101 protein-coding genes and 2 pseudogenes (1 of these 103 only partly in view) are annotated in these 113,045 nt (G+C 67.9%); 56 read left to right on the forward strand and 47 right to left on the reverse strand.

The genetic code is table 11. The features are described from left to right. Nucleotides 1-2,259: the 3' portion of a DUF748 domain-containing protein gene (locus tag AK36_RS00695; RefSeq protein WP_045577627.1), read on the forward strand. It extends 1,605 nt beyond the left edge of the window; only the last 2,259 of its 3,864 coding nucleotides appear in the window; its start codon lies beyond the left edge, outside the window; its stop codon occupies nt 2,257-2,259. A gap of 75 nt (nt 2,260-2,334) precedes the next feature. On the opposite strand, the gene AK36_RS00700 is transcribed toward AK36_RS00695, so the two are convergent. Continuing rightward, complete coding sequence (locus AK36_RS00700) at nt 2,335-2,556, reverse strand: hypothetical protein (protein ID WP_011881008.1); 222 nt, start codon at nt 2,554-2,556, stop codon at nt 2,335-2,337. A 251-nt stretch (nt 2,557-2,807) separates the two neighbouring features. On the opposite strand from AK36_RS00700, the gene AK36_RS00705 reads away from it, so the two are divergent. Further along, a complete protein-coding gene (locus tag AK36_RS00705; protein ID WP_045577628.1) occupies nt 2,808-4,466 on the forward strand; it encodes an alkaline phosphatase family protein in 1,659 nt (552 codons plus the stop codon). Nucleotides 4,467-4,574: 108 nt separating this feature from the next. Here AK36_RS00705 and AK36_RS00710 read toward each other — a convergent pair whose 3' ends face one another. Further along, a complete protein-coding gene (locus AK36_RS00710) occupies nt 4,575-5,471 on the reverse strand; it encodes a LysR substrate-binding domain-containing protein (RefSeq protein ID WP_045577629.1) in 897 nt (298 codons plus the stop codon). Between the two features lie 160 nt (nt 5,472-5,631). Between AK36_RS00710 and AK36_RS00715 the strand changes: the two genes are divergently transcribed. The 5 genes from AK36_RS00715 to AK36_RS00735 all read left to right on the forward strand — a co-directional run bounded on the left by AK36_RS00715 (nt 5,632) and on the right by AK36_RS00735 (nt 10,025). Further along, entirely contained in the window at nt 5,632-6,483 is an 852-nt protein-coding gene (locus AK36_RS00715; protein WP_045577630.1) for an ABC transporter permease, read from the forward strand. A 7-nt stretch (nt 6,484-6,490) separates the two neighbouring features. Further along, nucleotides 6,491-7,543, forward strand: a complete 1,053-nt coding sequence (locus tag AK36_RS00720) for an ABC transporter ATP-binding protein (RefSeq protein ID WP_045577631.1) — start codon at nt 6,491-6,493, stop codon at nt 7,541-7,543. Nucleotides 7,544-7,569: 26 nt separating this feature from the next. Beyond that, nucleotides 7,570-8,658, forward strand: a complete 1,089-nt coding sequence (locus AK36_RS00725; RefSeq protein WP_045577632.1) for an extracellular solute-binding protein — start codon at nt 7,570-7,572, stop codon at nt 8,656-8,658. 10 nt (nt 8,659-8,668) lie between these two features. Beyond that, complete coding sequence (locus AK36_RS00730) at nt 8,669-9,499, forward strand: ABC transporter permease (RefSeq protein ID WP_045577633.1); 831 nt, start codon at nt 8,669-8,671, stop codon at nt 9,497-9,499. 70 nt (nt 9,500-9,569) lie between these two features. After that, entirely contained in the window at nt 9,570-10,025 is a 456-nt protein-coding gene (locus AK36_RS00735) for a TIGR00725 family protein (protein WP_106919422.1), read from the forward strand. 185 nt (nt 10,026-10,210) lie between these two features. On the opposite strand, the gene AK36_RS00740 is transcribed toward AK36_RS00735, so the two are convergent. From AK36_RS00740 to AK36_RS00750, 3 genes are read right to left on the reverse strand one after another with little or no spacing between them, the layout of a single operon-like run. Beyond that, nucleotides 10,211-10,390, reverse strand: a complete 180-nt coding sequence (locus tag AK36_RS00740) for a hypothetical protein (RefSeq protein WP_011881000.1) — start codon at nt 10,388-10,390, stop codon at nt 10,211-10,213. Next, nucleotides 10,362-11,369: a cytochrome d ubiquinol oxidase subunit II gene (gene cydB / locus AK36_RS00745; protein ID WP_011880999.1), complete on the reverse strand. Its 1,008-nt coding sequence runs from the start codon at nt 11,367-11,369 to the stop codon at nt 10,362-10,364. Before cydB ends, AK36_RS00740 begins: the two co-directional genes overlap by 29 nt. 29 nt (nt 11,370-11,398) lie before the next feature. Further along, nucleotides 11,399-12,820 carry a cytochrome ubiquinol oxidase subunit I gene (locus tag AK36_RS00750; protein ID WP_011880998.1) on the reverse strand — a complete coding sequence of 474 codons (1,422 nt, stop codon included), beginning with the start codon at nt 12,818-12,820 and terminating at the stop codon, nt 11,399-11,401. A gap of 390 nt (nt 12,821-13,210) precedes the next feature. Between AK36_RS00750 and ltaE the strand changes: the two genes are divergently transcribed. After that, nucleotides 13,211-14,224: a low-specificity L-threonine aldolase gene (gene ltaE / locus AK36_RS00755; protein WP_011880997.1), complete on the forward strand. Its 1,014-nt coding sequence runs from the start codon at nt 13,211-13,213 to the stop codon at nt 14,222-14,224. 105 nt (nt 14,225-14,329) lie between these two features. Here ltaE and AK36_RS00760 read toward each other — a convergent pair whose 3' ends face one another. After that, a complete protein-coding gene (locus AK36_RS00760; protein ID WP_011880996.1) occupies nt 14,330-15,238 on the reverse strand; it encodes an HTH-type transcriptional regulator ArgP in 909 nt (302 codons plus the stop codon). Nucleotides 15,239-15,450: 212 nt separating this feature from the next. On the opposite strand from AK36_RS00760, the gene AK36_RS00765 reads away from it, so the two are divergent. Together AK36_RS00765 and AK36_RS32400 are read left to right on the forward strand one after the other, a co-directional pair. After that, entirely contained in the window at nt 15,451-16,521 is a 1,071-nt protein-coding gene (locus AK36_RS00765) for an MBL fold metallo-hydrolase (RefSeq protein WP_045577634.1), read from the forward strand. Nucleotides 16,522-16,555: 34 nt separating this feature from the next. After that, nucleotides 16,556-16,654 (forward strand): annotated as a pseudogene (locus AK36_RS32400) (glutathione S-transferase family protein); the annotation flags it as partial. Between the two features lie 176 nt (nt 16,655-16,830). Here AK36_RS32400 and AK36_RS00770 read toward each other — a convergent pair. Together AK36_RS00770 and AK36_RS00775 are read right to left on the reverse strand one after the other, a co-directional pair. Next, a complete protein-coding gene (locus tag AK36_RS00770) occupies nt 16,831-17,526 on the reverse strand; it encodes a phosphatase PAP2 family protein (RefSeq protein WP_041494238.1) in 696 nt (231 codons plus the stop codon). A gap of 426 nt (nt 17,527-17,952) precedes the next feature. After that, a complete protein-coding gene (locus tag AK36_RS00775; RefSeq protein ID WP_034193443.1) occupies nt 17,953-19,185 on the reverse strand; it encodes an MFS transporter in 1,233 nt (410 codons plus the stop codon). Nucleotides 19,186-19,285: 100 nt separating this feature from the next. Between AK36_RS00775 and AK36_RS00780 the strand changes: the two genes are divergently transcribed. Next, nucleotides 19,286-20,269 carry a LysR family transcriptional regulator gene (locus tag AK36_RS00780; protein ID WP_014724136.1) on the forward strand — a complete coding sequence of 328 codons (984 nt, stop codon included), beginning with the start codon at nt 19,286-19,288 and terminating at the stop codon, nt 20,267-20,269. A 15-nt stretch (nt 20,270-20,284) separates the two neighbouring features. On the opposite strand, the gene AK36_RS00785 is transcribed toward AK36_RS00780, so the two are convergent. Together AK36_RS00785 and AK36_RS00790 are read right to left on the reverse strand one after the other, a co-directional pair. Further along, a complete protein-coding gene (locus tag AK36_RS00785; protein ID WP_045577635.1) occupies nt 20,285-20,923 on the reverse strand; it encodes a 2-hydroxychromene-2-carboxylate isomerase in 639 nt (212 codons plus the stop codon). Between the two features lie 138 nt (nt 20,924-21,061). After that, nucleotides 21,062-21,538, reverse strand: coding sequence for an SRPBCC family protein (locus tag AK36_RS00790; RefSeq protein ID WP_011880990.1), 477 nt, complete (start codon nt 21,536-21,538; stop codon nt 21,062-21,064). A gap of 481 nt (nt 21,539-22,019) precedes the next feature. Here AK36_RS00790 and AK36_RS00795 point away from each other — a divergent pair, with 481 nt between their 5' ends. The 3 genes from AK36_RS00795 (at nt 22,020) to AK36_RS00805 (ending at nt 24,087) form a co-directional block, all read left to right on the forward strand. Then, nucleotides 22,020-22,553 (forward strand): GNAT family N-acetyltransferase, encoded by a 534-nt coding sequence (locus tag AK36_RS00795; RefSeq protein ID WP_045577636.1) that lies wholly within the window; start codon nt 22,020-22,022, stop codon nt 22,551-22,553. A gap of 57 nt (nt 22,554-22,610) precedes the next feature. Next, nucleotides 22,611-23,396 carry a YhfC family intramembrane metalloprotease gene (locus AK36_RS00800; protein ID WP_045577637.1) on the forward strand — a complete coding sequence of 262 codons (786 nt, stop codon included), beginning with the start codon at nt 22,611-22,613 and terminating at the stop codon, nt 23,394-23,396. A 112-nt stretch (nt 23,397-23,508) separates the two neighbouring features. Further along, nucleotides 23,509-24,087, forward strand: a complete 579-nt coding sequence (locus AK36_RS00805) for a membrane protein (protein WP_045577638.1) — start codon at nt 23,509-23,511, stop codon at nt 24,085-24,087. A gap of 85 nt (nt 24,088-24,172) precedes the next feature. On the opposite strand, the gene fabV is transcribed toward AK36_RS00805, so the two are convergent. Continuing rightward, entirely contained in the window at nt 24,173-25,375 is a 1,203-nt protein-coding gene (gene fabV, locus AK36_RS00810) for an enoyl-ACP reductase FabV (protein WP_014724132.1), read from the reverse strand. 312 nt (nt 25,376-25,687) lie between these two features. Between fabV and AK36_RS00815 the strand changes: the two genes are divergently transcribed. Next, on the forward strand, nt 25,688-26,311 hold the full coding sequence (locus AK36_RS00815; RefSeq protein ID WP_045577639.1) for a glutathione S-transferase family protein: 624 nt from the start codon (nt 25,688-25,690) through the stop codon (nt 26,309-26,311). Nucleotides 26,312-26,363: 52 nt separating this feature from the next. On the opposite strand, the gene AK36_RS00820 is transcribed toward AK36_RS00815, so the two are convergent. Beyond that, complete coding sequence (locus AK36_RS00820) at nt 26,364-27,770, reverse strand: serine hydrolase domain-containing protein (protein WP_045577640.1); 1,407 nt, start codon at nt 27,768-27,770, stop codon at nt 26,364-26,366. A 252-nt stretch (nt 27,771-28,022) separates the two neighbouring features. Between AK36_RS00820 and AK36_RS00825 the strand changes: the two genes are divergently transcribed. The 4 genes from AK36_RS00825 to AK36_RS00845 all read left to right on the forward strand — a co-directional run bounded on the left by AK36_RS00825 (nt 28,023) and on the right by AK36_RS00845 (nt 31,405). Continuing rightward, a complete protein-coding gene (locus AK36_RS00825; protein ID WP_011880984.1) occupies nt 28,023-28,442 on the forward strand; it encodes an HIT family protein in 420 nt (139 codons plus the stop codon). Between the two features lie 254 nt (nt 28,443-28,696). Continuing rightward, complete coding sequence (locus AK36_RS00830; protein WP_045577641.1) at nt 28,697-28,900, forward strand: hypothetical protein; 204 nt, start codon at nt 28,697-28,699, stop codon at nt 28,898-28,900. Between the two features lie 627 nt (nt 28,901-29,527). After that, nucleotides 29,528-29,965 (forward strand): hypothetical protein, encoded by a 438-nt coding sequence (locus AK36_RS00835; RefSeq protein WP_011880981.1) that lies wholly within the window; start codon nt 29,528-29,530, stop codon nt 29,963-29,965. Between the two features lie 603 nt (nt 29,966-30,568). Beyond that, the gene (locus AK36_RS00845; RefSeq protein WP_034193380.1) at nt 30,569-31,405 is read left to right on the forward strand and encodes a bifunctional allantoicase/(S)-ureidoglycine aminohydrolase; all 837 of its coding nucleotides are present in this window, start codon (nt 30,569-30,571) and stop codon (nt 31,403-31,405) included. A gap of 49 nt (nt 31,406-31,454) precedes the next feature. Here AK36_RS00845 and AK36_RS30455 read toward each other — a convergent pair. Further along, nucleotides 31,455-31,796, reverse strand: a pseudogene (locus tag AK36_RS30455) (aminoglycoside phosphotransferase family protein); the annotation flags it as partial. A 213-nt stretch (nt 31,797-32,009) separates the two neighbouring features. Here AK36_RS30455 and AK36_RS00855 point away from each other — a divergent pair. Then, complete coding sequence (locus AK36_RS00855; RefSeq protein ID WP_045577644.1) at nt 32,010-32,384, forward strand: hypothetical protein; 375 nt, start codon at nt 32,010-32,012, stop codon at nt 32,382-32,384. A gap of 10 nt (nt 32,385-32,394) precedes the next feature. After that, a complete protein-coding gene (locus AK36_RS00860) occupies nt 32,395-33,006 on the forward strand; it encodes a trimeric intracellular cation channel family protein (protein ID WP_011880977.1) in 612 nt (203 codons plus the stop codon). 484 nt (nt 33,007-33,490) lie between these two features. On the opposite strand, the gene AK36_RS00870 is transcribed toward AK36_RS00860, so the two are convergent. The 4 genes from AK36_RS00870 to AK36_RS00885 all read right to left on the reverse strand — a co-directional run bounded on the left by AK36_RS00870 (nt 33,491) and on the right by AK36_RS00885 (nt 35,920). Next, nucleotides 33,491-33,718, reverse strand: coding sequence for a hypothetical protein (locus AK36_RS00870; protein ID WP_011880976.1), 228 nt, complete (start codon nt 33,716-33,718; stop codon nt 33,491-33,493). Nucleotides 33,719-33,789: 71 nt separating this feature from the next. Next, a complete protein-coding gene (locus tag AK36_RS00875; protein ID WP_011880975.1) occupies nt 33,790-34,173 on the reverse strand; it encodes a DUF6232 family protein in 384 nt (127 codons plus the stop codon). Between the two features lie 109 nt (nt 34,174-34,282). Continuing rightward, nucleotides 34,283-34,543, reverse strand: a complete 261-nt coding sequence (locus tag AK36_RS00880) for a DUF2866 domain-containing protein (RefSeq protein WP_011880974.1) — start codon at nt 34,541-34,543, stop codon at nt 34,283-34,285. A 219-nt stretch (nt 34,544-34,762) separates the two neighbouring features. Next, on the reverse strand, nt 34,763-35,920 hold the full coding sequence (locus AK36_RS00885) for a porin (protein ID WP_011880973.1): 1,158 nt from the start codon (nt 35,918-35,920) through the stop codon (nt 34,763-34,765). A 302-nt stretch (nt 35,921-36,222) separates the two neighbouring features. Here AK36_RS00885 and AK36_RS00890 point away from each other — a divergent pair, with 302 nt between their 5' ends. Then, on the forward strand, nt 36,223-37,029 hold the full coding sequence (locus AK36_RS00890) for a MetQ/NlpA family ABC transporter substrate-binding protein (RefSeq protein ID WP_045577646.1): 807 nt from the start codon (nt 36,223-36,225) through the stop codon (nt 37,027-37,029). Nucleotides 37,030-37,194: 165 nt separating this feature from the next. Here AK36_RS00890 and AK36_RS00895 read toward each other — a convergent pair whose 3' ends face one another. The 3 genes from AK36_RS00895 to AK36_RS00905 all read right to left on the reverse strand — a co-directional run bounded on the left by AK36_RS00895 (nt 37,195) and on the right by AK36_RS00905 (nt 40,496). Beyond that, entirely contained in the window at nt 37,195-38,310 is a 1,116-nt protein-coding gene (locus AK36_RS00895; RefSeq protein WP_011880971.1) for a succinylglutamate desuccinylase/aspartoacylase family protein, read from the reverse strand. A 256-nt stretch (nt 38,311-38,566) separates the two neighbouring features. Next, entirely contained in the window at nt 38,567-39,349 is a 783-nt protein-coding gene (locus tag AK36_RS00900) for an ABC transporter substrate-binding protein (protein ID WP_011880970.1), read from the reverse strand. Between the two features lie 226 nt (nt 39,350-39,575). After that, nucleotides 39,576-40,496, reverse strand: coding sequence for a LysR family transcriptional regulator (locus AK36_RS00905; RefSeq protein WP_011880969.1), 921 nt, complete (start codon nt 40,494-40,496; stop codon nt 39,576-39,578). Nucleotides 40,497-40,934: 438 nt separating this feature from the next. Here AK36_RS00905 and AK36_RS00910 point away from each other — a divergent pair, with 438 nt between their 5' ends. The 3 genes from AK36_RS00910 to AK36_RS00920 all read left to right on the forward strand — a co-directional run bounded on the left by AK36_RS00910 (nt 40,935) and on the right by AK36_RS00920 (nt 43,297). Then, nucleotides 40,935-41,681 (forward strand): SDR family oxidoreductase, encoded by a 747-nt coding sequence (locus tag AK36_RS00910; RefSeq protein ID WP_014724123.1) that lies wholly within the window; start codon nt 40,935-40,937, stop codon nt 41,679-41,681. 145 nt (nt 41,682-41,826) lie between these two features. Further along, nucleotides 41,827-42,687 carry a DJ-1/PfpI family protein gene (locus AK36_RS00915; protein ID WP_404841937.1) on the forward strand — a complete coding sequence of 287 codons (861 nt, stop codon included), beginning with the start codon at nt 41,827-41,829 and terminating at the stop codon, nt 42,685-42,687. 127 nt (nt 42,688-42,814) lie between these two features. Continuing rightward, on the forward strand, nt 42,815-43,297 hold the full coding sequence (locus tag AK36_RS00920) for a YybH family protein (protein ID WP_045577647.1): 483 nt from the start codon (nt 42,815-42,817) through the stop codon (nt 43,295-43,297). Nucleotides 43,298-43,351: 54 nt separating this feature from the next. Here the strand turns inward: AK36_RS00920 and AK36_RS30465 are convergent, their stop codons facing one another. Beyond that, the gene (locus AK36_RS30465) at nt 43,352-44,299 is read right to left on the reverse strand and encodes a GlxA family transcriptional regulator (RefSeq protein ID WP_011880965.1); all 948 of its coding nucleotides are present in this window, start codon (nt 44,297-44,299) and stop codon (nt 43,352-43,354) included. Between the two features lie 364 nt (nt 44,300-44,663). Next, on the reverse strand, nt 44,664-45,500 hold the full coding sequence (locus AK36_RS32405; RefSeq protein WP_131753940.1) for a hypothetical protein: 837 nt from the start codon (nt 45,498-45,500) through the stop codon (nt 44,664-44,666). A 282-nt stretch (nt 45,501-45,782) separates the two neighbouring features. Here AK36_RS32405 and AK36_RS00935 point away from each other — a divergent pair, with 282 nt between their 5' ends. Both AK36_RS00935 and AK36_RS00940 read left to right on the forward strand, forming a co-directional pair. After that, the gene (locus AK36_RS00935) at nt 45,783-46,985 is read left to right on the forward strand and encodes a hypothetical protein (RefSeq protein ID WP_045577650.1); all 1,203 of its coding nucleotides are present in this window, start codon (nt 45,783-45,785) and stop codon (nt 46,983-46,985) included. An 11-nt stretch (nt 46,986-46,996) separates the two neighbouring features. Next, nucleotides 46,997-47,647, forward strand: coding sequence for an ABC transporter ATP-binding protein (locus AK36_RS00940; RefSeq protein WP_045578379.1), 651 nt, complete (start codon nt 46,997-46,999; stop codon nt 47,645-47,647). Between the two features lie 132 nt (nt 47,648-47,779). Here the strand turns inward: AK36_RS00940 and AK36_RS00945 are convergent, their stop codons facing one another. From AK36_RS00945 to AK36_RS00955, 3 genes are all read right to left on the reverse strand, one after another. After that, on the reverse strand, nt 47,780-48,373 hold the full coding sequence (locus AK36_RS00945) for a hypothetical protein (RefSeq protein WP_011880959.1): 594 nt from the start codon (nt 48,371-48,373) through the stop codon (nt 47,780-47,782). Between the two features lie 196 nt (nt 48,374-48,569). Next, the gene (locus AK36_RS00950) at nt 48,570-49,958 is read right to left on the reverse strand and encodes an NCS2 family permease (RefSeq protein ID WP_045577651.1); all 1,389 of its coding nucleotides are present in this window, start codon (nt 49,956-49,958) and stop codon (nt 48,570-48,572) included. Between the two features lie 402 nt (nt 49,959-50,360). Beyond that, a complete protein-coding gene (locus tag AK36_RS00955) occupies nt 50,361-51,011 on the reverse strand; it encodes a TetR/AcrR family transcriptional regulator (protein ID WP_080938583.1) in 651 nt (216 codons plus the stop codon). A 92-nt stretch (nt 51,012-51,103) separates the two neighbouring features. On the opposite strand from AK36_RS00955, the gene AK36_RS00960 reads away from it, so the two are divergent. Then, nucleotides 51,104-51,769: an O-methyltransferase gene (locus AK36_RS00960; RefSeq protein WP_011880956.1), complete on the forward strand. Its 666-nt coding sequence runs from the start codon at nt 51,104-51,106 to the stop codon at nt 51,767-51,769. A gap of 37 nt (nt 51,770-51,806) precedes the next feature. Here AK36_RS00960 and AK36_RS00965 read toward each other — a convergent pair whose 3' ends face one another. The 5 genes from AK36_RS00965 to AK36_RS00985 all read right to left on the reverse strand — a co-directional run bounded on the left by AK36_RS00965 (nt 51,807) and on the right by AK36_RS00985 (nt 56,431). Beyond that, nucleotides 51,807-52,922, reverse strand: a complete 1,116-nt coding sequence (locus AK36_RS00965; RefSeq protein ID WP_011880955.1) for an alkene reductase — start codon at nt 52,920-52,922, stop codon at nt 51,807-51,809. Nucleotides 52,923-52,986: 64 nt separating this feature from the next. Continuing rightward, on the reverse strand, nt 52,987-53,793 hold the full coding sequence (gene dkgB, locus AK36_RS00970; RefSeq protein ID WP_045577653.1) for a 2,5-didehydrogluconate reductase DkgB: 807 nt from the start codon (nt 53,791-53,793) through the stop codon (nt 52,987-52,989). A 121-nt stretch (nt 53,794-53,914) separates the two neighbouring features. Continuing rightward, nucleotides 53,915-54,859, reverse strand: a complete 945-nt coding sequence (locus AK36_RS00975; RefSeq protein WP_034193368.1) for a TIGR03571 family LLM class oxidoreductase — start codon at nt 54,857-54,859, stop codon at nt 53,915-53,917. A gap of 15 nt (nt 54,860-54,874) precedes the next feature. After that, nucleotides 54,875-55,198 (reverse strand): MoaF-related domain-containing protein, encoded by a 324-nt coding sequence (locus AK36_RS00980; protein WP_034193367.1) that lies wholly within the window; start codon nt 55,196-55,198, stop codon nt 54,875-54,877. Nucleotides 55,199-55,228: 30 nt separating this feature from the next. Next, nucleotides 55,229-56,431: an MFS transporter gene (locus tag AK36_RS00985; protein WP_045577654.1), complete on the reverse strand. Its 1,203-nt coding sequence runs from the start codon at nt 56,429-56,431 to the stop codon at nt 55,229-55,231. Between the two features lie 101 nt (nt 56,432-56,532). On the opposite strand from AK36_RS00985, the gene AK36_RS00990 reads away from it, so the two are divergent. Beyond that, entirely contained in the window at nt 56,533-57,480 is a 948-nt protein-coding gene (locus AK36_RS00990) for a LysR family transcriptional regulator (protein WP_045577655.1), read from the forward strand. A 43-nt stretch (nt 57,481-57,523) separates the two neighbouring features. Here the strand turns inward: AK36_RS00990 and zwf are convergent, their stop codons facing one another. Continuing rightward, a complete protein-coding gene (zwf, locus tag AK36_RS00995; protein WP_011880949.1) occupies nt 57,524-58,999 on the reverse strand; it encodes a glucose-6-phosphate dehydrogenase in 1,476 nt (491 codons plus the stop codon). 204 nt (nt 59,000-59,203) lie between these two features. Between zwf and AK36_RS01000 the strand changes: the two genes are divergently transcribed. Then, complete coding sequence (locus tag AK36_RS01000; protein WP_045577656.1) at nt 59,204-59,782, forward strand: TetR/AcrR family transcriptional regulator; 579 nt, start codon at nt 59,204-59,206, stop codon at nt 59,780-59,782. A 207-nt stretch (nt 59,783-59,989) separates the two neighbouring features. Continuing rightward, a complete protein-coding gene (locus tag AK36_RS01005; RefSeq protein ID WP_034193363.1) occupies nt 59,990-60,865 on the forward strand; it encodes an SDR family NAD(P)-dependent oxidoreductase in 876 nt (291 codons plus the stop codon). 114 nt (nt 60,866-60,979) lie between these two features. Here the strand turns inward: AK36_RS01005 and AK36_RS01010 are convergent, their stop codons facing one another. Continuing rightward, nucleotides 60,980-61,558, reverse strand: coding sequence for a peroxidase-related enzyme (locus AK36_RS01010; protein ID WP_045577657.1), 579 nt, complete (start codon nt 61,556-61,558; stop codon nt 60,980-60,982). Nucleotides 61,559-61,821: 263 nt separating this feature from the next. Between AK36_RS01010 and AK36_RS01015 the strand changes: the two genes are divergently transcribed. Together AK36_RS01015 and AK36_RS01020 are read left to right on the forward strand one after the other, a co-directional pair. Continuing rightward, entirely contained in the window at nt 61,822-63,012 is a 1,191-nt protein-coding gene (locus AK36_RS01015; RefSeq protein ID WP_014724102.1) for a M20 aminoacylase family protein, read from the forward strand. 55 nt (nt 63,013-63,067) lie between these two features. Then, nucleotides 63,068-64,399 carry an MFS transporter gene (locus AK36_RS01020; protein WP_045577658.1) on the forward strand — a complete coding sequence of 444 codons (1,332 nt, stop codon included), beginning with the start codon at nt 63,068-63,070 and terminating at the stop codon, nt 64,397-64,399. A gap of 96 nt (nt 64,400-64,495) precedes the next feature. Here the strand turns inward: AK36_RS01020 and AK36_RS01025 are convergent, their stop codons facing one another. Continuing rightward, nucleotides 64,496-65,284, reverse strand: coding sequence for an IclR family transcriptional regulator (locus AK36_RS01025; RefSeq protein WP_014724100.1), 789 nt, complete (start codon nt 65,282-65,284; stop codon nt 64,496-64,498). Nucleotides 65,285-65,511: 227 nt separating this feature from the next. On the opposite strand from AK36_RS01025, the gene pcaF reads away from it, so the two are divergent. Further along, nucleotides 65,512-66,714 carry a 3-oxoadipyl-CoA thiolase gene (gene pcaF, locus AK36_RS01030; RefSeq protein WP_014724098.1) on the forward strand — a complete coding sequence of 401 codons (1,203 nt, stop codon included), beginning with the start codon at nt 65,512-65,514 and terminating at the stop codon, nt 66,712-66,714. Between the two features lie 89 nt (nt 66,715-66,803). Here the strand turns inward: pcaF and AK36_RS01035 are convergent, their stop codons facing one another. Further along, nucleotides 66,804-67,283: a 2-thiouracil desulfurase family protein gene (locus tag AK36_RS01035; protein WP_045578380.1), complete on the reverse strand. Its 480-nt coding sequence runs from the start codon at nt 67,281-67,283 to the stop codon at nt 66,804-66,806. Between the two features lie 374 nt (nt 67,284-67,657). On the opposite strand from AK36_RS01035, the gene AK36_RS01040 reads away from it, so the two are divergent. Next, on the forward strand, nt 67,658-69,202 hold the full coding sequence (locus AK36_RS01040) for a methyl-accepting chemotaxis protein (RefSeq protein WP_045577659.1): 1,545 nt from the start codon (nt 67,658-67,660) through the stop codon (nt 69,200-69,202). Nucleotides 69,203-69,601: 399 nt separating this feature from the next. After that, on the forward strand, nt 69,602-71,146 hold the full coding sequence (locus AK36_RS01045) for a methyl-accepting chemotaxis protein (protein WP_045578381.1): 1,545 nt from the start codon (nt 69,602-69,604) through the stop codon (nt 71,144-71,146). Between the two features lie 123 nt (nt 71,147-71,269). On the opposite strand, the gene gabD is transcribed toward AK36_RS01045, so the two are convergent. Beyond that, on the reverse strand, nt 71,270-72,733 hold the full coding sequence (gene gabD, locus AK36_RS01050) for an NADP-dependent succinate-semialdehyde dehydrogenase (protein ID WP_011880938.1): 1,464 nt from the start codon (nt 72,731-72,733) through the stop codon (nt 71,270-71,272). A 77-nt stretch (nt 72,734-72,810) separates the two neighbouring features. Beyond that, the gene (locus AK36_RS01055) at nt 72,811-74,094 is read right to left on the reverse strand and encodes a 4-aminobutyrate--2-oxoglutarate transaminase (RefSeq protein ID WP_011880937.1); all 1,284 of its coding nucleotides are present in this window, start codon (nt 74,092-74,094) and stop codon (nt 72,811-72,813) included. A gap of 126 nt (nt 74,095-74,220) precedes the next feature. On the opposite strand from AK36_RS01055, the gene pdxR reads away from it, so the two are divergent. The 4 genes from pdxR to AK36_RS01075 all read left to right on the forward strand — a co-directional run bounded on the left by pdxR (nt 74,221) and on the right by AK36_RS01075 (nt 79,259). Continuing rightward, nucleotides 74,221-75,729 (forward strand): MocR-like pyridoxine biosynthesis transcription factor PdxR, encoded by a 1,509-nt coding sequence (pdxR, locus tag AK36_RS01060; protein ID WP_011880936.1) that lies wholly within the window; start codon nt 74,221-74,223, stop codon nt 75,727-75,729. A 289-nt stretch (nt 75,730-76,018) separates the two neighbouring features. Then, a complete protein-coding gene (selD, locus tag AK36_RS01065) occupies nt 76,019-77,083 on the forward strand; it encodes a selenide, water dikinase SelD (protein ID WP_045577660.1) in 1,065 nt (354 codons plus the stop codon). A 175-nt stretch (nt 77,084-77,258) separates the two neighbouring features. After that, a complete protein-coding gene (locus tag AK36_RS01070; protein ID WP_045577661.1) occupies nt 77,259-77,849 on the forward strand; it encodes a LysE family translocator in 591 nt (196 codons plus the stop codon). A 312-nt stretch (nt 77,850-78,161) separates the two neighbouring features. After that, nucleotides 78,162-79,259: a purine-nucleoside phosphorylase gene (locus tag AK36_RS01075; RefSeq protein WP_045577662.1), complete on the forward strand. Its 1,098-nt coding sequence runs from the start codon at nt 78,162-78,164 to the stop codon at nt 79,257-79,259. 206 nt (nt 79,260-79,465) lie between these two features. Here the strand turns inward: AK36_RS01075 and AK36_RS01080 are convergent, their stop codons facing one another. Further along, nucleotides 79,466-79,759 carry a DUF4148 domain-containing protein gene (locus AK36_RS01080; protein ID WP_011880932.1) on the reverse strand — a complete coding sequence of 98 codons (294 nt, stop codon included), beginning with the start codon at nt 79,757-79,759 and terminating at the stop codon, nt 79,466-79,468. A gap of 476 nt (nt 79,760-80,235) precedes the next feature. Beyond that, the gene (ceoR, locus tag AK36_RS01085; RefSeq protein WP_011880930.1) at nt 80,236-81,240 is read right to left on the reverse strand and encodes a putative multidrug efflux transcriptional regulator CeoR; all 1,005 of its coding nucleotides are present in this window, start codon (nt 81,238-81,240) and stop codon (nt 80,236-80,238) included. A gap of 173 nt (nt 81,241-81,413) precedes the next feature. Between ceoR and AK36_RS01090 the strand changes: the two genes are divergently transcribed. From AK36_RS01090 to AK36_RS01110, 5 genes are all read left to right on the forward strand, one after another. Then, the gene (locus tag AK36_RS01090; protein WP_011880929.1) at nt 81,414-82,274 is read left to right on the forward strand and encodes an alpha/beta hydrolase; all 861 of its coding nucleotides are present in this window, start codon (nt 81,414-81,416) and stop codon (nt 82,272-82,274) included. Nucleotides 82,275-82,305: 31 nt separating this feature from the next. Further along, nucleotides 82,306-83,523 carry a multidrug efflux RND transporter periplasmic adaptor subunit CeoA gene (gene ceoA / locus AK36_RS01095; protein ID WP_011880928.1) on the forward strand — a complete coding sequence of 406 codons (1,218 nt, stop codon included), beginning with the start codon at nt 82,306-82,308 and terminating at the stop codon, nt 83,521-83,523. A gap of 46 nt (nt 83,524-83,569) precedes the next feature. Further along, nucleotides 83,570-86,770, forward strand: coding sequence for a multidrug efflux RND transporter permease subunit CeoB (gene ceoB, locus AK36_RS01100; protein WP_011880927.1), 3,201 nt, complete (start codon nt 83,570-83,572; stop codon nt 86,768-86,770). Between the two features lie 10 nt (nt 86,771-86,780). Then, entirely contained in the window at nt 86,781-88,316 is a 1,536-nt protein-coding gene (gene opcM / locus AK36_RS01105) for a multidrug efflux transporter outer membrane subunit OpcM (protein ID WP_045577663.1), read from the forward strand. Nucleotides 88,317-88,787: 471 nt separating this feature from the next. Next, nucleotides 88,788-89,129 carry an aegerolysin family protein gene (locus tag AK36_RS01110; RefSeq protein WP_224020109.1) on the forward strand — a complete coding sequence of 114 codons (342 nt, stop codon included), beginning with the start codon at nt 88,788-88,790 and terminating at the stop codon, nt 89,127-89,129. 792 nt (nt 89,130-89,921) lie between these two features. Here the strand turns inward: AK36_RS01110 and AK36_RS01115 are convergent. After that, nucleotides 89,922-90,773, reverse strand: a complete 852-nt coding sequence (locus tag AK36_RS01115; RefSeq protein WP_045577664.1) for an alpha/beta fold hydrolase — start codon at nt 90,771-90,773, stop codon at nt 89,922-89,924. Nucleotides 90,774-90,811: 38 nt separating this feature from the next. Here AK36_RS01115 and AK36_RS34535 point away from each other — a divergent pair, with 38 nt between their 5' ends. Next, on the forward strand, nt 90,812-90,940 hold the full coding sequence (locus AK36_RS34535; protein ID WP_263442120.1) for a hypothetical protein: 129 nt from the start codon (nt 90,812-90,814) through the stop codon (nt 90,938-90,940). A 96-nt stretch (nt 90,941-91,036) separates the two neighbouring features. Here AK36_RS34535 and AK36_RS01120 read toward each other — a convergent pair whose 3' ends face one another. The 4 genes from AK36_RS01120 to AK36_RS01135 form a co-directional block, all read right to left on the reverse strand. After that, nucleotides 91,037-91,258 (reverse strand): DUF3579 domain-containing protein, encoded by a 222-nt coding sequence (locus AK36_RS01120; protein ID WP_045578382.1) that lies wholly within the window; start codon nt 91,256-91,258, stop codon nt 91,037-91,039. 16 nt (nt 91,259-91,274) lie between these two features. Further along, nucleotides 91,275-92,636 (reverse strand): sigma-54-dependent transcriptional regulator, encoded by a 1,362-nt coding sequence (locus AK36_RS01125; RefSeq protein ID WP_045577665.1) that lies wholly within the window; start codon nt 92,634-92,636, stop codon nt 91,275-91,277. Continuing rightward, a complete protein-coding gene (locus AK36_RS01130) occupies nt 92,626-94,512 on the reverse strand; it encodes a sensor histidine kinase (protein WP_045577666.1) in 1,887 nt (628 codons plus the stop codon). Before AK36_RS01130 ends, AK36_RS01125 begins: the two co-directional genes overlap by 11 nt. Nucleotides 94,513-94,697: 185 nt before the next feature. After that, nucleotides 94,698-96,062 carry a 2-hydroxycarboxylate transporter family protein gene (locus AK36_RS01135; RefSeq protein WP_034193352.1) on the reverse strand — a complete coding sequence of 455 codons (1,365 nt, stop codon included), beginning with the start codon at nt 96,060-96,062 and terminating at the stop codon, nt 94,698-94,700. A 431-nt stretch (nt 96,063-96,493) separates the two neighbouring features. Between AK36_RS01135 and AK36_RS01140 the strand changes: the two genes are divergently transcribed. The 6 genes from AK36_RS01140 to AK36_RS01165 are packed head-to-tail and all read left to right on the forward strand — an operon-like array spanning nt 96,494 to nt 102,713. Further along, complete coding sequence (locus tag AK36_RS01140) at nt 96,494-97,324, forward strand: MetQ/NlpA family ABC transporter substrate-binding protein (RefSeq protein WP_011880918.1); 831 nt, start codon at nt 96,494-96,496, stop codon at nt 97,322-97,324. 10 nt (nt 97,325-97,334) lie between these two features. Beyond that, nucleotides 97,335-98,747 (forward strand): LLM class flavin-dependent oxidoreductase, encoded by a 1,413-nt coding sequence (locus tag AK36_RS01145; protein ID WP_014724080.1) that lies wholly within the window; start codon nt 97,335-97,337, stop codon nt 98,745-98,747. Nucleotides 98,748-98,765: 18 nt separating this feature from the next. Beyond that, nucleotides 98,766-99,944, forward strand: coding sequence for a methionine ABC transporter ATP-binding protein (locus AK36_RS01150; protein WP_045577667.1), 1,179 nt, complete (start codon nt 98,766-98,768; stop codon nt 99,942-99,944). Further along, the gene (locus AK36_RS01155) at nt 99,937-100,593 is read left to right on the forward strand and encodes a methionine ABC transporter permease (RefSeq protein WP_011880915.1); all 657 of its coding nucleotides are present in this window, start codon (nt 99,937-99,939) and stop codon (nt 100,591-100,593) included. Before AK36_RS01150 ends, AK36_RS01155 begins: the two co-directional genes overlap by 8 nt. A 54-nt stretch (nt 100,594-100,647) precedes the next feature. Then, nucleotides 100,648-101,505 (forward strand): hypothetical protein, encoded by an 858-nt coding sequence (locus AK36_RS01160; protein WP_011880914.1) that lies wholly within the window; start codon nt 100,648-100,650, stop codon nt 101,503-101,505. After that, the gene (locus AK36_RS01165) at nt 101,502-102,713 is read left to right on the forward strand and encodes an acyl-CoA dehydrogenase family protein (RefSeq protein WP_045577668.1); all 1,212 of its coding nucleotides are present in this window, start codon (nt 101,502-101,504) and stop codon (nt 102,711-102,713) included. The genes AK36_RS01160 and AK36_RS01165 overlap by 4 nt, the downstream gene beginning before the upstream one ends. A 226-nt stretch (nt 102,714-102,939) precedes the next feature. On the opposite strand, the gene AK36_RS01170 is transcribed toward AK36_RS01165, so the two are convergent. Next, entirely contained in the window at nt 102,940-103,791 is an 852-nt protein-coding gene (locus tag AK36_RS01170) for a helix-turn-helix domain-containing protein (RefSeq protein ID WP_045577669.1), read from the reverse strand. A 207-nt stretch (nt 103,792-103,998) separates the two neighbouring features. After that, nucleotides 103,999-105,375, reverse strand: coding sequence for an MFS transporter (locus tag AK36_RS01175; protein WP_011880911.1), 1,377 nt, complete (start codon nt 105,373-105,375; stop codon nt 103,999-104,001). Nucleotides 105,376-105,623: 248 nt separating this feature from the next. On the opposite strand from AK36_RS01175, the gene AK36_RS01180 reads away from it, so the two are divergent. Further along, nucleotides 105,624-107,201 carry an aldehyde dehydrogenase (NADP(+)) gene (locus AK36_RS01180; RefSeq protein ID WP_011880910.1) on the forward strand — a complete coding sequence of 526 codons (1,578 nt, stop codon included), beginning with the start codon at nt 105,624-105,626 and terminating at the stop codon, nt 107,199-107,201. Between the two features lie 302 nt (nt 107,202-107,503). Here AK36_RS01180 and kdgD read toward each other — a convergent pair whose 3' ends face one another. Then, the gene (gene kdgD / locus AK36_RS01185; RefSeq protein WP_011880909.1) at nt 107,504-108,418 is read right to left on the reverse strand and encodes a 5-dehydro-4-deoxyglucarate dehydratase; all 915 of its coding nucleotides are present in this window, start codon (nt 108,416-108,418) and stop codon (nt 107,504-107,506) included. A gap of 230 nt (nt 108,419-108,648) precedes the next feature. On the opposite strand from kdgD, the gene garD reads away from it, so the two are divergent. From garD to AK36_RS01200, 3 genes are all read left to right on the forward strand, one after another. Continuing rightward, the gene (gene garD / locus AK36_RS01190; RefSeq protein ID WP_045577670.1) at nt 108,649-110,202 is read left to right on the forward strand and encodes a galactarate dehydratase; all 1,554 of its coding nucleotides are present in this window, start codon (nt 108,649-108,651) and stop codon (nt 110,200-110,202) included. 167 nt (nt 110,203-110,369) lie between these two features. After that, on the forward strand, nt 110,370-110,825 hold the full coding sequence (locus AK36_RS01195; protein ID WP_011880907.1) for an RbsD/FucU family protein: 456 nt from the start codon (nt 110,370-110,372) through the stop codon (nt 110,823-110,825). Between the two features lie 179 nt (nt 110,826-111,004). After that, nucleotides 111,005-111,442: a DoxX family protein gene (locus AK36_RS01200; protein ID WP_011880906.1), complete on the forward strand. Its 438-nt coding sequence runs from the start codon at nt 111,005-111,007 to the stop codon at nt 111,440-111,442. A 122-nt stretch (nt 111,443-111,564) separates the two neighbouring features. Here AK36_RS01200 and AK36_RS01205 read toward each other — a convergent pair whose 3' ends face one another. After that, the gene (locus tag AK36_RS01205) at nt 111,565-112,875 is read right to left on the reverse strand and encodes an MFS transporter (protein WP_014724073.1); all 1,311 of its coding nucleotides are present in this window, start codon (nt 112,873-112,875) and stop codon (nt 111,565-111,567) included. Nucleotides 112,876-113,045: the final 170 nt, after the last annotated feature.

The raw sequence follows: 113,045 nt of genomic DNA on the forward strand, positions 1-113,045 counted from the left end.
GACGCGCAGGTCGTCGACAGCACGGTCAGCCTGACAGCGCTGAAGCTCGCGACGCCCGATGCGAAGGCGCCCGCGATCGCGCTCGGCGACGCCAGCGCGAAGATCGCGAAGATCGACGTCGGCGCGCGCACGGCCGACATCACGAGCGTCGACACGACGGGCCTCGCGCTCGACGTGCAGCGTCTGAAGGACGGCAGCATCGACCTCGCGGCGCTCGGCGAGCCGGCCCGGCCGGCGGCGCCTGTGCCGGCGCGCACGGTCGCGCGCAAGGCCGCCGCGAGCGCGCCGGCGTGGCATTACCGGATCGACGCGCTGAACGTGAAGGACGCGTCCGCGAACTTCACGGACCTGACGACGCCGCGCCCGGTGAAGCTCGCGATCAAGCCGCTCGAGCTGTCGGTGCAGCAGATCAGCGACGACCTGACGAAGCCGCTGCCGGTGCGCCTGAAGGCGACGCTGAACCGCAAGGGCTCGCTCGCCGCGTCGGGCGACGTCACCGCGATGCCGCTGAAAGTCGGCCTGAAGATCGACGGCAACCGGCTCGACGCAGCCGCGTTCGAGCCGTACTTCGGCAGCGCGCTGAACGCGACCATCGCGAGCGCGCTGCTCAATGCGCAGGGCAACCTGACGTTCGCGCAAGTGAAGGGCGCGCCGCGCGCGACCTACCACGGCGACGCCGCGCTGGTCGACGTGCGGATGCTCGACAAGGCGACGTCCGACCCGTTCGCCGGCTGGCGCTCGCTCGCGCTGTCGAGCCTGAAAGTGAACTACGACGAGAAGGGCACCGACGTCGACGCCGCGCGTGTGACGTTCTCGAACTTCTATGGCCGCGTGCTGCTCGACGCGCAGGGGCGGCTGAACCTGAAGGACGTCGTCGCGAAGGAAACCGGCCCCGCGCAGTCGCTCACGCGCGACGCGAGCAAGAGCGAACCGGTGCCGCTGTCGCCCGGCGTGACGCCGCCGGCCGCCGCGCAGGCGGCGTCGGCCGCGGCCGCGCGGCAGGCGTCGGCGCCGTCCGCCGCAGCGGCGACGGTGATCGTGAAGGCCGCGCCGCCGCCGCAGAATCCGGTGCGCATGCATTTCGGCGAGCTGGTGCTGCAAAACGGCCGCGTGACCTACACCGACAACTTCATCAAGCCGAACTACACGGCGAACCTCGTCGCGATCAAGGGCACGGTCGGCGCGTTCGGCACGGATTCGACGACGTCGGCTCCGGTCGACGTCGCCGCGAACCTGGCCGGCAACGGGCCGATCTCGATCAGGGGCTCGGTGAACCCGCTGATCGACAAGCCGGCGCTGGACCTCACCGCCACCGCGCACGGCGTCGAGTTGACGAACCTGACGCCGTATTCGGCGAAGTACGCCGGCTACCCGATCACGAAGGGCAAGCTCAACGTCGACCTGCATTACCAGCTCGCGAACGACCAGCTGCAGGCGAACAACCATATCTTCATCGACCAGCTGACGTTCGGCGATCACGTCGAGAACGACACGGCGACCAAGCTGCCGGTGAAGCTCGCGATCTCGCTGCTGAAGAACACACGCGGCGAGATCGACGTGAACCTGCCGGTGTCGGGCTCGCTGTCGAATCCGGAGTTCAGCATCGGCGGGCTGATCTGGCGCGCGGTGCTGAACCTGATCGCGAAGGCGGTGACGTCGCCGTTCACGCTGCTGTCGCATGCGTTCGGCGGCAGCGGCGGCGAGGATCTCGGCTACGTCGAGTTCGCGCCGGGCTCGTACGCGCTCAGCGACGCGCAGCAGAAGAAGCTCGACACCGTCGCGAAGATGCTGACCGAGAAGCCGTCGATCCGGCTCGACCTGATCGGCCGCGTCGATCCGGCCGTCGACACGCCGGGGCTGCGCGACGTGTATGTCGACCGGCTGGTTCGTCAGCAGAAGCTCAAGGACGTGATCGGGCAGGGCGAGAGCGTCGACCCGATGACGGTGAAGGTCGCGCCGGCCGAGTACGACAAATACCTGACGCGCGCGTACAAGGCGGCCGATTTCAAGAAGCCGCGCAACCTGGTCGGCCTGCAGAAGACGTTGCCGGATGCGGACATGAAGAAGGCGCTTGCCGATCACGCGCCGGCCGACGACAACGCGCTGCGCGCGCTCGCGCAGCAGCGTGCGCAGGCGGTGCGCCAGTATCTCGACGGCAAGATCGATTCGAGCCGGATGTTCGTCGTCGCGCCGAAGCTCGATGCGAAGGGCATCGAGGACAAGGGCGCGACGACGCGCGTCGATTTCGGCCTGCAGTAACGCGGCAAGCAAGCGGCCGCGCGTCGTTCGACGCGGCCGCGCCGCGCACGATCGCGCGGCGCGGCCCGTGCGGCGTCAGCGCCCGTCGAGCGCCGGTTCGCGCTTGTCCAGTTCCTTCCTCGCGGCGAGCGGCAGGCGCGCATCGTCCCACTGCGTCAGCCATTCGACTTCCTTGGCCGTGAACACCTGGCCGTAATTGCGCAACGCGTACTGCAGCGCGTCGACGACGTGATGGCGAATGATTTCGGGGGTGCGTGCATCGTCCAGCACGAACCTGAGCGCTTCCAGGGTCGACATACTCGTGCTCCGGGTCAGGGAAAACCCTTTATTACACGCCAATAGTCGCGCGCCAAGTCCGACAAAAATCCGGCCGCGTGCACGCGCGGCGGCCGACGCGGCGCATCGCGACCGTCCGATGCCGCTTGCGATTGGTTACGTTTGACAGACAACAGAAAGCCCCGCTTCATCGGACCGCCGCACGAGCCGGCCATATTTTGCGCGCCTTCCGGCAAGTCATGCGGTTCAACGTCAATCGATGAGGTGGGGTGATGATTTCCAGATTCGCCAAGCAACGAAACGTCGCGGTGATGGTGGCGGGCGCGCTGGCGCTCGCGAGCGCCAGCGCCCAGGCGGCGCAGCAGGACGACGGCAGCCATGGCCGGCGCGTCGCGAAGCACGTGCTGCTGATCAGCGTCGACGGCCTGCACGAGCAGGATCTCGCGCGCTGCATCGGCGCGAACACGTGTCCGAACCTCGCGGTGCTCGCGCAAAGCGGCGTCACGTATACGAATGCGTACACGCCCGGCCTGTCGGACTCGTTCCCGGGCCTCGCCGCGCTCGTGACGGGCGGCTCGCCGAAGACGGCCGGCCTGTTCTACGACGTGTCCTACGACCGCAACCTGTACGCGCCGAGCGACACGACCTGCTCGGGCAAGCAGGGCTGGAACGTGGTGTTCGACGAGACGACCGGCATCGACGCGATGAACGGCGGCGCGCTCGTGCACCTCGACGGCGGCGGCGCGTTCAACCCGCAGGCCATTCCGCACGCGAAGGTCGGCGGCCGCTGCGTGCCGGTCTACCCGCACGATTACCTGAAGACCAACACGGTGTTCGAGGCCGTCAAGGCCGGCGTGCCGAACGCGTACACCGCGTGGGCCGACAAGCACGCGTGGGGTTACGACTGGCTGAACGGCCCGTCCGGCACGGGCGTCGACGATCTGATGCGCACCGAGATCAACTCGATCGACCCGGCCACCAACACCGCGTACACCGACGTCTATTCGCACACCGCGCGCTTCGACAACCTGCACGTGCAGGCGCTGATCAACCAGATCGACGGCCGCGATTCGACCGGCGCCAGGACGGCGCCGGTGCCGACGCTGTTCGGCGCGAACTTCCAGACGCTCAGCGTCGCGCAGAAGGCGCCGGTCGCGAAGGGCGGCGGCTATCTCGATGCGAACTTCACGCCGAACGGCCAGGTCGCGAATGCGATCACCTACGTCGACGGCGCGATCGGCCACATCGTCGCCGAGCTGAAGCAGCGCAACCTGTACACGTCGACGGCCGTGATCGTCACCGCGAAGCACGGCCAGTCGCCGACCGATCGCACCAAGCTCGTGAAGAACGGCGACACGCTGACGAAGCTGCTCGAAGCGAACGATTACCTCGATCCGAACGGCAACTTCGGCCAGAACAACACGACGACGGGCAACCCGAACGACGGTTCGGGCCTCGCCGGCACGGGCTTCGTGCAGACCGACGACGTCGGCCTGATCTGGCTGCGCGACCGCGGCCAGCGCACGGCCGTGGTGCGCACGCTGCAGGCCAACCTCGGCTGCAACGCGCCGGGCATCTGCGCGGACGGCCCGCAGGCGTACATCCTGTACGGCGCGGCGCTGGCCGAGCGGTTCGGCGACCCGGCCAACGGCCGCACGCCGGACCTCATCGTGCAGCCGAATCCGGGCGTGATCTACACGTCGAGCACGAAGAAGGACGAGGAGCATGGCGGCAACGCGCCGGACGACAGCCATCTCGCGCTGCTGGTGTCGTATCCGGGCCTGAAGCGCGCGCGCAGCGTGAGCGATCTGGTCGGCACGAAGCAGGTCGCGCCGACGATCCTCGGGCTGCTCGGCGCCGATCCGAAGCTGCTGCACGCGGTTGTCGCCGAGAATACGCGCGTGCTGCCGGGGCTCGGTATCGATCGCTGACCTTGCGCGGGCCGGATGCCGCCGTCGCGCGGCGTCCGGCACCGGATGCGGCGGCCCGCGTCCGGTCGCCCGGACGCCGATGGCGACCGCTCCGGCGCTCGCCGTCGATCAACCCTGCGTCGCTTCGTCGAGCATCCACTCGCGGAAACGCCGCAGCGCGTCGCTGGTCGCGAGGCGTTCGGGCGCGTAGCAGAGATAGTGCCCCTGCGCGTCCAGGTCGACCGGGGCATCGAACGGCTCGATCAGCGTGCCGGCCGCGAGATTGTCGAGAATCAGGAAGCGCGGCACCAGGGCGATCCCGAGCCCGGCCTGGACGGCCTGGATCAGCACCGAATACTGTTCGAAGCGGGCGCCGGCCAGCGCATTCATCCGCGTCGCGTGGTGGCGCTGCGCCCATTCGGACCATGCGATCTCCGCCTGTTCGTGCACCAGGCGCGGCGCCGACGCGACGTCGGCGGGGCCGCGCAGCGCGTGCCGCTCCGCGAATTCGCGCGTGCAGACCGGCACGAAGGTCCGGCCGTCGAGATAGTCGCTTCGTACGCCTTCCCATGCGCCGTCGCCATAGCGGATCGCCGCGTCGAGCCCGAACGGAAACGGGTCGCCCGGCGCGAGATGGCGGCGAAAGCCGAGCGTGACGCTCGGTGCGGCGGCGAGAAAGCGTGTGAGCCGCGGCAGCAGCCACTTGGTCGTAAACGTCGGGACGCTCGCGATCGTCAGCAGGTCGCGATTCTCGCGGGCGCTCAGCAGCTCGATCGACGCATTGCCGATCTCGCGCAGCGGCGCGACGACGCGTGCGTGATACACCTCGCCCGCGCGGGTGAGCGTGAGGCCGCGTCCTTCGCGCACGAACAGCTTCACGCCGAACAGCGCCTCGAGGCTGGCGATCTGCCGGCTGACCGCGCTGGGCGTCAGGCCCAGCTCGCGTGCCGCGTACGAGAAGTTCAGGTATTTCGCCGACGCGACGAATGCGTGCAGTTCCGCGACGTTCGGATACAGGTGTTTCATCGGCTGCTGTTCCGTTCTCGCATGGATCGATGCCGTCTTTGTACGTTTTTTTCATGACGGTGCCATGTCGAATCCGCACACTGCGCGGGTTCCGACAACGCCCACGAGCCCGTTCCGACGGGCATTGCGCGCGGTCCCCCCCATCGTCAGCGAGTGTGTCATGCATCCGTCATCCGTCCCGGCATTGGCCGACGGTGTTCCGATTCGTCGTAGCAAAGCAGCGCGCCCCCGCATCGGCCGGCTGTTGCTGCAGGCACTCGTCGCCGCGTTCGGCCTCTACCTGCTGTTGCCGATCGCGCTGCTGCTGGTCGGCTCGGTCGGGCAGTCGTGGACCAATACGCTGCTGCCCGCCGGCTTCACCGCGCACTGGTTCACCGATCTGGCCGCGAACCGGGGCTTCACGCGAGCGTTCGGCGTCAGCCTGATGGTCGCGCTGGCCTGCTGCGCGCTCAACGCGACGATCGGGCTGCCGCTCGCGTATTCGCTGCATCATCGCGCGCAGGCCGGCGGCGGGCTTGCGACGCGCATCGTGATGCTGATGCCGATCGCCGTGCCGGCGCTCACGCTCGGTTTCGGCTACATCGCGATCTTCAGCGGCGACACGCTGCCCTGGCTCGGCACGCTGCCGCTGATGATCGTCGCGCATGCGGTATTGACGCTGCCGTATCTGCTGCAGACGCTGCTGAGCGATTTGCGGCATCTCGGGCTTGCGCGTCTCGAGGCCTGCGCGGCGACGCTCGGCGCGACGCCGCTGCGCCAGTTCTTCACGATCGTGCTGCCGAACCTGCGGCACAGCCTGTTTTCCGGTCTGGTGATGGTGGCCGCGTTGTCGATCGGCGAATTCCAGATCTCGAACCTGATCGCCGGTTTTCGCTACCGGAACTATCCCATCGTGCTGCTGCAGGCGTTCTACGGCGCGACGGGGATGGCCTGTGCGGCGACCGTCGTGCTGCTCGTCCTCGCCGTGCTCGCGACGCTCGTGTCCACCAGCACCATGCAACGCCTGAAGTGAATCAGCCATGAGCCTCGAATTCGAACACGTCAGTTTCCAGTATCCCGGTGCGCGTCACGGCATCGACGGCGTCACGCTGTCCGCCGCCCAGGGCGAACTGCTCGCGGTGATGGGGCGCAGCGGCTCCGGCAAGTCGACGCTGCTGCGGCTCGCCGCCGGCCTGCTCGACGGCTGGCGCGGCCGCATTGCGATCGGCGGCGCCGACGTGGCCGGCGTGCCCGTATGGCGGCGCGAAGTCGGGATGGTGTTTCAGCACTACGCGTTGTTTCCGAACCTGTCGGTCGTCGACAACGTCGCGTACGGGCTGCGGATGCGCGGCGTCGCGGCCGGCGCACGGCGCCAGCGCGCGCTCGACATGCTCGAGCGGGTCGGCCTGGCCGCGCATGCGACGCGCGGCGTGGCGATGCTGTCGGGCGGGCAGCAGCAGCGCGTCGCGCTGGCGCGCGCGCTCGTGATCGAGCCGAAGCTGCTGTTGCTCGACGAGCCGCTCGCCGCGCTCGATGCCGGCATCCGCCACCAGCTGCGCGACGAGATCCGCATGCTGCAGCGCGCGTGCGGCGCGACGACGCTGTTCGTCACGCACGACCAGGACGAGGCGCTGAGCATGGCGGATCGCGTCGCGATCGTCGACGGCGGCCGCGTGCTGCAGGCCGGCACGCCGCGCGACCTGTACGAGCGTCCCGCGAGCGCGCAGGTCGCGCGCTTCGTCGGACATTCGACGCTGCTGCCCGGCCGTGTGCTCGCGCACGGCGCCGTCGACGTGCGCTTCGCGACGCTGCACGCGGACACGGGCGCGCACCGGCCCGGCGCCGAAATCGCGGTGCTGGTGCGGCCCGAGCACGTGCAGGCGGATCCGCCGACGCACACGGTGAACCGGCTCGACGGCCGTCCCGGCCACGTGCGCTACCTCGGCGCGACGCAGCGCTACGACTTTCATCCGCACGGAGCGTCCGACCCGTTGCTGTGCGAGGGGCGCGAGCCCGCCGCCCGCAGCATCGCGATCGATCCGCGCCATCTGCTCGTGTTGCCCGTGCTGCCGGCGTCACCGGACGCGCCATGACCCCTTTCGTTCAACGGAGATTCACCATGTCTGCAGGTTCCCTTTTCGTGAAAGGCATGCGCGCGCGCGTGCTCGCACTGTGCGCGCTCGCGGCGCTTTCCTGCGCGGCTGCGCATGCGGCGCCGCTGTATCCGGGCGAGGACGCGCTGTACGCGAAGGCCGCCGACGAAGGGCTCGTCGTGTCGTTCGACACCGGCCCCGAATGGGCGAACTGGAAGGCGCTGTTCGCCGAATTCCGCAAGCGCTACCCGAAGGTCGAAATCACGTACAACGACATCGGCTCCGCGGCCACCGTCGTCGCGCTGGACAAGTCGCGCCGCCGTCCGCAGGCCGATACCGCGTACTACTTCGCGGCGTCGGCGCTCGACGCCGCGAGCAAGGACGTCGTCGCGCCGTTCCGGCCGATCAACTTCGACAAGCTGCCGGGCGTGTTCCGCGCGGCCGACGGCCGCTGGTTCGCCGTGCATTCGCTGAACATCGCGTTCCTCGTCAACCGGAAGCTCGTGAAGGACGTGCCGCAGCGCTGGTCCGACCTGCTGAAGCCCGAGTACCGCAACGCCGTGGTCTATCTCGACCCGCGTTCGACCGGGCAGGGCCAGGTCGCGGTGTTCGCGGCCGCGTATGCGAACGGCGGCAGCGTCGACAATCCGAAACCGGGCGCCGAATTCTTCGGCAAGCTCAAGCGCGCGGGCAACGTGCTGCGCGTCGAAGGCACGACGCCGTATGCGAAGTTCGTGAAGGGCGAGATCCCGATCCTGATCGGCTACGAGAACGACGGCCTCAAGGCGAAGTATGCGGACGGGATGGGCGACGCGGCCGACGTCGTGATTCCGCAGGACGGCAGCGTGTCGGCGCCGTATGCGATGAGTCTCGTGAAGAGCGGGCCGAATCCGTCCGCCGCGCAGCTGTGGCTCAACCTCGTGATGAGCGACGTCGGCCAGGCGCTGTTCGCGCAGGGTTACGTGCGTCCGGCCGTGCCCGGCACGCCGGTGGCGCAGGACGTCGCGGCGAAGCTGCCGAATGCGCCGCAGGTTCGCCCGCTCGATGTCGCGAAGGCGGCCGCGCGCAAGGCCGAGGTCGACCAGCTGTGGTCGCAGGCCACGCTCGGCAACTAAGGGGCTCGCGATGCAGGCTTCGTTACCGGAACGCGGCGTGCTGCGCCGCTTCGGCGCGCTTCCCGCGGCCGCGCTGCTCGCGGTGTGCTTCGTGCTGCCGCTCGCCGCGCTGGTCGACGCCGCCTGTGCGGACGGCGGGCGGGCGTTCGCGGCGGTGCTGCGCGACCCGCTCGTCGCCGCTGCGATCGCCCGCTCGCTCGCGCTGGGCGTCGGCGCCGGGACGCTGTCGGTCGGCGTGGGCGTGCCGCTCGCCTTCGTGCTGGCGGGCCAGTCGCCGGCGCGCCGCCACTGGTCGCTGGCGCTGCTCGGCGTGCCGCTCGCGTTCTCCGGCCTCGTGATCGCGTACGGCTTCGTCCTCGCGTTCGGCCGCGCGGGCTTCGTCACCATGCTGCTGGCGGCGCTGGGCGCCGATCCGAACGCGATCGGCGGCGCGATCTACACGATGCCGGGGCTCGCCTTCGCCTATGCGTATTACCTGATTCCGCGGGTCGCGCTGATGATCTATCCGGCCCTCGCGAATTTCGACCGGCGGCCGCTCGAAGCGGCGCTGACGCTCGGTGCGCGGCCGTGGCGCGCGTGGCTCGACGTCGCGTGGCGCGAGCTGTGGCCGTCGATCATGTCCGCCTGGTGCCTCGTGACCGCGATCGCGCTCGGCACGTACGGCACGGCGCTCGCGCTGGCCGGCACGCAGATCAACATCCTGCCGCTGCTGATGTATCTGAAGCTGTCGGACGGGCAAACCGATTTTTCGCAGGCGGCCGTGCTGTCGATCGTGCTGACCGCCATCTGCACCTGCGTTCTTGCACTGGGGGAAGGCCTTGTTCGGCAACGGCGGCATTGAATGGTCGGGGGCGGCGCGGGATCAGCTCGCGCGGCTGGCGCAGCGGCAGAACGGCTTGCGCCGGCATCGGATGCCGGTGGGCGTGATCGGCCCGCGCGACGCGACGGACGAGCAGATGCGCGTCGCGGAGCGGCTCGCCCATGCGTTGGCGACGGCGGGTGTCGCGCTCGTCGGCGGCGGCAAGCAGGGCGTGATGGAAGCCGCCGCGCGCGGCGCGCATGCGGCGGGTGGCTGTGCGATCGGGCTGCTGCCCGAAGACGACGCGACGCTCGCGAATCCGTATCTGAGCGTCGCGCTGCCGACCGGGCTCGGCATCACGCGGAACGCGCTGGTGGCGCGCGCGTCGCTGTGCCTGATCGCGGTCGGCGGCGGTCTCGGCACGCTGTCCGAAATCGCGCTCGGCTTGCAGTGGGGCAAGCCGGTGTTCACGATTTGCGACGCGCCGCAGGTGGCGGGCGTCGAGTGCTTCGACGACGCCGACCGGCTCGTCGCGCGGGTGGCGCAGTGGCTGGCCGATTCGGCGTAGCGCCGCACGGCCGGGATGCAGCGGGCCAACGGTTCAGACCATCCGCCGCAGGTTCTGCATGGCGGGATCGAAGCCCGGCATCGTGCGATGGGTGCGCACGGTCCGTACCGTTGCGGGGGGAGCGCGCATCCGCCGGTTGATCGACGGATGCGCGAGGCGTGTGGAGGCGATACAGGCCGCGCCGCTTACTTCACCGCAAACAGCGTCAGGTTCATGAACAGCTTGAACGCGTAGCCGAGCGTGACCGCGCCGAGCACGCCGCCCGCCCACAGCACGACGAACCACATCCAGCCGCGCATCCGGGGCCGCGGCGCGCCGGCCGGGCGCGCGCGGCAATCAGTGGTGGTAGTAATGCTGGTCTTCATGGCGCACCTTGCCTCGGAATACCCAGTAGCCCATCGTCGTGTACGCGATGATGATCGGCAGGATGATCGCTGCGCCGACCAGCGTGAAGGTCTGGCTCGAACGCGGCGCGGCGGCTTCCCAGATCGTCATCGTCGGCGGGATCGCATACGGGAACATCGTGACGAGCAGCCCGACGTAGCCGAGCAGCACCAGCGCCAGCGCCAGCACGAACGGCGTCATGTCGTGCCGGTCGCGCACCGCGCGACGCATCCACACCGCGCATCCGGCGACCAGGAACGGCACCGGCAGCAGGCGCCAGAACAGCCCCGTGTCGAACCAGCGCTGCGCGATCGCCGGGTCCTGCAGCGGCGTCCACAGGCTGACGACCGCGATGAAGCCGAGCAGCACGACCGTCAGCGGCCACACGACGCGATGCAGGCGGCGTTGCAGGTCGCCTTCCGTCTTCGCGACGAGCCAGCAGCAGCCGAGCAGCGCATACGTGACGACGAGGCCGAGGCCCGTCAGCAGGCTGAACGGCGTGAGCCAGTCGAACGCGTCGCCGGCGAATACGCCGTTCTTCACGTTGATGCCCTGCAGGAACGCGCCGAGCGCGATCCCCTGGAACAGCGTCGCACCGGCCGAGCCGCCGATGAACGCGAGGTCCCACAGATGCTTCGTGCGGCGCGCCTTCGCGCGGATCTCGAACGACACGCCGCGGAAGATCAGGCACACCAGCATGAAGATCAGCGGCAGGTAGAGCGCCGACAGCACCGTCGCATACACGACCGGGAACACCGCGAACAGCCCGGCGCCGCCGAGCACCAGCCACGTTTCGTTGCCGTCCCACACGGGCGCGACGGTGTTCATCATCAGGTCGCGTTCCTTCTCGTCCGGGAAGAACGGGAAGACGATGCCGATGCCGAGGTCGAAGCCGTCGAGCACGACGTACATGAAGAGCCCCAATGCGATGATCGCGGCCCAGATTACGGTGACGTCCATAGGTTTTCTCGTTTGCTCAGAAGGGGGGCTCAGACGGTCTCGATCAGTTCGTCGACCGCCGACATCGGGCGGCGCGCGGTGTGATCGCGGCGCGAGCCGGGCGCGTCGTGGTTCGCGTCGTGCGTCGCGTCGGGCAGCGCGGGGCCGGCCTTCATCAGCTTCAGGATGTAGTACATGCCGGTGCCGAACACGAGGAAGTAGACGATCACGAAGGTCATCATCGACAGGCTGACCTGCTGCAGCGTCAGCGGCGACACGGCCTGCGCGGTGCGCATCACGCCGTACACGACCCAGGGCTGGCGGCCGGCTTCGGTCGTCACCCAGCCGGCGAGCAGCGACACGAAGCCGGTCGGGCCCATCGCCAGCGCGAAGCGGTGGAACCACTTCGATTCGTACAGGCTACCGCGGCGGCGCAGCAGCCACGCGAGCACGGCGAGGCCGATCATCGCGAAGCCGATGCCGACCATGATCCGGAAGCTCCAGAACACGATCGTCGAATTCGGGCGGTCTTGCGGCGGGAAGTCCTTCAACCCGCGGATTTCGCCGTCCCAGCTATGCGTGAGGATCAGGCTGCCGAGATGCGGAACCTTAACCGCGTAGCGCGTCGTTTCGGCCTTCATGTCCGGAATGCCGAACAGGTTGAGCGCCGTGCCGCCCTTTTCGGTGTCCCACAGCCCTTCGATCGCGGCGATCTTCGCGGGCTGGTGCTTCAGCGTGTTGATCCCGTGCTGGTCGCCGATCACGGCTTGCAGCGGCGCGAGCACGAGCAGCAGCCACAGCGCCATCGAGAACATCTTCTTCACGCCGCGGTCGCGACGGCCCTTCAGCAGATGCCATGCGCCCGTCGCGGCCACGACCAGCGCCGCGACGATGAACGCGGCGATCGCCATGTGCAGCAGGCGGTACGGGAACGACGGGTTGAAGATGATCGCGAGCCAGTCGGTCGGCACGATGCGGCCGTCGACGATCTCGAAGCCCTGCGGCGTCTGCATCCAGCTGTTCGACGCGAGGATCCAGAAGGTGGAGATCAGCGTGCCGATCGCGACCATCAGCGTCGCGCCGAAGTGCGCGCGCGGGCTGACGCGATTCCAGCCGAACAGCATGATGCCGAGGAAGCCCGCTTCGAGGAAGAACGCGGTCATGACCTCGTACATCAGCAGCGGGCCGGTGACGGAGCCGGCGAAGCTCGAGAAGCCCGACCAGTTCGTGCCGAACTGGTAGCTCATCACGACGCCGGAGACGACGCCCATCCCGAACGCGACCGCGAAGATCTTCGACCAGAACAGACACAGGGTTTTGTAGTAAGACTTGCCCGTCTTCAGCCAGCGATATTCGAGCACGGCGATGAAGCTGGCGAGGCCGATGCTCAGCGCCGGGAACACGATGTGGAAGGAGACGGTGAACGCGAATTGCAGGCGGGCCAGATCGAAGGCCGAAAATGCGGTGTTCATACCAGTTGACCGAGGCTGACGATACCCGCCGGCGGGTGCCGGCGGCCCCCGAACCGTCGAGGGCGGCGGGGTTGGCTGGAGTATCTGCCCCGATGCTGCGCTGCGAAATGTGCCAACTCGTCGCAGATGTCCAGCGCGTCGCGCCCGTTTTCGAGATAAATCGTTGATTCGTATCAACAACGCGATGCGCGGCGCATGCGACGGCTGCGCGGCGGTCTGCCGCACGTGCGGCAATATGGCGCGACGCATCATGCGGATCGCCTGTCGTGCGTCAACACGCCGCTGCGTGCGCGGCTGCGGCGTGCGTCGCATGAATTGCGTACACTCTGAGTCTCGTTTCGGCAGGGCCGGGCGTCTCGGTTCCGGTCCGCTTTCACACAGGGCACGAAGATGATCGATTTACGCAGCGATACCGTGACGCGTCCGAGCCAGCCGATGCTGGCCGCCATGACTGCCGCCGAAGTCGGCGACGACGTGTGGGGCGACGACCCGACCGTGCTGCGCCTGCAGGCCGTCACGGCCGAGCGCGCGGGCAAGGAAGCCGGCCTGTTCTTCCCGAGCGGCACGCAGAGCAACCTCGCTGCCTTGATGGCGCATTGCGAGCGCGGCGACGAATACATCGTCGGTCAGCTCGCGCACACCTACAAGTACGAGGGCGGCGGCGCGGCGGTGCTCGGCAGCATCCAGCCGCAACCGCTCGAGAACGCGCCCGACGGCACGCTGCCGCTCGAGAAGATCGCCGCGGCGATCAAGCCGCTCGACAATCACTTCGCGCGCACGCGCCTGCTCGCGCTCGAGAACACGATCGGCGGCAAGGTGCTGCCGGAAGGCTATGTGCGCGAAGCCGTCGCGCTCGCGCGCAGCCGCGGGCTCGCCACCCACCTCGACGGCGCGCGCGTGTGCAATGCGGCCGTCGCGTCGGGGCGCTCGCTCGCCGAGCTGTGCGAGGGCTTCGATACCGTGTCGATCTGCTTCTCGAAAGGGCTCGGCGCGCCGGTCGGGTCGGTGCTGGTCGGCAGCCGCGCGCTGCTCGAGCGCGCGCAGCGCTGGCGCAAGGTGCTGGGCGGCGGGATGCGGCAGTCGGGCATCCTCGCGGCCGCGTGCCTGTACGCGCTCGATCACAACGTCGAGCGGCTCGCCGACGATCACGCGAATGCCGCGCACCTCGCCGAGGGCCTCGCGCGCATCGAGCCGGTGAAGGTGACGTCGCAGGCGACCAACATGGTGTTCGCGCAATTCCCCGAAGCCGACTGCGCGCCGCTCGAGGCGTGGCTCAAGGAGCACGGGATTCTGACGCAGATGCTGTACGCGTCGCGCTTCGTCACGCACTGCGACGTGTCGCGGGCGGATATCGGTACCTTCGTTGACGCAGTGCGCGCGTATTTCGCGAAGCGTCGCGGGTAACCGGATGGGTGGGGCAGTTCGGCCGATTGCGTTGGTTGCGTCGGTTGGGCCGATTACACGGATCACGCGGTGCAGAGTGCGATGCGCACATGGCCCCACCTGGTCTCAATCCGCCAGCGGCGCGAGCAAACGGCGCGCCGCTTCGACGACCCGCGCGGACAGCGACGCCATCGTCGGCGACTGCACCGTCCACGCGTGCCAGTACAGCGTGATGTCGGTCGGATGCGCGTGCGCGAGGTCGACGAGACCCTGGGCGTCGAGCGGCACATCGCCGAGCAGCGGCTCGGGCACCATCGCATAGCCGAGCGCGTGCCTGACTGCCGCGAAGTGGGCATGCGTGCCCGGCACGTAGTGGCACGGATACGCGCCGTCGGGCAGCCCGAGCTTCTCCCTCAAAAACGTGGACTGCAGCGTGTCGCGGCGCGAATACGCGACGACGGGCGCCGCGCGCGCGCTCGCGCGGTTCAGCCCGCGCGGAAACCACCGCGCGGCGAACGCGGCCGCCGCGAGCAGCCGATAGCGCATCGTGCCGAGCGGCGTCGCGACGCAGCCGCGCATCGGCTTCGACTCGGTCGTCACGCAGCCGACGGCCATGCCGCTTTCGAGCAGCGCGAACGTGTGGTCCTGATCCTCGACGATCAGCTCGAACAGGATGCGCTCGCCGGCCAGCACCGACGTCAGCGCGGGCAGGAACCACGTGCCGAGGCTGTCGGAGTTCAGCGCGATCGTGACCGAGATCGGCGATGCACGCTCGGCCGCGAGCGTGCTTTGCAGGTCGGCTTGCAGCAGCGCCACGCGGCGCAGATGCTGCAGCACGCGCTGGCCCGCGATCGTCGGTCGGCATGGCCGCGTGCGCAGCACGAGCGGCGTGCCGAGGCTCGCCTCGAGCGCGCGCACGCGCTGCGTGACGGCCGATGCGGTCACGTGCAGCCGGACGGCGGCCTGCTCGAAGCTGCCGGTGTCGGCGACGGCGAGCAGCGCGGCGGCCTGCTTGGGGTCGATCGTCAGAGACATGCGACGCAACTCCGGTGACGTGAGATGAGGCCCGCCAGTGTAAGGCCGCATGCGACTGCCCGCAGCGTCACGCGTCTCCCGTACGAAGCCGCCAATGGCCGCCGCGTTTTGCACTACGCTTGTGGGTACACGTGCGCATATCGCCCCGCATCGGCGGCATCCATGCCGCCTTCCGCGCGACCGCCACACTCCGCCGACGGAGCAACATCGCCATGATCTTCCGCCAACTGTTCGACCCGCAATCGTCGACCTACACCTATCTGCTCGCCGACCCGGCATCGCGCGAAGCGCTGCTGATCGATCCCGTGTTCGAACAGGTGCGTCGCGACGCGGCGCTCGTCGACGAGCTCGGGCTGCGGCTCGTCGCGACGATCGATACGCACGTGCACGCCGATCACGTGACGGGCGCGTGGCTGCTCAAGCAGCGCGCCGGCAGCACGATCGCGATCTCGGCCGCGAGCGGCGCGCAAGGCGCCGACCGCTATCTGAACGACGGCGAGCGCTGCCGGTTCGGCGGCCGCTACCTGACCGTGCGAGCGACGCCCGGCCATACGAGCGGCTGCATCAGCCTCGTGCTCGACGACGAATCGATGGCCTTCACCGGCGATTGCCTGCTGATTCGCGGCACCGGCCGCACCGATTTCCAGCAGGGCGACCCGCGTGCGCTGTATCGCGCGGTGCACGGCCGGCTGTTCACGCTGCCGGCCGCGTGCCTGCTGTATCCGGCGCACGACTACCGCGGGCTGACGGTGACGAGCGTCGGCGAGGAGCGGCGCTTCAACCCGCGCCTCGGCGGCGATCTCAGCGAAGACGATTTCGCCGGCTACATGCGCAACCTCGGGCTCGCGCATCCGCGGCAGATCGACGTCGCGGTGCCCGCGAACCTGCAGTGCGGCGTCGCCGCGAACGCGCCCGATGCGCAGGCCGCGCCGGATTGGGCGCCGCTCGTCTACACGTTCGCCGGGTTCTGGGAAATCGATCCGCAGTGGCTCGAAGATCATCTGCGCACGGTGCAGGTCGTCGACGTGCGCGAACCGGACGAATTCACCGGCCCGCTCGGCCATCTGCCCGGCGCGACGCCGATTCCGCTCGGCGAACTCGCCGCGCGCACCGGCGAGCTCGAGCACACGCGGCCGATCGTGACCGTGTGCCGCGCGGGCGGCCGCTCCGCGCAGGCGACCGTGATCCTGCGAAAGGCCGGCTTCGACGCGGTGGCGAACCTCGGCGGCGGGATGCTGCGCTGGCGCAGCGAAGGGCGCATCGTGGCGGACGGGCGAGCGTAAGAACATCACGAGCGGATGTCGAATTGGCTGGACGCGCACGCGGTTGCTTGCGCGTCCGTCGTTTGCATGCGCGGTTGATGAAGCGCGATCGTATCGTGCGTCCTTTCCGCTCGGCGCGTCCGATCGCGACTGACGCACGTGGACGCAGCCTTACTCACGCCGGCACCGGTTCGGCATCGGCATCGGCTCGGCATCGGCACCCGCATCGCATCCACCTCCATGCGAGCTGCGCGATGCGATCGCCCGCGGCCCACAGCGTATGCGCGCGCGTCGCGACGACCGCACCGAACGCATCCGCCGACCACGCCGTTACAACGTCGTATGCGTGACCGACTGCGCGAGCGTGAGCAGTTCGTCGAACTGCGTGATCAGCTCGAAGCACAGCAGGAACGCGAGCGTATAGGCCGGCGCGGGAAAGCGCCGGATCGCGGCGAGCGCGTGCGGCGCGAAGCGCGAGCGGACCGCATCGCGCGTGAGCAGCCACGCGATCGCGATGCCGATCGCGGCGCCGGCGATCAGGTCGGTCGGATAGTGATAGCCGAGATACGCGCGCGGCACGCAGATGAACACGACCGCATACAGCAGCGCGAACACGCCGGCGCGCCGCGCGATGATGAAGATGCCCGTCGCGATCGCCATCCACAGCATCGCGTGGTCGCTCGGGAACGAGCTCCACGCTTGCAGCGTGGCCGCGCGCAGCGTGTCGGACGGGAAGTGCAGATGCAGCTCGGGGTTGTAGATCGGCCGCACGCGGAACGGCAGCGTTTTCGCGAGCAGCCGCCCGACCGCGAGCGCGACGAGCCCGCTCGCCACCGTCGCGACGACCAGCTCGCGTTGCCGTTCGCGCTGCGGCCCCGGCTGAAACCATAGCCAGCACAGCACGGGGATCAGGACGAAGCCCTTGAACGTATAGAGGCCGGCGATCACGCGGATCGCGTGATTCATCAGCGGCCCGAACGTGATGTGCGTGAGGAAGACCTGGATCGTGGTGTCGAAATCATTCATGTCATGCGGCCCGACGGCACGGCAACCCATCGGCTGCGACCGGCGGAATCAGAAAGCGCGCTCGCAACGGAGCACGACGGGGGGCAAGTATGTCATCGGTAATGTTGAAGAAAATGGGAAAAAATACCGGGAATTCCCGGAGAAAATGCGGTTTTTCGATGGGGCCGGATTGCTCGACGCCGTGCGGCGCGGCTCCGCGAAATCGTCATACGGTTGCAGGAGCAACCATCGGGGCGTGCGGAAAAATAATTGGCCGGACTGCCGAGCGGGCGACGTGCCGTCGACCTTGCACCGGATGAGCGGACCGGGGGCGCCGGCCGCGCCCGGCTGTCGCGCGGCGGCGCCCCGTGCGACCCGCGAAAGAAAATAAAAAAAGCGGGCAGGCCGTCGAGCCTGCCCGCTTCATATCCGCGCTGGGCGGAAGAATTACCGGCGCCACATCCGCACGGCGAGCGCCGCGACCGACGTCGCGACGGCCAGCACGATCACCGCATTCCAGCCGAACTGTGCGAGCAACGCGCTGCCCGCCGCGGCGCCGGCCGCCATCCCGATGAACATGCCGACGAACAGCACGGCGTTCAGGCGGCTGCGCGACGCGGGATCGATCCGGTAGACGATCGCCTGATGCGCGATCAGCGTGGCCTGCACGCCGAGGTCGAAGCCGATCGTCGCCGCGGCGAGCAGCGCGAGCTGTGCATGCGGCGTCATCAGCGGCGCGGCGCCCATCGCGGCGAACGACACCGTCGCGATCGCGATGCCGATCCGCGTGACGCGCTCGGGGCCATGATGATCGGCCAGGCGTCCGGCGATCGGCGCGGCCAGTGCGCCCGCCGCGCCGGCGAGGCCGAATGCGCCGGCGGCCGCGCTGCCGAGATGGAACGGCGCGCCGTGCAGCATCACCGCGAGCGTCGACCAGAACGCGCTGAAGCCGACGGCCAGCAGCCCTTGCGCGAGCGCCGCACGGCGCAGCGCGGGATGACGGCGCCACAGTTCGCCGAGCGACGCGATCAGCGCGCGGTAGGACAGCTGCGTGGCCGGCTCGAAGCGCGGCAGCCCGCGTGCGGCGATCACGCCGATCGCGGCGACGCTCGCGGCCGCGAGCGCGAACATCGCGCGCCAGCCGATCGTTTCGGCGACGAAGCCGGCGACGACGCGCGACAGCAGGATGCCGAGCAGCAGCCCCGTCATCACCGTGCCGACGATGCGGCCGCGATGGGCGTCGTGCGCGAGCGTCGCGGCGGCCGGCACGACGTCCTGCGCCATCGTCGCGGTCAGGCCGATCGCGAAGCTGGCGGCCAGCAGCAGCCCGAGCGACGGCGCGAACGCGGCGAGCAACAGGGCGACGACCAGCGCGGCGGCCTTCGACACGATCACGCGGCGTCGGTCGAAGCGGTCGCCGAGCGGCGCGAGCAGCAGGATGCCGAGCGCATAGCCAAGCTGCGTCAGCGTCGGCACGAAGCCGATCGCGCGGGCCGATGCGCCGACGTCGGCGCCGAGCGCGGCGAGCATCGGCTGAGCGTAATAGAGCGGCGCAACGCCGAGGCCGGCCGCCGCGGCTAGCAGCATCACGAGACGGCGGTCGGGCAGAGACGCAGCGGCCGCATGGGCCGGCGCGTGAGCCGCGCGGGGCGCGGCGGCGAGATGGGTGGGGGTGGACATCGCGTGCATCCTGGTTCGGGTAACGGATGGAACGCAGTGTGCCGATCGCCGCCAGGCGTGGGTAGTACCGCGCGGCGCACATTTGTTATACGCTTCGCGAATGACAGACGAAATCTCCGATTCGCCCGCTGCTGGCCGGTCTCCGCGCCTCGAGACGGTTCCGGTCGACGGCGCAGGCTACCGTTTCGAGCTGATGGAAACATTCGTGCGCATAGTCGAAGCCGGCAGCCTGTCGGCGGCCGCCGCGCAGTTGCACACGACGCAGCCGACCGTCAGCCGGCGGCTGCAGGCGCTCGAGCGCTCGCTCGGCATGCGGCTGCTGCAGCGCACGACGCATGCGATGCGGCTGACCGTCGACGGCGAACGCTGCTTCACGCGCGCAAAGGAGCTGCTGGCCGGCTGGGCCGCCTTCGAGGCCGACCTGCGCGGCGCGCAGGAGGAGCCGGACGGGCTGCTGCGGGTCGCGGTGCCGCATGCGTTCGGGCAGGAGCGCTTCGTCGCGCCGCTAGCGCAGTTCCTGCGCGACTATCCGCGCGTCTCGGTGGAATGGTTGCTGCAGGACGAGGTGCGCGACTTCGTCGGCAGCGGCATCGACTGCGCGATCCAGGTGGGTGAGCCGAGCGACCCGGGCGTCGTCGCGATCCGGCTGACGAAGGTGCCGCGCTTCGTGGTGGCCGCGCCGTCGGTGCTCGATCGCGCGGCCGTGCCGGCCGATCCCGACGCGCTCGCCGCGTTGCCGTGGCTCGCGCTGCGCACCTATTACCGGAACGAACTCACGCTGACGCACGCCGTCACCGGCGACACGCGACGCATCGCGATCCGTCCGCGCGTCACGACCGAGAACCTGTACGCGCTGCGCAGCGCAGCGCTGCTCGGCGTCGGCGCATGCGTCGGCTCGTCGTGGCTGCTCGCCGATCATCTCGCACGCGGCGAACTCGTGCATCTCGCGCCCGACTGGCAGGCGTCGCCGCTGCCGGTGTACCTGACCTATCCGCATGCGCAGTTCTATCCGTCGCGGCTCGTGCGCTTCGTCGCGATGATGCGCGACGCGGTGCCGCCGCTCGTCGAAGACCGCGGCGCGTAGGCGCCGGGCGCGCCGTCAGCCGCGCCGGAGGCCTTCCGGCAGCGTGCTGATGCGGCGCACTTCGGGCGAGTCGAGCCACGCGCGCGACGTCGCGCAGTCGACGAACATGTCGGTCGCGTCCTCGCCCCAGAACAGGTCGCCGTCGAGTTCGAAGGTCGGCACGCCGAACACGCCGTGCGCGATCGCCCGGTCGGTGTTCGCGCGCAGCGCGTCCTTCACCGGTTGCGCGTCGACGGCCGTCACGCCGTCCGGAAAGCCGACCGCCTCGCACAGCGCGGCGAAGCCGTCCGGTGTCGACACGTCGTTGCCGTCGCGCCAGATGTGCCGGAAGATGCGCCGGATCGCGTCGGGCGAGCCGCCCATCGCGATCGCGAGCCGCAGCGGCCGGATCGGGTTGAACGGATGGGCGGGCGGCATCCGGAACGCAATGCCGAGCTTGTCCGCGCGGTATTGCGCGTGGCGGTAGGTGAACACGCGCTTCGCCGCAATCTCGGCCGGCGCTTTCTGTCCCCAGTGCGCGAGCAGCGCGCCGAGCACGATCGGCTTGGGCTCGAAGGCGATGCCGGGCGGCAACGTGTCGAAGCGTTCCTGCTGCAGATAGGCGAACGGCGAAACGAAATCGAAATACCAGGTGGCGGTGCGCGTGGCGTTCATCGTCGGTCCCTTGTGCGGAGTCGGAAGGCGGTGACGGGCAGCGCGCCGGCGGCCGGCGCGCTGCACGCAGCGGCGGCCAGTGTCGCATGCGGCGGGCTTTCGCGCTGCCGGCTGGCAGTGTGTGCGCTGCGGGCCGGCTCAACCGTGCTCGACGAGCGCCGCGAGCTTCGCGAGCGCCATCCGCCAGCCGGTCTCGTTGTCGGCGGCCGGCACGCCGGGCGGCACGCCGTCGTGCACGGCCTCGACGCGCGTGCCGCCCGCTTCGTCGGACAGCGTGATCGTGACCGTCATCGCGCCGCGCAGCAGCGGATCGTCGGTTTCGAACACGTCGATCTCGACGATTCGCTCGTCGGGCACGAGCGTCACGAAGCGGCCGTGATAAGTGTCGGTGTGCGCGGTGGTCTTGCCGGTGCCGTCCGACGGCGCGTCGTAGCTGAGCGACACGCGCAGCGCACCGCCTTCGCGCGCGTCGTAGGCGTGCACGCGGCACGTCATGCCGTCGGGCACCTTCCATCGTTCGACCGCGTGCGGGTCGAGCAATGCGCGGTAGACGCGTCCGCGCGGTGCGTTCAGGTGCCGGCTGACCCGGGTCGAATGCGTGTGCATGTGCAGCATGTCGCCTCCTGCGAAGCGCGTGACGGTGCACGCCGGCGACGGCGTGTCGTCGTGCTTCTTTCACGCATCGTAGGCGCGCGGCAGGCGTCTCGCAATGACGAGCCGCTTGCAGGGCCGCGAGCGTTCCGATTCGCGGATCGCGCCAGGGCGGGGGCGCTGCGACACGCTTCAGGACGACGGTCGCGTCATATCGAACGGTGCGGCCAGCGCCGGAATGGTCCGCGCGCCGTTGTCGGCGCAGCAACGCTCAACGCATCGACCTGGCGGCCGGCGCCTGCGATACATCGCTGAAAGTGGGTCGTGCAGCGAGCATAGGCGGTGCATCGTCGGTTCGCGTAGCATGACGGGGCGGCATCACTCGGCGGCCCGGCTCGGCGCCGTATTGGCGGACGCGGGCCGTCCCGTGCGCGCCTTCGCGCGCATGCCGTCGTCGGCTTCGATCGGGCGCATGCCGCCCGCCTGACTTCCGGAGAGAGAAGGAATGACCGAACCTGTCACCGCGCGTCGCGTCGACGCGCGCGAAGCACATGCGTGCGTCGATGCGCTGGCCGACGTGCTGATCGACTGCGTCGAGGGCGGCGCGTCCGTGAGCTTCATGCTGCCGATCGCGCGCGCGACGGCCGTTGCATTCTGGAAGCAGGTTGCCGAAGGCGTGGCGCGCGGCGAGCGCATCCTGCTCGTCGCCGAGGACGCGGCCGCGCGCATCGTCGGCACCGTGCAGATCGTGACCGCGCAAGCGGAGAACCAGCCGCATCGCGCCGACGTCGCGAAGATGCTCGTGTCCCGGCGCGCGCGTCGGCAGGGCATCGCCGCGAAGCTGCTGGCCGCCGCCGACCACGCCGCACGCGAAGCCGGCAAGACCGTGCTCGTGCTCGACACGGTGACGGGCGGCGATGCCGAACGCCTGTACGAGCGAGCCGGCTGGCAGCGCGTCGGCGTCGTGCCGAACTACGCGCTGATGCCCGACGGCACGCCGTGCGCGACCACGTATTTTCACAAGCAGCTTGTGTCGTGATGCACGCACGATCGGCGCTGCGCACGTCCACTCGCCCTTTCATCCCGTTCCGTTCCCATGCACATCATCGATCCGGTTCTGCTGTTCGCCACGTTCTGCGCGGGCGTCACCGCGTTGGCCGGCCCGCCGCTGCTCGCGCTCGTGTGGCGGCATCGCGCGGGCGTGCCGTGGCGCGCGTTTTTCTGCGGGATGCTGATCTTCTTCGTATTCCAGCCGGTGCTGCGGCTGTCTTGGCAGATTCCGCTGTTTCGCTGGCTCGGCGACGATCCGCGCTGGCATATGCCGATGCTCGTATTCGCGGCGCTCACCGCGGCACTGTTCGAGGAGTGCGGGCGCTGGGTCGCGTTCCGCTATCTGCTGGCCGGGCAACGCGATCCGCGCACCGCGGTGATGTACGGGCTCGGCCACGGCGGGCTGGAGGCGATGCTGCTGGTCGGCGTCGGCTTCGTCGCGCTCTGCGGCGGCTATCTGCTCGCGCGCGCCGGGCTCGTGACCAGCGCGGGCGTGCAAACGCTGATCGCGTCGCAGTTCGCCGGCATGACGCTCGCGTCGCCGTTCCTCGCGGTGCTCGAGCGCGTGAGCGCGGTTGCCGCGCATGTCGGGATGTCGCTGATGGTGATGCAGACGTTCGTGCGCGGCACGAAGCGCTGGCTGCTCGGCGCGATCGCGGTTCATTTCGCGATCGATCTCGTCGTCGTGCTGCTGTCGCGCTATTGGCACCTCGACTCGACGCTGCTCGAGGCGCTCCTGCTAGGATGCAGCGTCGCGATTCTGTGGCTCGGGATCCGGTCGAGTCGATGGGGCGCCGCGGCCGACGGGCTGCGGGGCGGGCAGGCGACGTGATCGCGCCGCCGCTGGCGCGCGACGGCGCAAAAAGCTGCGCAGGCCGCGCCGCCCGACCGTCCGATCGATCGATGCCGCAACATCCTCCTTCCCACCAAGGAACCCCGCCCCGATGAAACGCACCCCCATCGCCGTTGCCCTCGCGGGCCTGCTCGTCGCGTTGCCCGTCGCCGCATGGGCGCTCGTCAAGCCGTTGCGCGTGATCGCGCCCGCGCTGGTTCCCGGCGTGTCGTGCGCGGGCGCCGACATCTGCATCGACGATCCCGCGAAGCTCGGCGAGGCGCGGCAGCTCTATCGCGACGGTTACGCGCGCGCGGCGGCGGTGACCGGCGCATTCCGCTTGGCGCCGCGCGTCGTGTTCTGCTCGACGCGCGCGTGTGCCGACCGGTTCGGCCTCGGCGAACGCGCGGCATTGACGCTGGGAGACTTCGGCGTGGTCTTCGCGCCGCGCGGCTGGCAGACCTACTTCGTGGCACACGAGCTGATCCACCATCGGCAGGCGGAAGCGCTCGGCAATCTGACGGTCGCGACCAAGCCGCGCTGGCTGATCGAGGGAATGGCGTATTCGCTCAGCGGCGATCCGCGTCACCCGCTGACCGAGCCGTTCGAATCGTGGCGCACGCGTTTCGATGCGTGGCATGCGGCGCTCGGCCGGCAGCCGCTGTGGGATGCCGCCGCGGCCGTCCAGTGAAGCGACCGCGCTGCGGCGGCGAACGCGATGACGTCCGCGCCGACACGGCCCGCCGCACGCATGCGCACGCGGCGGGCATCGGCCGTCAGGCCGTCGTGTCGATGATGCCGGGGATCTTCACGTCCGGGTTCACGTCCGCGTCGTAGTCGACGCCGGCGATCTCGAAGCCGAACAGACGCAGGAACTCGGTCTTGTAACCGGCGAAGTCGGTCATCTCGTACAGGTTGTCGTTCGTGACCTTGTCCCACATCGCGACGACCTGCGCCTGCACCTGCGGATCCAGTTCCTTGTAGTCCGCGCGCAGCCGGCCTTCGTCGTCGATGTGCGGCGTCGCGCCGTACATGCTGTCCTTCAGCAGCCCGTACACCTGCTCGATGCAGCCTTCGTGCGTGCCCTTCTCCTTCATCACCTTGAACAGCAGCGACAGGTACAGCGGCATCATCGGGATCGCCGAGCTCGCCTGCGTGACGACGGCCTTCAGCACCGACACGCGCGCGTCGCCGCCATGCACGGCGAGCTTCTCGCGGATCGACACGACCTTCTTGTCGAGATCCTTCTTCGCCTCGCCGATCGAGCCGTTCCAGTAGATGTCATGCGTGATCTGCTCGCCCAGATACGTGAACGCGGTCGTCTTCGCGCCGTCGGCCAGCACGCCGGCGTCGGCGAGCGCGTCGATCCACATCTGCCAGTCCTCGCCGCCCATCACGGCGACGGTGCCGTCGATCTCTTCCTGCGTCGCCGGCTCGAGCGTCACCTCGCGGATCGTTTCCTTGTCGGTGTCGAGGCCGCGGAACGTCACCGACTTGCCGACCGGCTTCAGCGTCGAGCTGATCGTCTCGCCCGTCTTCGGATGCGTGCGGCGCGGCGCGGCCAGGCTGTAGACGACCAGATCGACCTTGCCGAGGTCCTGCTTGATGGTGTCGATCGTGATCTGCTTGACCTTGTCGGAGAACGCGTCGCCGTTGATGCTGCGCGCATAGAGCCCCTTTTCGGCGGCGAATTTCTCGAACGCGGCGCTGTTGTACCAGCCGGCGGTGCCCGGCTTGGTGTCGCTGCCGGCGCGCTCGAAGAACACGCCGAGCGTGTCCGCGCCCGAGCCGAAGGCGGCCGAGATCCGGGCCGCGAGGCCGTAGCCGGTCGACGCGCCGATCACGAGCACCTTCTTCGGGCCGTTGGCGATCGGGCCGTGCGAAGTCACGTAGTCGATCTGTTCCTTGACGTTGGCCTCGCAGCCGACCGGATGAGTGGTCACGCAGATGAAGCCACGCACGCGCGGTTTGATGATCATGAAATCCTCTTGTCAGAAAGGCAGGGACGGCCTGAAAACGGAAAAATCCCGCGCATTGTAATGGAAGCGGCGGGCGCGGCGGGCGCGGTGGGAACAGGGCGGCGCTCGCGAGCGTCGGGTCGGACCGCCGCGGCGCGTGCGTGCCGCGGCGCGTGGCCGGGCCGATGCGGGCGGCGCGACGGCGGCGGGAACGCCGATTTCACGAGCGCGCGCTGTCGATTTCCGCGCGCTCGTGTATAAATCCGACGTGACCGCGTTCGGCCGCGCCGTGCCGGCCGACCGCTCCGCTCTCGACCCTCACAAGGAGCCCGCATGCTGCAGATCCTCGGCAAGATTCCGTCCATCAACGTGCGCAAGGTGCTGTGGCTGTGCACCGAACTCGACCTGCCGTTCGAGCAGGAAGACTGGGGCTCGGGCTTCCGCTCGACCAACGACCCCGCCTATCTGGCGCTGAATCCGAACGGCCTCGTCCCGGTCATCAAGGACGACGATTTCGTGCTGTGGGAATCGAACACGATCATCCGCTATCTGGCGAACCGCTACGGCGACGACGCGCTGTATCCGGCCGACCCGCGCGCTCGCGCGCGGGTCGATCAGTGGATCGACTGGCAGGCGTCGGACCTGAACCGTTCGTGGGTCGGCGCGTTCCTCGGCCTCGTGCGCAAGTCGCCGCAGCATCAGGACCCGGCCGCGATCGCGCAGTCGATCGCCGGCTGGACCAACCACATGCAGGTGCTGAACGCGCACCTCGACGCGACCGATGCGTTCGTTGCCGGCGAGCACTTCACGCTCGCCGACATTCCGATCGGCCTGTCGGTGAACCGCTGGTTCGGCACGCCGTTCGAGCGTCCCGATCTGCCGGCGGTGCAGCGCTACGTCGAGCGTCTGGCGACGCGCGAGGGCTTCAAGAAGTACGCGGGCAGCGCGAACCCGTAACGATGCACGCGGCGTCGCGCGCGTGCGCGGCCGGCGCTGCGGCATTGCATCGTCACCGGGCCGCCGCCGCCGGCACCGCTTGCAGCACGCGCGCGAGAAACGCGTCGTGATTCCACGCGGATTCCGGCCGCGACAGCCCGAGCCGCACGACCACCAGCTGGCGGCTCGGCACCACGCTCACGAACTGGCCTTCATGGCCGACCGCATGAAACGCGTCGGCCGGCAGCGCGCTCGCGGCTCCATCGTGAGCGTCGAACGGCTCCGGCACCTTGACCCACAGGTGCGCGCCGAATTCGCCGCGCGTCGACAGCGGCGTCGGGCGCGTCAGGTAGCGCACCCAGCCTGCCGGCAACAGCCGCCGGCCGTCCCATACGCCGTCCTGCAGCAGCAGCTGGCCGAAGCGCGCCCAGTCGCGCGCGCTCGCATACATGAACGACGCGCTGCCGAGCGTGCCAGCCGCGTCGGGCTCGAACACCGCGCTGCGCATCCCGAGCGGCGCGAACAGCGCGCGGCGCGGAAAGGCGAGGTAATCGGCGTCGCTGCCGCCCATCGCTGCGCGCATCACACGCGCGACGATCGCGCTCGTGCCGCTCGAGTACTGCCACTGCGTGCCCGGTCGCGCGGCGAGCGGCATCGCGGATGCGAAGCGCGCGGTGTCGGGCTGCGTGAACAGCATCACCGCGACGTCGGACAGCGGGTCGTCGTAGTCCTCGTTGAATCGCAGGCCGCTCGTCATGCGCAGCAGTTCGTCGAGCGTGATCGCCGCGCGCGGGTCGCCGCTGCCGCGCCATTCGGGCAGCAGCGCCGCCGCCTGCGGCGACAGCCGGTGCTGCGCGACCAGCATGCCGACCAGCGCGGCCGTCACGGTCTTCGTCATCGACCAGCCGGGCAGCGGCGTGTCGGCGGTGAAGCCGGGCGCATAACGTTCGGCGATCACCTGGCCGCGCCACATCACGACGACCGCGCGCGTGCGCCGCAGCCGCGCCGGATCGGGTTCGTCGAAGGCGCGGTCGAGCGCGTGCTGCAGCTTGCCGGTGTCGATGCCCGATAGGGCGGCCGGCGCGGCTACGGCCACGGCGTGCGGCGGATCGGCAACGGGCGGCAGCGCGGCCGGCAGCACATCGTGCGCCGGCCCGAGCGCGAGCGTGCAGCCGAGCCCTGGCCGGAAGTCGGCCTCGCGTCGCGCGAAACCGGCGAACGTCGCGACCGCGCGCCGATGCTCCGGATCGAGCGACGGACGCACGAGCTTCAGCAGCGGATGAACGCCGGCCATGATGTCGACGTCGATCACCGATGCGGCCGGACGGCCCGACACGAACACGCCCGAACACAGCGCCTTGGCCGCATAGCCGGTGGCGATCGGCGCGAGCCGCGACAGCATGTAGCCCGCATAGCCGAGCGTGACGGCGACTGCGACGGCGGCGCCGCGCAGGATCAGCGATTTGAACGGGAGCGTCATGCGCGAGCGTCCTCGGTGGCGTGCCGGCCGGCAACGATCCGGCAGTGTCGCAGGTTCGGGCGACGCGGTGCAATCGCGCGCGCGTGACGAACGGCGGCAGCGTGCATCGCGCGTCGCTGCACGTGCGATGGCGCGACCGGCAAGCCGGCAAACGCGCGCCGGAGATGCGCAGGTTGAACTGCGGACGGCGGCCGGTCGATAATCGACCGGCATCGTTACCCCTCGAACCCAATCCAGAAACCGGAAAACGCCATGTCCTACGACAACAACAACCCGTTTGCCAGGATCCTGCGCGGCGAATTGCCGTGCGTGAAGATCGCCGAAGACGACGCCACCGTCGCGATCATGGACGTCATGCCGCAGGCCGACGGGCACGTGCTCGTGATCCCGAAGGAGCCGGCCGCGCAGCTCTTCGAGCTGTCCGGCGACGCGGCCGCGGCGAGCATCCGCATGACGCAGCGCGTCGCGGCGGCCGTGCGTGACGCGCTCGGCCCGGACGGCATGTTCATCGGCCAGTTCAACGGTGCTGCTGCGGGCCAGACGGTCCCGCACGTGCATTTCCACGTGATTCCGCGCTGGGAAGGCGTCGAGTTGCGGATGCACGCGCGCGACTTCGCCGATGCGGCGACGCTGGAAGCCCTCGCGCAGCGCATCCGCGCACGTTTCGTGTAACGGCCGCGCGGCTCGCTCCGGCCAGCGCGCGAGCACGCGCGCGCCGCGGCGCCCGCCGCGACTGTTTCCGCGGTGACGCCCGGTAACACCTGTAACGGCCAGCGAAACGCCTCCCGCGGAGGCCGGCGCTAGACTCCGCGCATCGCTACACCGGGCGACGGCAACGCGGATCGCCGCATGCGGCCGTACGGTCGCACGCCGCGACGGCACGGCGCTCGCGCGGTGCGATGCGTTCTTTTCGCCGGAGTCGAGCCATGTACAAAGTCCTCATCTCGTTTGCGCTGATCGCCGGCCTGTCCGGCTGCTATGTCGCGCCGCCTTACGGCTACGCGCCCGCGCCCGCGTACGGCTATGCGCCCGCCTACTACGGTTATGCGCCGGCCTACTACGGTTATGCGCCGGCCTATTACGCGCCGGCGGTCAGCGTCGGCATCGGCGGCCACTTCCGCATCCGCTGATCGCGCGGTACGCGCGGCGCGTGCAGCATGCGCGCCGCGCGGCCGTGTCGAGCCGGCGTTGCCGCATTGCTGCGCGTCGTGACGCCGCGTTCTCCGTACGTCGCGCCATCCATCCCAACTCTGTCGCCCGAGCCATCGACGGCTTGCTCGTTCATCGAGCCGGCTGCGCCTCGTCCTATTCTTCACGTGGATTCCGCCCGCCGCAGGCAGCCGCTGCGACGAACCCGCAATGCATGCGTAGCGCATCGCGCGCGTCGATCGGACTCCGCGTGTCGCGCGATCGTTGCCGCCGCGTGCGGCTGCGCCGATGTGTTGCCACGTGTGTCCGAAGCGATGCCTCGCGCCCGTTCCGGCCCGCGCGGAAACCGTGGGCGGCCGCCGGCGGAGCCCCGGCCGACGGGCCTTCGCGGCCGATTTCCGGCAAGCTTTTCCGGTTCCGTTTCGGCGAACAACTTGTTACCGAATGACGGCGGCAAGGACCTGCGAGCGGTGCTATTCTTCGCCGCAAGCTCATTGAAATGAATTGGTCGCGGTTCCGCACAATGCCGGAGTCGACGCCGACCGGTTCGGATCGTGGTAGCGAGCGGACCTTCAATAACCAGATTGCGAACAAGGAAGAATACGGGAATGTGGAAGAAAATCGCCCCCGCTCTCGTCGTCGCCGTGCTGACCGGCGCGACTGCAGTGCCGGCAATGGCCGGTGACCTGAACAATGCGCTTGGCGGCGCGCTCGGCGGGGTTGCCGGCGCAGCGGTCGGCGGCGCAGTCGGCGGCAGCACGGGTTCCGTGATCGGCGGCGCGATCGGCGGCGGCGCGGGTGGCGCGGTGACGTCGAACCGTCGCGAGCGCACCGGCGCGATCATCGGCGGCGCGCTCGGCGGCGGCGCAGGCACCGCGGCGGGCAACGCAATGGGCGGCCGCACGGGCGGCCTGCTGGGCGCGGCGGTCGGCGGCGGCGCCGGCGCGGCGCTCGGCGGCAACCTGTCGCGCAGCTCGTACGACCGCGACCATGGCGATCGCGGCTATCGCCATCGCAAGCACCGTCATCACCGCGACTGGGACTGATCGCGACGGGCCTCGCACGGTGCGCGACGCGCGCACCGGCGCGCCCGATCCGGCAGGCGCGGCGGCCTCGCAGAGGCCGCCGTCGCCGACGAAACCTGCAGTCTTGTCGTTCCTCCGCAGTCCTTCCCCGGCTACGCTCGATTGGCCGGCGCATTCCCTCCTGCCGTACCTTCTCCTCTTCGACGACATCGCGCGCTACGTTCCCTTGTAGCCGTTCGGCATACGCGCGCACATCCATGCAACTGCTCGGCACAGAGCCCGATGTCCGCCGACACCGTCACGATTCCCCCCGACGCGCACAACTCGCGCTCGCCGAGCCTCGGCACCGGTAGTGCGGAATCGAATGAAAGGCATCGCAACATTTAATTGGTCGATCGCAATCGACTTCGCTATCGTCAGCGCTGCCCGCGTACGGAATCGAGCATTGCCGTCCCGATCCCGTCCCGCGTGATGCCGAGCGTGTGCGGAGCGGCAAGCATCGGCGCGCGCCCGGATTCGCGCACGGCCCCGTCGCGAAGCCTGTCCGACCGAACGAAGGCGCTGTCGTGCGACGCGGCCGCGTTGCGCAGCGGACGTTGGACCAACCCATTGCCTGGATGCCTTATGTCGAAGACTACGTATTACGCGCCGCATGGCGGCCACCCGCCGCAGACCGATCTGCTGACCGATCGCGCGATGTTCACCGAGGCGTACGCGGTCATTCCGAAGGGAGTGATGCGCGACATCGTGACGAGCTGGCTGCCGTTCTGGACCCACACGCGCCTGTGGGTGATCGCGCGCCCGCTGTCGGGTTTCGCCGAGACCTTCTCGCAGTACATCGTCGAAGTGAATCCCGGCGGCGGCAGCGACAAGCCCGAGCAGGACCGCAACGCCGAAGCCGTGCTGTTCGTCGTCGAGGGCGAGGCCGAGCTGACGCTGCAGGGCAAGCAGCACACGCTGAAGCCGGGCGGCTATGCGTTCATTCCGCCGGGCGCCGACTGGACGCTGCACAACGTCAGTGATGCCGCGGTGCGTTTCCACTGGATTCGCAAGCACTATCAGGCCGTCGACGGCATCGCACTGCCGGACGCGTTCGTGACCAACGAGCAGGAGGTCGAGCCGATTCCGATGCCGGGCACCAACGGTGCATGGGTGACGACGCGTTTCGTCGACATGAGCGACATGCGTCACGACATGCACGTGAACATCGTGACGTTCGAGCCGGGCGGCGTGATTCCGTTCGCCGAGACGCACGTGATGGAGCACGGCTTGTACGTGCTCGAAGGCAAGGCCGTCTATCGCCTGAACCAGGACTGGGTCGAGGTGGAGGCGGGCGACTTCATGTGGCTGCGCGCGTTCTGCCCGCAGGCGTGCTATTCGGGCGGGCCGGGCCGCTTCCGCTATCTGCTGTACAAGGACGTGAACCGCCACATGAACCTGACGCTGAATCCCGCGCGCTGAGCATCGCGCGTTGGATCGGAGGAAACGCCGGCGCATGCCGGCGTCTTTTTGGGTGATACGGGGCGTGTGCGTCGCGTGGCCGCGCGACGGCGTCGCACGCGATGCGGATCGCATCGTCGTCATGGCCGGCGGCCGACAGCTCGCCCAGCGTCGGCGTCGCGCATGCGCGTTCGAGCAGCACCGCGTCGCGATCGTGCAGCCATACCCGCGCGGCGCCGTTGCCGTTCCACCACGTCATCAGCGCGTTGCCGCGCCGCTCTTCGTCGCAGGTCGCGACCTTCAGCATCGCGGGCTGCGCATGCCGGGTGACCGGCAGCACGCCGCCGCTCGCGCTGAGGATCGGGCCGCCGTCGGGAACGAGATCCCATCGGCGCAGATAAGTGTCGAACATGCAGACGATGGTACAGGCGAAGCCGCCCGCGCGCAGGGCGCGGCGCCCGGGGCTGAGGCCCGTGCATCGGCCTTTCCTAAATAAAATTTAGCCAGTCAAAGTTTGGCTAAAGAATGTTCCGGTATCGCGGCATCCCTTCGACAATGCGCGCGTTTCGCGATCGACGAACGCCGCTGCGGCGCGCGCGGTCGCCCCATCGAATCAGGAGCCTGCATGATCCATCGCACCGCCGACCCATCGTCGCGACCACGAGTGTGTGCGGCATTGCCGCGCCGCTGTGTTCGGCGCATCCCGCTCGCGGTGACCGTCTCGCCCGACTACTACATGAAGACTACCGACGACGGAACCCTATCGGTGGCCGTGAAGCCGCCGCGCATGGCGCGCGTCGACCGACGCGATTTCGCCCATGCCCGATCCGCGCGCAGTACGCGCAGCGAAGACTTCGCGCCTTTGATCCGCCGCGTCGTCGCGCTCGGCGCTTCGGGAACCATCGAGCGCCACGCGCAACGCAAGCCGGCAACGCCGCTGCCCGCGATCGACGCAGCCGGGCGCGCGCGTGTGCGCGGCCTGTTTCGTATCGAAAGCTGAGGCGAGCACGATGCATACGCTATATCTGATTGCGATCGTTGCGGAAGCGATGTCGGGCGCGCTGATGGGCATGCGGCGCGGGATGGACCGGTTCGGCCTCGCGCTGGTCGGCGCGGTGACGGCGCTCGGCGGCGGCACCGTGCGCGACGTGCTGCTCGGACACTATCCGCTCGGCTGGATCGCGCATCCGGCCTATCTGCTGATCACGCTCGCGGCCGCGACCGCCGCGTCGTGGGCTGCGCGGCACCTGTCACGGATGAAGACGCTGTTCGTGACCGTCGACGCGATCGGCCTCGCGGCGTTCACGATCATCGGCTGCGACATCGGCGCGTCGACCGGCGCGGCGCCGATCATCGTCGTGCTGGCAGGTGCGATCACCGGCGTGTGCGGCGGGATGCTGCGCGACCTGCTGTGCAACGAGATGCCGCTGGTCCTGCGCGACGAACTGTACGCGAGCGTCGCATTGTTCACGGGCGGGTTGTACGTCGGCATGCAGTATCTGGGTATCGGCGCGGGGCCGGCGACGATCGTCGCGCTCGTGGCAGGCTTCGCGACGCGGATGCTCGCCGTGCGACTCGGATGGAAATTGCGGACTTTCGCCGTCGCGGATGTCGAGCGCTGAGCAATCGTGCCGGCGCGAACCTTGGCGCGCTGCTCGGGCAGCGGGGCTGACACGCGGAGATGCGGCGCGCTGGTGGTGCCGGTCGTGCCGGTCACACGCCGGAGCCTGAATACGGGGAGGGCATGGCGAGCGCCCTGGACATGCGGTCATCGACGCAACAAGCGGCGAACGATGGCCTACATCGCTACAGATGAGGAGCGTTCACGACAAATGGACGGAAAACGGCCGATTCGCCGGCGTGCTGCATAGGCGGCGGGGTTCGCTTGGCTCGCACCGGCAACCCGGCAACCCGGCAACCCGGCGGACCGGGGGCCGGCAAACCGGGAGAACGGGGAGAACGAGGCGAACGAGGCGAACCGGGCGAACCGGGCGAACCGGGCGAACCGGGCGAACCGGGCGAACCGGGCGAACCGGCGAACCGGCGAACCCGCCCCCGCGGCCCAACCGCCCCGCACGAAGCCTGCCCCAGCATCCGCCCGCCCCACTACGCCAACGATTCGATCCGAATCAACAGGTTGCGCGCATGCGCGATGAACGCCTCGTGCGTCGCACGATCCCCATGACCTTCGAACCCGCCTTGCTCGGCGAACGCGAGCTGCTCCGCATAGAGATCGACGACGGCGCTGCGTGTATCCGGCGGCAGCGCGCGAATCATCGAAACGAGCAGCAGCTCCTGCGCGCGCAACATGCCGGACAGCGATTGGGCGTTCATGCCGACCTCCTCGAACGATGCGGCGGCGTGCCGCTCGTTTCATAGTAGGCGCTCGGCGCGCCCAACGGAAATCAGCCGGCGGCCGTGGCGGCGCGTGCGTCGCGCACCGTGCGGGCGACGCGCTCGACGAATTCGACATCGACGCTCGACAGCGCTTCGCGCTTGCCGTCGGGCGTCTCGACCATCAGCCGGTACGTGACGTCCTGCGTGGTCCAGGCGAGATAGCCGACCACGACCAGCATCACGCCGACCACCAGCGCGGCGCTCGATGCGCCGATACCGCCGGCCACGGCGACGGCCGCGCCGATCAGCGAGATCAGCCACGGTACGAGACGATTTTTCGGAATCTTGACGACGTCGACGTTGCGAATGTCACGCAGCGGAAAGACCTGCCCGGCGGCCGACAGGCCGTTGCGCGTGATCGTCACGCCGCGTTCGTTGAATGCGTTTTCCATCGTGTGTTGCGTGGACGAAAACGCGCAGCGTAGCAGACTTCGCTGCCCCGTCAAACGGGACCGAGTGCCGCACGACCCAAGCGCGCGGCGCAACCGGCCTCGGCGGGCGTCAGAACTGCAGCCGGCCGTCGCCGTACAGGCGGCCCGGCACGTGCGACGCGACGACTTCGGCGATCTGTTCGTCGGTCGATTCGGCCGGCACGATCTGGCGCCGCGCGGGCGCGTCGAGGTGCATCGTCCATTCGACGAGCCGGTACGGGCGACCCCACGGCCGCAGCATTTCCACCGACACGCGGCAGCTCTGGACCGGGAGCGAATGCTGGCGCGTCAGAATCGCGTGCAGATGGCTGAAAACGGTATCTTCGATCATCATGGCCTCCGATCCTGTCTTGTGAGCAGTTGCTGGCGGTGCCGTAGTGGTTCTCAAAAAAAAGAAGCCGCCGATGCTCAGGCGGCCAACAGGGGGGGTGAGAGCATCCTCTCAGCCCAGAATTAAGCGAAACTTAAAAGCGCATAAAAAAGCGCCCCGCACGCGGGGCGCTGCTTGCCGGCGGGGTCCGCGAACCGCGCGGACCGTCGGCCGGGTGCCTTAGAACTTGTGGCGGATACCGACGCGCACCGCGAGCTGGTTCTGCGAGTTCGTGCCCGACGTGCCGAAGTAGCTGCTCGTGCTCGAGCCGATCGCCGCTTGCGCGCCGTCGCCCGACGCGTCCTGGTAGATCACCAGGCCATACACGTCCGTACGCTTGCTGAGCGCGTAGTCGAGCGCGAGGTTGCCCTGGTTCCAGTGAGCCGAGCCGCCGTTGCGCGTCGCGTTCGTGTACGTATAGCCCGCCGCTGCCGACAGCGCCGGCGTGAATGCATACTTCAGGCCGCCTTCATATGCGTTGAAGAACGTGCCGCCCGCGCCCGAGATCGTCGAGAACTGCGTACGCGTCCACAGCAGCCATGCCGTTGCCGGGCCCCACACGTAGCGGCCGCCCACGCCGTAGGTGCGCAGGTCGCGGATGTTCGACAGCGCGAGGTTCGCGATCGTCGTCGAGAACGCCGGCGCCGACTGGCTCGGGTAACGGATGTCCGTGTAGGCCGCACCGATCGCGAACGGGCCGTTCGCATAGTTCATGCCGAAGCTGTAGGCACGCGACGAGCCGCCCGTGTTCGTGGTGCCCGTGCCCGGTGCGCCCGCGAAGTCGGTCGAGTTCGAGAAGCCGTACAACGCGCCGAACGTGAAGCCCGAGTAGTTCGCACTCTGGAACTTCACGGCGTTGTTGATGCGGCTCGACGTGAGCTGGTCGACGTCGTTGACGTGGTACGCGTAGTTGCCCGCGACCGTGTTGCCGCCCGTCGAGTAGGACGAGCCGAGGATGTCGGTCGAGAACGAATACTGACGGCCGAACGTCAGCGTGCCGTACTGCGTCTGGCTCAGGCCGACGTAAGCCTGGCGGCCGAACATCGCGCCGCCCTGACCGGCCGCGCCGGTGCCGACGCTGAAGCCGTTTTCGAGCACGAAGATCGCCTTCAGGCCGCCGCCCAGGTCTTCCGTGCCGCGCAGGCCCCAGCGGCTGCCTTGCGCGATGCCGTCGTCGAACTTGAACAGCTTGCTGCCGGCCGCGGTCGAGCTCTTGGTGCTGTGGTTCACGTAGCTGATGCCGGCGTCGATCACGCCGTACAGCGTGACGCTGCTTTGCGCGTGGGCGGTACCGGCCGTTGCTGCCAGGATGGCGATGGTCAACAGTTTCTTGTTCAAAGGATTCTCCGAGCGAGTAAAGGGCTTTTACAGTTGCGGCTCCGGCGCTCTCTATGGGCGCTCTCACGGACCGGCGGCAACTTTATCGACGGACCACTTAATGAATGTGACAGCGTTGTCATCTGACGAATATGTGGTTCTGATGCCACAGTCGCTCCCGCGCGATCGCGCCACGGGTTATGCCGAACGCGCGCGTCATTCCATCGCTCTCCGGAATATGCACATGAAATAAGCTTGGTTGGTGCCGCTGCGCGGGCGTGCCACGATGCGCGCTCCATCACGAAACGGGACAAGAGCACACCATGCGACGTTCGATCCTGACCGGCCTCGGCGCGCTTGCCGCGGCGCTGGCCTTTGCCTCATCCGGCGCGCACGCCGATTCGCAGACCTTGAAGATCGGCACGATGAGCGGCCCCGATGCGCAGATCTGGAGCGAGGTGACCAAAGTCGCCGCACGCGAGGGCCTCGCGATCAAGGTGATCGAGTTCAACGACTACGTGCAGCCGAACGCGGCGCTCGACGCCGGCGACCTCGACGCGAACGGCTTCCAGCACCAGCCGTTTCTCGACAGCCAGATCAAGCAGCGCGGCTACCGGATCGTCAACGTCGGGCTCACCTACACCGCGCCGATGGGCTTCTATTCGAAGAAGCTGAAATCGCTGAAGGACTTGCCGGCAGGTGGGAAGGTCGGCATCCAGAACGATCCGTCGAACGGCAACCGCGCGTTGCTGTTGCTGCAGAAGTACGGGGTGATCAAGCTGAAGCCGGGCGTCGGCACGAACGGCGTCAACGCGACGCCGCTCGACGTCGCCGAGAATCCGAAGAAAATCAGGATCGTCGAGCTCGATGCCGCGCAACTGCCGCGCGCGCTGCCCGACCTCGATGCCGCGTCGATCAACACCGACTATGCAGTGAAGGCCGGGCTCACGCCGGTGAAGGACGCGATCGCGATCGAGGACCTGCGCGGCCCGTATGCGAACCTGATCGCGGTGCGCGCGCAGGACAAGGACAAGCCGTGGGTGAAGAAGCTCGTCGCGGCCTATGAATCGGACGACGTGCGCAAGTTCATCGACCGGACCTTCGGCGGCGCGATCGTGCCGGCGTTCTGAGCGTCGACAGCACGTCGACAGCACGTCGACAGCACGTCGGCCGCTGCCGGGCCGCTGCGCCGGGGCATCGGTCGCATTCGCCTGAGCCGAAAAGCAAATCGCCCGCGCAAGCGGGCGATTTCGTTGATGTTGATGCACGCGGCGATAGCGCCGCGGGCCGTTCGCTCAAGCAGACAGCAGCGAGCCGCTGCGGATCGGCGTCGCGCCGGCGATGCGCGCGACTTCCATTCCGGCGGTGGCGAACCGCACGACCTGCCGCGCGTACAGCACGCCCGACACGCTGCTCTTCAGCGTGATCACGCGATCGGTCAGCGGATCGACGATGTCGGCCACTTCCTGGCCGGCCTCGATCCACGCGCCGACCGGTGTGCGGAACACGATCACGCCCGACACCGGCGCGACCAGCGGATCGGTGCCCGCGAGCGGCGTGGCCGGGTGCGCGAGCGGCGGCAGCGGCGCCGGCGTGCCGTCGATCAAGCCGCGTTCGGTCAGATAGTCGACGATCGCTTGCGCGTCGTGCTCGGCCAACTCGTACGACACGTCGCGTTCGCTGCGCAACTCGACCGTGACCGAGATCGCGCCGTTCGGGATCGGGAAGCGATCGCCGAACCGGTCGCGCAGATCCGACCAGCAGAAGCTGTGGATTTCATCGAACGGATTGCCGACCGAATTCAGCGCCAGCAGCGACGCCTGCGCATTCAGATAGCGCGCCAGCGGCTCGACGTCCTGCCAGAGGTCGGGGTTCGTGTACAGGTGCATGACCGCGTCGTTGTCGCAGTGCAGGTCGAGCACGATGTCGGCGTCGAACGACAGCTTCTGCAGCGCGAGCCGCTGCGACTCCAGCTCGGTGCGCGGCTTCTGCTCGTCGAGCGCTTCGCGCATCGCGGTGCGCACCGCGGCGACGTTGCGCTGCGCGTCGCCCGTCAGCCGGCCTTCGATGCGCGGCAGCACGAGCGCGGCGAGATCGTGGAAATTGCGGTTGAAGTTCTGCATCGAGCCGAGCTCGAAGCGGCCCAGGTGATCGCCGAACACATGTTGCGCGAGGCCGATCGGGTTCGGCACCGGCACGATCACGACTTCGCCGCGCAGCTTGCCCGCCGTCTCGAGCGCGGCGATCTTGCGGCGCAGCAGCGTGGCGACCAGCATGCCGGGCAGTTCGTCCGCATGCAGCGACGACTGGATGTAGACCTTCTTGCCGCCGCGCGGGCCGTAGTGGAAGCTCGTGATCTGACGTTCGGTGCCGATGGCGGGGGAAATCAGCGGATGGGTCTGCGTTTGCATGATGGGGGAAGGCGGCGCAGCCGCGAATGATCCGGTATGCGTGGAAGGTCGATTGTACGTTGCCTTGCGCGAAGCTATCAAACCGCGTCGGCGGTATCGCGTTTTCCGTTGCGAATCATCGGCTTGGCGCGAAAACAATCGCCCGCGGGGCGCGTCCCGCGCGAGCGTTCGCGCAGCCTTGCGCCGCGCCGGCGCAAAAAAAACGGGCTCCTTGCGGAGCCCGTCTGCGCGGCTGCAAAGCGCGCGTTGCGCGCTGTTACTTGCCGTACACGTCGAAATCGAAGTACTTCTTCGCAATCTTGTCGTACGTGCCGTCCTTGCGCATCGCGGCGATCGCGCCGTCGATCTTCGTCTTCAGGTCGGTGTCTTCCTTGCGCAGGCCGATGCCCGCGCCGTTGCCGAGCGTCTTCGGATCGTCGAGGTCCTTGCCTGCGAAATCGAAGCCGGCGCCGCGCGGCGTCTTCAGGAAGCCGATCTCGGCTTGCACGGCGTCCTGCAGCGCGCCGTTCAGGCGGCCCGAGATCAGGTCGGCGTAGACCTGGTCCTGGTTCTGATACGGGACGACGGTGACGCCCTTCGGCGCCCAGTACGTCTTCGCGTAGGTTTCCTGGATCGTGCCTTGCTCGACGCCGATCGTCTTGCCCTTCAGCGATTCGGCCGTCGGCAGCAGGCCCGCGCCCTTCTTCGTGACGAGGCGCGTCGGCGTGTTGAACAGCTTCGCCGAGAAGGCGATCTGTTCCTCGCGGGCCGGGGTCATCGACATCGACGACAGCACGCCGTCGAACTTGCGGGCCTTCAGCGCCGGGATCATCCCGTCGAAGTCGTTCTCGATCCACACGCATTTCGCGGCGATGCGGCGGCAGATCTCGTTGCCGAGGTCGACGTCGAAGCCGACCACCTTGCCGTCGGCGCCTTTCGATTCGAAAGGCGGGTAGCTTGCGTCGACGCCGAAGCGTACGGTCGACCAGTCCTTCGCGTATGCAGTGCCGGCCGATACGGCCAGCAGGGCCACGGTCACAGCCGCAAGAATCTTTTTCACTCGGTGACTCCTCGTTTTGTTCGATGGGTGCGCGGTTGTGCCGCGCCGTAAGCGTTCGCCCCGGCGCGGCTTCGCGTCGGACGGTCCGTTTCGCATGCCCGATGCGGGCGCGCGACGTGCGCAAGATTATCAAGACAAAATACCGGCAGGGCGCCTAGGACATGCCCCGATACCGGCCCGGACGGCCGCGCTCGCGCGATGCGGCCGTTTCAAAGCAAGGAACGATTCAGCCTAGCGTTTCGTTGACCGCGCGCTGCAGGCATGTGACGAATTGCGACACGGCGGGCGTCGGCAGCAGGTCGCGGCGGGCGATGATCGACAGGTCGAAGCGCGGCATGGTTTCGTCGAGATCGGCCGTGCGGATGCCGAGCGGCGCGACCATGGCGGCCAGCGGGCGCGTGAAGCAGCCGATCACGTCGGAGCGTGCGACCAGGCCGAGCGTCACCGCGAACGACATCGGCGAACGCAGCAGGCGCTTCGGCAGCGGCAGGCCGCGCGCCTCGAACATCGCCATCATCACGCTGTGCGGGAACTGCTCGGCGCCGACGGTGACGATCCATTCCGCGTCGAGTAAATCCTCTAAACGGCGCGCGTGCGCGAGCGGGTGGCCGTCGCGCATCACCACGGTGAACTCGGTGGACAGCAGCGGCGTCTGCGTGAATTCGCGGTCGAGCGCGGGCACATGGTGCATCGCAGCGATGTCGAGCGTGCCGTTGTGCAGCTGCGCGAGCGCGTCGGGCACCGTCACTTCCTCGAGATGAAGGCTGACGTTCGGCATCGCGCGGCGGAACGCGGTGACCGCGTGCGGCAGCGCGGTCAGCGCGATCGACGGCATCGTGCCGACGGCGACGCGGCCCGACATCTCGCCTTTTACCTGCTCGACGGCTTCGACGGTGCGGCGCATGTCGCCGAGCAACTGCTCGGCGCGCGGCAGCAGCGCATGGCCGCACGCGGTCAGGTCGACGCCGCGCACGCTGCGCACGAGCAGCTCGGCGTTCAGCGCGGTTTCGAGTTCGCGGATCGTATGCGTGATGGCGGGCTGCGTGACGCCGAGCTCGCGCGCGGCGGCGCGCAGGCTCTTGTGATGCGCGACGCAGACGAACGCGTGGAGCTGCGCGGTGTTCAGGTGGTTGCGGATGCGGGTCATCGATCGGTTCGAGGCTGGCGGCGGCGCGGTGGCGCGGTGGCGTTGACGCGGGGATCGATAGGGTAGCGCGGGGGTGGGGGCGGTGGTGGGGTGGACAAAAAACGCCGGGGCCGCGGGGGTGGCTTCGTTTGCTCGCCGTTACTTCATCGAGGCCCGTGATTCATCCGTTTTAGCCAGCAACTGGTACGAGCACGCTGCCTCGTGAGCCGAGGGTTAGCCGCGAGCGCGTCTTCCTTGCGCGCGGCCCGCCAGTAAGCGCCGAAATGCGTCATTCATCAAGCTGGGTCGTGTGGCGTATTGTGAGGGTTATACGACCTTTGAGCCATTCGGCTCCAGTTCCATAATTTGCGCAGCAATCAAGCCGGATCAAGAGCACAAATGCGATTGCCCATTGATCTCCCGGTTTGATCAATTTCGCGCAAACGAAAGGAACAGAGAATGAGGCTTAAGAACAAATCGGCTTTGATTACCGGCGGCACTAGCGGAATCGGTCTCGCGACCGCGAAGCTCTTTATTGCAGAAGGCGCTCGGGTCGCGGTGACCGGTCGCGATGTCGCTGCATTCGAGCGTGTGAAGGCCGAGCTTGGCGACGATGCATTGGTTTTCAGGGCCGATGTGCGTTCGATCGACGACATGCGTGCCGTTGCCGCCCAGTTAAAAGAACGGTTCGGCGGCCTGGATGTCGTATTCGCCAACGCTGGCTGGGCTTTCCCGTCCGCAGTGAATGACATCGACGATGACCTCTACAACGAGATCATGGACATCAACGTCAAGGGCGTGGTCTACACGCTTCAGGCGATGCTGCCGGAGTTGCGAGAGGGCGCCTCGGTCATCCTCAACACCTCGTTCGTCGCCCAGACCGGCAAGCACGGCATATCGTTGACCGCGGCAGCCAAGGCCGCCGTGCGATCGCTTGCCCGTAGTTGGTCCTACGAGTTTCTCGATCGCAAGATCCGGTTCAACGCGATCGCGCCCGGTGGCACGGACACGCCCCTGCTCAGCAAGTGGGGGATGTCGGACGAGGACGTCCGCAACTTCAAAAGCGAGTTCGCGAAGACCATCCCGGTTGGCCGTCTGGCAAAGGCAGAGGACATTGCCTACGCAGCGCTCTATCTCGCCAGCGACGAATCCTCCTACGTGGTCGGCAGCGAACTGGTTGTCGATGGCGGCGCCTCGCAGCTTTAAGCGGGAGCACTCCGGTTCACGAGCCCGGCACGACCTTCCGATTCATCCACACCTGATCACATGTCCACTGCGCGTTATTCGCGCGGTGGTGTTCAATCCGGCCCAGCCTCGTTGCAAAAGTGGAGCGGCCGAAGCGCAAGGAGAAATGATCTTGACCGACACTAGCGAAAACAATCGCTCCGGGAAGCCACTCACCGAAGCAGGTCGTTCGCGCCGCGATATTCTCAAATTCGGAAGCATCGCCACGCTCGGCGCCGTACTGGGTGGCGGAGCACTGCTTGGCCATACCGCGCCTGCTCTTGCGCAGGCAGCCAGCAAAGGAGAACTCGCTCCGAATGACCCGCTCGACATTTTGATTGTCAATTACGACGGCGGGACACTGCTCGACTTCGCCGGCCCCAGCGAGATTTTCCACCGATTACCGAATACGAACGTTCGCTATGCGAGCCTCAATGGGGGCAACGTGACGCTCGAATTCGGAGTCGTGTACGGCAAGACCGAACGGCTGGCCGATATCGAGCGAACCGATCTGATTCTGGTGCCCGGTGGCTCCGATTTGACGGCGCCGATGCGGCCCGAGTATCAGGCGCAGATCCGGCGTTTGGCCCAAAGTGCCAAACATGTGACCTCGGTTTGCAACGGATCGTTGGTGCTCGCTGCGACGGGCATTCTCAATGGCAGGCGTAGCGCCTGCCATTGGGCGTTCGTCAACAAGCTGTCCGAATATGGCGCCATCCCCGTGCCGGATCGATTCGTCGAAGACGACAACGGCCGCTTCATGAGCGGCGGCGGCGTGACGGCCGGCATCGATTTCGCACTTCGCGTCGCGGCGAAGCTGCGCGGTCAACAGGCTGCCGAATTCACGCAACTCGTAATCGAATACGATCCCGCTCCGCCGTTCCATTCCGGCCACCCCAGAGACGCACGGCAGGAAGTCATCGCGATGGTCGACAAAGAACTGCCCGGTGCATCCAAGGGACTCGCACGAATCCCGGGCGTTCGCTGAAATTCCCGCGGGCAATGTCTGCGAGGACTCGCACGGCTCTCGATGAAGCCGCAACCAACATTGCTTGCCTCACCTGCGCGATCTGGCGCAGGCCCGTCTATTTGAAATCTGATCGGAAAAATCTCAAATGCAACAGATTCTTCGTCTTGCCGCACCCGTTGCGGCCTGCTTTGCTTTTTTCGCCTTTGCCGTGCCGGCAGTTGCCAGTGGCCCGCAGCCTCGAATCGAAGCGGCCGTCAATACCGAAAACGCGCGGTGGGCCGATGCCTTTGCGCGAGGGGATTATGAGGCGATAGGCCGCTTGTATACGCACGACGGCGCACTGCTGCCGCCCGGCGGCGACAGGGTGACGGGTGGCAGCGCGATTGCCGCATACTTCGCCAAGCAGTATGCCGGGGCAAAGCCCGACACCGTATCGTTCAGCAATTACGAGTTCTACGGTAACGACCGGGCCGTGACGGAGGTTTCGGATGCGGAAATCCGTGACCATGCTGGAGCCGTTAAATACCGTGGCAAGCAGATCCTCCTTTTTCTGAAGGAGGGCGGTGCGTGGAAATTGCATCGCGATATCTGGAATGATTACGCTACGCAGAAATCCGATAGCCGTTGAGCGCGGGTGATATAGGCAAACACCGACCGCAAGCGCCATCCGGCCGGCGCTCGATCAGCGCGCTTTATTCAATCTGCTCTCGCGTCGGATCGCCTGCGGAGGGTGGCCATGCAGTTTGATGAAGGCCCTCCGCATTCTTTCCGGATCAGTGAAGCCTACCGCCAGAGCAATTTGTTCGATCGGTTCGCTGCCCTCCTGCAGGCGCAGCCTCGCAGCTTCGACCCGCAAACGTTCGACGGCCTTGGCTGGCGTTTCACCCGTTTCCCGGCGAAATGCTCGTCCGAACTGTCGCAGGCTTAATCTCGCTGCATCGGCGAGTCGTTCCACAGGTAACGCTTCAGCCAGATGTTCCCGGGCAAAGTTCAGGGCGATGCGGATACGATCCGATTCCGGCTCCATTTGCGACATGGCGGAAAACTGGGACTGCCCGCCTGGTCGACGATACGGGACGACCAAAAGCCTGGAGACAGCGCGCGCAACATTCGAACCCAGATCTCTATCGATCATGCCGAGCGCCAGATCTATTCCGGAGGCGATTCCCGCCGACGTCCAAATACGGCCGTCCACGACATAGATGCTATTGCCCTCGACCCTGGTGCGGGGGAAGCGCGACTGCAATAGAGCAGCGTATCGCCAGTGTGTCGTCGCTTTCAATCCATCCAGCAAGCCGGTTTCCGCCAGCAGAAACGCTCCTGTGCACACGCTTGCCACTCGCGAGGCCCGGGCGGCCAATTTCGTGGCAGCGGCGATGTTCTCCGGTGTCTGCATCGGATCTAAATCGCCGCCCACGAAAACGACGGTATCGAATGCGCGCCTTCCGATCGGCTTTGTCTCGATCGCAATGCCCGTATTACCGGGAACCGGACCTCCAGACTGCGAGACGACCTGAAGATCGTACGGAGTATGGCCAGCGGCTGTGGCTACTTGATTAAAGGCGGAAAGTGGACCACCGAGATCGAGAGCATCATGGCCGCGGCAAACGAAAAATCCAATTCGATGCATGACGAAGTCGGTGGTCGAAGATTCAAGGGAGGGCTTAGTTTATAGAAAACCCTCGAATCGCGTCGTGCGGTCCGTCGTGGGGAAGATGCGTCGTTTGGGCTCTCGTCGGGAGGCCTGTGGCGGGTGGTAGTCAGGGCGCGGGGGCGGCTACCGTCCTGCGGCGGGTGACTGTCGCAGATCGACCCACGAGAAACGTTCAATCTCAGCGGAATCGGATGCTCGATGGCATCTGGCGTCGCTATCACGCCCAGCCGGAGCCTGAGTCTTGGCGGACCACAGCACGGCAGAGAGGGGCTCCGGGTCGAACCACCTGCGCCGCTCGTACTTGCTCTTTGCGATCGCCGTCTCTCACTGAGCGCGACGTCTACTGTGGTAACCCCAAACCACCTTGCCCATCGACAGACATTATCGACAACAAATAGCTATCGATTTGCCGGAGACTGACGGCGTGCCGAAGGTTGTCCTCCATCAAATCGCGGAGTTCCAGAACACGCGCACACCAGTCCTTATAGCGAGCGACTTTGCCGAAGTCGCGCCAACCCTTATAGCTGCCTTCCAAATCGTCCATAACCCACGACCAACCTTCACGGACAATCGAGTCCACAATGGGGAAAAAGGCTGGCCGATGAAAGTGCAGGTATTTAGATGCTAGGCTGCTGTTTTCGCGATTGTTGGCGGTCGCCAATGCCTGACAAAGTTCAAGATGAATAGCAGCGGCTTCGGGCACGCGGTCGAGGGTGAGCTTGTCGTCCAATCCGATAGCATCTAATAGCGTGGCACATTTTGACCCCGCAATAGCAGTGGCGGCCTCGATGACGACTTCAAGCGCGTGTCTTTCATCCTTGCCAAGCCCTTTGGTCTTTCTCCGCTCCACTGAAGCAGAGTAGGTGCGTCCGATTAACATTAGCTTGCCAATGATTTGTGATTTATCGGTATTGCTAGGGTGAGCTTTCGCGGCTGCTTCATCGTGTGGACCGAAAATAAAATCGCCGAGGACGTGTACGCCGGGAGGCGCAGGGTCGCGGCCCTTGATCTGGAAATTGATGGACCCACAGCCGCAAGGACAGCGCCATGGCGTAACCTCGGCCTCTGCGAGTTGTTCCAAAAAATCTCGCGCCTTCGGCTCACCGTGCTCAAGCATCCAACGAGCGAGAGACATCTCGGATGCAGCCAATGGGCGGTTTCGTTCGAGAGTAGTCATGGCGTGAGAGTTCACCGGTGCCGGCCAGTTTAACAGCCCGGTATAGGGCGTTATCCGCTCTCATCCGCGACACCCGCGCGGACATCGGTGAATGCTCAAAGTGGCTGCGGATCCAACCTATATGCGCTATTCCGACAAACGCCCCATATGCTTCCTTCGACACAGTTGCCCGACGCTCATCCAGCCTGCGCGGCAGTGGCGTACGAGTTGTGCCGTGCCGGCCGACATGGCAGGATACCGCTTCGATCATGCGGGGCCGCGTGGCGCATTACGGGAATAAGAATGATGCTTTCGTGGCGATTGCGTTGGTACGTACTGGCGACGGCCCGGGTGCTGCATAGGCACTGGCAGGCGCTATCCCTTACTGTCCTGCTGCTGCTGCCCACAATGCCCGTATTCGCACAGTCCCGCCTCCTGGGGGCGCCGGTACTCGCACCTTTGGCCCCGGAGCATGGCTTCGAATGGCGGTTCGTCTGGGTGCATATGCTCGAAGCCATCGGCATGCTTTGGGTGCTAATCCAACGTACGGCCATTAGCGGCGGCCCGTTTGCCGTCTTCGTCAAATCGTTGCCTGTTTCTGATCGGCATCGCCGTGCCCTCGATGCAGCCGTCGTGCTGATTGCCAGTACGCCGCTGCTGTTCCCCGTCATTTCCGCAGCGATCGCGTTCGCTTATTTGCCGGATAAGGCCTCGAACTATCTGTACGTTATCGCTCTGACGATGATTACGCTTGGATGGCAATTGGCCGCGTTGTCGCGCAATATCAGTAACGGAATTCCGTTGGTGGTTGCCAATCTCGTTTTGATCGGCGCGCTGCAGACGGATAACGCCGTGCGGACGATACTGCTAGCAGCGTCGCTGATTCTTGCTGCGTTCGCGTTGGCCCATGCGCCTGCGGCATCCTCTCCGCGTGCGAGGCAGTTTGGTCCGACGTGGCGTCGAGTAGTCGGTCGCATGTCCGCAAATACGGCACATCGGCTTCCGGTTTTCGTCAACCTGCAGCTCGGTATTCTAGGGCGTCACTTCGCAGAGACCGTCAGCCGCTGCGCAGTCATGGGCGCGGTCGCCGCTTCTACCTGTTACATGGTTGACCTTTGGGGTTTCGACACGCGCGCCGTGCCGTTGACGCTGATCGCACAGGCCGTGATCGCGCTGATCGCGTCAACGACCTATCGCGATTTGCGTGCGAGTCACGTTCGGGCGGCCCATTTTGTGCGATCGCTCCCGCTAGGCTCGATGGTGCAGGTTCGTGCGGATGTACTGACGGTCGTCATGCTCGCACTGCCATTTGCCGCCGTCGCGCCGGTGCTTCTGGTAGCGCACGGAGCCCTGTCGGTCCACGTCGCCGTTGCGATCGTATCGGCAGGCGCGCCTCTGCTTGCGCTGCTGCGCTTGCCACAACGCTATGCTCCGAGAGAATCCGTTTTGCTCGGCGTAACACTCGCCGTGAGCTGGATCGTCGCCGCATGGCAAATCTTCATCTGATGGACTTCACAATGCTTCGAATCGAAAACATCAGCAAGCGCTATGGTGAGTACGTCGTATTCCAAGGGCTGCACCACGTGACCGGGGCAGGGTGCGTGGCGCTTTGTGATGAGAACGGCAGCGGCAAGTCGACGCTGCTTGGCATCCTCGCCGGGACCATCGATGCCGACGAAGGTAACGTGTGGATCAATGGTCATTCACTACGTGACGAGCCGCTCAAGGCAAAGTCTTCACTAGCATACGTGCCGGACGACTGCATGGCGTATCCGTTCCAGACTGGACGCGAGTTTCTCGAATTCGTCGCCTCGACCAAAAGGACGGTAGTCGGTCGCGACACTCTCGATCTGGCACATCGCTTCGGGTTGGCGCCGCACCTGGAAAAGCGTTTTGAACAGATGTCACTCGGCACCCGCAAGAAGATTTATTTGAGCGCCATCACGCTCGGGGAATCCTCAGTCGTAGTGGCGGACGAACCTGGCGACGGACTCGACGCCGCTGCGCGCGGTGTCCTGATGGACTTGTTCCGCATGCTGGCGAAAGATCGGGTCGTGTTCTTTTCGAGCCACGATCTCAAGCTGGTAGAAGGCTGCGGTGCCAGGACGCTCAATTTTGCCGATCTCGGTAGGTCGGATAGCGCGCCGGTTCAGCCGTTCAGTCAGTAATCTCAATACCCGATGGTTTCGGTGCCTATGGTTCGTTTCCGCTGGGCAACCGGAGTGAGAGAAGCAGAAGCAGCCTGCCGATGACGGGTGGCGGCCCAACCGCCCCCCTTGATCCAACGCTATCTATCCACCTCACCCCACCGCAAGCTCCACAGCCGCGAGCGTCCGCCGCCGAATCCAGCCGCTCGCGAGCCGGATCGCGAGCCAGTACGGCACGAACAGCGCGCGCGTGCGCTTGCTCGGGCAATGAACGAAGGTTTCCGTGCGCAAGAACCGCGCGCCGCTCGGCAGCCCGACGACTTCGAACCGGAGCACCAGCTTCGCGTCGTGCGGATCGGCGTGCCGCACGAACGCCGCGGCGTCGTCGATTGGCCGGACGTCGGGCGTCGGACGCCAGAAGCGGCCGACGAGGCCAAGCGACAGCGACGTATCGTCGCGATGCAGCAGCGTGAACGTATCGAAGCCGAAGCGTTCACGCGCAGCGCCGCCGCTGCGGCGGCCCACCAAACGAGCGACGGCCGCCGGCGCTTCGCGCACGGCGAGCAGCGCATCGATCACCGGATCGGCGCGCATGTCGAGCGCGGCGACGGCATCGATGATGCGAGCCGACGGCGCGTCGATCGGCTGCGATTCGTGCGTTTCGACGAAGCCGAACGACGGGATGAACGGCGGCTTGCGCGGCGCGGTCCGCGTATCTGATTCGGAGACGATACCGAACGGATTCATGACGGTTCCGGAACACAAAGCGCGATCGTAGCACCGCGTGCGCAATCGTGATTCGACGCGCCAGCACGCGCTCGCCGCATCTGCGAAGCACCACGCCCGTACGGGCAAAAAAGCCTGGAAACATCCGCTTCCGGGCCTGCAGAGCGCTCGCCGGTGAGCGTGAACGCAAACATTCCCGTCCCGCTGCGCACCGGCTTCAGATCGCCCAGCCGCCGAGATAGAACGTCACGAGCACGGCCGCGATCAGCACGGTGCCGACGTTCAGCTTGCGCCATTCGCCGCTCGCGACGCGGCCGATCACGAGCGTCGAAAAGCCGAGCATGATGCCCGTCACGATGTTCGCGGTCAGCACGATGAAGACGGCGCACACGAGGCCCGACATCGCGTCGACGACGTCGTCCATGTGCAGCTTGCTCACGCTGCCGAGCATCAGCAGGCCGACGTACATCAGCGCGGGCGCCGTCGCATACGACGGCACGAGCGCCGCGAGCGGCGAGAAGAACATCACGACGAGGAACAGCACGCCGACCACCGCTGCCGCGAGGCCCGTCTTCGCGCCGGCGGCCACGCCGACGCTCGACTCGATGTAGGCCGCCGCCGGTGCGCCGCCGAGGAAGCCGGAGAAGATCGAGCTGACCGAATCGGCGGTCAGCGCGCGGCCGCCGTTGACGATGCGGCCGTGCGCATCGAGCTGGCCAGCTTGTCCCGCCACCGCGCGAATCGTGCCCGTCGCGTCGAACACGGCGGTCATCACGAGCGCCAGCACGCTCGGCAGCACGGCCATCGACAGCGCGCCCTTGATGTCCATCGCGCCGATCAGCGACGCGTGGCCCGGCGCACTGAGCGACGGCAGCGCGAAGATGCCGCGGTACTTCACCGCGGGATCGAACGCGAGGCCAATCGCCGACACGGCCACCACCACGAGCAGGATGCCGCCCGGCACGCGCCGCTTCTCGAGCCCGAAGATCGCGGCGAGCCCGACGATCGACATGATCGCCGGGAACGCGGTGATCTGGCCGAGCGACACCGGCAGCCCCGCGCCCGGATTCTTCACGACGAGGCCGACGTCGTTCGACGCGATCAGCAGCAGGAACAGGCCGATGCCGATCCCGGTGCCGTGCGCGACGCCCGCGGGCAGATTGCGCAGGATCCACGAGCGCACGCCGGTGACCGAGATGCCGGTGAACACGACGCCCATCACGAACACGGCGCCGAGCGCGACGCTCGGGTGCAGGCCCTTGCCGAGCACGAGGCCGAACGCTGTGAATGCGGTCAGCGAGATCGCGCAGCCGATGGCGATCGGCAGCTTCGCCCACAGGCCCATCAGCAGCGAGCCGAACGCCGTGGTCAGGCAGACCGCGACGAACACGGCGCTCGTGTCGAAACCGGCCTTGCCCAACATGCCGGGCACGACGAACACCGAATAGACCATCGCGAGGAACGTGGTCACGCCCGCGACGATTTCGCGGCGCTGCGTGCTGCCGCGCGACGAGATGTCGAAGTACCGGTCGATGACTCCCTTGGTGCCGAAGTCCGTTTCTTCCGCGCCGACGCCGACCGTCGGCTGCACCGGGGTATCACTCATGAGCTTGCTCCTTTATCAGCATGCTGAAACGGCCGCGGCGGACCGTCGTCAGGGTGTCTCGAATCTGGTTGGAATGATCGGCATCGTCGTGCGCACGCATGATGCGCGGCGGGTGTCGCCGGCCGCGCGCCAACCGGCGCGCGTGCGTCGCGTCGCACCACGCGCGGCGAGGTGGACCCGGCCCGCGTGCTTTGCCGTAGCGAAGGTTAGGCGAACGGCCCGGCGCGTCCCATTGGAGGAACGGCATGCAGCGCATGTCGGCGCGCTTATATCCGCGTGCCGCGGGGCTTCGTCGACGCGGAACGCGCGTATACGCCTAGTTCGAATCCGTTAAGGCGACTATTCGTAGGCGGGATGGGCGGCAGTGGCACTGCAGCGGCAGCGCAGCGCGGCCGCGCTGCCTCAGTCGCGCGCGGGATGCGTGCCACGGACCAGATGCTCGAGATATGCGCAGAACATGTCGGCCATCGCGTTCGAGTACGCGTCGATCTCGGCCGCGCTGCGTTCGGTCTCGGAAAACGCCTTGCCGCCCGCCGTGAGCGTGGTCACGATCAGGTCGCCCGCGAGCGTGCGCGCGGCGTCCGGCACGTCCGGCAGCGCTTCGCGCATGAACGCGCCGAACACGCGCTCGCTTTCGGCTTTCAGTTCGCGCGCCTCGGGCGCATCGCGATAGAGCGGCGCGGCGTCGTCGAGTGCGGTGCGCATCGGCGCCTCGTCGCACTCCGAGCGCACGAACGCATGGACGGCAGTGCGCAGGCGCTCGAGCGGCGTCTTCGCGCCGTCCTGCAGCATCGCGCACAGCATGCCGGAGGTTTGCCGCCATTCGTCGTGCTGCAGGCGGAACAGCACGGCGGCCTTGTTCGGGAAGTACTGATACAGCGAGCCGACGCTCACGCCGGCCCGCTCGGCGACGCGCGCCATCGTGAAGCGCTGCGCGCCTTCGGCCGCCAGAACCTGAACAGCGGCCTGCAGCACGGCGTCGACGAGTTGGGTCGAGCGGGCCTGCCGAGGCAGTCTGCGTGAGGCGATCCGGGTGGTGGGGCGGTCGGTCATGGCGGCTCCGGGAATGCGAATAGTAAAACGTGAATAGTTCGTCATATTCTAGTCGGGCGCCCTGACGCGCTCAACCCGACCCGGAGATTTGCATGACCACCCTGATTCAAGATCCGCTCGCATCGCTGCTCGCGCGCCTGTTCGACGAAGCCGACGCGTCGTCGCCCGCGTCGGACCCGGCGTTCGCCGGCGTGTCGCGCGACGAGCTGGCGCGGCTGATGCGCAGCAAGACCGATTACGCCGATTTCTATGCAGGTCTGAAGGACTATCCGCTCGCGGTGTCGCGCGAGACGGGCACGCTGCTGTACATGCTCGCGCGCGGTTGCGGCGCGCGCTCGATCGTCGAGTTCGGCACGTCGTTCGGCATCTCGACGCTGCATCTGGCGGCCGCGCTGCGCGACAACGGCGGCGGCCGCGTGATCACGAGCGAATTCGAGGCGTCGAAGGTGGCGCGCGCGAGCGCGAACCTCGCGGCGGCCGGGCTCGCGGATCTGGTCGAGATCCGCGCAGGCGATGCGCTGCAGACGCTCGCGACCGACCTGCCGGCCACCGTCGACCTGCTGCTGCTCGACGGCGCGAAGGCGCTGTATCCGGAGATACTCGCGCGCGTCGAGCCGCGGCTGCGGCGCGGCGCATTCATCGTCGCCGACAACGCCGAGCACAGCCCCGACTACCTCGACTACGTGCGCGCGCCGGCGAACGGCTACCTGTCGGTGCCGTTCGGCGCCGACGTCGAGCTGTCGATGCGGCTCGTCTGACATCGGCGCGCCATCGCGCGGGCGCTCACTTTCACGTTCACGCGCAAGCCTGCGCGAGCGCCGGGTAGTCGGTGAGGCCCTTGGCGCCGCCGCCGAACAGCGTGTTGCGATCGTGCGGCGCGAGCGCGGCGCCGCTGCGCAGGCGTTCGGGCAGGTCGGGGTTCGCGACGAACGGGCGGCCGAAGGCGATGAGGTCGGCCCAGCCGGCGGCGATCGCTTCGCGTGCGCGCTCGGCGGTGTACTTGCCCGCATAGATCAGCACGCCGCCGAACGCTGCGCGCAGCTTCTGCTTGAATGCCGGCGGCATCAGCGGCGCGTCGTCCCAGTCGGCTTCGGCGATGTGCAGATAGCCGACGCCCAGTTCGCCGAGCAGCGTCGCGGCCGCGAGGTAGGTCGTTTCGGGATCGTCGTCGACGCAACCGTTCAGCGTGGTCAGCGGCGCGAGGCGGATGCCGACGCGCGACGCGTCGCCGGTGCCTTCGATCAGCGCCTGCGCGACCTCGCGCAGGAAGCGCAGACGGTTCTCCAGCGAGCCGCCGTATGCGTCGGTGCGCGTGTTCGCGTTCGAGTCGATGAACTGGTTCACGAGATAGCCGTTCGCGCCGTGCAGCTCGACGCCGTCGAAGCCGGCTTCCATCGCGTTGCGCGCGGCGGCGCGGTATTGCGCGACGATCTCGCCGATCTCGGCGACCGTCAGCGCGCGCGGCTCGGACGCCTGCACGAAGCCCGGCGTGCTGCCGTCGTCGCCGGCGATGAACACGTTCACGCCTTTCGCCTGGATCGGCGACGACGACACCGGCTGCGCGCCGCCGTGCAGGCTCGTGTGGCTCAGGCGGCCGACGTGCCACAGCTGCGCGAAGATGCGGCCTTGCGCCGCGTGCACGGCGTCGGTCACCTTGCGCCAGCCGGCGACCTGCGAGCGCGTATGAATGCCGGGCGTCCACGCGTAGCCCTTGCCGAGCGGCGCGATGTAGGTGCCTTCGCTGACGATCAGGCCGGCGCTCGCGCGTTGCGCGTAATACTCGGCCATCAGTTCGTTCGCTTCGTCGCCGGGCTGGGTCGCGCGCGAGCGCGTCATCGGCGGCATCACGATACGGTTCGGCAGCGTCAGCGCGCCGAATTGCAGCGGTTGGAACAGCGGGTCGTGGTTCATGCTGGTGTCCTTTGAGTGCCGCGGCCGGCTGGCCGCGCATGGGTCGATCGTCGGATGGGCGCGCTCAGTCCCACTGCGGGGCGAGGCCGGCCGGATCCACTTCGCGGCCGTTGCGTTCGAGCGTGGCGATCTGCGCGAGGTCTTCGTCGGTCAGGCGCAGCGTCTGCGCGAGCAGGTTGCTCGCGAGATGCTCGAGCTTGGTCGACGACGGAATGACGGAGTAGCCGAGCTGCAGCGCCCACGCGAGCGCGACCTGCGCCGGCGTCGCGCGGTGGCGTCGCGCGATCGCGTCGAGCACCGGGTCGCCGAGCACCTTGCCGTAGGCGAGCGTCATGTACGACGTCACGTGGATGCGTTCGCTCTGCAGAAACTCGACGAGCTTGCGGTTCTGCAGATACGGGCTCAGCTCGATCTGGTTCGTCGCGATCGCGTCGCTGCCGACGGCCGCGATCGCTTCCTTCGTCAGCGCGATGTTGAAGTTCGACACGCCGATCTCGCGCGTGAGGCCCTTCGACTTCGCGTCGGCCAGCGCGGTCATGAACGCGTCGACCGACACGCCGTTGTCGGGCGCCGGCCAGTGGATCAGCGTCAGGTCGACGTAGTCGGTGCGCAGCTTGCGCAGGCTGTCCTCGAGGCTCGCCGCGAGCTTGTCCGGCGCGTAGTTGTCGACCCAGATCTTGGTCGTGACGAACAGGTCTTCGCGACGCACGCCCGATGCCGCGATCGCCGCGCCGACTTCCGCTTCGTTGCCGTAGATCTGCGCGGTGTCGATCGCGCGATAGCCGAGCTCGAGGCCGTTGCGGACCGAGTCGATGACGACCTGGCCCTGCAGGCGGAACGTGCCGAGGCCGAAGGCGGGAATCTTGCTCATCGTGTGCTCCTGGAAGAGGTGGAACGGTTGCGGTATGGGGTCATTCTGGCGGGTGCAACTGATGAGATAAACGCCGTCAGAGGTCAAAAATATTTGATTTCAGATCAAGGATCGTGCGGCGCTATGCGGCGCGGGTCGTTGCGGGCGCATGGAACGCGGGCAGCACGTGCGTCGCGATCTCGGACATCGTCTCGTCGAGCGGCCGGCGATTGCGCCGGAAGTGCAGCCCGATGTGCTGCACGCCCGCGTCGCGCATCGCCGCGAGTTCCTCGGCCAGCGCGATGCGCCCGGCGCGCGCGCCGAAGCGGTGGCGCTGCAGCGGTTCGTGCGGGTCCTCGGCGAGATCGAGGTGGATGAAGCTCACGTACGGCTTGTTGCCGGCCACCGCGCGCCAGTTCGCGGCGCGCTGCCGGTGATCGTCCGGCGTGCCGGGATACGCGAGGCAGCCGTCCAGGTGTTCGCCGATCCACGCGGGCGTCTGCTGCGCGAGGCCCGCGACGAGCAGCGGCAGCGGCGCGGCGACGTGCGGCAGGACCTCGAGCCCCGGCGGCAGGTGGCCGCGCGCGCCGTCGCGCAGCAACGCGATCTGCGCACGGAAATTCGCGCCGCGCGACGCGAAATCGCGGCCGAACAGAGGATATTCGACCGGCCGGTCGCCGCTCGCGACGCCGAGCAGCAGGCGGCCGCCGCTCAGCGCGTCGATCGTCGCGGCCGATTTGAGCGTCAGCAGCGGCTCGCGCAGCGGCAGCACGACGGCCGCCGTGCCGAGCAGGATGTCGCGCGTGATGCCCGCGAGGTAGCCGAGATACGAGAACGCCTCGAACACCTGCGCGGCATCGCCGAACGACGGGTCGTACACCGGCACGTCGCGCACCCAGAGCGCGCGGAAGCCGAGCGTGTCGGCCAGTCGCGCGAGTTCCGCGTGCCTGGCCAGATCCGGCACGCCGGGGCGGCGGCCGTCGTGCTGGCGCTTCGCGTCGCCGGCCGGCGACCAGTCGTTGTCGAGCGGCAGCTCGATGCCGATGCTGAAGCAGCCGGCGGCGAGCGCTTGAAGTGACGTGGACATGATGGACGTCTCCGTTCAGACCGCGCGCAGGCTGCCGTCGAGCCGGTGGAAATCGAGCGACGCCGCGGTGAAGAACGTGCGCGACGTGCCGGCCGCGAAATCGTCGATGTGCACGACGGTCGCGCGATCGGCTTCCTGCCACGCGATCGCGCAGGTGTCGGCGGCGACGGGCTGCCACGTGTATTCGACTTCGCCCGTCGCACCCGCGTACGGGCCTTCGGTGATCGCGTAGCGCATGTGGCGGCCGTCTTCGTCATAGGCGTTGAGGGCGGTCAGGCCGTCGTAACGGACTTCGAACGTCTTGCCGGCGAACGGCGGCCGTCGGGTCGATGCATTCATGCTGGGTCGCTCCTGCAAAAAGGGTGACGTTCAATGGGCGAGTTCGACGGGTTCGGCCGTGCGTTCCGGCAGCCCGGCGCTGCGGTCGAGGCGGCCGCTGAGCGCGGTCAGCGCGAACGCGCCGAGCGTGACCAGCGCGGCGATCCACGGCGTATGGCCGAGGCCCACGTTCGCGACGATCAGCCCGCCGAGCGACGAGCCGCCCGCGACGCCGAGGTTGAACGCGGCGATGTTGAAGCCCGAGGCGACGTCGGTGGCGTCCGGCGCGAAGTGGCGCGCCTGCTTGACGACGTACACCTGCAGGCCCGGCACGTTGCCGAACGCGACCGCGCCCCACGCGAGCATCGTCAGCACCGCGAGCCATTTCACGTGCACGGTGAAGGTCAGCGCGAGCAGCACGACGGCGAGCAGCAGGAAGATCCGCTTGAGCGCGCCGACGGGGCCGACGCGGTCGGCGAGCTTGCCGCCCCACACGTTGCCGAACGCGACCGACACGCCGTAGCCGACCAGCACGAGGCTGATCTGCGACGGCGTGAAGCCGGCGATCCGTTCGAGCAGCGGCGCCATGTAGGTGAATGCGATCAGCGAACCGCCGTAGCCGACCGCCGTCATCGCATAGACGAGCAGCAGGCGCGGCTGCGCGAGCACGCGGAACTGGCGGGCGAGCGGCGCGGGCGCCGTCTGCGGCAGGCCGCGCGGTACGAACGTCACCGCGCCCGCGAACGCGACGACGCCGAACAGCGCGACGATCAGGAACGTCGCGCGCCAGCCGAAGTGCTGGCCGATGAAGGTGCCGAGCGGAATGCCCGCGACGAACGCGACGGTCATCCCGCTGAACATCGTCGCGATCGCGCTGGCGGCCTTCTCCTTCGGCACCAGCGTGGTCGCGATGATCGAGCCGACCGAGAAGAACACGCCGTGCGCGAGGCCGGTGAGGATGCGCGCGACGATCAGCGATTCGTAGCCGGGCGCCTGCCACGCGACGAGATTGCCGATCGTGAACAGCGCCATCAGCGCGGCGAGCAGCGTCTTGCGCGGCACGCGGGCGGTGAGCGCGGTGAGCAGCGGCGCGCCGATCGCGACGCTCAAGGCATAGAGGCTGACGAGCAGGCCGGCCGACGGCAGGCTGACGCCGAGATCGGCGCCGATGGTCGGGATCAGCCCGACGATCACGAACTCGGTGGTGCCGATGGCAAACGCGCTGATGGTCAGCGCAAGTAGGGCGAGTGGCATGACGGGATCCTGGTTCCGGTGAGGACGGATCGCAGTGTGCCGGCTTTACTTTTGCGGAAAAACTCGTCTATAAACCAAATTGTTTTGATTTGAGATCAATAATGAAGATCACGCTCGACGAACTCCAGGCCTTTGCTGCCGTGGTCGATACCGGCTCGATCACCGCTGCCGCGCAGCGGCTCGACCTGACCGTGTCGGCCGCGAGCCGTACGCTCGCGCGGCTCGAGGAGAAGCTCAAGACCACGCTGCTGCGCCGGACCACGCGCCGGCTCGAACTCACCGAGGAAGGGCGGGCGTTCCTGCAGGACGCGCGCGCGATCATCGAGTCCGTCGAGAATGCCGAGGAGCAGATGCTCGCGCGGCGCGAGATGCCGTCGGGGCGCTTACGCGTCGACGCGGCGACGCCGTTCATGCTGCACGTGATCGTGCCGCTCGTGCGCGGCTACCGCGAACGCTTTCCGAAGGTCGAACTGGAGTTGAACAGCAACGAGGGGATCATCGACCTGCTCGAGCGGCGCACCGACGTCGCGATCCGGATCGGCCGGCTCAAGGATTCGACGCTGCACAGCCGGCGCATCGGCAACAGCCGGCTGCGGATGCTCGCGAGCCCCGCGTACCTCGACGCGCATGGGCAGCCGCGCAAGGCCGACGAGCTGCGCAAGCACACGCTGCTCGGCTTCACGCAGCCGGAATCGCTGAACGTGTGGCCGATCCTCGGCGAGGACGGCGAGCCGGCCCGCATCGAGCCGGCGATCTGGTCGTCGAGCGGCGAGACGCTGCGACAGCTCGCGCTCGACGGCGCGGGCATCGTCTGCCTGTCGGACTTCATGACCGCGCAGGATCGCGAGGCCGGGCGGCTCGTGCAGGTGCTGACGCGCCACACGCTCGACGTCGACCAGCCGATCAACGCGGTGTATTACCGCAACACCGCGATTTCGTCGCGGATCGCGTCGTTCGTCGATTACCTGATCGATGCGCTGCGCGGCGGCAGCGGCACCGGCAGCGAAGCGCCCGCGCGGCGCAAGGCCGCCTGGATGGGGCCGCTGTGACGGCGCGCCGCGCGCGTGCGCGGCGGGCCTGCCGGCGGGCCGCTTACGCCTCTTCGGACCACGACATGTTGTCGCGCGCGAGCAGCGCCGACGACGCGGCCGGCCCGAACGTGCCGGCCGTATAGAGGCGCGGGCGGTCGCCGAGCTGCTTCCAGCCGTCGAGGATGGGCTCGACCCACGACCACGCGGCTTCGAGCTCGTCGCGGCGCATGAAGTGCGTGAGGCGGCCGCGGATCACGTCGATCAGCAGCCGCTCGTATGCTTCCGCGCGCCGTTCCGGAATCGCCTGTTGCAGGTCGAGGTTCAGGCTCACGGGCACCATCTTCATCCCGCTGCCCGGTTCCTTCGCGAGCATCTGCAGCTGGATCGATTCCTCCGGCTGCAGCTGGATCACGAGGCGGTTGCTGTAATGGCGCGGGCCGCTCGGGATGATCGAGAACGGCATGTCCGCGAATTCGATCACGATCTCCGACTGGCGGCGCTGCAGCCGCTTGCCGGTGCGCAGGAAGAACGGCACGTTCGCCCAGCGCCAGTTGTTGACGTACGCGCGCAGCGCCACGAACGTCTCGGCGTGGCTGTCGGCCGGCACGTTGTCTTCCTCGAGATAGCCCTTGACCGGCTGGCCGTCGACGGCGCCGGCCGTGTACTGGCCGCGCACCGTGTCGCGCGCGACGTCCGACAGCGCCATCGGCCGCAGTGAGCGCAGCACCTTGAGCTTCTCGTCGCGCACCGCGTCCGGGTCGAGCGACACGGGCGGCTCCATCGCGACGATGCACAGCAGCTGCAGCAGGTGGTTCTGCACCATGTCGCGCAGCGCGCCGGTGTGGTCGTAGAAGCCCGCGCGGCTGCCCACGCCGACCGTTTCCGCGACCGTGATCTGCACGCTGCGGATGCTCGGCGCCTGCCACAGCGGCCCGAAGATCGGATTGCCGAAGCGCAGCACCATCAGGTTCTGCACCGTCTCCTTGCCGAGGTAATGGTCGATCCGGTAGATCTGCGATTCCGCGAAATGCTTGCCGACCGCATCGTTGATCGCCTGCGCCGATGCGAGGTCGTGGCCGAGCGGCTTTTCGAGGACGACGCGCGAGCGCGCATCGACCAGATGCGCGGCCGACAGGTTGTCGCAGATCGTCGTGAACAGCTCCGGCGACGTCGACAGGTAGAACACGCGGATCGCGTCGCTACGCGCCGCTTCGCCGAGCCGCGCGTAGTCCTGCGGCGCGTTCACGTCGATCAGCACGTACTTGAAGAGGTCCAGGAAACGCGCCCAGGCATCGGCGTCGAACGCCTTCGCGTCGATGAACGGGCGCGACTGCTCGTCCATGAACTGGCGGTAGCCGTCGATGCCCCAGTCGCGGCGGCCGACCGCGATGATGCGCGTGTCCGGCGGCAGGTTGCAGTGCAGATGCGCCATGTAGAGCGCGGGCAGCAGTTTGCGGGCGGCCAGGTCGCCGCCGCCGCCGAAGATGATCATGTCGACGGGCTGCTCGGCTTCGGTCTGGTTGGGCTTGTTCGTCATGGAGGATTCGCGGTCTGAAACGGGTGAGCGTTGGAACGGACATCGAAGCACCGGCGCCGGTGGGTTGGCACGCCGATACGTGGAAACGCTAATAGTGCACGTTTTTGCTGCGGGATGTCTGCAGTGGGCGCGCTTGTAACAGCGCTTGCGTTTCATTCGTCGTCTTGATTATGATTGAGCGCTCACTCATTAAAGGATCCGAACGTGGCCCGTCCCCGCAGTCCCGACAAACAGGAGGCCATCCTTGCCGCCGCGGCGCGCGCGCTCTCGGAGGACGGCGCGAGTGCGACGACGGCGCGCATCGCCCGGCTCGCCGGCGTCGCGGAAGGCACGGTGTTCACCTATTTCGACAGCAAGGATGCATTGCTGAACGCGCTGTATCTCGACCTGAAGGCCGGCATGCGCGACGCGATGATGACCGGCTTTCCGGAGCAGGCATCGGCCGAGCAGGCGATGCGCCATGCCTGGAACGGCTATGTGTCGTGGGGCGTCGCGAACCCGGACGGGCGGCGCGCGCTGCAGCAGTTGATCGTGAGCGGGCGTATCGACGACGCTCATCGTGCGGCAGGCGCCGAAGGCTTCGGCGCGGTGCATGCGCTGTTGCACGAGCACGCCGCCGCGTCGGGTGACTTGCAGGCCGAGCATGCGCATGCGTTTCGCGCGTCGTTGTTTACGGCCATCGCCGAGACGGCGATGGAGTCGATCGCGCGCGAGCCGGCCGCGGCCGATGCGTACCGGGAGGCCGGGTTTCGCGCGCTCTGGGCGGTATTGCACGCGGTGTGAGCGGTCGCGCGGCGCGCCGGATCGGCGTGCGCAACGTGCGGGTGAAGCAATACGGCGCGGCCGGTTCGGTTCGGACCGGACGCCGCCGCAGGGACGAACACGGGCTCAAGCAGCGTGACACAGGATGCAAGCGCCCGATGTAGCGTCGATATTAATGAGTGAGTAATCATTCATTGTGAGCGGTTCAACGTTGGACGGGAGTCGAATATGTCGAAGGTCTGGATTGTGACGGGGGCCGCGCGCGGCCTGGGGCGCTCGATCGCGGGCGCGGTGCTGGCGGCGGGCGATCGATTGGTGGCCGGGGCGCGCGATCCCGCGCGGCTTGCCGATTTGGCGGAACGTTACGGCGACCGCTTGCGAACGGTCGAGCTCGACGTGACGGACGAAGCCGCGGCCGCGCATGCGGCCGCTGTCGCGCGCGACGCGTTCGGTCGTATCGACGTGCTGGTGAACAACGCGGGCTACGGCCATACGGCGCCGTTCGAGCAGATGAGCGCCGAGCGGTTCCGCGACCAGATCGACACGAACCTGTTCGGCGTGATCAACCTCACGCGCGCGGTGCTGCCGACGATGCGCGCGCAGCGCTCGGGCCACATTTTCCAGGTGTCGTCGGTGGGCGGGCGGACGGCCACGCCGGGCCTCTCGGCGTATCAGGCCGCCAAGTGGGCGGTCGGCGGGTTCAGCGATGTGCTCGCGAAGGAAGTTGCGCCGTTCGGCGTGCGCGTGTGCACGCTGGAGCCGGGCGGGATGCGAACCGAGTGGGCCGCGCAGGCGAAGCGCGAAGTCGACGCGCTGCTGCCCGACTATCAGCCGTCGGTCGGGAAAATGCTGGACATGCTGGGCTCGTATGGCGGCCGCGAAGTCGGCGACCCGGCCCGGATCGCGGCGCTGATCGTCGAGTTGTCGCGCCGCGACGACGTGCCGTTGCGCCTGCTGCTCGGCGCCGACGCGCTGTTCGTCTGCGAGCAGGCCGAAACGCAGCGCGCACAGGAGGCGGCGCGGTGGCGCGATACGACGTTGTCGACGATGTTCCCCGACGCGAAGCTGCCAGAGGGGCTGCACACGTTGAAGCAGGTCGGGTAGGCGGGCAAGCGCGGGTTTCGGCCGCGCGTTCTGCGGCTGCGCCGCTGCCGGCCGGCGCATGCGGCGAACGGCGCGGCAGCACGAGGCAGGCTGCGCCCGCGACGGCCCGCGCCGTCAACGCCCGAGCGCGTAGAACTGCGCGTTCGGGCGCATGTTGGTCACGTTCGCGAGGCGGTTCGACATGCCGAAGAACGCGGCGATCGCCGCGATGTCCCACGCGTCGTCGTCGCTGAAGCCGTGCGACTTCAGCGTGTCGAAGTCCGCTTCGCCCACTTCATGCGCGGCCTGCGAAACCTTCATCGCGAAGTCGAGCATCGCCTTCTGCCGCGCGGTGATGTCGGCCTTGCGGTAGTTCGTCGCGACCTGATCGGCGATCAGCGGATCCTTCGCGCGGATGCGCAGGATCGCGCCGTGCGCGATCACGCAATACTGGCACTGGTTCGCGCTGCTGGTCGCGACGACGATCATCTCCCGTTCGGCCTTGCTGAGATTGCCGGGCTTGTCCATCAGTGCGTCGTGGTACGCGAAGAACGCGCGAAATTCGTCCGGGCGATGCGCGAGCGTGACGAACACGTTCGGGATGAAGCCCGACTTCTCCTGAACGGCGGCGATGCGTGCGCGAATGTCGTCGGGCAGATCGTCGAGCGCGGGCACGGGGAAGCGGCTGATGGGCGCGTGGTCGGCAGCGGTCATGGGGTCTCCTTGATAGTGGCGCGGTCGGGCGCGCTGCGCGTGCCGCCGGCCGGAACGTGAACGATAAACCGTTCGGCCGCGGCGTCAACGGCGTGCACGTGTCGGCCGTCGAGAGTCGTGTTTACCCTGATTAATAAACTTTATCGGGGTGAAAAATTCCGCATCTTATTGAACCGATATCGGCTCGTTATAGTGGCTCGCTTTCCCGCATGCCGCTCGCCGCGTGCGGGCTGACACGCAGACGCTCAGCAGGAGCCCGCTTGATGACCACCGATGTCCGCTTCACCGAAATCGACGACCTGATGCCCGCAGCCGCCGCGCTGCGCGAGATCCGCCATCACATCCACCATCATCCCGAGCTTGCTTACGAGGAGCACGAGACGGCCGCGCTGGTCGCGCACAAGCTCGAGCAGTGGGGCTGGCAAGTGACGCGCGGCGTCGGCGGGACGGGTGTGGTCGGCACGCTGCGCGTCGGCGACGGCGCGCGCAGCATCGGCATCCGCGCGGACATGGACGCGCTGCCGATCGTCGAGGCCACCGGCCTGCCGTATGCGAGCGGCACGCACGGCAAGATGCACGCATGCGGCCATGACGGCCACACGACGATGCTGCTCGGCGCCGCGCAGCAGCTCGCGAAGACGCGCAACTTCCGCGGCACGGTGCATCTGTATTTCCAGCCGGCGGAGGAGCACGGCGTCGACAGCGGCGCGAAGAAGATGATCGACGACGGCCTGTTCGAGCGCTTTCCGTGCGATGCGGTGTTCGGCATGCACAACCATCCGGGCGCGGCGCCCGGCGTGTTCCTCACGCGGCGCGGCCCGTTCATGTCGGCCGGCGACAAGGCGATCATCAAGATCGAGGGCGTCGGCGGCCATGCGGCGCGCCCGCATCTGACGGTCGACCCGGTGGTGGTCGCGGCGAGCATCGTGATGGCGCTGCAGACGATCGTCGCGCGCAACGTCGATCCGTCGCAGCCGGCGGTCGTCACGGTCGGCTCGATGCACGCGGGCACCGCCAACAACGTGATTCCGAGCGGCGCGCGGCTCGAGCTCAGCGTGCGTTCGTTTAGCCCCGACGTGCGCGCGCTGCTCAAGCGCCGCATCGTCGAGCTGGCCGAGACGCAGGCGGCGAGCTACGGCGCGACGGCCGACGTCGAGTACATCGAAGGCTATCCGGTCGTCGTCAATACGGACGCCGAAACGGACTTCGCGGCGCAGGTCGCGCGCGAGCTGGTCGGCGACGCGCACGTCGTCGAGCAGGCCGACCTGCTGATGGGCAGCGAGGACTTCGCGTTCATGCTGCAGCAGCGGCCGGGCTCGTTCGTGCGGCTCGGCAACGGCGAAGGCGAAGACGGCTGCATGGTGCACAACCCGAAGTACGACTTCAACGATCGCAACCTGCCGATCGGCGCGGCCTTCTGGACGCGCCTCGTCGAGCGTTACCTCGCGCAGTGATCCCGGCCGCGGTGGCCGCGCGGCGCTTTCGGCCGCATTGTCAGGAGATTGAACGATGCAGAAAGATCCTCTCGCGCTGCACGCCGGAGCGGCCGGCGCCGCCGCGGTCCACACGCACGATGCACCGGCCGTCACGCAGCGCGGCGCGATCGCGGCGGCGGTGATCGGCAACTGGCTCGAATTCTTCGACTTCACCGTGTACGGCTTCTTCGCGGTGCTGATCGGCAGGCTGTTCTTCCCGTCGAGCGATCCGACCACGTCGCTGCTGCTGTCGGTCGCGACGTTTGCCGCCGGCTTCTTCACGCGGCCGCTGGGCAGCGTCGTGCTCGGCGTCTATGCGGACCGCAAGGGCCGCAAGGCCGCACTGAACCTGACGATCATGCTGATGGCGCTCGGCACCGGCCTGATCGCGATCGCGCCCACCTACGCGCAGGCCGGCGTCGCCGCGCCGCTGCTGATCGTCGTCGCGCGGCTGATGCAGGGCTTCTCGCAGGGCGGCGAGTTCGGCGCGGCGACGTCGACGCTGATCGAGCACGGCGGCACGTCGCGCCGCGCGTTTCGCGCCAGCTGGCAGCTCGCGACGCAAGGCGGCGCGGCGCTGATGGGCTCGGGCTTCGCGGCGCTGCTGTCGAACACGCTGACGAAGGACGCGCTCGAAGGCTGGGGCTGGCGTCTGCCGTTCTTCGCCGGCTTGCTGATCGCGCCGGTGGGGATGTACCTGCGCCGCCGCCTCGCCGACGACGCGCCGGGCGACCACCACCACGCGATCGAGCGCGGCGTGCTGCGCGAGCTGTTCTCGAAGCACGCGCGCACGGTGCTGCTGCTGATGCTGACGGTGATGGGCGGCACGGTGTCGACCTACATCCTGACCTTCTACATGCCGACCTATGCGATCCATACGCTCGGCGTGCCGATGAAGCTGTCGATGTTCGTCGGCGTCGCGTCGGGCTGCGTGATGCTCGTCACGTGCCCGCTGTTCGGTTGGCTGTCGGACCGCCTCGGCAGCCGGCGCATGCCGATCTTCGTCGGGCGCGGCGTGCTGGTGCTGCAGCTGTTCCCCGCGTTCTGGCTGATGAACCACCATCCGACGCTGTCGGTGATCCTGCCGCTGACCGCGCTGATGCTGCTGTTCTATTCGCTGGGCTCGGCATCGGAAATGGCGCTGATGTGCGAATCGCTGCCGCGCCATGTGCGTGCGACCGGCATTTCGATCGCGTATGCGATGGCGGTGACGATTTTCGGCGGCACCGCGCAACTGGTCGCGACCTGGCTCGTGAAGACGACCGGCAGCAAGCTCGCGCCGGCCGGCTATGTGGCCGCTTGTGTGGTGCTGTCGCTGATCGCGGTCGCGATGCTGCGCGAAACCGCGCGCGAGTCGATGGACTGAGGCGGCGCGCGGCCGCTCGGGCCGCGCGATGTCGCGCCATGTCGTGCGATGGTCTTCGGTTCGGACGGCATCGCGCGTGAGGTGCGCGCATTGCGTCTAACCGCGCCTCGCGACGAGTTCCGACACCGTCTGCGCCGCCTGCTGCAGCGGCCCCAGAAACTCCTTCACCATCTGCTTCGCGGTATGCCGCTGCGCGTTGCCGCTGATGTTCATCGCGGCGATCACCTGCCCGCGGCGGTTGCGGATCGGCGCGGAAATCGACATCAGCCCGACCTCGAGCTCCTGGTCGACCACGGCCCAGCCCTGCTGGCGCACCTGCGCGATCGCGGCCTTCAGCTCGCCGAGGTCGGTGAGCGTGCGCGGCGTGTGCGCGCGAATGTTGCTCTGCGCGAGCGTGTCGTCGAGCGTCGCATCGTCGAGCGCGGACAACAGCACGCGGCCCATCGACGTGCAGTACGCGGGCAGGCGGCTGCCGATCGACAGGTTGATGGTCATGATCTTGTGGGTCGGCACGCGCAGCACGTAGACGATCTCGGTGCGATCGAGCACCGCTGCCGAGCAGCTCTCGTGGATCTGTGCGGACAACTGCTCCATCACCGGATCGGCGAGATTCCAGAACGGCATCGACGTCAGGTACGCGAAGCCTAGCTCGAGGATCTTCGGCGTGAGCCGGAACAGCCGGCCGTCGGCCTCGACGTAACCGAGCGTCTGCAGCGTCAGCAGGATGCGGCGCGCGCCCGCGCGCGTGAGCCCGGCGGCCGCCGCGACCTCGGTGAGCGTCTGCTCGGGGCGCTGCGCATCGAAGGCGCGGATCACCGCGAGGCCGCGCGCAAACGACTGCACATAGGAGTCGCCGGGTTTCGTCTGGATGTCTTCGGTGGTCATGAACGGTCGGATTGTCGTGCAGCCGAGAAGATAGCGCATGGGGCCCGGCACGCCAACCGCACCGCGGCGCGCGCGCTTGACAGCGCATCCCCGCACTCCCTATGATGCGGAAATCGTTCGATACACGATCTTATGTTCGTATAAAGAACATTTAAGCGCATCCCGGCGGGCAAGGCAAGGGGCGCGTTGCAGTTATTTCCCAGCGTTGCATGAGACCGGAGACACCGATGACCGAAGCTTTTTTGTGTGATGCGATCCGTACCCCGATCGGCCGTTACGGCGGCGCGCTGTCGGGCGTGCGTGCCGACGACCTCGGCGCGGTGCCGCTGAAGGCGCTCGTCGAGCGCAACCGCGACGTCGACTGGACGGCGCTCGACGACGTGATCTACGGCTGCGCGAACCAGGCCGGCGAGGACAACCGCAACGTCGCGCGCATGTCGGCGCTGCTGGCCGGCCTGCCCGACGGCGTGCCCGGTTCGACGATCAACCGGCTGTGCGGATCGGGCATGGACGCGGTCGGCGTGGCCGCGCGCGCGATCAAGTCGGGCGAGGCCGCGCTGATGGTGGCGGGCGGCGTCGAAAGCATGACGCGCGCGCCGTTCGTGATGGGCAAGGCCGCCAGCGCGTTCGCGCGCCAGGCCGACATCTACGACACGACGATCGGCTGGCGCTTCGTCAATCCGCTGATGAAGCAGCTGCACGGTGTCGATTCGATGCCGGAGACGGCCGAGAACGTCGCGGTCGATTACAACGTCAGCCGCGCCGACCAGGATCTGTTCGCGCTGCGCAGCCAGCAGAAGGCCGCGCGTGCGCAGCAGGACGGCACGCTCGCCGCGGAAATCGTCCCGGTGACGATTCCGCAGAAGAAGGGCGATCCGGTCGTGTTTTCGCGCGACGAGCATCCGCGCGAAACGTCGCTCGACGTGCTCGCCAAGCTGAAGGGCGTCGTGCGTCCCGACGGCTCGGTGACGGCCGGCAACGCGTCGGGCGTCAACGACGGCGCGGCCGCGCTGTTGCTCGCCAACGAAGCGAGCGCGAAGCGCTTCGGGCTGACGCCGCGCGCCCGCGTGCTCGGCATCGCGACGGCCGGCGTGGCGCCGCGCGTGATGGGCATCGGCCCGGCGCCCGCCACGCAGAAGCTGCTCGCGCGGCTCGGGATGACGATCGGCCAGTTCGACGTGATCGAGCTGAACGAGGCGTTCGCGTCGCAGGGGCTCGCGGTGCTGCGCATGCTCGGCGTCGCCGACGACGATCCGCGCGTGAATCCGAACGGCGGCGCGATCGCGCTCGGCCATCCGCTCGGCGCATCGGGCGCGCGCCTCGTGACGACCGCGATGTACCAGCTGCATCGCACCAACGGCCGCTTCGCGCTGTGCACGATGTGCATCGGCGTCGGCCAGGGCATCGCGATCGCGATCGAGCGCGTCTAAGCGCGCAATGCGGCGCGGCGCGGCCCGCCGCGCGCGTAGCCTTTCCTCGACGATGTGGCCGGCACGACGCGCGCGTGCCGGCCACATCGTCATTCGGCCGGCGAATGCTGCGCGATGCGCGCGGCGAGCGCGTCGATCTCGGTGTCCGCGAATACCTCGATGCCATGCTCGCGCAGCAAGGCCGCCGTCACGCCGGCGCCCGGATGCCGACGCCCCGCAAAATTCCCGTCATGAATGAAGCGGCTGCCGCACGACGGACTGCCGTCCGCGAGCAGCGCGAAGCGGCAATCGTGCGCGCGGGCCAGCGCGAGCGCGGCTTGTGCGCCGCAGACGAACTGCGCGGTCAGATCGGTCCCGTGCACGTCGACGATCCGTGCGGCGCCGGCGAGCACGCGCTGGCCCGATGCGCCGCTGGCGATCTCGGCGGGCGGCCGCGGCACGCCCAGCCCGCCGGCGAGCTCCGGGCAGACGAGCACCAGCCGCCCGTCGCGCTGCCAGCGCGCGAGCGCGTCATGCGCGCTGCGCTTCGCCGTCCCGTCGTAGCGGACGGGATGCCCGAGCAGGCACATGCTGACGAGGATCTTCGGCGTGGCCGCTTGTTGCTCCGTGTGCTGCACGGTCGTTCTCCAGGTTCGCGTCGAGCGCTGCGCGCACGTCCGCATCGTTTTGCGGTTTGCAACGGTCGATGGGATCGCTGCATTGACGGCGCTGCGTGCACACCGTTTAGGCATCGCCTCGGCGCCGGTTATTTCCAGATTGTTTGATTGAAATCATATTTAGCGTCGAATTCGATATTTTGTGTCGATCAGGCCTAAGGTTTTGCCGCTAGTTGCCGTCAGCAGGGGACGATACCGTCGTAAAGCGATCAACCGTTTTCCGGCTACTGAGCGCGATTCCGCGCCCGCGCGGGCCCCCAACCCGGACCCGCTCTTCGGAGCCCTCCATGCGCAACAACCAGCCCGTCACCCAACAAGAATTCGATTTCCCCGACGACGTCACGCTGATGTCGACGACCGATGCCGACAGCATCATCACATATGCGAACACAACGTTTGCGTATGTGAGCGGTTTCTCCACCGACGAACTCGTCGGCCAGCCGCACAACATCGTGCGCCACCCCGATATGCCGAAGGAAGCGTTCGCCGACATGTGGGCGACGCTGAAGAACGGCGAGCCGTGGACCGCGCTCGTCAAGAATCGCCGCAACAACGGCGACCACTATTGGGTGCGCGCGAACGCGGTGCCGGTGATGCGCAACGGCGCGCCGCACGGCTACATGTCGGTGCGCACGAAGGCGCCGCGCGACGAGATCGCGGGCACCGAGGCGCTGTATCGCGCATTCCGCGAAGGCAAGGCCGGCAGCCGCCGTTTCCATAAGGGGCTGATCGTGCGCACCGGGCTGATGCGCATCGTCTCGCTGCCGCAAACGATGTCGGTGCGCGCGCGCGTTCACTCGGCGTTGGCCGTGCTGGCGCCGGTCGTGATCGGCACGGGCTGGGCGTGCGGGCTCGGTGGCGGCGCGCTGGCGGCGCTTGCGGCCGTGACGGCCGGCGCGTCGGTGGCCGCCGGGCTGTGGCTCGATGCGCAGATCGTGCAGCCGCTGAAGCGGCTGCACGATCAGGCGCTGAACGTCGCGACCGGCGCAAGCCGCCGCGGCGTGGCGATGAACCGCGTCGACGAGATCGGCATGACGCTGCGCACGATCAACCAGTTGGGGCTGATGTTCCGCTGGCTGGTCGACGACGTCAGCGAGCAGGTCCACAACGTACAGCGCGCGAGCAACGAGATCGCGCAAGGCAACAACGACTTGAGCGCACGCACCGAGCAGGCCGCGTCGAGCGTGCAGGAGACCGCCGCGTCGATGGCCGAGATGACGGCCACCGTGTCGAGCAACGCGGAGACGGCGCTGCAGGCGAACCAGCTGTCGGTGTCGGCGAGCGAGGCGGCCGAGCGCGGCGGGCAAGCGGTCAGCGAAGTCGTCATGACGATGAACGACATTACCGCGAGTTCGCGCAAGATCGCCGACATCATCGGCGTGATCGACGGGATCGCGTTCCAGACCAACATCCTCGCGCTGAACGCGGCCGTCGAAGCGGCGCGCGCCGGCGAGCAGGGGCGCGGCTTCGCGGTGGTGGCGGGCGAGGTGCGGGCGCTCGCACAGCGCAGCGCGAACGCGGCGAAGGAAATCAAGACGCTGATCGGCGCGAGCGTCGAGCGCGTCGAGTCGGGCTCGCGCATCGTAGACGGCGCGGGCAAGACGATGGAAGACATCGTCGCGCAGGTCAAACGCGTGTCGGATCTGATCGCGGAGATCAGCTCGTCGACGGCCGAGCAGAGCACGGGCGTCGCGCAGGTCGATCAGGCGGTCGTGCATCTGGACAACATCACGCAGCAGAACGCGGCGCTGGTGGAGCAGAGCGCGGCGGCGTCGGAGAGCCTGAAGCAGCAGGCGACGCGGCTGGTCGACGCGGTGAACGTGTTCCGCTGATCGCGCAGGCGCGCTTGCCGGTGCATGTGCATCGTATGGCCGCCGGCCCGCTGCGGCCGCGGTCATGCGATTCGATCCAGTGCGAAAAATGAGAGAGATTCGCATTCTGGAGATCGAATCGATTCGTCGATTCGCGTGACCGGCGATTATCGAATAATCGGATGATTGGGCTCCGAACGATTTGCCTGACGAATTTTTCGATTTACGTATGAATCAAGGATTCGGCAAAGGCGCGTGAAGCGGAATTAATGCGAATTTACCCTTGGTCGGCATAAGGTTTTCGCCAGATTTGCCGAAAGCGCAGGAGTCTGATTGACCGAATGCGGCGCGAGCGCGCTGCATCCGGCCTCGATCCTATTCACGAGCGGACGCAAGATCCGCCACCAGGAACCTCATACCATGCGCAATAACCAGCCTGTCACGCAACGCGAATTCGAGTTTCCCGATGACGCGACGCTGATGTCGACCACCGACGCCAACAGCTACATCCAGTACGCGAACGCGGCGTTCATTCAGGTCAGCGGATTTTCTCCGGAAGAAATCGAAGGTCAGCCGCACAACGTCGTGCGCCATCCGGACATGCCGAAGGAGGCATTCGCCGACATGTGGGCGACGCTGAAGAACGGCGAGCCGTGGACGGCGCTCGTGAAGAACCGCCGCAAGAACGGCGATCACTACTGGGTGCGTTCGAATACGGTGCCGGTGATGCGCAACGGCCAGCCGACCGGCTACATGTCGGTGCGCACGAAGGCGTCGCGCGACGAGATCGCGGCTGCCGATGCGCTGTACCGCGCGTTCCGCGAAGGCAACGCCGGCAGTCGCCGCTTCCATAAGGGCCTGGTCGTGCGCACCGGGCTGATGCGCGTCGCGTCGCTGTTCCAGACGATGTCGGTGCGCGCGCGGCTGCATGCGACGCTCGGCGTGCTGGCGCCCGTCGTGGTCGGCGCCGGCTGGGCGTGCGGCCTCGGCGGCGGCGCGCTGGCCGGGTTTGCGGCGGTGACGGCCGGCGCGTCGCTGATCGCCGGGCTGTGGCTCGACGCGCAGATCGCGCGTCCACTGATCCAGTTGCGCGACCAGGCGCTGCGGGTGGCGACCGGCGAGAGCCGTAGCGGCGTGGCGATGAACCGCGTCGACGAGATCGGCATGACGCTGCGCACGATCAACCAGCTCGGGCTGATGTTCCGCTGGCTGGTGGACGACGTCAGCGAGCAGGTGCACAACGTGCAGCGCGCGAGCAACGAGATCGCGCAGGGCAACAACGACTTGAGCGCGCGCACCGAACAGGCGTCGACCAGCGTCCAGCAGACGGCCGCGTCGATGGCCGAGATGACGGCCACCGTGTCGAGCAACGCGGAGACGGCGCTGCAGGCCAACCAGCTGTCGGTGTCGGCGAGCGAGGCGGCCATGCGCGGCGGGCAGGCGGTCAACGAAGTGGTCGCGACGATGAACGACATCACCGCGAGTTCGCACAAGATCGCCGACATCATCGGCGTGATCGACGGGATCGCGTTCCAGACCAACATCCTCGCGCTGAACGCGGCCGTCGAAGCGGCGCGTGCCGGCGATCAGGGCCGCGGCTTCGCGGTCGTCGCGGGCGAGGTGCGCGCGCTTGCGCAGCGCAGCGCGAACGCGGCGAAGGAGATCAAGGCGCTGATCGGCGCGAGCGTCGAGCGGGTGGAGTCGGGCTCGCGCATCGTCGACGGCGCGGGCAAGACGATGGAGGACATCGTCGCGCAGGTCAAACGCGTGTCGGACCTGATCGCGGAGATCAGCTCGTCGACGGCCGAGCAAAGCACGGGCGTCGCGCAGGTCGATCAGGCGGTCGTGCATCTGGACAACATCACGCAGCAGAACGCGGCGCTGGTGGAGCAGAGCGCGGCGGCGTCGGAGAGCCTGAAGCAGCAGGCGACGCGGCTGGTGGATGCGGTGAACGTGTTTCGTTGAGCGCGCAGGCGCGCACGAGGAGGTGACGCGGGCACGGCGGAGAGGGGACGCCGGCCCGCGTCGTGACCGCCCGGTTCCGGCCGGGCGGTCAGGGCCTGCCGCTTGCGCGACAGGCCCGAACCGTCAGACGGCCAGGCAGAGGTACTTGATGACCACGTAGTCGTCGATGCCGTAGTGCGAGCCTTCGCGGCCGAGGCCCGACTGCTTGACGCCGCCGAACGGCGCGACCTCGTTCGAGATGAGGCCCGTGTTCACGCCGACCATCCCGTATTCGAGCGCTTCGGCGACCTTCCACACGCGGCCGATGTCACGGCTGTAGAAGTACGCGGCCAGGCCGAATTCGGTGTCGTTCGCGAGGCGGATCACCTCGTCGTCGCTGCCGAACTTGAACAGCGGCGCGAGCGGCCCGAAGGTTTCTTCCTTCGCGACCTTCATCGCCGGCGTGACGCCGGTCAGCACGGTCGGCTCGAAGAAGCCGTGGCCGAGCGCATGGCGCTTGCCGCCCGTGACGACGGTGGCGCCCTTCGCGAGCGCGTCCTCGATGTGCGCCTCGACCTTCAGCACGGCCGCTTCGTTGATCAGCGGCCCCTGCGTGACGCCCGGCTCCGTGCCGCGCCCGACCTTCAGCTGGCCGACCGCCGCCGCGAGCTTCTGCGCGAACGCGTCGTACACGGCTTCGTGCACGTAGAAGCGGTTCGTGCAGACGCAGGTCTGGCCGCTGTTGCGGTACTTCGATGCGATCGCGCCCTGCACGGCCGCGTCGAGATCGGCATCGTCGAACACGATGAACGGCGCGTTGCCGCCGAGCTCGAGCGACACCTTCTTGACCGTCGCCGCGCATTGCGACATCAGCAGGCGGCCGACCGGCGTCGAGCCGGTGAACGACAGCTTGCGCACGATCGGGTTCGACGTCAGTTCGCCGCCGATCGCCTTCGGGTCGCCGGTGACCACGCTGAACACGCCGGCTGGCACGCCCGCGCGCTCGGCCAGCACGGCCATCGCGAGCGCCGAGAACGGCGTCGCCTCGGCCGGCTTCACGACGATCGGGCAACCTGCGGCGAGCGCCGGGCCGACCTTGCGCGTGATCATCGCCGCCGGGAAGTTCCACGGCGTGATCGCCGCGCACACGCCGATCGCTTCCTTCGTCACGACGATGCGCTTGTCGCTCGCCGGCGTCGGGATCGTGTCGCCGTACACGCGCTTGCCTTCCTCGGCGAACCACTCGAGGAACGACGCCGCGTAGCCGATCTCACCCTTCGCTTCGGCCAGCGACTTGCCCTGTTCGGTCGTCAGGATCAGCGCGAGATCGTCGGCGTTCTCCATCATCAGGTCGTGCCACTTGCGCAGGATCGCCGCGCGTTCCTTCGCGGTCTTCTTGCGCCACGCCGGCCAGGCGGCGTTGGCGGCGTCGATCGCCTGACGCGTCTCGGCCGCGCCCATCGCCGGCACGGTGCCGAGCAGGCCGCCGGTGGCCGGATTGCGGACCTCGAACGACTCGCCGTTCGCCGCGGATTGCCATTCGCCGTTGATGTACGCCTGCTGGCGCAACAGCGACGGATCTTTCAGTGCCAGGTTTTCCGTGCTCATATTGAATAGCCTGCGTTGAAGATGAAACGGCCGCTGCCGTCGGTACGACGGCAGCGGCGCATTCGGTTGACGGGAACTCAGGCCGGTACGCCGACCGTTTCCTTCAGCACTTCCTCGAGGATCGTGAGCGCTTCGTCGAACACGGCCTGCGGAATCGTCAGCGGGAACAGGAAGCGCACGACGTTCGAGTACACGCCGCACACGAGCAGCAGCAGACCGCGCTCGAGCGCACGCGCCTGCACGCGCTTCGTGAAGTCGGCGTCGGGCTCGCCCGTGGCCGGGTTCACGAACTCGACCGCGACCATCGCGCCCGGACCGCGCACGTCGGCGATCGGTGCGATGTCGGCGCGCAGCGCGTTCAGCTTCGCCTTCAGCGCGTCGCCCAGTTGCGTCGCGCGTTCGCACAGCTTCTCTTCGTCGATGATGTCGAGCACCGCGTGCGCCGACGCGACGGCGAGCGGGTTGCCCGCGTACGTGCCGCCGAGGCCGCCGGGCGCTGCCGCGTCCATCACGTCCGCACGGCCGACGACGCCCGACAGCGGCATGCCGCCCGCGAGGCTCTTGGCCATCGTGATCAGGTCGGCCAGCACGTCGTACTGCTGCATCGCGAACAGCTTGCCGGTACGCGCGAAGCCCGTCTGCACTTCGTCGGCGATCAGCATGATGCCGTGCTCGTTACAGATCTTGCGCAGTGCGCGCACGAAGTCGGCCGGCGCCGGGTTGAAGCCGCCTTCGCCCTGGACCGGTTCGAAGATGATCGCGGCGACGCGCTTCGGATCGATGTCGGCCTTGAACAGCATCTCGATCGCCTTGATCGAGTCGGCCGTCGTCACGCCGTGCAGCGGGTTCGGGTACGGTGCGTGGAACACGTCGCCCGGGAACGGACCGAAGTTCAGCTTGTACGGTGCGACCTTGCCGGTCAGCGCCATGCCCATCATCGTGCGGCCGTGGAAACCACCGGCGAACGCGATGACGCCCGGACGGCCGGTTGCCGCACGCGCGATCTTGATCGCGTTTTCGACGGCTTCGGCGCCGGTCGTGAAGAACGCCGTCTTTTTCGGGTAGTCGCCCGGTGCGCGCGCGTTGATCTTTTCAGCCAGCTCGACGTACGACGCGTACGGGACGATCTGGTAAGCGGTGTGCGTGAAGCAGTTCAGCTGGTCGGCGATCGCCTTGACGATCTTCGGGTGGCGGTGGCCCGTGTTCAGCACGGCGATGCCGGCGGCGAAATCGATGAAGCGGCGGCCCTCGACGTCCCACAGCTCCGCGTTTTCGGCGCGGGCGGCGTAGAAATCGCACATCACGCCGACGCCGCGCGGGGTGGCGGCGTTCTTGCGGGCATGCAGGTCGGCATTCTTCACGGTCAGCTCCTTGATGTTGTGTCCGGTGAGGTAAAAATCGGCCGCGTTGGCAGCCCATGGAGGCGACTATAATCACATTTGGCTCCGGCAATCAGAGCCATTTCAATAAATATTCAGGAGCCAATCATGCGCGCAAGCGTGTTGTCGGACTGGCTGGCGCAGCGCCTCGTGCGCGGCAGCGAGCAGCCCATCTACCGGCAGCTGCACCGGCTGCTGCAGCAGGCGATCCTGTCGCGCGAGCTGCCGGCCGGCACGCGCGTGCCGTCGTCGCGGCTGCTCGCGGCCGAGCTGGGCATCGCGCGCAACACGGTCACGCAGGTGTACGAACAGCTGGCGCTCGAAGGCTACGTGCATTCGGCGACGGGGCGCGGCACGTTCGTCGCCGACAGCGCGCCGGACGAAATCGTCGGCGCGCCGCTCGAGCCGGGCGCGAGCCCGGCGGTGGCGGCCTCGCCGGCGCGGCGGCTGTCGGCGCGCGGCACGCGGCTCGTCGAAGGCGCGGGCGTGTCGAAGCGCCAGGGCGGCGCGTTCATGCCGGGCGTGCCCGACGTGTCGCGCTTTCCGGCGCGCGTCTGGACCCGGCTGCACAACAAGTACTGGCGGCGCCTGCGTCCCGATCTGCTGACCTACGCGCCGGGCGGCGGCCTCGCGCTGCTGCGCGAGGCGCTGGCCGACTATCTGCGCACGTCGCGCTCGGTGCGCTGCACGCCCGAGCAGATCGTGATTACCACCGGGATCCACCAGTCGATCGACCTCGCGGTGCGCGTGCTGACCGATCCGGGCGACGTGATCTGGACCGAGGACCCGTGCTACTGGGGCGTGCGCAGCGTGCTGAACGTGTCGGGGCTGACCACCCGGCCGATCGCGGTGGACGACGAAGGAATCGCGCCGTCGGCCGACGATCTCGCCGAGCCGCCGAAGCTGATGCTGGTCACGCCGTCGCACCAGTATCCGCTCGGCATGGTGATGAGCCTCGCGCGCCGCCGCATGCTGCTCGAATACGCGCGCCAGCACGGCTGCTGGATCATCGAGGACGACTACGACAGCGAATTCCGCTACGGCAGCCGTCCGCTCGCGTCGTTGCAGGGGCTCGATACGGCCGGGCAGGTGATCTACGTCGGCAGCTTCGGCAAGACGCTGTTTCCGGGGCTGCGGGTCGGCTATCTGGTCGCGCCCGAGCCGCTCGCGGAGAGCTTCGCGACCGCGAGCGCCGAGCTGTACCGCGAAGGGCAGCTGCTGCAGCAGGCGGTGCTGGCCGAGTTCATCGCGGACGGGCATTTCGTTTCGCATATCCGCAAGATGCGCACGCTGTACGGACAGCGCCGCGAAGTGCTGCTCGACGCGGTCGCGCGACGCTATGGCGACACGCTGCACGCGCTCGGCAGCGATGCGGGGCTGCATCTCGTCACGCGGCTGCCCGACGGCGCCGACGATCGCGCGGTCGCGCAGGCCGCGCTGGAGCGCAACATCGTCGTGCGGCCGCTGTCCGGCTATTACGCGCAACCGGAGCGCGCGGCATCGGGTTTGCTGCTCGGCTATGCGTGCGTGCCGGAGGACGAGATCGCGACCGCGTTCGCGAAGCTCGCGGAAGCGATCGACGAGCGGGCGTTCGACGGGGTCGTTGCGGCGGCTTGATGGGGAGTGGGCGTGTGTGGGCGTGTGGTGGCGTGGTGGCGTGGTCGCGACCGGAGGCGGCCGCGTCGTAGGACACGTGCGACGCGACGGTGAACGCGTGACACGCCCGTGTCGTAGCCGAGGCGCCGCGTCGGACCATGCGGTTTGCCCGGTTTGCCCGGTTCGTGCCGACTTCGCGGTTTGCGCCGACGTGGACCGCGGCGCACGCATTCCATCCCGCATCCGGATATCGCGCGTGCTCGCGCGGAATTGTCGATAATGGAACGTTGTTATTCACCGGATACCGACGATGACCGAAGCCACCCTCACTCCGCCCGCCGTTCCGCGCCTGACGAGCCTGTCGCACGGCGGCGGCTGCGGCTGCAAGATCGCGCCGGGCGTGTTGTCCGAGCTGCTGAAGCGGGCCACGCCGCCCGCGTTGTTTCCCGATCTGCTGGTCGGCACCGAAACCTCCGACGACGCGGCCGTCTACCGATTGAACGACGAGCAGGCGATCGTCGCGACCACCGACTTTTTCATGCCGATCGTCGATGATCCGTTCGACTTCGGCCGCATCGCCGCGACCAACGCGCTGTCCGACGTCTACGCGATGGGCGGCAAGCCGATCCTCGCGCTCGCGCTGGTCGGCATGCCGATCAACGTGCTGCCGCACGAGACGATCGCGGCCGTGCTGCGCGGCGGCGAAGCCGTGTGCGCGGAAGCGGGCATTCCGGTGGCGGGCGGCCATTCGATCGATTCGGTCGAGCCGATCTACGGGCTTGCCGCGATCGGCGTCGTGCATCCGTCGCGCGTGAAGCGCAACGCGGCCGCGCGCGCGGGCGACGTGCTCGTGCTCGGCAAGCCGCTCGGCGTCGGCGTGCTGTCCGCCGCGCTGAAGAAGAATCAGCTCGACGCCGCCGGCTACGCGCAGATGGTCGCGACGACCACCAAGCTGAACCGGCCGGGCGCCGAACTCGCGGCATTGCCGGGCGTGCACGCGCTGACCGACGTCACCGGTTTCGGCTTGCTCGGCCACACGCTCGAGCTCGCGCGCGGCGCGGGCCTGACCGCGCGCGTGCATTACGCGTCGCTGCCGTGGCTGGCGGGCGTCGAGGCGTTCGTCGCCGACGGCGTGTTCACCGGCGCGTCGGGACGCAACTGGGCCGCGTATGGCGCCGACGTGCGGCTCGCCGACAACCTGCCACCCGTCGCGCAGGCGCTGCTCACCGACCCGCAGACGTCGGGCGGGCTGTTGGTCGCGTGCGCGCCGGAAGCCGTGGACGACGTGCTCGCGTGCTTCCGCGCCGACGGCTTCGACCGTGCGGCCGTGATCGGCGAGATGGTGGACGGGGCGTCGCGCGTCGAGGTCGCGTGACGCGGGTTTCGATCGCGCAGGATCTTCGCCGCTCGTGGTTTCGATCGCGCGGTGGTGATCGGCGAGAGGGTGGACGGGCCGTGGAGAGTCGACATCGTGTGACGCAGATTTCGATCGCACACGATCGTCGCTGCGTGTCGTAACCGGCGGCGCGTATCGAAAGCCTTCACAGGCGATGAACGATTTCCTGTTCGGGCTGACGGTCGCGCTGTCGGTCGGCCCCGTCGCGCTGATGATCGCGAACCATGCGCTGCGCGCCGGCATTGCGAGCGGTGTGCGCGCGGCAGCGGGCGTCGCGACGGCCGACGGCTGCTATGCGGTTGCCGCGTTCACGATCGGCGCGATGCTCGCGCACACGCTCGCGTCGCATCTTGCGCAGTTTCGTCTGGTCGGCGCGCTCGTGTTGCTCGCAATGGGCGCACGCATGCTGTGGCACGCGCTGAAAGACCGGCGCCATACGCTCGACGGCGCCGCGCCGCCGCCCGGCACACGGCCGTTCACGTCGATGTTCTTCGTCACGCTCGCGAATCCGCTGACCATCCTGCTGTTCTACGGCTATGCGGCCGCGGCGGCCGGCGCGCACCGGCACTGGCTGCTCGGGGCGGCGTGCGTGTTTGCCGGCAGTCTCGTCGGCCAGCTCGTGTTCGCGTTCGGCGGCAGCGCGATCGCGCGCGTCGTGAAGTCGCCGCGATGGCTCGCGGCGAGCCACGTGCTTGCTGCGCTGGTCGTGCTTGCTTATGGCGTCGCGGGGATCGTCCGCGCGTAGCGGGGCCGGGACGGTCGTCGAAGCCTCGGCCGCTCAAGAATGCCTGCATGCCGTGGCACGCGGCCTCGTAGCGATTCTCAGTGTCGGTCGCAGCGGCGTGCGGCGATTACGGCGCGAACGCGCTGATCCGCGCAACCGGCAACCGGCGTAATCAGCGTAATCAGCGTTATCGGCACCTTCAATCACCCCGCGCCATTTCCCCCAACCCCCCGTTTCGTAGTCGGGTTCCGCATCGCAGACCCGCGTTCTATACTCGGTCGCGCAGTCTCCGACAGCCGTTCTCACCCAACATCATCGAAACAAGGAACGCCGATGCTGACTCGCTCCATTCTTTCCGCAGCCGCCTTCTCGCTCGCCGCCTGTGCGACCGCGCCGTCGATCGCGCAGGACCAACAGCGCGACGACGCAGGCAACGCGGCCACGACGGCCAACGCTGCATTCGCCGAGACCGCGGCACAGGGCCGCCCGGTCAAGGTCATGATCATCACGATGTTCGGTCCGGAAGGCCAGGCGTGGCTCGACCGGCTCGGCCCGTGGCGCGACGTCGCGGTGCCGGGCCTGTCGCCCGACTATCCGGTGGTCCACTGCAACCGGCAGGACGTCTGCGTGGTGACGACCGGCATGGGCTACGCGAACGCATCGGCGACGATCATGGCGCTCACGTTCTCGCCGCGCTTCGACCTGCGCCGCACCTACTTCCTCGTGTCCGGCATCGCGGGCGTCGACCCCGCGCAGGGCACGGTCGGTTCCGCGGCGTGGTCGAAATACCTCGTCGATTTCAGCCTGCAGTGGGAGCTCGACGCGCGCGAGATTCCCGCCGGCTGGAACACCGGCTTTCTCGGCATCAACACGAAGAGCCCGAACGACAAGCCGCCGCTCGACTACCGCACCGAAGTGTTCCAGCTCAACGCGCAGCTGACCGATGCCGCCTATGCGCTGTCGCGCAACGTCGTGCTTGCCGACAGCGCGCAGGCGCAGGCCGCGCGCGCGAAGTTCACGTATGCGCCGGCGAACCGGCCGCCGACGGTGATCCAGTGCGACACGTCGTCGGGCAATACGTGGTTCTCGGGCACGCTGATCGGCGAGCGCGCGCGTCAATGGACCAAGATCCTCACCGACGGCAAGGGCACCTACTGCATGACCGCGCAGGAAGACAACGCGACGTACGAGGCGCTCAAGCGCGCGGCGAGCGTGAAGCGCGTCGACCTGTCGCGCGTGGCGGTGCTGCGCACCGGCTCCGACTTCGACCGCCCGTATGCGGGCCAGACGAGCGCCGACAACCTGCTGAACTACGCGGATCAGGGCGGCTTCGCGCCCGCGACGGAAAACCTCTATCGCGCGGGCAATCCGCTCGTGCAGGACATCGTCACGCACTGGGGCGAATGGCGCGACGGCGTGCCGCGTCGATGACGCGCCGAGGCTCGCATCGGCGCGTGACGGACGCGTTCAGTGCGGTTGCGACGACGAACGAAACGGCGTCCAGACGGGCGTCGTGTCGTCCCAATGATCGAGCGGCGAAGGAAGTTGATCGTTCATCACGGACTCCTGCAACTGACTGACGTGTGTCGGGTTCGCGACGCCGCGCGACGGACGATCCGTCGCGCGGCGTCATGCGTTTACCGGCCTGCGCCGGCGAGCTGGTTGCCTTCGGGCGTCGGGCGATACGGGCCTTGCGCGAGCTCGACACCTTGCGGATACGAATTCACCTTGCGCAGGTATGCGAGCGTGCCGTCGCGGCGTGCCTGTTCGACTTCCGCATTGACTTCGGCGCGCGTGCGCGGGCCGTTGCTCGGCTGCGTGTACGACGCGCCGGCGTAGTTGGCGGCTTGCGGCGCATTGGTATCGGCGAATGCCGGCGCGGACACGGCGAGTGCGAGTGCGATGGCGGAGAGAAGATGGCGGCGGTTCATGACGTAACTCCTGTGTTGGTCGGAGTTGGCGCAAGAGCGCTCGCTCCGGTCCCGTCGAACGGGATGTTGGATGCGCAACGATGTGCGCGACAGGGTTAACTCTAGGTGTGTGTCCCGGCGCGATAAATGCAGCTGATGCGAATTGAATTGTCGCGATGCTGGAACAATCGCGATCCGTCACGGCCGCACGGCGCTGCCGGAATCGCGCACAGCCGCCTGTGGCGCGGCTCGCGGCGACGCGGCCCGACTTCGCGACGGCGTGTCGGCGCGACGCGGCGATTGCCGCGCGCGATGCAAAGGTGTGATGCGGATTCCGGAAAGACGCGATGTGCGCGCCGCTGCGACGTCTGCAGGAGCACGACGCATCCGCGGAAGGAGAACGTGCTGGAAGGCCGACCGATCGAGGTATGAAGAAAGCGCGGAGACGCGCGAGCGCGCGGCCCGCGCGCCGCTCGTCAGACTAAGCGACTAAGCGGCTACGCGACCCACTCGTTGATGACCGGCGTGTCGAGCGCCGGCGCGCGCTCGGCTTCCTCGAACGTGCGCTTGCTGCACGTCGCGTCGAGGCTGCCCTTGCCGCTCAACAGCGGGCAGCGGTCGAACACTTCGGCGATCCAGTCGACGAACACGCGCACCTTCGGCGACAGGTGGCGGCTGTGCGGATACACGACCGAGATCGGCATCGGCAGCGGCTTCAGGCCCGGCAGAACTTCCTTGAGCCGGCCGTCGCGCAGGTGCGGCAGCACCATGAACAGCGGCGGCTGGATCAGCCCGAAGCCTTCGAGCCCGCAGGTCACGTACGCGTCGGCATCGTTCACCGACACGATCGCGTTCATCTTCACTTCGACTTCCTTGCCGTCGGTCAGGAACGTCCAGTCGATCGTGCGGCCGGTGCGGCTCGAAAAGTAATTGACCGCCTTGTGCTCGGCGAGATCTTCGATGCTGCGCGGCTCGCCGTACTTGTCGAGATACGCGGGCGCGGCGACCGACACGCATTCGAACAGGCCGACCCGCCGTGCGACGAGCGACGAATCCTGCAGCGCGCCGACGCGGATCACGCAGTCGACGCCTTCCTGCAGCAGGTCGACCGGACGATCCGACAAGCCGAGCTGCAGATCGATGTCCGGATAGCGCGTGTGGAATTCGCACAGCGACGGAATCACCAGCAGCCGCCCGATCGAGCCCGGCATGTCGATGCGCAACTTGCCGTGCGGCTTGCGGTTGTTGTTCTGGAAGCTTGCTTCGGTTTCCTCGACATCGGCGAGGATCCGCACGCAGCGTTCGTAGTACGCGGCGCCGTCGGGCGTGAGCGACAGACGGCGCGTGGTCCGGTGCATCAGCCGCACGCCGAGGAACGCTTCGAGATTCTGGATGATCGTCGTGACGGACGCCCGCGGCAGGCTCAGCGTTTCTGCTGCCTTGGTGAAGCTGCTTGTATCGACGACGCGAGTAAACACCTGCATGGCCTGAAGCCGGTCCATCACAACCTCCACGATCTAATGAGCCTCAGGAACAAAGAGGCTGCGTCACTTTATAGGCGACGCAGCCTGGGATTGTTCGGGGGCGTTGAATTGTGTTGCCGGATTATAGGCATTTATCCCAATGTCTGCCGGACCCAGAATTCGTTCCATCTCGAAATGGATGCCGCATCGTCATGGACGCTTCTGAATTCAGCAAATTCCTGAAAGCCGCATTGCCCGCCGAAGCCAGAGCCGGCGCGGCACTGACGGTCGCGGACGTGGAAATTCCCGGCTACGCGCAGGACATCGCGTTGCGTCTGTATCGGCGTGCCGACAAAACCGGATTGCCGGTAGTGCTTTACTTTCACGGCGGCGGTTTCGTGCGCGGCACGCTCGACGACGCCGATTTCGCCGCGCGCTTTTTAGCAGAACGCTTACCGGCTCTCGTAGTGTCGGTCGATTATTCGCTCGCGCCGGCCTTTCCGTTTCCGGCCGCGCCGGAGGATGCGTATCGCGCGGCCGTCTGGGCCGCGACGCGCGCCCGCGCGTTCGGCGGCAATCCGAAGAAGATCGGCGTCGCGGGGCACGATGCGGGCGGCCAGCTCGCGAACTGTCTCGCGTTCATCGCGCGCGATCGCGGCGAGGTGCCGATCGCCGCGCAGGCGCTGTTCGGGCCGATGCTCGATCCGAGCATGACCCGCATCGGCGACGCCGACCGCTTGTCGTCCGACATCACCGCCCGCGAATGCGCGGCCTGCTATCGCGCGTACCTGCCGCAGGCCGCGCAGCGCATGCACCCGTATGCGGCGCCGCTCGAATCGGTGCGCCTCGCGGGGCTGCCGCCGACGCTGATCGTCACCGCGCAGAACGACGTGCTGCACGTCGAGGCGGAGAAATATGCGGGCTGCCTGATTTCGTCGGGCGTGCTCACGCAGGTGATCCGCTACCCGGACGTCACGCACGCCGCGCTCGCGACCCATGCGGCCGCGCTGGAGGAGGCCGTGCGCTTCTTCCAGTGCCGCTTCCAGGCCCGTCAGCCGAATCGTTCCGAATAACCACACCAATCCTCGCTTACCGGAGATCCACATGGCCATCCTACGCACCACCCGCTCCCGAATCGCCACCGCGGCGATCGCGACGCTCGCCGTCGTCGGTCTCGGCACGTTCGGCGCGATGCGCGTGAACGCGAACGCGCCCGACAAGGCCGCAGCGCCGCTGCCCGAAGTGGACGTCGCGACCGTCGTGCCGCAAACCGTCACCGATTGGCAAAGCTACTCGGGCCGCCTCGAGGCGGTCGAGAAGGTCGACGTGCGTCCGCAGGTGTCGGGCACCATCGTCGCGGTGAACTTCAAGGACGGCGCGCTCGTGAAGAAGGGCGACGTGCTGTTCGTGATCGACCCGCGCCCGTACCAGGCCGAGACCGATCGCGCCGCCGCGCAACTCGCGGCCGCGCAGGCGCGCAACGGCTACGCGCAGAGCGACTGGCAGCGCGCGCAGCGGCTGATCGGCGACAACGCGATCGCGAAGCGCGACTACGACGAGAAGCAGAACGCGGCGCGCGAGGCGAGCGCGAACCTGAAGGCGGCCGAAGCCGCGCTCGAAACGGCGCGCATCAACCTCGGCTATACGCGCATCACCGCGCCCGTGTCGGGCCGCGTGTCGCGCGCCGAGATCACCGTGGGCAACGTCGTGTCGGCGGGCGCCGCGGCGACGCCGCTGACGACGCTCGTATCGGTGTCGCCGATCTACGCGTCGTTCGACGCGGACGAACAGACCTACCTGCAATACATCAACGGCGCGCGCGACGGCCGCAAGGTGCCGGTCGAGCTCGGCCTCGCGAACGAAACCGGCTATTCACGCAGCGGCGTGATCGACTCGGTCGACAACCGGCTCGACACGTCGTCCGGCACGATCCGCGTGCGCGCGCGCTTCGACAACGCTGACGGCACGCTGGTGCCGGGCCTCTACGCGCGCGTGAAGGTCGGCGGCAGCGCGCCGCACCCGGCATTGCTCGTCGACGATGCGGCGATCAACACCGACCAGGACAAGAAGTTCGTGTTCGTCGTCGACCAGCAGGGCCGCGTGTCGTACCGCGAAGTGCAGCAGGGCATGCAGCACGGCAACCGGCGCGTGATCGTGAGCGGGCTTGCCGCCGGCGATCGCGTGATCGTGAACGGCACGCAGCGCGTGCGGCCGGGCGAGCAGGTCAAGCCGCACATGGTGCCGATGACGGGCGGCGACGATCCGTCCGCGCCGCTCGCGGACGCCGCGAAGCCGGCCGCACCGGCGAAGGCGGAATCGTAAGCGGCACGCCGCTTCGATTTCCGCGTTCAACCAGACAGAGCCACCCATGAACATTTCCAAATTCTTTATCGACCGGCCGATCTTCGCAGGCGTGCTATCGGTGATCATCCTGCTCGGCGGGGTGATCGCGATGTTCCTGCTGCCGATCTCCGAGTATCCGGAAGTCGTGCCGCCGTCGGTGATCGTGAAGGCGCAGTATCCGGGCGCCAACCCGAAGGTGATCGCCGAGACGGTCGCATCGCCGCTCGAGGAGCAGATCAACGGCGTCGAGGACATGCTGTACATGCAGTCGCAGGCGAACAGCGACGGCAACATGACGATCACCGTCACGTTCAAGCTCGGCACCGATCCCGACAAGGCCACGCAGCTCGTGCAGAACCGCGTGAACCAGGCGCTGCCGCGCCTGCCGGAGGACGTGCAGCGGCTCGGCATCACCACGGTGAAGAGCTCGCCGACGCTGACGATGGTGGTCCACCTGATCTCGCCGGACAACCGCTACGACATGACCTACCTGCGCAACTACGCGCTGATCAACGTGAAGGATCGCCTGTCGCGGATCCAGGGCGTCGGTCAGGTGCAGCTGTGGGGTTCGGGCGACTATGCGATGCGCGTGTGGCTCGATCCGCAGAAGGTCGCGCAGCGCGGGCTGTCGGCCGAGGACGTCGTGCAGGCGATCCGCGAGCAGAACGTGCAGGTCGCGGCCGGCGTGATCGGCGCGTCGCCGTCGCTGCCGGGCACGCCGCTGCAGCTGTCGGTGAACGCGCGCGGCCGTCTGCAGACCGAAGACGAGTTCGGCGACATCGTCGTGAAGACGACGCCCGACGGCGGCGTCACGCATCTGCGCGACATCGCGCGGATCGGGCTGGATGCGTCCGAGTACGGGCTGCGCTCGCTGCTCGACAACAAGCCGGCCGTCGCGATGGCGATCAACCAGTCGCCGGGTGCGAACTCGCTGCAGATCTCCGACGAAGTGCGCAAGACGATGGCCGAGCTGAAGCAGGACATGCCGGCCGGCGTCGACTACAAGATCGTCTACGACCCGACGCAGTTCGTGCGTTCGTCGATCAAGGCCGTCGTGCACACGCTGCTCGAGGCGATCGCGCTGGTCGTGATCGTCGTGATCGTGTTCCTGCAGACCTGGCGCGCGTCGATCATTCCGCTGATCGCGGTGCCGGTGTCGATCGTCGGCACGTTCTCGCTGCTGCTCGCATTCGGGTATTCGATCAACGCGCTGTCGCTGTTCGGGATGGTGCTCGCGATCGGGATCGTGGTCGACGATGCGATCGTCGTGGTCGAGAACGTCGAGCGCAACATCGAAAGCGGGATGAACGCGCGGCAGGCGACCTACAAGGCGATGCAGGAGGTCAGCGGGCCGATCATCGCGATCGCGCTGACGCTCGTCGCCGTGTTCGTGCCGCTCGCGTTCATGTCGGGCCTGACCGGCCAGTTCTACAAGCAGTTCGCGATGACCATCGCGATCTCGACGGTGATCTCGGCGTTCAACTCGCTGACGCTGTCGCCGGCGCTGTCCGCGATTCTGCTCAAGGGCCACGGCGACAAGGAAGACTGGCTCACGCGCGTGATGAACCGCGCGCTCGGCGGCTTCTTCCGCGGCTTCAACAAGGTGTTCCATCGCGGCGCGGAGAACTACGGCCGCGGCGTGCGCGGCGTGCTGTCGCGCAAGACGCTGATGCTCGGGGTGTATCTCGTGCTGGTGGGCGCGACCGTGCTCGTGTCGCGGATCGTGCCGGGCGGCTTCGTGCCCGCGCAGGACAAGGAATACCTGATCGCGTTCGCGCAGCTGCCGAACGGCGCGTCGCTCGATCGCACCGAGAAGGTGATCCGCGACATGGGCTCGATCGCGCTGAAGCAGCCGGGCGTCGAGAGCGCGGTCGCGTTCCCGGGGCTGTCGGTGAACGGCTTCACCAATAGCTCGAGCGCGGGCATCGTGTTCGTCACGCTGAAGCCGTTCTCCGAACGGCACGGCAAGGCGCTGTCGGCCGGCGCGATCGCTGGTGCGCTGAACCAGAAGTACGGCGCGATCAAGGACTCGTTCGTCGCGGTGTTCCCGCCGCCGCCGGTGCTCGGCCTCGGCACGCTCGGCGGGTTCAAGATGCAGATCGAGGATCGCGGCGCGGTGGGCTACGCGAAGCTGTCGGATGCGACCAACGACTTCATCAAGCGCGCGCAGCAGGCGCCTGAACTCGGTCCGTTGTTCACCAGCTATCAGATCAACGTGCCGCAGCTCAACGTCGATCTCGATCGTGTGAAGGCGAAGCAGCTCGGCGTGCCGGTGACCGACGTGTTCAACACGATGCAGGTGTATCTCGGTTCGCTGTACGTGAACGACTTCAACCGCTTCGGACGCGTGTACCAGGTGCGCGTGCAGGCCGATGCGCCGTTCCGGCAGCGCGCGGACGACATCCTGCAGCTGAAGACGCGCAACGATCGCGGCGAGATGGTGCCGTTGTCGTCGCTCGTCACGGTGACGCCGACGTTCGGCCCGGAAATGGTCGTGCGCTACAACGGCTACACGGCGGCCGACATCAACGGCGGCCCGGCGCCGGGCTTCTCGTCGGGGCAGGCGCAGGCCGCGATCGAGCGCATCGCGCATGAAACGCTGCCGCGCGGCGTGCGGTTCGAGTGGACCGACCTCACGTACCAGCAGATTCTGGCGGGCGATTCGGCGATGTACGTGTTCCCGATCAGCGTGCTGCTCGTGTTCCTCGTGCTGGCCGCGCTGTACGAGAGCCTGACGCTGCCGCTCGCGGTGATCCTGATCGTGCCGATGAGCATTCTGTCGGCGCTCACGGGCGTGTGGCTCACGCAGGGCGACAACAACATCTTCACGCAGATCGGGTTGATGGTGCTGGTCGGGTTGTCGGCGAAGAACGCGATCCTGATCGTCGAATTCGCGCGCGAGCTCGAGCATGACGGACGTACGCCGCTCGAGGCCGCGATCGAGGCGAGCCGGCTGCGGCTGCGCCCGATCCTGATGACGTCGATCGCATTCATCATGGGCGTCGTGCCGCTCGTCACGTCGACGGGCGCGGGCTCCGAGATGCGGCATGCGATGGGTGTCGCCGTGTTCTTCGGGATGCTCGGCGTGACGCTGTTCGGGCTGATGCTCACGCCGGTGTTCTACGTCGTGCTGCGCACGCTGGCGGGCGGCAAGATTCACGTGGCCGGCAAGGACTCGGCCGGCTACGGCGGGCCGGCCCACGGCGTACCGGCTTCGGATGCTTGAGGACAACAAGATGGACAACATGCACAACACGAACGGCCTGCTGCGCGTCGCGAAGCTGGCGGCCGCGAGCACTCTGCTCGCGACGCTGCTCGCCGCGTGCGCGGTAGGACCCGACTACAAGCGCCCGGACGTGGCGACGCCCGCGGCGTTCAAGGAAGCGCCGAAGCTCGCCGCCGGCGAGCAGGCCGGCACGTGGAAGACCGCCGCGCCGGCCGACGCCGAGCATCGCGGCGAATGGTGGAAGGTGTTCGGCGATCCGGTGCTCGACGCGCTGGAGTCGCAGGCGCTCGCCGCGAACCAGAACCTGAAGGCCGCGGCCGCGCGCGTCGAGGAAGCGCGTGCGGCGACCCGCACCGCTCGCTCGCAGTGGTTCCCGCAGGTCGGCGTCGGGTTTGGGCCGACGCGCGAGGGGGCGTCGTCGGCGTCGCAGTTTCAGCCGCAGGGCACGGGGCCGACCAACGCGACGCTGTGGCGTGCGCAGGGCACGGTGTCGTACGAGGCCGACCTGTTCGGCCGCGTGAGCCGCAACGTCGAGGCGTCGCGCGCCGACCAGGCGCAGAGCGAGGCGCTGTTCCGTTCGGTGCAGCTCGCGCTGCAGGCGGACGTCGCGCAGAACTACTTCGAGCTGCGCCAGCTCGATTCGGACCAGGATCTGTACCGTCGCACGGTCGAGCTGCGCGAAGAGGCGCTGAAGCTCGTGCAGCGCCGCTTCAACGAAGGCGACATCAGCGAGCTGGACGTGTCGCGTGCGAAGAACGAGCTGGCGAGCGCGCAGGCCGATGCGGTCGGCGTCGCGCGGCGGCGCGCGGCGTCCGAGCATGCGCTCGCGATCCTGCTCGGCAAGGCGCCCGCGGACTTCGCGTTCAAGGAAACGCCGATCGTGCCGGTCGCGGTGAAGATCCCGGCCGGGCTGCCGTCGGCGCTGCTCGAACGCCGCCCGGATGTGGCGGCGGCCGAGCGCGCGATGGCTGCCGCGAACGCGCGGGTCGGCCTTGCGAAGTCGGCGTATTTCCCGAAGCTCGATATCACGGGCGCGTTCGGGTATGAGGCGTCGACGCTCGGCGATCTGTTCCTGTGGTCGAGCCGCACGTTCCTGCTCGGGCCGTTCGCCGGCACCGCGCTGACGCTGCCGCTGTTCGACGGCGGACGTCGTGCGGCCGGCGTGCAGCAGGCGCGCGCGCAGTACGACGAGCAGGTCGCGAACTACCGGCAGCAGGTGCTCGTCGCGTTCCGCGAGGTCGAGGACAATCTCGCCGATCTGCGGTTGCTCGACGATCAGATTCGGGCTCAGGATGCCGCGGTCAATGCGTCGCGCCGTTCGGCGACGCTGTCGCGTACGCAGTATCAGGAAGGGGAAGTGGCGTATCTCGACGTGATCGATAGCGAGCGGTCGGTGCTGCAGTCGCAATTGCAGGCGAATCAGTTGACTGGGGCGCAGGCGGTTTCGACCGTCAATCTCATTCGTGCGCTGGGCGGCGGATGGGGACCGGCGCCGACGGCGGTCGGCGATGCGGCGACCGGCAAGGCGGAGGTGGCGGCGCGGTGAGGGGGAGTGGCGGGTGGGGTTCGCTCGCCAGTCTTGAAGTGAAGAAACCCGGTACGCAGGCTTAGGGCTGTGTGCCGGGTTTTTTGTTGGTTCGACGACGGATTGGCGGGGCGTCGCTCGCGATCGGCCATGTCGCTGGCTCGAAAAGCTGAATGGGCGGCTCGCGAGCAAGTCGGCCCGTAATGGCGTAACTAGGCGGCCACTGCATTGACTGGAGCGTTCGGATAGCTGAACTGTTGCAATTCTAGTAACGCTCGCTTCTACCCTTGCGATTCTAGATTTCTGCTTGTTTGTGTTTTAAATAAAAAAATAATCTATTGAACTATTGAGTTGATTTGCGCTGCTATAACTGTCAGCTTTCGAAGCGGATGGGTGTGTCCTATGTTTGAAGCGCATCGGGATCGCGTTAAGTCGCCGTGATGCACTATCAACTTTATTTTGGAGACCGATATGTCTGCGCGAAGCACTGTCGTGAAGTTGCAAAACAATTCGGGGAACACGTTATTCCTGGATCCCGCGTCGATCAACCTGCTGCACGGGGAATGGGTGACATATCCTCCGGAGAAAATCCCGGATGGCCAGACTGGCCAATGGGAAAGCGATTCGGACGGTTTTATGACGGGAACGGAAGGTCAGCTTCAATATCAATTTGCAGACGGCGGCGGTATCGAGAACGTCAGGCTTTACTGGGACAACCCCTATGTCGGAAATAACGGATACTCGATCACCGTTAGTGCCGCGGGTTATAAGGTTGGTTATGACGGTGGCTCCGGGGATAACGCAACCGTCAACTTCTACATCAAGAAGGGCTGACGCCGTGTGAGGCGCTCGCGCCCGTCTCGATGGGGCGCGAGTGCTCGACGGACGTATTGAGGGCTTGGCCGGATCTCGCGCCCTTGGCGATCGGTCGGTTCCAGCCGCGCGCCTGATACCCGGCGCTGTCATTCGAACGGCTGCTGCTTCGCAACGGGAACGTGTCAGCCATCGTTCGTTGGAAACCCGCGTCCGCGGGAACGCTACTGGAAAATTCGATCGCCGCCTGGCAGGTGAGTCATGCGGCTCCGCAATGCCGCCAACTGCTGGTGCCATGACGACGACTTTGCCGCTGACGTTTTCACGCATGGCCTTCATTGCACGTCGCAACTAACGGTCAGTCCTGCCCGCCGACTTCCAATGGCGCGGTGGCGTCCCGCCACGCGCACCGGCAGTGCATGAAGGTCAGCGGTCACGCAGCGAAGGCGACGCCTGCCGCTACGGACGCACCCGCGCAGAACCATCCGCGCCCCTACTCAATCACCGCCGCGCCTCATTCCCGCGTGAAACATCTTCCCCATCAGCCTCGTTCGCATCCCATCCGCTAACCAAACGTCCGCGCAAGATCACACGCGCGCGTTGACGCGTGTGGCGGTCAGGGAAGGACCAGGAGCGTGATTGGATTGGATTTCGCGGCGGCCGTGCGGCCGTGCTTGCGGCGTCGGCGCGCGCCGCGCATAAAGGCTGCCGCCGACAACGCAAAGGAATCCGAAGCGATCGCATGCGGACATGCACATCGTTCGCCTCGACAACAGCGCGTTCAACGGGCGGCACACACACCGCCCATCCACCTTACGCCGCGACGAACTCGTGCACGTACCGATTGAACACTGCCGGGCTCGCCGCATTCATCCCGTGCGACGCACCGGCGACGGTCTGCCGTTGCGCAGCGCCGATCCACTGCGACAGCGTGTCGACGTTGTGGCGGAACATCTTCGGGCTGCGTTGTCCGTCGATCAGCAGCGTGCGGCATGCGATATCCGACGCCGTGTGTTGCGAATAAGCGGGCAACGGGTCCTGCAGCTGCTTCGGCAGCGTGCTCGCGTTGTCGATCGCCATCATGCGGAAGCGCGACGTGCTCTTGTTCCACGCACCCGGCATGCTGACCGAGTCGACGAACATCTCGAGGCCGGCTTCCACGTTGCCTGTGCCGATCAGCTTCACGGCTTGCGTGCGCAGCGCGATCGCGGCGGCCGGCAATGCGGCTTCGCGCACGCCCGGCTGTTGCACCGGGCCGCCGGGATCGGCGAGCGTCAGCGTGTCGACGAGCTGCGGATGCTGGCGCGCGACGTTGAACGCGACGCTGCCGCCGCGTGAATGGCCGACCAGATGCACGGGGCCGAGATCGAGCGCGTCGATGAATTCGGCAAGCTCGTCGACGTGGTTCTGCCAGCTGAACTCGTCCTGGATGCCCGCTTCGACGGCCGGCCAGTAGTGGCTCAGGCTCGGCGCGATGCAGCGGTAGTGCGCCGACAGCGACGCGAGTTGCGGCTCCCAGTAGCGGTAGTCGCACAACGATCCGTGCACGAACACCATCGGCGCGCCGCTGCCCCGCTCGACATACGGCAGGCTGATGCCCGACGAAAGCGTCGCAAATTGCAGGTCCGGGTTGGCGAGCACCGAAGGCTCGATTCGCATGTTCATGACTGAAAACTCAATGGGTGCGTCATCACGCCGCAACTATGCCTCACCGCGACCTGCAAGAAAAACGCATTATTTTCATCGTCACGATCAATTTTATTGATGACAACGCCGAAAACCCTTGTCGCAGCGTGGTGCGCACTGCAGCCTTCAATCGTTTGACGGTTTGATTCCGCGCTGAAAGCCAGCGTGTGCGGCCGCGCGGGCGCGCATCGGACGCGACCGCGTGCTGCGCAAAATGAAGGTCGCGCGACGTCGTTCGCGCGTTATCGCGCCGCGGGCGCGGCCAAGGTCCGAAGCTCGCCGGGTAGATCGTTGTCCGCAGCGAATGGGATCGCGAAGTCGAATGCATCGGCGCACATGACGCGCAACGCGTCCGCGACGAACAGGCATTTGACGCGGCCGTCGACCACCGGCATCGCGAGCCACTCGGACCAGTCGCGCGTGACACCGCGCGTCAGATCGCCGCCGATCCGGCCGCGATCCATGCCCGCATACGCGGCCTCATTCCCCGCCGTCGGCGGCCGCATCGCCGCGCGCGGGAATCCGCAGGTTGCGCAGCTTGTGATAGAGCGTCTTCTTCGGCATCCCGAGCGCAACGCTCGCGTCCGCGACGTTGCCGTTGTGACGCCGCAGCATGTCTTCGATCAGCATCCGCTCGAAATACGCCATCTGCTCGGCGAGCGTGCTGCCGGCCGCAGGCGCGCCGCCGGACGACAGCAGGCTGTCGCCGGTCAGCCCGAGCACGAAGCGGTCGGCCACGTTCTGCAGCTCGCGCACGTTGCCGGGCCACGCGTGCGTCATCAGTTCGGACACCTGCGCGGCGGTGACGACCGGCGCCGGCTGCCCGAAGCGCCGCGCGGCCGCGAGCACGAAATGCTCGAACAGCAGCGGCACGTCCTCGCGCCGCTCGCGCAGCGGCGGCAGCTCGATCTGCGCGACGTTGAGCCGGTACAGCAGGTCCGCACGGAAGCGCCCGTCGGCAGCGAGCTCGGTCAGGTCGGCCTTCGATGCCGCGACGACGCGGCAGTCGACCGCAATCAGCTCGTTCGCGCCGAGCCGCTCGACCACGCGCTCCTGCAGCACGCGCAGCATCTTGATCTGCAGCGGGATCGGCATCGTCTCGATCTCGTCGAGGAACAGCGTGCCGCCGTGCGCCCACTCGATCTTGCCGATGCGCTTCTTGATCGCGCCGGTGAACGCGCCGGCCTCATGGCCGAACAGCTCGCTCTCGAACACCTGCTCGGGCAGGCCGCCGCAGTTCAGCGCGACGAAATGCGCGTCGCGCCGTCCGCCGAAGTCGTGCAGGCTGCGGGCGATCAGCTCCTTGCCGGTGCCCGTCTCGCCGGTGATCAGCACCGACACCGACGTGTCGGCGAGCCGCAGGATCTTCTTGCGCACGTCGGCCATCGCCGGCGACTTGCCGAGCACGTACGCGTCGATCCCGTGCCAGTTGTCGAGCGCGGCGCGCAGCCCCTGCACCTCGAGCGTGAGCCGGCGCTTCTCGACGGCCCGCGCGACGCGCCCGGCGATCAGGTCCGACGAGAACGGCTTTTCGATGAAGTCGTACGCGCCGTCGTGCATCGCGCCGACGGCCGTCGAAATGTCGGCGTGACCGCTGATCAGCACGACCGGAATCTGCGCGTCGACGGCCATCACGCGCTCGAGCAACTGCAGCCCGTCGATGCCGGGCATCCGCACGTCCGACACGATGACGACCGGTGCGCCGGGCGCGACGTGCGCGAGCGCGTCAGCGGCCGATGCGAACGCGTCGACCGGGAAGCCGGCGAGCGCGACGGCCTGCTCGACGCCGATGCGCACGTTCTCGTCGTCCTCGACGACGAGCACGCGGATCTCATGTTCCATGCTCTGTCCTTTGTGGCGGCGTCGCCGCCGCGAATTCGATGATGAACTGCGCGCCGCCTTCGTCGCGGTTCGCCGCGGCGATCCGCGCGCCGAACGCGTCGACGATGCGCGACGTGATCGCCAGGCCGAGCCCGAGCCCCTGGCCGCGCGGCTTGGTTGTGACGAACGGCTCGAACAGGTGCGGCAGCACGTCGGGCGCGATGCCGGCGCCGCTGTCGGCCACGGTCAAGCGCACGCGGCCGGCGTCGTCCGGCCCGCTCGCTTCGATGACGATGCGCCGCACCGGCGCGTCGCGCAAGGCGTCGAGCGCATTGCCGAGCAGGTTCACGATCACCTGCTGCAACTGGCTCGATTCGGCGGACACCGTCGTGCCCGGCGCGATGTTCACGTCGAGCTGCACGCCTTCGTCGCGGATCCGCGCTTCGTAGATCAGCCGCGCATGCGCGATGGCTTCGTTCAGCGATACGGCGACGCGCTCGACGTCGGGCTTGCGCGCGAAGGTCTTGAGCTCGCCGGTGAGCACGGCCATGCCGTCGACCAGCTTGCCGATCCGTTCGAGGTTCGCGAGCGCCGGTGCCGGCTGGCCGCGCTCGAAGAAGGTGCGCGCGTTGTCGCACAGCGTGCGGATCGCGACGAGCGGCTGGTTCAGCTCGTGCGTGAGGCCGGCCGCCATCTGCCCGAGCACCGCGAGCTTGCCCGCGTGCACGACTTCCTGTTGCGAATCGCGCAGCCGCTGCTCGGTGCGCTCGCGCTCGACGATCTCGCGCTGCATCCGCTCGTTCGCGGCCGTCAGCGCGGCCGTGCGCTGCGCGACGGTCAGCTCGAGCCGGTCGTTCGCGCGGCGCAGCGCGTCCTGCGCGTTCAGCCGCGCGACGATGGCGCGGCGCCGCTGGATCGCGTAGCCGGCCAGCAGCGCCGCGATCAGGAACGCGCCGGTGACGAACACGAACGCCGTCTGCTGCTGGCGGCACGCGCTCGCGATATCGAGCAGCACCATCAACGAATCGCCGGCCTGCGGCGCGGGGCGCGACATCACGAGATAACGCGTGGTGCGGCCGGCGCGGCGCGGATCGGGAAAGGTGCCGAACCACGCGGCCGAGCTGCGGTCGCCGATACGGCGGTACGGCAGCGCGTCGACGGTGCGGCCCGCGTACTGGCGCGACGCCTGGATGTCGCGCTGCTGCTGCGCGGTGATCGGGCGCAGCGCGGCGAATTTCCATGCGGGCTCGGTCGAGATCACGACCACGCCGTTGCCGTCCACCACCATCGCGGCGACGCCCGGCGCGCGCCACGCGGATTCCAGCGGGTCGACGCTGATCTTCACCGCCGCCACGCCGATCGGCACGCCGTCGTCGCGCACCGCGCTGGCGAAGTAGACGCCCGGCACGCCGGTATTGGTGCCGATCCCGAAGAAGCGGCCGCTGCCGCGCGCGAGCGCGTCCTTGAAGTACGGCCGGTACGACACGTTCGTGCCGACGAAGCTGATCGTCTCGTTCCAGTTGCTCGCGGCGATCACCTCGCCGCGCAGGTCGATCACGTCGACGGCGCCGCTGCCCGCGTCGCGGTTCACGGCTTCGAGATAGGTGTTCACCGCATGCACGAGCGTGGGCGCGTCGTGCGGCGCGGCCTTCAGCAGCGCGCGCACGCCGTCCTGGCGCGCGACCAGCGCGGGCAGGATCTCGAAGCGGCCGAGTTCGCTCTTCAGGCTCGATGCATAGAGGTCGAGCCGGTGCGCGCCGGTTTCCTCCAGCGCGTCGATCGCGCGTTCCCACGCGAAATCGACGGCCGCGCCCGCCACGCCGACATACAGCGCGGCGGCCGACACCCAGCCCCACCACGGGATACCTTTGAAGCTCTTCTGCACGTTCGCCCTCATCGATGCCGCGCTACCGGCCGTCCGTTAGCGGTCCTCCGCTACCGGCTCTTTGCTGCCGGCTCCCCGCCAGGCCGCTTCCAAACGACGCCTCGAAACGACACTTCCAAACGACGCGCGCCGCACACCGGCAAAGCCGGCGGCGGCGCGTGCGAAGCGGCCGGCGCGCTCGCGCGCGCAGCGCTGCGTTATCCGAAGTGTGCGACCAGGATCAGCGTCACGGTCACGACGATCGCGCCGCCGATGCGCGTCGCGATCTGCGCGAACGGCATCAACTGCATGCGGTTCGCGGCGGTCAGGATCGCGACGTCGCCGGTGCCGCCCTGGCCGCTGTGGCAGGCGTTCACGATTGCGGTGTCGATAGGGTACATCTTCAGCAGGCGGCCGACCACGAAACCGGTGCCCATCAGCGTCGCGACGGTCGACACGATCGTGATCACGTTGACCACCGTGAACGCGGCGGTCAGCTTGTCCCACGGCGTCATCGCGACGCCGATCGCGAACAGCAGCGGATAGGTGACGGCCGTCGAGAAGAACTTGTAGACGACGAACGCGCCTTCCTGCAGCGGCGGCGACACCGCGCGCGCGAGCTTCACGAGCACCGCGAGGAACAGCATCGCAACCGGCGCGGGCAGCCCGAACAGCTTGTGCGCCATCAGGCCGACGAGGTACAGCGTGATCGCGGTGATGCCGGCGCCCGCGATGTGCGTGACGTCGACGTGGCCGCGGATCTCCTCGTTCTCGGGCGTCATGTCGCCGCTTTCGCCGACCTGCAGGCGGCCGTTGCCGGTCAGGTGCGGCAGCCGCTTGCCGAGCATGTCGAGCGCGCCCGACAGGATGATCGCGGTCAGGCTGCCGAGCATCACCGACGGCAGCACCATCGCGAACATCTCGCCCTGCGGCAGGTGCATCAGTTCCGAATAGCCGATCGACAGCGGAATCGCGCCCTCGCCGACGCCGCCCGCCATGATCGGTACGACGATGTACAGCAGCGTGTGGCGTGCGCCGAGGCCGAGCGCGGTGCCGACCGCCGTGCCGACGATCGCGGCCGCGATCGAGCCGGCCGCGAGCGGCACGAAGATCTTCACGAAGCCCTGGATCAGCACGCGCCGGTCCATGCTCAGGATGCTGCCGACGATGATCGACGCGATGAACAGGTACAGGAAGTTGGTGGATTTCGTGAATTCGACGGTGAGATTCAACACCGGCTTCGGCAGCACGTGGTAGTAGGTGAGCGCCGACGGCACGAAGGTCGCGAAGATCGCGGCCGCGCCGATGTTGCGCAACAGCGGCAGCCGCTTGCCGAGCTCGGCGCATGTGAAGCCGAAGAACGCCAGCACGGCGATCGCCATCGAGATTTCGCCGGGCACCTTGCCGGTCACCACGAACCCGACGATCAGCGCGAACAGGATCACGTAGATCGGCAGCGGGATGATGCCGATGCGGATTTCCATCAGCTTCCACCAGCCGTGCGGCCAGAAGCGCTCGCGCGTGGCGGGGCTGGCGTGGGCAACCGGCTCGGGATGCGATGGGGTATGGATAGAGGTCTGCAAGACGTGTCTCCTGATGTTGGAATGCCTGCATGGCTTCGCGGCATCGTGTGCCGTCTGTAACGCAACCGTCGTGCCAGAAATTCGGCCTGCCCGATTTTTCGCAAGCCGTTGATTCCAAAGGATTCGTTTCGTCTGCTGAAATCTCGGACGCGCTCGCGTGGCCGAGATTTCGGAATTCGCGCCGCGCGCAGGCCGAGATTTCAGCCGGCGGCGTGCGCTCGTGCGTGCGGCCCCGCGCTTGCGGACCGCGATCGCGCCATATCGCCACGCGCGATTTTCTTCGCACAATCGCTTCGTAGACCGCCCATCCGCCGCTCTCTATCATCGGCTGATCCTTTTCCGATGTGACGACCACCTCCGGAGAACGCCCGCGCGTTCGCCGCGGCGTCGCTCATCCGTCGCTACCGTCTTTGCCCAGGAGAGTGGTTTCCATGCTGCATGCCGTTTTTTCCGCCCGCTTTTCCCCCGGCCGCGCGGCTCGCGTGCTGGCCGCCGCGCTGCTCGGCGTCGTGCTGCTCAACGGCGCGCGCGCCGACACAGCGCCGCTGAAGGTGGGCCTCTCCACGAGCCCGCAGATCGAAGCGCTGAAGATCGCCGCGAAGGAGGCGAAGGCGCAGGGCCTCGACGTGCGGATCGTCGAGTTCACCGACTGGAATACGCCGAACGCGGCGCTCGCGAACAAGGACATCGACGTCAACTACTTCCAGCACATCCCGTTTCTCGAGAACGCGAAGAAGCAGGGCGGCTACGACTTCGTCGCGATCGCGCCGGGCACGATCATGAAGATCGGCCTCTATTCGAAGAAGGTGAAGCGCTTCGACGAACTGAAGGACGGCGCGCGCGTCGCGATCGCCAACGACCCGGTCAACGGCGGGCGCGGGCTGTTGCTGCTGCAGCGCGCGGGGCTCGTCACGCTGAAGCCCGGCGTCGACTACCGCGCGACCACGCGCGATATCGTGTCGAACCCGAAGCATCTGAAGATCATCCCGCTCGAGGCGTCGCAGCTCGCGCGCTCGCTCGACGACGTCGACCTCGCGCAGGGCTACCCGAGCTTCATCAAGCTCGCCGGCACGGCCGACCCGAACAGCGCGCTGCTGTTCGACGGCACCGAGAACAAGAGCTTCGCGCTCCAGTGGGTCGTGCGGCCCGACAGCGTGAACGACCCGCGCATCCGCAAGTTCATCGCGATCTATCAGCACTCGCCGGCCGTGCGCCGCGCGCTCGACGACGCGTTCGGCTCGCTGTACGCGATCGCCTGGTGACGGAGACGACATGACGACCGCCAACCGCAAGAAGATCCTGCTCAACGCGTTCAACATGAACTGCGTCGGGCACATCAACCACGGGCTGTGGACCCATCCGCGCGACCGCTCCGCGCATTACACCGATCTCGACTACTGGACCGATCTCGCGCAGACGCTCGAGCGCGGCAAGTTCGACGGGATCTTTCTGGCGGACATCGTCGGCGTCTACGACGTGTACGGCGGCGGCCCCGACGCCGCGCTGCGCGAATCGGTGCAGGTGCCGGTGAACGATCCGCTGCTGCTCGTGCCCGCGATGGCGCAGGTCACGCGCCATCTCGGCTTCGGCGTGACCGCGAACCTGACCTACGAGCCGCCTTATCTGTTCGCACGCCGGATGTCGACGCTCGATCACCTGACGAAGGGGCGCGTCGGCTGGAACATCGTGACCGGCTATCTCGACAGCGCCGCGCGCGGCATGGGCCTCGCGCAGCAGATCGGCCACGACGATCGCTACGAGCGCGCGGACGATTACATGGAGGTCGTCTACAAGCTGTGGGAGCAGAGCTGGGACGACGATGCGGTGATCCGCGATGCGCACGCGCGCGTGTTCGCGCGGCCCGACAAGGTGCGGCGCGTGAAGCACGATGGGCCGTTCTATTCGGTCGATGCGATCCATCTGAGCGAGCCGTCGCTGCAGCGCACGCCGGTGCTGTATCAGGCCGGTTCGTCGGCGCGCGGCGTCGAGTTCGCCGCGCGCCACGCCGAATGCGTGTTCGTGAACGGCCAGAGCAAGGCGGCTGCGCGCGCGGCCGTGCTCGATATTCGCGCGGCCGCCGCACGCCAGGGCCGCGACCCGGCGTCGATCCGGATTTTCGCCGGCGTGAGCGTCGTGACCGCCGAGACCGAGCGGCTCGCGCGCGAGAAGTTCGACGAGTACCGGCGCTATGCGAGCGCGGAAGCGGGCCTCGCGCATTTCGCCAGCTCGACCGGCATCGACTTCGCGAAGTACGGCCTCGACGAGCCGATCTCGTATGTGAAGACCGATTCGATCCAGTCGGCCGTCGACGCGATCTCGCGCAAGAGCACGAGCGGCACGTGGACCGTGCGGCGCATGCTCGAGCAGATGTCGCTCGGCGGACGCTACGCGCCGATCGTCGGAGCGCCGTCGCAGGTCGCGGACGAGTTGCAGGCGTGGATCGACGAGACGGGCATCGACGGCTTCAACCTGACGCGCACCGTGATGCCCGAATCGTTCGTGGATTTCGTCGACTGGGTCGTGCCCGAGTTGCAGAACCGCGGCGTCTACAAGGAAGACTACGATCCCGCGCCGACGCTGCGCGAGAAGCTGTTCGGCGCCGGCGCGCGGCTGCCCGCCTGGCACACCGGTGCGCGGCACCGGCCGGCCGCCGCGGTGGCGGCGGCGGAAGCCGCGCATGCATGAACGTGACGGAGCGAAGCGATGACGCAATGGTTCGATCCGCCGGGATTCATCGACGCGACGGCGGCGCGCGCGAGCGCAAACGCGCATGCAGCGGCCGCCGACGAAGCGGGCGCAATCGCCGCGGCCGTCTCGTTCGACCGCGTCGGCAAGGTGTTCGCGACGCCGCGCGGCCACGCCGCCGCGCTGCGCGACGTGACGCTCGACGTGCGACGCGGCGAGGTGTTCGGCATCATCGGCCGCAGCGGCGCCGGCAAGTCGACGCTGCTGCGGCTCGTGAACGGCCTCGAACGCGCGAGCTCGGGCAGCGTGCGCGTGCACGGCGTCGAGGTCGGCACGCTCGACGACGACGGGCTCGTCGCGCTGCGCCGCCGCACCGGCATGGTGTTTCAGCATTTCAACCTGCTGTCCGCGAAAACCGTGTTCGAGAACGTCGCGCTGCCGCTGAAGATCGCCGGTGTGCCGAAGGCTGAGCGCGTGCGCAAGGTCGATGCGCTGCTCGAACTCGTCGGGCTCGCCGCGAAGCGCGACGCGTATCCGGCGAGCCTGTCGGGCGGCCAGAAGCAGCGCGTCGGAATCGCACGGGCGCTGGTGCACGATCCGGAGGTGCTGCTGTGCGACGAGGCGACGTCGGCGCTCGATCCCGAAACGACGCAGTCGATCCTCGCGCTGCTCGCCGACATCAATCGCCGTCTCGGCCTGACGATCGTGCTGATCACGCACGAGATGGAGGTGATCCGAGCGGTGTGCGACACGGTCGCGGTGATCGAGCAGGGCGAGGTGGTCGAAACGGGCGCGGTGTGGCGCGTGTTCGGCAAGCCGCGCCATGGCGCGACGCGCGCGCTGCTCAGCACGCTCGTGCACGACCTGCCGGCCGAACTCGCCGCGCGCGTGCAGCCGTTGCCCGAGGACGCGGCGTTGCCCGACGGCGCGCAGATCGTGCTCGACATCCGCTATACGGGCGAGAGCGCCGGCGAGCCGGATCTCGGCGCGCTCGCGGCCGCGCTCGGCGGCGCCGTGCGCTTTCTGCACGGCGGGATCGAGCGGATCCAGGGACATGCACAGGGGCGCCTCGTGATCGCGGCGCAGCCGCGCGCGGCCGAACCCGGCGAGCCGCCTGCCGGCCCGCGCACGGTCGCCGCGTTGCTCGAACGCGCGCGCCGGCACGCGAACCACGCGGAGGTGCTCGGCTATGTTTGAGCTGTGGTGGCCCGAACTGCTCGACGCGATCCGCGACACGCTGTCGATGGTCGCCGCGTCGGCCGCGATCGCGGCGCTGGCCGGCATTCCGCTCGCGGTGGTGCTGGTGACGACCGCGCCCGGCGGCATCTACGAACGGCGCGCCGCTAACGCGGTGCTCGGCGCGCTCGTCAACGTGTTCCGCTCGACGCCGTTCATCATCCTGCTCGTCGCGCTGTTGCCGTTCACGCGCGTGCTGATCGGCACGACGATCGGCGTGTGGGCGGCCGTCGTGCCGCTGTCGATCGCAGCGATTCCGTTCTTCGCGCGGATCGCCGAAGTGAGCCTGCGCGAGGTCGATCGCGGGCTGATCGAGGCCGCGCTCGCGATGGGCGCGAAACGCCGCCACATCGTGTGGCACGTGCTGCTGCCGGAGGCGCTGCCCGGCATGCTCGGCGGCTTCACGATCACCGTCGTCGCGCTGATCGGCTCGACCGCGATGGCGGGCGCCGTCGGCGCGGGCGGGCTCGGCGACCTCGCGATCCGCTACGGCTATCAGCGCTTCGACACGACGGTCATGGTGACCGTGATCGCGATCCTGATCGCACTCGTTTCGGCCGTGCAATTCACGGGCGACCGCCTGGTGCGGCGCGTGGCCCGGCGTACCTGAGCGGCGCCGCGCGCGTCCGCTCGTTTCATTGAAGACCCTGAGAGAACGATACCCATGAACTTACCCATCGGCGCACCGCGCGACTGGAACGGACAATTCGAGGAAGCGCTGTTTCTCGACGTGGCGCGACGCCATCGTCCGGGCTTCCCCGACAAGCTGGCGACGCCGCCGCGCGAGCCGCACGGCGACGACGAACTGGCTGCCGTGGCCGACTACTACACGAAGATGGCGTCGCACGACCTGTTCATCGTGCAGGTCGTCGCGAAGGCGATCGACACGCTGTTTCGCGACGATCCGCATTTCCAGCTGATCCTGTCGCGCCAGCTCGGCGACGACGGCGCGCACGCGGTGATCGGCCGCGAGCGCGTGACCGAGCTGACCGGCCGCGATCCGCTGGCCGAGGTTGCGCGGCTCGTCGATGCGCACTGGGCGCGCATCGGCGACATCGCGGTGCGCGACGTCGCGGGCTTCCTCGCGTTCGAATGGCATTACGAGCTGCACATCCTCGCGAAGCTGTGGATTCAGCGCAAGACCGGCCGCATCGCCGACGGCGCGATGCGCGAGCATGGCGAGAACCGCATCCGGCCCGACGAGGAGTGGCATCGCGTGCAGATCGTGCAGTGGTGGTTCGACAAGCTGGCGGCGCTGCCGGCTGCCGAGCGCGAGGCGCTGATCGACCGCGTGATCGCAGCCGACGAGGAAACGCAGGCGCGCCTCGACGGCTATCTGCACGACGAGTACGCGCATACCGCGCACGTGTTCGGCGCGGATATCGCCGAGTACCGCGCGATCTACGACGACTGGCGGCGCGAAATCCTGGCGCGGCTGACCGGGCGCCGGCTCGATGCGCTCACGCCGCTGTCACGCGACGTCGTTGCGCGCGAAACCATCGTTGCGGAAGCCGTTGCATGAACGATCCGCGTGGCCCGGCGACGTTCGCGCCGGATACCGACGAGCGCGCCCACGCCGACGCGGCGCTCGACCGCGCGCTCGATGCGCTGCGCGAGACGGCCGTCGCGCGCGACCGCACCGGCGGTCATGCGGCCGATGCGAAGCAGCGGCTTGCCGACGCGGGCGTGCTGACGCTCGCGGTGCCGCGCGAATTCGGCGGGCAGGAGGCCGAATGGCCGGCCGTCTACGACACGATCCGGCGGATCGCGCGCGTCGACAGCGCGCTCGCGCATCTGGTCGGGTTCCAGGCGCTGCAGGTGGTGAGCGTCGACGTGTGGGGCAATGCGGCACAGCGCGAGCGCTATCTGCGCGGCACGGTCGAGCATCGCTGGTGGTGGGGCAATGCCGTCAATCCGCTCGACACGCGGCTCGCTGCAACCGCGTTGCCGGACGGCGGCTACCGGCTCGACGGCGTGAAGGGCTTCTGTTCGGGCACGCGCGGCTCGCAGCGGATGACGGTGTCCGCGCACGATCCGGCCACCGGCCGCCCGGTGTTCGGCGTGGTGCCGACTGCGCGCGACGGAATCGCCGTCAACGACGACTGGGACCCGATCGGCCAGCGGCAGACGGATAGCGGCAGCGTGCAGTTCGACGGCGTGCGGCTCGCGCCGGACGAGGTGCTGCATCGCTCCGAAACGCCGCCGACGCCGCACGCGACGCTGCGCACGCTGGTGTCGCAACTGGTGCTGACGAACCTGTTCGTCGGCCTCGCGCAAGGTGCGCTCGCGGAGGCGCGCGATTACGTGCTGACGCACGGCCGGCCGTGGATACATGCGGGCGTCGCGCAGGCGGGCGACGATCCTTATACGCTGCAACGCTTCGGCGAGATGCACGTGCAGGCGGTCGCGGCGGCGTCGCTCGCGGATCGCGCGGCTCTCGACCTGCAGCGCGCGTGGACGCTGCGCGACGCGTTGAGCGCGAACCAGCGCGCGGAAGTGGCGATCGCGGTGTCGAACGCGAAGATCGTCGCGCAACGCGCGGCGCTCGCGAACGGCGAGGCGTTGTTCGATGCGTGCGGCGCGCGCGCGACGGCTGCGTCGCTCGGCCTCGACAGATTCTGGCGCAACGCGCGCACGCATACGCTGCACGATCCGCTCGACTACCGGCTGCGCGACGTCGGGAAGTTCGCGCTGACCGGTGAGTTGCCGCAGGCGTCGCTCTATACGTGACGACGGTGGGGGACGCTCGCGTGTGCCGGTTGTCGATGGCGTGGTGGCGAGCCGGGACGCGACCGCGTGAACGAACATGCGTTACGCGATTCGCGGGCGCCGTGTGTGATCGCTGTCGCGGGCCGTTCCGCACACCAAGTCAGCCGCTCGACGTTCGCGCACGATGCGCCGTGTCACATGTCGGGACCGACGCGCCGCGCGACCACAGCCGCGCCGGCCCGCCCGCTCACTGCGCCGCCAGCGTATCGGCCAGTGCGCGCATCGCGTCAGCCGTCTGCGGGTTCGCCGGGAAAAACGCCTCGATCGCAAGCTCCGACAGCGTGACGTCGACCGGCGTGCCGAATACCGTCGTCGTGCTGAAGAACGTCAGCTCGCCGCCGCTTGCCGTGCGCAGCCGCAGCGGGACGGCGATGTCCGCGTAGTCGGCGCGCGGCTGCGCGTCGTCGGGCTGGCCGGCCGGCGCCGGATATGCCGCCAGTTCGTCGCGCAGCGTGTGCAGCGTGCGGTCGCCGCTCGCGTCGATCTGCCGTTGCAGCCGATGCAGGACGTGCGCGCGCCATTCGTGCCAGTTGACGATCCGCGCTGCGAGGCCGTCCGGATGCAGGCTGAGCCGCAACACGTTGACGGGCGGCTGCAGCAGCGCGGGATCGGCTTGCTCGACCAGCGCGCCGAGCATCCGGTTCGCGGCGAGCAGCATCCAGTGGCGATCGACCGCGAGCGCCGGATACGGCTCGTGGCCGCGCAGCACGGCTTCGACGGCATGCCGAGCGGCATCCAGTTGCGGATCGGAGAATGGTCGCTCGCGAAACAGCGGCGCGTAGCCGGCTGCGACGAGCAGCGCATTGCGTTCGCGCAGCGGGACGTCGAGGCGCTCGGCCAGATGCAGCACCATGTCGCGGCTCGGCTGCGCGCGGCCCGATTCGACGAAGCTCAGGTGCCGCGCGGAGACCTCGGCTTCCAGCGCGAGCGCCATCTGGCTCAGGCGGCGGCGTTGCCGCCAGGTGCGCAGCAACGGGCCGATGCCGGACGCGCGGCCGGCGGACGACGGGAGCGAGTGGAGGGCGACGGTCGAGTTCATGGGGGCGATGATAGGCAATCCCGCGCGCGCCGGGTATTACCTGCGAGGTAAGCGTTGGGGCTACGCGGGCTGCGGCGGGCGCCGGAGCGGTGGAGGCGAAGCACCCGAAGCACCCGAAGCACCCGAAGCACCCGAAGCAATTCCCACACGCCCCCGCCGCCTCACCAGCCCCCGATCACACAGCCCAGCGCCTCTAGCCACCGCCCATCAAGCATCGCGATGACGCAGCTCGACGCGCTTGATGTCCTTCACGATCACGAGATAGCTGAGCACCGTGACGAGCGCATTGAGCCCGACGAACACGAGCGCGCCGTTGAACGAACCGCTCGCGCCGACCAGATAGCCGATCGCGATCGGCGCGACGATGCCGGCCGTATTGCCGAACATGTTGAACAGGCTGCCGGACAGGCCGATCGCTTCCTTCGGCGCGGTGTCCGCGACGACGGCCCAGCCGAGCGAGCCGATGCCCTTGCCGAAGAACGACACGGCCATCAGCGCGATCACCAGCGCTTCGCTGTCGACGTAATTGCAGCCGATGATGACCATCGACAGCAGCATCCCGCCGACGATCGGAATCTTGCGTGCGAGCGTCAGCGATACGCCGCGGCGGATCAGCGTGTCCGACAGCATCCCGCCCAGCACGCCGCCGAGAAAGCCGCAGATCGCCGGCAGCGACGTCATGAAGCCGGCTTTCAGCAGCGACATCCCGCGCGCCTGCACGAGGTAGATCGGAAACCACGTGAGGAAGAAATAGGTGAGCACGTTCACGCAGTACTGGCCGAGATAGACGCCGAGCAGCATCCGGTTCGACAGCAGCTGGCGCACGTAGTACCAGCCGGCGACGCGGTTGCCGCCCGACGCCGTGCCGTTGCCGCGCGACGTGGTGCGCACGAGGCCGCCGCCTTGCTCGATGTGCTCGAGTTCCGCGCGGTTCACGGCCGGATGGTCGACCGGGTCCTTCATCACGCGCAGCCACAGGCACGCGAGCGCGATGCCGGCGAGCCCGAGCCACAGATACACGTGATGCCAGCCGTACGCGTGCGTGAGCCACGCCATCAGCGGCGAGAACACCACCGCCGCGAAATACTGCGCGGCGTTGAAGATCGCCGACGCCGTGCCGCGCTCCGCGGTCGGGAACCAGCTCGCGACGACCTTGGCGTTGGCGGGGAACGCGGGCGCTTCGGCGATGCCCACCGCGAAGCGCATCGCGAACAGCGCGGCCACCGCGAACGCCGCGCTGCCGCCCAGACCGATCGTGCTTTGCAGCAGCGTGAACGCCGACCACAGGAAGATGCTCGCCGCATAGACGCGCCGCGCGCCGAAGCGGTCGAGCAGCCAGCCGCTCGGCAATTGCGCGAGCACGTACGCCCAGCTGAACGCCGAGAAGATGTAGCCCATCGTCACCGGATCGATGCCGAAAGCCTTGCGGATCGGCGTGCCGGTGATCGACAGCGTCGCGCGGTCGGCGTAGTTGAGCGTCGTGACGACGAACAGCATCGCCAGAATCCAGTAGCGCACGGCGGTGCGGCGCGCGCTGCCGGCGAGGTCGATGGGGAGATCGCGAGAGGAGGTTCGATGGGTCACTTTAAATGTACGTCGTCGTATGACATCGGCGGGAGTTTATGGGGAACGGCCCAATACATAAACCTCGGGTTTTCCCTTTGATGACTGTCACAGAGTGGGAAGTGGCCGGATAGCTTGGCTCAGATTGGCCTGGCGGTGTATCGTGCGCGCCTTCGCAGGCGGCGCGATCGGCAGTGCGTCGTCAGCAGACATCGTATCTGTTGAGATACAATGAGCGCACCATTCCCGAACGAACACGGAGCACACCCATGCAACTGACTGGAGAGATGCTGATCGGCGCCGACGCGGTGGCCGGCTCGGCCGGTACCTTGTACGCATTCGATCCGACCAAGGGCGCGCAGATCGACACGCCGGCGTTCGGCGTCGCGTCGCCGGCCGACGTCGATCGCGCGTGCGAGCTGGCGCGCGACGCGTTCGACGCGTACCGCACCCAGCCGCTCGCCGCACGTGCGGCGTTTCTGGAAGCGATCTCCGACGAAATCGTCGCGCTCGGCGACGCGCTGATCGAACGCGCGCACGCCGAAACGGGCCTGCCCGTGGCGCGCTTGCAAGGCGAGCGCGGCCGCACCGTCGGCCAGCTGCGGCTGTTCGCGCGCGTGGTGCGCGACGGGCGCTTCCTCGCCGCGTCGATCGACCCGGCGCAGCCGGCGCGCACGCCGCTGCCGCGCTCCGATCTGCGGCTGCAGAAGGTCGCGCTCGGGCCCGTGGCCGTGTTCGGCGCGAGCAACTTCCCGCTCGCGTTCTCGGTGGCCGGCGGCGATACGGCGTCCGCACTCGCGGCCGGCTGTCCGGTGATCGTCAAGGCGCACGAGGCGCATCTCGGCACGTCCGAGCTGGTCGGTCGCGCGATCCGCGCGGCGGCCGCCAAATGCGGGATGCCGGCCGGCGTGTTCTCGCTGCTGGTCGGCCCCGGCCGCGTGATCGGCGCGCAGCTCGTCAGCCATCCGGCGATCCAGGCAGTCGGCTTCACCGGATCGCGGCAGGGCGGGATGGCGCTCGTGCATCTCGCGAACGCACGCGCGCAGCCGATCCCCGTCTACGCCGAAATGAGCAGCATCAATCCGGTCGTGCTGTTCCCGGCCGCGCTGGCCGCGCGCGGCGACGCGATCGCGGCCGGCTTCGTCGACTCGCTGACGCTCGGCGTCGGCCAGTTCTGCACGAACCCCGGCCTCGTGCTCGCGATCGACGGTCCCGATCTCGACCGCTTCGAAAGCATCGCCGCGCAGGCGCTCGCGAAGAAGCCGGCCGGCGTGATGCTGACGCGCGGCATCGCCGACGCATATCGCAACGGCCGCGGCAAGCTGGCCGAACTGGCCGGCGTGCGCGAGCTGGGCGCCGGTGAAGCGCCGCAGACCGAATGCCAGGCGGGCGGCGCACTGTACGAAGTCGCCGCGCAAGCGTTCCTCGCCGAGGAGGCGTTCAGCCACGAGGTGTTCGGGCCGGCGTCGCTGGTCGTGCGTTGCCGCGATCTCGACGAAGTCGCGCGCGTGCTCGAGGCGCTCGAGGGGCAGTTGACGGCCACGCTGCAGATCGACGCCGACGACAAGCCGCTCGCGCGCCGCCTGCTGCCGGTTCTCGAACGCAAGGCCGGACGCCTGCTGGTCAACGGCTATCCGACCGGCGTCGAAGTGTGCGACGCGATGGTGCACGGCGGCCCGTTCCCGGCGACGTCGAATCCTGCCGTCACGTCGGTCGGCGCGACCGCGATCGAGCGGTTCCTGCGGCCCGTGTGCTACCAGGACTTCCCGGACGATTTGCTGCCCGAAGGGTTGCAGGAGAGCAATCCGCTCGCGATTCCGCGTCTGCGGGACGGCAAGGCGGAGTGACGCGGCCGCGGCCCCGCGCGCATGCGCGGGCCGCCATGCAGGAACGGAAAAGCGGACGCGGCCGGCTGGCCGCGTCCGCTTTTTGTTGGTCGTCGCCGGGGCGGTTTCAAACCAGTGATGGAATGGGCGCGCCGGGTGCCGCAGCAGCGGCGCATGCGGACGGAATCTGCGCATCGGCAGCGCTGCCGCCGGCCCATCGCACGCTGCGCCGCTCCAAACGACAGCGGCCGGCAAGCGCCGGCCGCAACACAGTCGAGCAACTTCACGACAGCGGCCGGCACGACGCCGGCCGCCCGCCGCGCTTACTGCGGGCCCATCTTCTTGATCAACACGTCGAGCTCGGCCATTTCGTCGTCGGTGAGATCAATCAGCGGTGCGCGCACCGGGCCGGCGTCGTGGCCGACCAGCTTCGCACCTGCCTTCACGATGCTCACCGCGTAGCCCGCGCGGCGGTTGCGGATCTTCAGGTAGGGCAGGAAGAACTCGTCGATCAGGCGGCCGACCGTCGCGTGGTCGTCCTTCGCGATCGCTTCGTAGAACGCCATCGCCGTCTTCGGGATGAAGTTGAACACGGCCGACGAGTACACCGGCACGCCGAGCGCCTTGTACGCGGCTGCGTACACTTCCGCCGTCGGCAGGCCGCCGAGGTACGCGAAGCGGTCGCCGAGGCGGCGGCGGATCGTGACCATGCTCTCGATTTCGCCGACGCCGTCCTTGAAGCCGATCAGGTTCGGGCAGCGGTCGGCGAGGCGCTCGAGCATGTCCGCATTGAGCTTCGAATTCGCGCGGTTGTACACCACGACGCCGATCTTCAGCGCACGGCACACCTGCTCGACGTGCTCGGCGATGCCTTCCTGGCTCGCTTCGGTCAGGTAGTGCGGCATCAGCAGCACGCCGCTCGCGCCGAGGCGCTCGGCTTCCTGCGCATATTCGATCGCGACGCGCGTCGCGCCGCCGGCGCCGGCCAGGATCGGCACCTTGCCCTTGCAGGTTTCGGTCGCGACGCGAATCACGTCCGAATACTCGCGCTGCGTGAGCGAGAAGAATTCACCGGTGCCGCCCGCGGCGAACAGCGCGGTCGCGCCATACGGCGCGAGCCACTCCAGACGCTCGGCATAGGTGGACGGCCGGAAGTTGCGTTGTTCGTCGAAGTCCGTCAGCGGAAACGACAGCAGGCCGTGGGAGATGATCTGTTTGAGTTCTTGCGGTGAAGTCATGGTTGGGTCGTCCGTCTAGCGCGAGTGCTGGGTTCGTCGGGCACGCCATCCGAGCCGTAGTGGCGATGTCGTTGTATGTCATCGTACAACGCACGAATGCGCTGCGCAAGCGGTTTGCTGATCTGGCAACGCTAGGGTCTATCCGGATAAGGGTTTACGCAACATCCCGGCGGATCGATGAATGTCGTATGATGACTAATGATTCAATCAGTGGCTTCCCAGGAATTCCGATGACTGCTTCCCCTCTCTACATTCGCGTGCATCCGGACGACAACGTCGCGATCGTGGTCAACGACGGCGGCCTGCCCGAGGGCGCGACGTTCGCCGACGGGCTGACGTTGCGCGAACGCGTACCGCAAGGGCACAAGGTCGCGCTGACCGATCTCGCGGCCGGCGCGCCGGTGGTCCGCTACAACGTCGTGATCGGCTATGCGCTGACCGACTTGCCGCGCGGCAGCTGGGTGAACGAGCGCACGATGCGCATGCCCGAGCCGCCGGGGCTCGACGACCTGCCGCTCGCCACGCGCGCCGCGCCGCCGCTCGCGCCGCTCGACGGCTATACGTTCGAGGGCTTTCGCAATGCCGACGGCTCGGTCGGCACGCGCAATATCCTGGCGATCACGACGACCGTGCAGTGCGTGTCGGGCGTCGTCGAGCATGCGGTGAAGCGGATCAAGGCCGAACTGCTGCCGCGCTACCCGCACGTCGACGACGTGGTCGGGCTCGAGCACACGTACGGCTGCGGCGTCGCGATCGACACGCCCGACGCGGACATCCCGATCCGCACGCTGCGCAACATCAGCCTGAACCCGAACTTCGGCGGCGAAGTGATGACCGTGAGCCTCGGCTGCGAGAAGCTCCAGCCCGAGCGTCTGCTGCCGCCGGGCGCGATCCCCGTCACGGCCGACGGCGCGGCCGGCAACGGCGGCGTCGTGTGCCTGCAGGATGCCGGGCACGTCGGCTTCGAGTCGATGATCGACTCGATCATGACGATGGCCGAAGCGCACCTCGAACGGCTGAACCGCCGCCGCCGCGAGACCTGCCCGGCGTCGGATCTCGTCGTCGGCGTGCAATGCGGCGGCAGCGACGCGTTCTCCGGCCTGACGGCGAATCCGGCGGTCGGCTTCGCGGCCGACCTGCTGGTGCGCGCGGGCGCGACGATCATGTTCTCGGAAGTCACCGAAGTGCGCGACGGCGTCGCGCAGCTGACGTCGCGCGCGGCCAACCAAGAGGTGGCGCGCGAGATCATCCGCGAGATGGACTGGTACGACCGTTACCTGGAGCGCGGCCGCGTCGACCGCAGCGCGAACACGACGCCCGGCAACAAGAAGGGCGGCCTGTCGAACATCGTCGAGAAGGCGATGGGCTCGATCGTGAAGTCCGGCAGCGCGCCGATCGCCGGCGTCGTGCGGCCGGGCGAGCGGGCGCGGCAGAAGGGGCTGCTGTACGCGGCGACGCCCGCGAGCGACTTCATCTGCGGCACGCTGCAGCTCGCGGCCGGGATGAACCTGCATGTGTTCACGACCGGGCGCGGCACGCCGTACGGGCTTGCGCAGGTGCCGGTGATCAAGGTCGCGACGCGCAGCGATCTCGCGCGCCGCTGGCACGACCTGATGGATCTCGACGCCGGCCAGATCGCGACCGGTGCGGCGTCGATCGAGGACGTCGGCTGGGAGCTGTTCCGGCTGATGCTCGACGTCGCGAGCGGCAAGCGGCGCACGTGGGCCGAGCAGTGGAAGCTCGCGAACGCGCTGACGCTGTTCAATCCGGCGCCGGTGACCTGACGCGCGCGCGGTGGCTTGCTGCGGCCGAAGCGGGCGCCTTCGCGCCCCCGTCGTCACGTCGTCATCGCGCCGCCGCGCGGCCGCGTGACATGCATGACGCGTCGCCCGCGGCGCCCGGGATCGGGTAACGTTATGCGGTTCGTTCCTGATCCCGGAGACTTGCTCACATGTTGAAGAATCTCGATCCGCTGCTGCACGCCGACATCCTGCACGCGCTGCGCGCGATGGGCCACGGAGACGAAGTGGCGATCTGCGACGCGAATTTCCCGGCCGAGTCCGTCGCCGAACACACGGTGGTCGGCCGCGCGCTGCGCATCGACGGCGCCGACTCGGCGCGCGTCGCGCGCGCGGTGCTGTCGGTGCTGCCGCTCGACACGTTCGTCGACACGCCGGCATGGCGGATGGAAGTAGTCGGCGATCCGGCCGCGGTGCCGCCCGTGCAACGCGAGGTGCAGGCCGAGATCGATCGCGCGGAAGCGCGCGCCGTGCCGCTCACGGGCCTCGATCGCTTCGCGTTCTACGAGCGCGCGCAGCGCGCGTACGCGGTGATCGTCACCGGCGAGCTGCGCGGCTACGGCTGCTTCATCTTCAAAAAAGGCGTGCTGCTGAGCGACGCCGGCTAGCGACGTGCCCGCCTCGACGGTAAGGGCTGCAGTGTAAAGATTTGCTACAACCTTTTTCTTGGACACGGCCACAAGACCCTCTATGCTGGCCCATTTGCCGCCGGCCCCGCTCGGCCGCGCGGTTCGAACCGCACGGGTGCGCCCGTGCGGACGGCCGAACTGCATACGAGGAGAGAGGCATGACGCGTTCCGTCGATTCCGGCGTCATTTTTTTCGCACGCCTGGCGCTGGCGGCGTTGTTTCTGTGGGGCGGCGTGATGAAGCTGCTCGGCTACGGCGAATTCATCGGCTATCTGCACGCGCTCAACGTGCCATATACGCAGGTGACGGGCCCGCTGATCGTCGCGATCGAGGCGCTCGGCGGCCTGCTGCTGATCGTCGGCTACAAGGTGAAGCCGCTCGCGTTGCTGATGGCGTGCTACACGATCGCGACCGCGATGGTCGGGCACAATTTCTGGGACGCGACCAACGCCACGCTCCAGCACGACATGGTGATCCACTTCTGGAAGAACGTCGCGATCGCCGGCGGCTTTCTGCTGCTGTTCGTGACGGGCGCGGGCGGCGCGAGCATCGACGCGCTGCGCCGGCCGAGTTCGTCGTACGGCGCGCTGCGCTGAGCGGAACTGAGCAGAACTGATCCAGCCGACGTGCGCGGCACGCGCTGACAACGCAAAAGGGCCGAATCCCGCAGGTCGCGGGATTCGGCCCTTCGTTCATCTGCTAGGCGCGCAGGCGGCGCTCAGCGAGCGTCCGTCAGCTCCTTCGCATCCTTCGAGAACTGCACGGCAATCGCGCCGAGCACGCAGATCGCCGCGACGTAGGCGACCGGCGCGAGCGGGTTCGACTTCATCATCAACGAGACGATCACCGGCGTGAGGCCGCCGAAGATCGCATACGCGACGTTGTACGAGAACGAGATGCCCGAGAAGCGCACGACCGCGGGAAAGCTGCGCACCATCACGAACGGCACCGCGCCGATCGTGCCGACCGTGAAGCCGGCGATCCCGTAGTACAGCGGCAGCGTCGACGCGTCGGCGGCGACCTGCGCGAACAGCAGGTAGTAGCACGCGGCGAGCACGAGGCCGCCGATGCCGAGCACGCGCTTCGCGCCGATCCAGCCCGCGAGCGAGCCGGCGGTGATGCAGCCGGCCGTCAGGCACAGCGTCGCGATGCTGTTCGCGAACAGCGTGGTCGCGGGCGCCAGATGGAACTGCTTCTGCAGCAGCGCGGGCGTCATCAGGATCACGACGACGATCGCCGCCGACAGCATCCAGGTGAGCAGCATCGACACGATCACCGCGCGGCCGTGGTCGCGCAGCACGGCTTTCAGCGGAATCTCGGCCGCGAGCGCCTTCTTCGCCTTCATCTCCGCGAACACCGGCGTTTCGTGCAGCCAGCGGCGCAGGTATACGGAGAACAGGCCGAACACGCCGCCGAGCAGGAACGGAATGCGCCACGCGAACGCGGTCACTTCGGCGCCCGAGTAGCGGCTGTTGATGGCCGCCGCGACCAGCGAGCCGAGCAGGATGCCGGCGGTGAGGCCCGCGGTCAGCGTGCCGCACGCATAGCCGATGTGGCGCGACGGCACGTGCTCTGACACGAACACCCATGCGCCGGGCACTTCGCCGCCGACCGCCGCGCCTTGCAGCACGCGGAACAGCAGCAGCAACACCGGCGCGAGGATGCCGATCGTGTCGTAGGTCGGCAGCAGCCCCATCAGCAGCGTCGGCACCGACATCATCAGCACGCTCAGCGTGAACATCCGCTTGCGGCCGAACAGGTCACCGAAGTGCGCCATGATCACGCCGCCGAGCGGGCGCGCGAGATAGCCGGCCGCGAAGATGCCGAAGGTCTGCAGCTGGCGCAGCCAGTCGGGAATGTCGTGCGGGAAGAACAGCTGTCCGATCGCGGGCGCGAAGAACACGAAGATGATGAAGTCGTAGAACTCGAGCGCGCCGCCGAGTGCGGCGAGGCCGAGGGTCTTGTAGTCGCTGCGCGTGAGCGCGCGTTCGGCGGCGCGAGGCACGCCGCTCAATTCAGATGCTTGCATGGTCAGGGCGATCGGTTTTCGAATGTTGTTGTCGATGCTGCGTCTCCAGGGCCCGCTATCGGCATGGACTGGCATGGACTGGCTTGGCGCGGCATGCGTCGTCGAACGCGTGCGAAGCCGGGTAGGGCACGGAGCACGCGCCGCCGCACCGGGATGGGGTGCGGCGGAGA

The sequence above is a fragment of the Burkholderia vietnamiensis LMG 10929 genome (assembly GCF_000959445.1).
In the GTDB taxonomy this organism is placed as follows: domain Bacteria; phylum Pseudomonadota; class Gammaproteobacteria; order Burkholderiales; family Burkholderiaceae; genus Burkholderia; species Burkholderia vietnamiensis.

Excerpts from the sequence above, each read along its gene's own strand:
- AK36_RS00765 (WP_045577634.1), top strand. The coding sequence starts at position 15,451 with ATGATCTTCCGCCAACTGTTCGACCCGCAATCGTCGACCTACACCTAT.
- AK36_RS00990 (WP_045577655.1), top strand. The coding sequence starts at position 56,533 with ATGAAGATCACGCTCGACGAACTCCAGGCCTTTGCTGCCGTGGTCGAT.
- AK36_RS00830 (WP_045577641.1), top strand. The coding sequence starts at position 28,697 with ATGTACAAAGTCCTCATCTCGTTTGCGCTGATCGCCGGCCTGTCCGGC.
- AK36_RS01205 (WP_014724073.1), bottom strand. The coding sequence starts at position 112,875 with ATGCAAGCATCTGAATTGAGCGGCGTGCCTCGCGCCGCCGAACGCGCG.
- AK36_RS00935 (WP_045577650.1), top strand. The coding sequence starts at position 45,783 with ATGATGCTTTCGTGGCGATTGCGTTGGTACGTACTGGCGACGGCCCGG.
- AK36_RS00735 (WP_106919422.1), top strand. The coding sequence starts at position 9,570 with ATGCCGGTGGGCGTGATCGGCCCGCGCGACGCGACGGACGAGCAGATG.
- zwf (WP_011880949.1), bottom strand. The coding sequence starts at position 58,999 with ATGACGAACAAGCCCAACCAGACCGAAGCCGAGCAGCCCGTCGACATG.
- AK36_RS00835 (WP_011880981.1), top strand. The coding sequence starts at position 29,528 with ATGTGGAAGAAAATCGCCCCCGCTCTCGTCGTCGCCGTGCTGACCGGC.
- AK36_RS32405 (WP_131753940.1), bottom strand. The coding sequence starts at position 45,500 with ATGACTACTCTCGAACGAAACCGCCCATTGGCTGCATCCGAGATGTCT.
- AK36_RS00945 (WP_011880959.1), bottom strand. The coding sequence starts at position 48,373 with ATGAATCCGTTCGGTATCGTCTCCGAATCAGATACGCGGACCGCGCCG.
- AK36_RS01145 (WP_014724080.1), top strand. The coding sequence starts at position 97,335 with ATGACGACCGCCAACCGCAAGAAGATCCTGCTCAACGCGTTCAACATG.
- garD (WP_045577670.1), top strand. The coding sequence starts at position 108,649 with ATGACTGCTTCCCCTCTCTACATTCGCGTGCATCCGGACGACAACGTC.
- AK36_RS01150 (WP_045577667.1), top strand. The coding sequence starts at position 98,766 with ATGACGCAATGGTTCGATCCGCCGGGATTCATCGACGCGACGGCGGCG.
- AK36_RS00820 (WP_045577640.1), bottom strand. The coding sequence starts at position 27,770 with ATGACGCTCCCGTTCAAATCGCTGATCCTGCGCGGCGCCGCCGTCGCA.
- AK36_RS00705 (WP_045577628.1), top strand. The coding sequence starts at position 2,808 with ATGATTTCCAGATTCGCCAAGCAACGAAACGTCGCGGTGATGGTGGCG.
- cydB (WP_011880999.1), bottom strand. The coding sequence starts at position 11,369 with ATGGACGTCACCGTAATCTGGGCCGCGATCATCGCATTGGGGCTCTTC.
- AK36_RS00855 (WP_045577644.1), top strand. The coding sequence starts at position 32,010 with ATGATCCATCGCACCGCCGACCCATCGTCGCGACCACGAGTGTGTGCG.
- AK36_RS00790 (WP_011880990.1), bottom strand. The coding sequence starts at position 21,538 with ATGCTGCACATGCACACGCATTCGACCCGGGTCAGCCGGCACCTGAAC.
- selD (WP_045577660.1), top strand. The coding sequence starts at position 76,019 with ATGACCGAAGCCACCCTCACTCCGCCCGCCGTTCCGCGCCTGACGAGC.
- kdgD (WP_011880909.1), bottom strand. The coding sequence starts at position 108,418 with ATGACTTCACCGCAAGAACTCAAACAGATCATCTCCCACGGCCTGCTG.
- AK36_RS00795 (WP_045577636.1), top strand. The coding sequence starts at position 22,020 with ATGACCGAACCTGTCACCGCGCGTCGCGTCGACGCGCGCGAAGCACAT.
- AK36_RS00955 (WP_080938583.1), bottom strand. The coding sequence starts at position 51,011 with ATGACCGACCGCCCCACCACCCGGATCGCCTCACGCAGACTGCCTCGG.
- AK36_RS00740 (WP_011881000.1), bottom strand. The coding sequence starts at position 10,390 with ATGAAGACCAGCATTACTACCACCACTGATTGCCGCGCGCGCCCGGCC.
- AK36_RS00775 (WP_034193443.1), bottom strand. The coding sequence starts at position 19,185 with ATGTCCACCCCCACCCATCTCGCCGCCGCGCCCCGCGCGGCTCACGCG.
- AK36_RS00750 (WP_011880998.1), bottom strand. The coding sequence starts at position 12,820 with ATGAACACCGCATTTTCGGCCTTCGATCTGGCCCGCCTGCAATTCGCG.
- AK36_RS00875 (WP_011880975.1), bottom strand. The coding sequence starts at position 34,173 with ATGGAAAACGCATTCAACGAACGCGGCGTGACGATCACGCGCAACGGC.
- AK36_RS01165 (WP_045577668.1), top strand. The coding sequence starts at position 101,502 with ATGAACGATCCGCGTGGCCCGGCGACGTTCGCGCCGGATACCGACGAG.
- AK36_RS01025 (WP_014724100.1), bottom strand. The coding sequence starts at position 65,284 with ATGACCACCGAAGACATCCAGACGAAACCCGGCGACTCCTATGTGCAG.
- AK36_RS01155 (WP_011880915.1), top strand. The coding sequence starts at position 99,937 with ATGTTTGAGCTGTGGTGGCCCGAACTGCTCGACGCGATCCGCGACACG.
- ceoB (WP_011880927.1), top strand. The coding sequence starts at position 83,570 with ATGAACATTTCCAAATTCTTTATCGACCGGCCGATCTTCGCAGGCGTG.
- AK36_RS01160 (WP_011880914.1), top strand. The coding sequence starts at position 100,648 with ATGAACTTACCCATCGGCGCACCGCGCGACTGGAACGGACAATTCGAG.
- AK36_RS00950 (WP_045577651.1), bottom strand. The coding sequence starts at position 49,958 with ATGAGTGATACCCCGGTGCAGCCGACGGTCGGCGTCGGCGCGGAAGAA.
- AK36_RS00845 (WP_034193380.1), top strand. The coding sequence starts at position 30,569 with ATGTCGAAGACTACGTATTACGCGCCGCATGGCGGCCACCCGCCGCAG.
- AK36_RS00720 (WP_045577631.1), top strand. The coding sequence starts at position 6,491 with ATGAGCCTCGAATTCGAACACGTCAGTTTCCAGTATCCCGGTGCGCGT.
- AK36_RS34535 (WP_263442120.1), top strand. The coding sequence starts at position 90,812 with ATGCCTCACCGCGACCTGCAAGAAAAACGCATTATTTTCATCGTCACG.
- AK36_RS01020 (WP_045577658.1), top strand. The coding sequence starts at position 63,068 with ATGCAGAAAGATCCTCTCGCGCTGCACGCCGGAGCGGCCGGCGCCGCC.
- AK36_RS00700 (WP_011881008.1), bottom strand. The coding sequence starts at position 2,556 with ATGTCGACCCTGGAAGCGCTCAGGTTCGTGCTGGACGATGCACGCACC.
- AK36_RS01125 (WP_045577665.1), bottom strand. The coding sequence starts at position 92,636 with ATGGAACATGAGATCCGCGTGCTCGTCGTCGAGGACGACGAGAACGTG.
- AK36_RS01015 (WP_014724102.1), top strand. The coding sequence starts at position 61,822 with ATGACCACCGATGTCCGCTTCACCGAAATCGACGACCTGATGCCCGCA.
- AK36_RS00715 (WP_045577630.1), top strand. The coding sequence starts at position 5,632 with ATGCATCCGTCATCCGTCCCGGCATTGGCCGACGGTGTTCCGATTCGT.
- AK36_RS30465 (WP_011880965.1), bottom strand. The coding sequence starts at position 44,299 with ATGCATCGAATTGGATTTTTCGTTTGCCGCGGCCATGATGCTCTCGAT.
- AK36_RS01200 (WP_011880906.1), top strand. The coding sequence starts at position 111,005 with ATGACGCGTTCCGTCGATTCCGGCGTCATTTTTTTCGCACGCCTGGCG.
- AK36_RS01035 (WP_045578380.1), bottom strand. The coding sequence starts at position 67,283 with ATGTGCCTGCTCGGGCATCCCGTCCGCTACGACGGGACGGCGAAGCGC.
- AK36_RS00710 (WP_045577629.1), bottom strand. The coding sequence starts at position 5,471 with ATGAAACACCTGTATCCGAACGTCGCGGAACTGCACGCATTCGTCGCG.
- AK36_RS01045 (WP_045578381.1), top strand. The coding sequence starts at position 69,602 with ATGCGCAATAACCAGCCTGTCACGCAACGCGAATTCGAGTTTCCCGAT.
- AK36_RS00965 (WP_011880955.1), bottom strand. The coding sequence starts at position 52,922 with ATGAACCACGACCCGCTGTTCCAACCGCTGCAATTCGGCGCGCTGACG.
- AK36_RS01040 (WP_045577659.1), top strand. The coding sequence starts at position 67,658 with ATGCGCAACAACCAGCCCGTCACCCAACAAGAATTCGATTTCCCCGAC.
- opcM (WP_045577663.1), top strand. The coding sequence starts at position 86,781 with ATGGACAACATGCACAACACGAACGGCCTGCTGCGCGTCGCGAAGCTG.
- AK36_RS01070 (WP_045577661.1), top strand. The coding sequence starts at position 77,259 with ATGAACGATTTCCTGTTCGGGCTGACGGTCGCGCTGTCGGTCGGCCCC.
- ceoR (WP_011880930.1), bottom strand. The coding sequence starts at position 81,240 with ATGGACCGGCTTCAGGCCATGCAGGTGTTTACTCGCGTCGTCGATACA.
- AK36_RS00960 (WP_011880956.1), top strand. The coding sequence starts at position 51,104 with ATGACCACCCTGATTCAAGATCCGCTCGCATCGCTGCTCGCGCGCCTG.
- AK36_RS01010 (WP_045577657.1), bottom strand. The coding sequence starts at position 61,558 with ATGACCGCTGCCGACCACGCGCCCATCAGCCGCTTCCCCGTGCCCGCG.
- AK36_RS00895 (WP_011880971.1), bottom strand. The coding sequence starts at position 38,310 with ATGCAAACGCAGACCCATCCGCTGATTTCCCCCGCCATCGGCACCGAA.
- AK36_RS00730 (WP_045577633.1), top strand. The coding sequence starts at position 8,669 with ATGCAGGCTTCGTTACCGGAACGCGGCGTGCTGCGCCGCTTCGGCGCG.
- ltaE (WP_011880997.1), top strand. The coding sequence starts at position 13,211 with ATGATCGATTTACGCAGCGATACCGTGACGCGTCCGAGCCAGCCGATG.
- AK36_RS00725 (WP_045577632.1), top strand. The coding sequence starts at position 7,570 with ATGTCTGCAGGTTCCCTTTTCGTGAAAGGCATGCGCGCGCGCGTGCTC.
- AK36_RS00780 (WP_014724136.1), top strand. The coding sequence starts at position 19,286 with ATGACAGACGAAATCTCCGATTCGCCCGCTGCTGGCCGGTCTCCGCGC.
- AK36_RS00870 (WP_011880976.1), bottom strand. The coding sequence starts at position 33,718 with ATGAACGCCCAATCGCTGTCCGGCATGTTGCGCGCGCAGGAGCTGCTG.
- AK36_RS00880 (WP_011880974.1), bottom strand. The coding sequence starts at position 34,543 with ATGATCGAAGATACCGTTTTCAGCCATCTGCACGCGATTCTGACGCGC.
- ceoA (WP_011880928.1), top strand. The coding sequence starts at position 82,306 with ATGGCCATCCTACGCACCACCCGCTCCCGAATCGCCACCGCGGCGATC.
- AK36_RS00920 (WP_045577647.1), top strand. The coding sequence starts at position 42,815 with ATGCAACAGATTCTTCGTCTTGCCGCACCCGTTGCGGCCTGCTTTGCT.
- AK36_RS01140 (WP_011880918.1), top strand. The coding sequence starts at position 96,494 with ATGCTGCATGCCGTTTTTTCCGCCCGCTTTTCCCCCGGCCGCGCGGCT.
- fabV (WP_014724132.1), bottom strand. The coding sequence starts at position 25,375 with ATGATCATCAAACCGCGCGTGCGTGGCTTCATCTGCGTGACCACTCAT.
- AK36_RS01170 (WP_045577669.1), bottom strand. The coding sequence starts at position 103,791 with ATGAACTCGACCGTCGCCCTCCACTCGCTCCCGTCGTCCGCCGGCCGC.
- AK36_RS00760 (WP_011880996.1), bottom strand. The coding sequence starts at position 15,238 with ATGTCTCTGACGATCGACCCCAAGCAGGCCGCCGCGCTGCTCGCCGTC.
- dkgB (WP_045577653.1), bottom strand. The coding sequence starts at position 53,793 with ATGAGCAAGATTCCCGCCTTCGGCCTCGGCACGTTCCGCCTGCAGGGC.
- AK36_RS00985 (WP_045577654.1), bottom strand. The coding sequence starts at position 56,431 with ATGCCACTCGCCCTACTTGCGCTGACCATCAGCGCGTTTGCCATCGGC.
- AK36_RS00975 (WP_034193368.1), bottom strand. The coding sequence starts at position 54,859 with ATGTCCACGTCACTTCAAGCGCTCGCCGCCGGCTGCTTCAGCATCGGC.
- AK36_RS01120 (WP_045578382.1), bottom strand. The coding sequence starts at position 91,258 with ATGGATCGCGGCCGGATCGGCGGCGATCTGACGCGCGGTGTCACGCGC.
- gabD (WP_011880938.1), bottom strand. The coding sequence starts at position 72,733 with ATGAGCACGGAAAACCTGGCACTGAAAGATCCGTCGCTGTTGCGCCAG.
- AK36_RS01080 (WP_011880932.1), bottom strand. The coding sequence starts at position 79,759 with ATGAACCGCCGCCATCTTCTCTCCGCCATCGCACTCGCACTCGCCGTG.
- AK36_RS00940 (WP_045578379.1), top strand. The coding sequence starts at position 46,997 with ATGCTTCGAATCGAAAACATCAGCAAGCGCTATGGTGAGTACGTCGTA.
- AK36_RS01090 (WP_011880929.1), top strand. The coding sequence starts at position 81,414 with ATGGACGCTTCTGAATTCAGCAAATTCCTGAAAGCCGCATTGCCCGCC.
- AK36_RS01130 (WP_045577666.1), bottom strand. The coding sequence starts at position 94,512 with ATGAGGGCGAACGTGCAGAAGAGCTTCAAAGGTATCCCGTGGTGGGGC.
- AK36_RS00905 (WP_011880969.1), bottom strand. The coding sequence starts at position 40,496 with ATGACCCGCATCCGCAACCACCTGAACACCGCGCAGCTCCACGCGTTC.
- AK36_RS00805 (WP_045577638.1), top strand. The coding sequence starts at position 23,509 with ATGAAACGCACCCCCATCGCCGTTGCCCTCGCGGGCCTGCTCGTCGCG.
- pdxR (WP_011880936.1), top strand. The coding sequence starts at position 74,221 with ATGCGCGCAAGCGTGTTGTCGGACTGGCTGGCGCAGCGCCTCGTGCGC.
- AK36_RS00815 (WP_045577639.1), top strand. The coding sequence starts at position 25,688 with ATGCTGCAGATCCTCGGCAAGATTCCGTCCATCAACGTGCGCAAGGTG.
- AK36_RS01115 (WP_045577664.1), bottom strand. The coding sequence starts at position 90,773 with ATGAACATGCGAATCGAGCCTTCGGTGCTCGCCAACCCGGACCTGCAA.
- AK36_RS00860 (WP_011880977.1), top strand. The coding sequence starts at position 32,395 with ATGCATACGCTATATCTGATTGCGATCGTTGCGGAAGCGATGTCGGGC.
- AK36_RS00915 (WP_404841937.1), top strand. The coding sequence starts at position 41,827 with ATGATCTTGACCGACACTAGCGAAAACAATCGCTCCGGGAAGCCACTC.
- AK36_RS00800 (WP_045577637.1), top strand. The coding sequence starts at position 22,611 with ATGCACATCATCGATCCGGTTCTGCTGTTCGCCACGTTCTGCGCGGGC.
- AK36_RS01180 (WP_011880910.1), top strand. The coding sequence starts at position 105,624 with ATGCAACTGACTGGAGAGATGCTGATCGGCGCCGACGCGGTGGCCGGC.
- AK36_RS01195 (WP_011880907.1), top strand. The coding sequence starts at position 110,370 with ATGTTGAAGAATCTCGATCCGCTGCTGCACGCCGACATCCTGCACGCG.
- AK36_RS00825 (WP_011880984.1), top strand. The coding sequence starts at position 28,023 with ATGTCCTACGACAACAACAACCCGTTTGCCAGGATCCTGCGCGGCGAA.
- AK36_RS01075 (WP_045577662.1), top strand. The coding sequence starts at position 78,162 with ATGCTGACTCGCTCCATTCTTTCCGCAGCCGCCTTCTCGCTCGCCGCC.
- AK36_RS00910 (WP_014724123.1), top strand. The coding sequence starts at position 40,935 with ATGAGGCTTAAGAACAAATCGGCTTTGATTACCGGCGGCACTAGCGGA.
- AK36_RS00785 (WP_045577635.1), bottom strand. The coding sequence starts at position 20,923 with ATGAACGCCACGCGCACCGCCACCTGGTATTTCGATTTCGTTTCGCCG.
- pcaF (WP_014724098.1), top strand. The coding sequence starts at position 65,512 with ATGACCGAAGCTTTTTTGTGTGATGCGATCCGTACCCCGATCGGCCGT.
- AK36_RS00770 (WP_041494238.1), bottom strand. The coding sequence starts at position 17,526 with ATGAATGATTTCGACACCACGATCCAGGTCTTCCTCACGCACATCACG.
- AK36_RS01005 (WP_034193363.1), top strand. The coding sequence starts at position 59,990 with ATGTCGAAGGTCTGGATTGTGACGGGGGCCGCGCGCGGCCTGGGGCGC.
- AK36_RS00890 (WP_045577646.1), top strand. The coding sequence starts at position 36,223 with ATGCGACGTTCGATCCTGACCGGCCTCGGCGCGCTTGCCGCGGCGCTG.
- AK36_RS00980 (WP_034193367.1), bottom strand. The coding sequence starts at position 55,198 with ATGAATGCATCGACCCGACGGCCGCCGTTCGCCGGCAAGACGTTCGAA.